Here is a 115,343-nt window from a genome sequence, read left to right on the forward strand (position 1 = left end):
AAACAAATCTAAATGGTAAAAAGAAAAAAGTTGCTCTCGTAGCCATAATGCACAAACTTCTAAATTATATTTTTGCAGTTTTAAGAGATCAAAAACCATATACACAGCGTTCTCCAAAGCTTCATAGTAAAATGTATTTAGAAAATGTTACTAGATTAACTGCCTAAATTCAAAAATAATTTTACAGATCTGTAATTTAGCTATTGTTCGTGTTTTTCAATGGCTTGTTTGCTATACCCATTTTTACAAAATAACATTTTTAAAAATTAAATAGAAAAACTATTGACTTTTACTAGCTGGTCTTTTTATTATTTTGTTTATCAATTATGATAATATTTTTTATGATACTAAATGCCTGTATGGCCAAATCCTCCTTGAGCTCTCTTGGTACTATCTAAATTATCAACCTCTTCAAAATCAACTTGTTCATATCTTATGAAAACCATTTGAGCAATCCTGTCCCCTTTTTTAATTTTAAAAGCCTTTTCTCCTAAATTTATAAGTATTACTTTTATTTCTCCTCTATAATCACTATCTATAGTACCAATTCCATTAGCCATAGTTATACCATACTTTAATGCTAATCCACTTCTAGCTCTAATTTGGGCTTCACAATTTTTCGGCATAGATATATATATACCAGTAGGAATTAAGACTCTCTCCATTGGAGCTATAACCATACTATCATCAATATTTGCATATATATCTACCCCAGAAGAACCAGTAGTCTCATATTTAGGTAATGGGAATTCACCTTTATTTACTATTTTTACTTTCATACATAACACTCCTTTAATAATATATATCCTTGTAAATACAAATATTACTAAATCAACTAACTTTTATTTGCAGACACAATAAATTAGCTTCTAAAATATGTCTTTTTTATTATATCATTAACTTTTTTATTGTCATTTATTTTTCCTACATATGCTATATTGATCTTTTCTTTATTGAACACTAAGTCAGCCATATATATAATATCTTCACATTTTACACTGTCAATTTTTTGTAAAATTTCCCTTTGTGTATACACTTTATTCAATAATAATTGATTTTTTCCCATGGCAGACATCCTACTTGATGTACTTTCAAGTCCTAAAATATAATTCCCTTTCAGTTGTTCTTTAGACTTATATATTTCTTCTCGAGTTATATTTTTCTTTTCTTTTATTCCTTCAATCTCTTTTATTATAATATTAGATACATTTTCTAATTGATTTGGATTTAACCCTACATATATATTAAAAGTCCCTATATCTTTATATAAAGTAGGATATGAATATACTGAATATGCTAATCCCCGTTCTTCTCTAATAGACTGAAATAGCCTTGAACTCATACTTCCTCCAAATATATTGTTTAAAATCAATAACGGATAAAGCTTGTCCTCTCCCTGGGGAATACCCTGCATACCTATACATAGGTGTAATTGCTCTGTATCTTTATACCTTCCTTTTAATGTTTGATTAATTTCAGGTTTTTGAAATTCTTCATTTTTCCCATGCCTTAATCCCCAATCTTTAAAATATGAAGTCAATAAATCTAGTGTAGTATCTATATCAAAGTTTCCCGCTATAGATACTACTATATTATCTGGTACATAAAATCTATTATAATAATCCATTATAATAGATTTATTAAAAGATTTTAATGTGTTTTCTTTACCTAATATTGGATAAGATAGAGAATGCCTATTAAACAAAGCTTCAGCTAATAAATCATGTGCTATTTCTTCTGGAGAATCTTCATACATATTTATTTCTTCCATTACAACAGTCTTTTCTTTTTCTATTTCCTCCTCTTGAAACTTGGGATTTAAAATCATATCACCTAAAACATCTATAGCTATGGGAAGATGATTATCTAACACTTTAGCATAATAACAAGTACATTCTTTTCCAGTAAAAGCATTTAATTGTCCACCAATACTGTCTATAGATTCAGCAATTTCCTTTGCATTTCGCTTTTTACTTCCTTTAAATAACATGTGTTCAATAAAATGAGATACACCATTATTTTTAACTGTTTCATATCTAGAACCTGCTTCTATCCAAAATCCAATAGAAACTGATTTTACATAGGGTATTTTTTCCATTACTACTGTTATACCATTTTCTAATATAAATTTATTATACATTTTATCCTCCTAGTTTAACATAAAATTAGAAATACTTAATATATTATAGACTATAGTATATTAAGTTTCAAACTATATTTATGCTATAATATCTGAGACCTTCCCTATTTTATAACCTCTGTCCATTAATAATTTTATAATTGTTGGCAATGCCTTTATTGTCTCTTCTTTAGGATGCATAAGTACAATAGATCCTTTTCGAACTTTATTCATCACCCTACTTGTTATTTTTTCTTTAGTACTGTCTTTTCTCCAATCTATAGTATCAACATCCCACATGATCACTTTATAACCAAATTCTTTTGCTGCTATTACAGTTTGATCATTATAAGATCCAGAAGGCGGAGCAAAAAAAACAGGTTCTAATCCTGTTTTTTCCATTATTATATCATTTGCTTTCTTTATCTCATTTCTATTTTCTTCATAGTTTAAATTTCCATAGTCTTTATGACTATATCCATGACTACCTATTTCATGCCCCAATTCTTTCATTTTAATTAATAAATCAGTATTTTTTTCTGCCCATTTACCCGTCACAAAAAAAGTAATATGTATATTATTTTCTTCAAAAATTTCAAACATCTTCGGCAAATATTCTTCTCCCCAATCTACATTGCAAGTAAATGCTACCACCTTTTCATCTATATTGCCTTTGTAAAATACATCTTCCTTGTTATTAAATACTTCACTGCTTCTTTGAAAATTCAAAATTAGCATAAATAATATTAATAATATAACGATAATCAAAGCAATTATAGATACCTTTTTATAGTTTATAAAAAAAACCTTCATTTCCTCCACTCCTTCTTTTATAATTATTTAATATAATTTTTCTTATATAAATATATTCACAGGTAGAGAAAATATGAAAAAAAGACACAAACCTTTTTGGGTTTATGTCTTTATTTTTGTTCTTCTTTTTCTTCTAAGGCATCTTTTCTAGAGAGATTTATTCTTCCTTGATTGTCTATCTTTATTACTTTAACTAATACTTCATCTCCTACTGAAAGCACGCTTTCTACTTTATCTATTCTTTCCTTTGAAATATTTGATATATGGACTAGACCTTCTTTACCAGGAGATATCTCAACAAATGCTCCAAAAGGCATTATTTTAATTACTTTTCCTAAATATATATCTCCAACTTCTACATCTTTTGCTATGCTTTCCACTATCGATATAGCTTTTTTACCCATTTCCATGTCTGTAGTAGCTACTTTTATACTACCATCATCCTCTATATCTATCTTTACTCCAGTTTCTTCTATTATTTTATTTATAGTCTTTCCGCCAGGACCTATAATATCTCTAATCTTATCTGGGTTTACAGTAGTCATTAATATCTTAGGTGCATACGGGGACATCTCACTTCGTGGTTTGTCTATAACCTCATTCATTTTATTTAAAATATGGATTCTTCCTTTATATGCCCTTTCTAATGCTTCAGTCAAAATCTCTTTACCTATACCTGCAATTTTAATATCCATTTGAATTGCAGTTATACCATCTTTAGTTCCAGCCACTTTAAAATCCATGTCTCCTAAAAAATCTTCCATACCTTGAATATCAGAAAGTACTGTAACCTTGTCTTCTAATTTTATAAGACCCATGGCTATTCCGGCAACAGAATCTTTTATAGGTACTCCCGCATCTAATAATGACAATGTACTTCCACAAACACTAGCTTGAGAAGTAGATCCATTAGAACTTAGGACTTCTGAAACTAATCTTATTGTATAAGGAAATTCTTCTTCACTAGGTATAACAGGTTCTAAAGCTCTTTCAGCCAAGGCCCCATGTCCTATTTCTCTTCTCCCTGGACCTCTTAAAAATCTTGTTTCTCCAACACTATAAGGAGGGAAATTATAATGATGCATATATCTCTTTGACTCTTCTTCTCCTAAACCATCAATTATTTGTACATCTCCAGAAGCTCCTAATGTTGCTATAGTTAAAACCTGAGTCTGCCCTCTAGTAAATAATCCAGATCCATGAGTTCTAGGTAATAATCCTACTTCACTAGTTATAGGTCTAATTTCATCTGCTTTTCTATTATCAGGCCTTATGCCTTTTTCAACAATCATATATCTTACTTGTTCTTTAATAATATTATAAAGTGTTTCATCTATATCTTTTATGTTATCTGGATATTTTTCAGAGAAATATTCCATAACTTCCTCTTTTACTTTATCCATATTTTCCTGTCTTTCTTGTTTATCAACAGTTTGAATAGCTTCTACCATCTTATCTACTGCATATTCTCTAACTTCTTTTTCAATGTCTTCATCTACTTGAAATAATATTACTTCCTGCTTATCTTTTCCTACCTCTGTCCTAATTTCATTAATAAACTTACAAATACCTTTTATTTCTTCATGAGCCTTCAATATAGATTCAAGCATAATATCTTCACTAATTATATTAGCCCCAGCCTCAACCATCATTACAGCATCTTCTGTACCTGATACAACTAACTGTAACGAAGACTTTTCCCTATCTTCGCTTTTAGGATTAGTTAAAAGTTTTCCATCTACTAAGCCCATAGATACTGAACCAGTTGGTCCATTAAATGGTATATCTGATATAGTCAATGCTATTGAAGATCCAATCATAGCAACAATATCAGGGGTACAATCTTGATCTACAGACAATACTGTAGCAATAACTTGAACATCGTTTCTATATCCTTTAGGGAACAAAGGTCGAATAGGTCTATCAATAAGTCTAGATGTTAATATTGCCTTTTCACTAGGTCTTCCTTCTCTCTTAATAAAGCCTCCAGGTATTTTTCCCACTGAATATAGCCTTTCTTCAAAATCTACACTTAGCGGAAAAAAGTCTATACCTTCTCTAGGTTCACTTGATGCAGTAGCTGTAACTAATACAACTGTATCACCATATTTAACTATACATGAACCATTGGCTTGTTCTGTAACTTTACCAATAGTAACAGAGAGAGTGCGCCCAGCTAGTTCATATTCAAATGTTCTTTCCATACTTTACCTCCTTAAATTACATTAAAACTCTTAAAAATATTATATCCTTCATTTAATAAATAATCCATACATACTAATTTTTTATTTATTAATTTAAAAGAATAGAGCGGGTTTTCCCCCGCTCTTATTTTCTTAAACCAAGTCTATCTATTAAACTACGATATCTTTCTATATCTTTGTCCATTAAGTAATTTAATAAACCCCTTCTCTTACCAACCATCTTAAGTAGGCCTCTTCTAGAATGAAAATCCTTTTTATGTTCCTTAAGATGTTCATTTAACTCATTGATTCTATAGGTCAAAATAGCTATCTGAACCTCTGGAGAACCAGTGTCTCCCTCATGAGTTTTATACTCTTCAATAATATTATTTTTTTCTTCTTTACTTAGCACAGTAAACCCTCCTATTATTTTATTTGATTCACCTAACGCCATGCAAATCGCCGAGGATACGAATTGCTTAGCACAAGGTATCACTTCATTAAGTTTATCATAAAGGAATTTATTTGTAAATAATTATTTGCATCCCTTGACTATTTCCATATCTTTCATAACTTGTTTAATTAGGTCTTCCCTACTATTGTATTTTCTTTCTCCCCTCACAAAAGAATCAAATCTAACTTCTATATTTTCACCATATATATCTTCTTGAAAATCATAAATATGAGTCTCAATATTAATGCCTTTGTCACCAAAAGTTGGATTCTGTCCCACATTAGTTATGCTTAAATACTCATCCCCATTTATTAATGAATATGTCTTATATACACCAAATTTAGGTATGACATAGTCAGTACCTAATCCTAGGTTTGCCGTACGAAAACCTAGGCCTTTTCCTCTACCCCTACCTTTTATAACATTTCCTTTAATACTATATTTTCTGCCTAATAAAGAATTAGCCTCTATTATATTGCCTTCATTTATCAAACTTCTTATTAAAGTGCTGCTTATTATTTTACTGTTTTTCTGTACAGGAGATATTACTTCAACTTGGAAACCATATTCTTGTCCAAATTTTTTTAACATATCAGTATCTCCCTTACCCTTATATCCAAATCTATAATTATAACCTACTACGACATATTTAGCATTTAGTCTATTCACTAAAATATCCTTAACAAAATTTTCTGGATCCATCTTCATTAAGCCTTCATCAAAACTCATCATATATAAAAAATCTATTCCAAAAGATTTTAACACTTCTATTTTCTGTTCATTATTCATTAAATATCTTGGTAATTCTCTTCCTTTAACCATAGTAGCTGGATGGTTATAAAAAGTAAACACAGTGCTTTTAAGTCCATATTCCTTAGCTTTTAATTTCATACTGTTTATTAATTGTTGATGACCTAAATGTATTCCATCAAAACTTCCCAAACATACTGCAGTATTTTTTAAAGATATTTTCTTGTTTATTATAGTCTCCATAGCAATTCACCTTTATATAAATACTTTTTCCATTTTTAATTCTAAATAAGTATTCACTATTTTGTTTATAATACCAATACCTATAAATCTATTTTTACAATAAACTCTAACCTTGCTATCTTTTTTATAATACTTTTCATTTCTGATTTTAACACTTGCACCATTAATGATCTTATTATATAGCATATCATCTAAATAAATCTCTGTTAAGTTATCCAACGCATTGTCTATAGGAGTTAAAAGTTTTTTTATGTCATTTTTTTCTATAGTTTCTTTTATTTCTTCAATAGTAAACGTATCTTCAATGCTAAACTTCCCAACCTTAGTCCTCAATAAAAATGTCATATGACCATATACACCTAAATCTGCCCCAATATCATTGCAAAGGGTCCTAATATAAGTACCTTGAGAACACATAACATCAAATAATACCCTCTTATTTTGAATATTATTTAATATATTAAGTTCATATATATGTCTTTTTCTAGGTTCAACATCAACAGTTTTACCTTGTCTAGCATACTCATAAAGTTTTTTCCCTTTTATCTTTATAGCAGAGTATTGTGGAGGTATTTGATATATTTCTCCTTTGTATCTATTAAAAGTAGTATTTATCTCTTCTTCTGACACTGTATTGTGAGAAACATCCAAAATTTTTCCATATTTATCTTGAGTATCTGTTTTAGTCCCAAATAAAACTTCTCCTATATAACTTTTCATGTCTAAGTTCATATATTGTATAGCTTTAGTTGCTTTTCCAATACATATGGGCAATACTCCAGCAGCATTAGGGTCAAGAGTCCCTGTATGCCCAACCTTTTTTATATTAAAATTTTTTCTAATAAATCCTACAACATCATGAGATGTCATACCTGTAGGCTTTAATACATTAATTATTCCATCCACATATATCACCTTAGATGTATTTTTATTTTTTCTAATAAATCTTTTTTAATATCTTGTTGCTCTCCTGTTATAGTGCATCCTGAAGCCTTTGCATGGCCACCACCTCCATATATGGTAGCTATCTTTGATACATCTACATATGTTTTTGACCTGAAACTTAGTTTAAAAATATTATTTTCAGTTTCTTTTAGTACACATGCGACTTCGACACAATCAATATCTCTAATAAATTCAACTATACCATCTACGTATTCAGTTGTTCCGCCCCATTTATCTATTAAATCCAAAGGTACAGTGACCATTCCTACCTTATTATCTAAATAAAACTCTATGTTTACAACAGCATCTATAAAAAGCATTACCTTTTCAAAGGGTTTATTTTGATATAATTTAGTGTTTATTTCACCAATATTAATATTTTGCTCTAAAAGCTTCGATACCGCAATATGAGTAGATGAAGATGTATTATCATATTTAAAGCTTCCTGTATCTGTAGATATAGCCACATATAAATTAATTGCTATGTCATTATCTATATCTAATTTCATACTCTCTAATATAGATAAGACCATCTCTCCTGTTGAACTGGCATATGGGTTAATAATATTAATTGATCCATATTTATCATTTGTTATATGATGATCTATATTTATAATCTTATTAGCATCAATACATCTATTTTCTCCTATCCTGTATATGTCGCTACAATCTAATAATATATATAATTCTTGTTTACCTATATCATCTAAATTCATAATCTCTTCATTGCCAGGTAAAAAACTATACTTTGCAGGAACATTATCAGGAATAGCCATATATATCTTATTGCCATACTTTTTTCTTAATGCAAGTCCAAATCCCAATAGAGAACCTAAACTATCTCCATCGGGATTTAGATGAGAAATTAGACAAACACTGTTGGCATTTTCAATTCTTTTACTTAATTCCTTAATATCATTTAAATACTCATTCATCGGAACTATTACCATCCTTTTTAGATAAGTCATTTAATATTTTAGAAATTCTAATACCATTTTCTATTGAATCATCTAAATAAAATATAGGTTCCGGAGTATATCTAAGTTTCATATTATTGCCTATTTCTTTTCTAACAAATCCTGCCGCATTTTTAATTGCTGTTAAAGTATTTTCTTTTTCTCCTTCATCTCCCAATACAGTTATATAAACTTTAGCATATCTATGATCTCTAGTAACCTCAACCTGTGTTACACTGGTCATAGGAGATATTCTAGGATCTTTCAATCCTTTGATTAATAACCTACTTACAATTTTCTTTATTTCTTCAGAAATCCTAGCATTTCTTTTATTACCCATAATTAATCACCTTCCTAAGAAAGTTCTATCTTTCAACTTCCTCCATAATGTAGGCCTCTATTACATCTCCCACTTTAACATCATTATAGTTCTCTATACCTATACCGCCTTCATAACCTGAAGCTATTTCCCTAACATCATCTTTAAACCTTTTAAGTGATGAAATACTTCCTTCATGTATAACGACATTATCTCTCAATAATCTTACTTCAGAATTTCTAGTTACCTTTCCATTCAATACATATACACCTGCAACAACTCCAACATTGGGAACTTTAAAAGTAGCCCTTACTTCTGCTCTGCCCAATATTACTTCCTTGTATTCAGGCTCTAACATTCCCTTTATAGCTGCCTCAATATCCTCTATTGCATTGTAAATGACTCTGTATGTCCTTACATCAACATTCTCCCTATTTGCCAAATCTAATGCTGTAGATGTAGGTCTTACATTAAATCCTATTACAATAGCATTAGATGCAGATGCCAACATTATATCTGTCTCTCTTATAGCACCTACACCACCATGAATAGGATTCACCTTAACTTCTTCATTACTTAGCTTTATCAATGATTGTTTTACAGCTTCTATAGACCCTTTTACATCAGCTTTTACAATAACATTTAAGTCTTTTACTTCACCTGTTTTTATTTGATCAAATAGATCCTCTAAAGAAATATTCTGTTTTGACTTTATTTGTTCCCTTCTTTGAGTATCTTTTCTATTACTAGCTATATCTCTAGCACTTTTATCATCTTCCACTGCATAAAGTCTATCTCCTGCTTCTGGTACCTCAGAGAGTCCCAATATTTCAACAGCTGAAGATGGCCCAGCTTTTTTTACTCTCTTACCATTGCTATCAACCATAGCCCTTACTCTACCACTAGCTACTCCTGATACTACAGCATCTCCTACATTAAGAGTTCCTTTTTGCACAAGTACAGTAGCAACTGGTCCTCTGGCCTTATCTAATTGTGCGTCTATTATAGTACCTACAGCATTCCTGTCAGGATTGGCCTTTAATTCTTGCATTTCTGAAACTAATAATATCATCTCTAATAATTCTTTAATACCTTCATTTTTCAATGCAGAAACTGGAACAACAATTGTATCTCCACCCCAGTCCTCAGGTACAAGCCCTTGTTCTGTAAGCTCTTGTAGTACTCTATCAGGATTAGCTCCAGGTTTATCCATCTTATTTACAGCAACTATAAGAGGAACCTCGGCAGCCTTAGCATGATTTATAGCTTCAATAGTTTGAGGCATAACACCATCATCAGCAGCAACTACTAATATGGCTATATCTGTTACTTGAGCCCCTCTTGCCCTCATAGATGTAAAAGCCTCATGTCCTGGAGTATCTAAAAATACTATATTCTTTCCATTTATCTCTACAGTTGATGCTCCAATATGCTGTGTTATTCCTCCTGCCTCCTTAGCTGTAACATGGGATTTTCTAATTGCATCTAATAGAGATGTCTTACCATGGTCTACATGGCCCATTACAGTTATTACAGGTGGTCTTGGAATAAGATCCTCTGGTGCGTCTTCATAATCTAATTGTTCTTCTTCTTTTTCCTCAATAGTCTTTTTCTGAATTACAGTATATCCAAATTCTTCTGCTATAATAGTGGCTGTATCAAAATCAATTTCTTGATTCATACTGGCCATTACTCCAAATCCCATAAGTTTTGTTATCAATTGTGTTGGAGATATGCCTATTTTTTCTGCAAAATCCTTTACCACTATTTTTTCTTCTGCTTCAATCTCTTTTGCTGAATCTGATTCTTCATCCTCTTCATCATTTGTTTTCTCAGTCTTTGTTTCCTCATTATTCTCTTTTATATCTTCTTCTACTTTTTCAGTCTCTTCAGAGAAAAAGTCTGATAGTATATCCGCTTCCTCATCTTCTATCGTACTCATATGGTTTCCTACTTCCATATCTAACTCTTTCATTTTTTCTATTAATTTTTTACTTGTCATTCCTAATTCTTTAGCTAACTGATATACTCTTTTTTTAGTCATATATCATTCACCCCCTAATTATTTTCAGGTGATACACCATCAAAGAGCTTCAAAAATCCATTCAAAAACTCATTATTACATACTGCTAATATAGATATACTTGATTTTCCAATGGAATACCCTATTTCATCTTTTTTACCAAATATTTTGAATGCAATGTTTTTACTATTACACATATTAACAAACTTCTTTTTAGTATTAAATGATGCATCATCAGCAATAAGTACAATCTTTGCTTTATTTTTTTTAATAGCATTAACACATGCAGTTTCACCAACTTTTAAATACCCAGCACGGTTAGCTATCCCTATCATTGAATAAATTTTATTTACCATGGCTCTCTATCTCCTTTTGAAGCCTATCATAGACCTCATCAGGTATATTTGTATTTAAATTTCTATTTAATCCATTGTTCTTCTTAGCCTTTATCAAACACTCAGTACTATTACAGATATATGCTCCTCTTCCATTCATTTTACCTGTTAAATCAACGTTAATTTCATCTTCTTTATTTTTTACTATCCTTAGCAATTCTCTTTTATTTTTTCTTTCACCACAACCTACGCACTTTCTAAGAGGTACCTTTCTTTTTTTCATAAAACATCACCCCTTTTACTAAACATTTTCTGTATTCATTTGTCCTTCACTCTTAATATCGATTTTCCAACTTGTGAGTTTGGCTGCTAACCTAGCATTCTGACCTTCCTTACCTATAGCTAAGGATAATTGGTAATCAGGAACAACAACAAGGGCTGACTTTTCTTTTTCGTTTACATCTACACTGACAACTTTAGCAGGACTAAGACTATTTGCAATAAATATTTCAGGATCTTTATCCCATGTGACTATATCTATCTTTTCACCATTTAATTCATCAACTATAGCCTTAACTCTAGCTCCTTTATGACCAACACAAGCACCAACAGGGTCTACATTTTCATCTAAGGAATAAACTGCTATTTTAGTTCTAGAACCTGCCTCTCTTGAAATACTGTATATGTCCACTATCCCATCATGTATTTCAGGAACTTCTAATTCAAATAATCTTTTAACAAATCCTGGATGTGTTCTTGATAACAAAATTTGTGGTCCCTTTGTTGTCTTTTTAACTTCCAAGATATATGCCTTTATTCTATCACCTTGATTATATGTTTCACCTTCTATCTGTTCACTGGGAAGTAAAACGCCTTCTGTCTTACCTAGATTTACCATAACATTATTTCTGCTTACTCTTTGTATTAACCCTGTAATTATTTCACTTTCTCTACTATAAAATTTCTCATATATAATCTCTCTTTCAGCTTCTCTTATTCTTTGAACAACTACTTGTTTAGCTGTTTGAGCTGCAATCCGACCAAAATTTTTAGGTGTAACTTCTATTTTGACAATGTCTTCAATTTCATACTTGTTATCTATCCTCTTTGCATCTTCCAGAGCTATTTCTAAAAGATTATCTTCAACCTCATTTACCACCATTTTATTGGCATATACTCTAATTTCTCCATCTTCCTTATCTATATATATTTCCACATTCTGAGAAGAACCAAAATTCCTCTTATAGGCTGAAACTAATGCAGCTTCAATGGCTTCAATCAAAGTATCCTTAGATATGCCTTTCTCTTTTTCAATTTCATCTAATGCCTGTATGAATTCAGCATTCATCCCCAATAAACCTCCTTTAAAATTTAACAGCCAAATTTATTTTGGCAATAATATCTCTATCTATATTTATTACCTCGCCATCTTCATTCTCTATATCTAAACTCTTATCATTAAATCCTATGAGCCTTCCCATATGTTTTTTATGCCCTTTATAAGATTTATATAGACTAACCTCTACATCTTTTTTAATATTTAACTTTAAATCTTTATCTGTCTTAAGTGGTCTATCTAATCCAGGGGATGAAACCTCTAAAAAATAGTTTTCATCTATAGGGTCAACTTCATCTAATTTTTTGCTAAGTTTTTGACTTATTTCCTGACAATCATCTATAGTTATCCCTTCAGGTTTATCTAAGTATATCCTCAAAAACATAGAAGCACCTTCTTTAACAAACTCTACATCTACTAGAATATAGTCTGTTTCAACTAATATCTCACTTACAATATCCTTAGTTACTTTTTCAATATCATTTTTCTTCATATTTTCACCTCCATTGCTTGCATTAGAGATTAAAATAATATCTTTCCCTAATAATAATAATTTTAACTTAAATAACATTTCTTATTCTATAGATATATGATTATTTAATATACTTATATTTTTGCATAAAAATTGGGCAGGGTTCTGCCTTAAATAATAGTAAAAGGAAAGAGTGGGGTTCGCCCACTCCTAAAATCAGCATAATTATTTACTTATAATATATCATAAAAATTTCTAAAAATCAAATGTTAAATAAACTTAGTTGGTTACTTTCCGGAAGACCTTTTAAACATCCATGAACTTTCAATGCCTCAACAGCAGTTTTGTTTATTTTTGCTCTTTTCGTCAAGTCCTCTATAGATAAAAATTTTCCTTTTTCTCTTTCTTTCGCAATACTCCTAGCAGCATTTTCCCCGACACCCTGTAAAGACTTTAATGGAGGTATTATACCTTGCTCCCCAATCAAGAATTTATCACTATCTGATTTATAAATATTTACTCTATCAAATTTAAAACCTCTGCAATACATCTCCAAAGCTACTTCTAATACAGTCAGAAGATTTTTTTCCTTTGCTGTCTTTTCATTACCCATATTCTCAAGTTCTTCTATTTTGTTTTTTACAACATCTTTTCCTTTTACTATTAATTCAGCATCAAAATCTACAGCTTTCATAGAAAAATACGTGGCATAAAACGCCTCAGGATAGTGCACTTTAAAATAAGCTATCCTAAAAGACATCATTACATATGCAACAGCATGGGCCTTTGGAAACATATATTTAATCTTTTTACAGGATTGTATATACCAATCGGGAATTTTCATATCTCTCATATATTTTTCATCTTCTTCCGTAAGTCCTTTACCCTTTCTTACTTTCTCCATTATAGTAAAAGATCTTTTCTTTTCAAGACCATTATATATGAGATACATCATTATATCATCACGTGTAGATATAACTTCACTTAATTTAGTTACACCATTCCTAACCAAATCTTGAGCATTATTCAACCATACATCAGTACCATGGGATAAACCACTTATCCTTACAAGTTCCGCAAATGTAGTAGGTTTAGTATCTAAAAGCATTTGCCGCACAAATTTTGTTCCAAATTCTGGGATTCCAAAGGATCCTACTTCACTATTAATTTCCTCTTTATCGATACCTAAAACTTCAGTACTAGTAAATAAACTCATAGTCTTATTATCATCTAAGGGTATCTCTTGAGCATCCACACCAGTTAAATCCTCTAACATTTTTATAATAGTTGGTGTATCATGTCCTAGTATATCTAACTTTAGTATTCTTCCACTTATAGAGTGATAATCAAAATGTGTTGTTATTACTCCAGAATTTTTATCATTTGCAGGATATTGTATAGGACTGAAATCATATATTTCTTTATCTCCAGGAACTATCATTACTCCGCCAGGATGTTGTCCAGAAGTTCGTTTTATACCAGTACATCCTTTAACTAACCTTGTAGCTTCTGCACTATTTAGTACCATTTCTTTTTCATCAAAATATTTTTTTACAAATCCATATGCAGTCTTATCTGCTATAGTACCTATAGTACCTGCTCTAAAAACATGTCCTTTACCAAATAATTCTTCAGTATACTGATGGGCATTAGGTTGATATTCTCCAGCAAAATTAAGATCTATATCAGGTTCTTTATCTCCTTCAAATCCTAAAAACACTTCGAATGGTATATCATGGCCATCTTTAATATATTTAGTCTGACATACGGGACAATATTTGTCCTCCATATCTACTCCAGAACCTACAGACCCATCAATTATAAAGTCACTATTTTTACAGTTTGGACACACATAGTGTGGAGGTAAAGGATTTACTTCAGTAATATCACTCATTGTAGCAACAAATGAAGAACCTACAGATCCTCTAGATCCTACTAAATATCCATCTTCCAAAGATTTTTTAACTAATTTTTGAGCAATTATATACATCACTGCATATCCATTCTGTATTATAGAGCTCAATTCTTTCTCTAACCTAGTTTCTACAATTTCAGGCAATACTTCACCATATATTTTTCTTGCCTTCTTATAAGTAATCTCTCTCAATTCTTCTTCTGCACCCTCTATTTTAGGAGGAAATGTTCCATCTGGTATAGGTAATAACTCTTCTATGCTATCAGCTATAGCATTAGTATTTGTAATAACAACTTCTCTAGCCTTTTCTTTTCCAAGATAAGCAAATTCATTAAGCATCTCTTCTGTTGTCTTTAAATATAATGGTGGTTGATTGTCACTATCTTCAAATCCCTTACCTGCCATTAAAATCTTTCTAAAAACTTCATCCTGAGGGTCTAAGAAGTGTACATCTCCTGTAGCAATAACAGGTTTATTAAATTTCTCTCCTAAACTCACAATTTTTTTATTTATATTTCTCAACTCATCAACATCTTTTACCATGCCCTTATCAACTAAAAATCTATTATTACCTACAGGTTGTATTTCTAAATAATCATAGTAATTTACTATATCTCTTATCTCATTAAATCCTTTATTTTTTAATATTGCCCTATATAACTCTCCAGCTTCACATGCTGTTCCCAAAATCAATCCTTCCCTATATCTATTTAAAATAGACTTTGGAATCCTAGGCTTTCTATAAAAATAATTTATATGGGATTCAGAAACCAATTTATATAAGTTTTTTAATCCCTTATAATTTTTAGCCAATAATATTATATGAAAGGATTCACTAGACTTATAATTTTGCCCTTCTACAGATAGTGTATTTAATTGATATAGCTTATTAACACCTCTTTCTGAAACCATATCTAAACACTTTAAAAGTATTTCTGCCGTAGCATAGGAATCATCCACAGCTCTATGATGGTTCTCAAGGCTAATATTTAAATGTTTAGCTACTACATTTAATTTATGTCTTTTTAATTTTGGAAATAAATCTCTAGCTAACTGAAGTGTATCCAATACTGTATTATCAATGTTTATACCAATATCGGAAAAGTTTTTTGTTATAAATCCCATATCAAATTGAGCATTATGAGCTACTAATACAGCATCACCAATAAACTCATAGAATTCAGGTAATATGTCCTCTATCTTAGGCTCACTTAAAACCATATTATCAGTTATACCAGTAAGTTTTACTATTTTTTCTGGTATCTTGACTCCAGGATTTACTAATTTACTAAACTTATCTACGATCTCATTATTTTTTATTTTTACTGCTCCTATTTCAGTAATTTTGTTATTTATAGGAGAAAAACCAGTAGTTTCTATGTCAAATACTACATATTCACAATCTATATCTTGTCCTTTGTCAAACAACACTACGGGATTAGAGTCATTAACCACATATCCTTCTAATCCATAGATCATTTTTAATCCATATTTCTTTCCCGCATCCATACCCTCTGGAAAGCTTTGTACTACTCCATGGTCAGTTATGGTCATAGCTTTATGTCCCCATTGAGACAGTTTTTTTGCCATGTCATCTATACTAGACATTCCATCCATATCACTCATTTTTGTATGTAGATGTAATTCTACCCTTTTATCTTCACTTTTATCTACTCTTTCAATTTTTTTTGTTATGGACATAGCTTTAGTCATCATTACCAATTCTCTAGAAAAAGAATCAAAAACTATATCTCCTTTAATCTTTAAATTGGACCTTTCTTTAATTTTTCCCTCTAAAGACTCTTGTTGCTTCTTAGTGGCAAACAGCTTTACAACTAATGAACTAGTATAGTCGGTAACTTTATATATATATAATTTCTTATTTCCTTTAATATCCCTTGATTCTATATCAAATACCTCTCCCTCTATAGTTACTTGTCCAGAGTTTGTATTAATACTTGATATAGGAACCACTTCTTCATCAACTGCTTTACCATATACTATGCCAACAGCATTTCCACTATATTTTTTGTTATTTGAATTCTCATACTGGTCATTCCGTTTTGTGTCTTGTACTTGTATACTTTCCAATTTTTTTATAATCTTTTTTTCTTCAGCTTCTTTTATCTTATCATAATCTAACTTTATATCTTCTGACTGTTTTTTTTCAATCTTCACTCCAATTTTTACTCCAAATTCTTTACAAAAAAAATCAGCTATAAGATTATCTATTTTTTTCTCTTTTAATTTAAAAAATCCATAATTATTTCTTACATCTATCTTAAAAATATTATTATTAAAACTCCATTTTAAATCTTCTATCCATGATCTGCTCGAAGGAATATTTTTGTTTATAATGTATAATATATTATTCCAATTTTCTTTGACCAAAACATTTAAATCTTCAATTAAACTAGAATCATAGTTTACTTTTAATTCTATACATTCAAATTCTGCTAAATTCTTTTTAAATTGTTTTTTTATATAGTCAATATCACTATAATCTACTATTTCACTTGACTTGAAATAAATCTTAATAGTTCTAGATTTTATATTGAGCAATACATTGTCTATTTGTAACTTTTTTATACTATTCTTTTTTATATCCAATCCAATATTTTTAAATATTTTTCCAGCTGTAGGCCTAGCAACAATAGTCAATTCATTCACTCCCTTTAGACTATCTATTGGATACTTCTAGTACCCCCTCTTGTTTACTTATCTCACTTAATAAATTTTGTCCTTGATTATCATCCTTTAACTTTACTAACATAGAAATAATTAAAATGTCCTCACTATTTTTCTCAAGTTCTATTCTATCAATGACTATACCTAATTCCCCAGTAACTAATCCTATCTTTCCAATTTGACCCGGTTTGTTTTCAGAGACTATTCTTAGCTTCATAAATTTTCTTCTAGATTTAATTTTTGTCTCTACTTTAGTAAATATAATTAATGTAATCAATATTATAATAACACTAAGTATAGAACCTGTATAAAATCCCGATCCAATAGCTAAACCCACACATGCAACAGCCCAAAGACTAGCTGCAGTAGTCAGACCCTTTACAGAGTCTCCTTCCTTTATTATAGTCCCCGCACCTAAGAATCCTATACCACTTATAACTTGAGCTGCCAATCTACCAGGATCTATATTAGTTTGATATTTATAAGTATCAAAAATATATAAACCCACCAGCATAACCAAAGTAGAACCTACACATACTAATATGTGTGTCCTAAAGCCGGCAGGCCTCTTTACACTCTCACGTTCCATTCCTATTAACCCTGATAATACTATAGATAATACAATCCTAAATACTATTTGTTTTGTTGAAATCATAAAAAACCCCTATCTTTTTCTACTAAACTCATCAAATTTCAACACCTTAATAACTTCCCAATACATCTTAACTCTTTCAGTTAGTCCTTTCATCAATCCCATTTTTTCTTCTTTCATTACATGAGTAAGATTTGATAAAGGAACTTCTTTATAATCTACATTATTAGTGCTGACGTATTTTGTTAGTGCTAACTCTATACCATATCTTGTCACATCTATATTTTTAATATCACTAATTATGCCTCTTTTCATAGCCCTTTGACCTGATAAAAAAGGTGTTATTTTCTGACCTAAATCTGTAATTTTTCTTCCATCTTCAAAGACTCCAATAGTCATCTCGCATTCATCTAATATAACTGGCAATAAAAGGTCTGTAATATGTTTTTGTTTAAGTCCCAACAAATCTGCATCCAAAAACAATACAATATCACTGTCTGTTTCTCTTACTCCTGCATCTACTGCTCCGCCTTTACCCATATTCTTTTTTAGATCTATGACTTCTGCACCAAAATTTCTTGAAATTTCAGCTGTTTTATCTGTAGAACCATCATTGACAACTATTATATCTTCAATCAAATCTACCTTTTTTAAAACTGTAATTATATCTCCTATTGTTTTTTCTTCATTAAATGCAGGTATAATTCCAGTTATTTTATAATACATTAAATTCCCCCCTAAAGGTTCTTATAAATCCTCTATCTCATTTATTAATTCCTCTAAGAGCTTATCTTCTGGTACTTTCCTAATTATTTTACCTTTTTTAAATATTAATCCTTCTCCTATGCCACCAGCAATGCCTATATCTGCCTCTTTTGCTTCTCCAGGTCCGTTTACAGCACATCCCATTATGGCAACTTTTATAGGCTTTCTTATGTTTTCCAATGCATTTTCAGCCCTCTTTGCTAAATCTATAAGGTCAATTTGTGTTCTTCCACAAGTTGGACAAGATATTATTTCTACACTATCTTCAAGCATATCCAAAGATCTCAATATTTGTCTTCCTACCCTTATTTCATCCAATGGATCTCCAGTTAATGATACCCTTATAGTATCTCCTATGCCATCTAGCAATAATGTTCCTATACCTATAGAGGATTTTATAGTTCCTCTCCAAGGAGTTCCAGCTTCTGTTATACCTATATGCAACGGATAGTCAACCATTTTAGCTATCTTTCTATATGAGTCTATAGTTAATCTAACATTAGATGCCTTTATTGAAATAATTATCTTATCATAATTTAATTTTTCTAAAATATTAACATGTTCCATAGCACTATAAACCATAGAATCTTTATTGACACCACCATATTTCTCTACAAATTCTTTCTTTACAGAACCTGAATTAACACCAATCCTAATAGGTACATCCCTTTCTTTACAAGCCTTTACAACCTCTTTGACTTTTAAATGGCTTCCTATATTTCCAGGATTAATTCTAAGTCCATCTATATTATTTTCTATCGATTTTAACGCTAGTTTATAATCAAAATGAATATCCGCAATAATAGGTATACTAATTTGTTTTTTTATATCCTTTAATGCGTTGGCAGCAGTATCATCTAATACTGCAACCCTTACAATATTACATCCTTCCTTTTCCAGATCTTTTATTTGATTTACCGTAGATTCTACATCCCTTGTATCAGTATTAGTCATAGACTGTATTGTTATAGGATAATCACTACCTATCCCTACATCTCCATATTTAAAATTTTTAGTTTTTCTTCTCATCTATTTATCATCCCTTTAAATTATATCAAGTCTCATAATATCTTTATATGTCACAAAAACCATTAGCATTAATAGCAAAACAAAACCTACCAAATGAACTAATCCCTCTTTTTCAGGGTCTATAGCCTTACCTCGTATGATTTCTAAAAACATAAACATTATTCTACTACCATCTAAAGCAGGAATAGGCAATAAATTAAAGAACCCTAAATTTACACTTATAATACCTGCAATATATAAAACATTTAGAAATCCAAACTTAGCCGCTTCTCCTACTACAGAGATTACCCCTATAGGTCCCATAACATCTCCTATTTTTTCAGTACCTCCAAATAATTTGCTAAAAAGCATACCAAAAAATTGAAACATCATCCCTATAGCAAGTATAGTTTTTTCTATTCCGCTATATAAAGAACCTAATAAAGATTTTTCCATAACTGGAGTTATTCCTATTATTTTTCTTTGAGTATTTTCTTCATATGTGGGGCTGATATCAAAAGTTAACTCTTCACCTTTTCTATTAACTGTCACCTTTATAATATCAGATTGTGAACCATTTATCTGTTCAACTAATCCTTCCCAATCATTGATATCTTCACCATTAATATTCTTTATAACATCTCCAGTCCTTACCCCTGCTTCGTAAGCTGGTAAATCTTTATTAGCTTTAGAAATTTCTATAGTTGGAATGCCTATATTGTAGGATATTACAGCAAAAACTACTGCTGCCAATACAAAGTTCATAAATGCCCCTGCTGCTAACACTAATATTCTTGATAAAGGAGGTTTATTATTAAAACTTCTCTCATCATCTGAAGCTTCATCCTCTCCTTCCATTTTCACATACCCTCCAATAGGCAATATCCTTAGAGAATACTCAGTTTCTCCTTTAGTCATTTTACCTATCCTAGGTCCCATACCTATAGAAAACTCATGAACTTTAATGCCAACTAATTTCGCAACTGTAAAATGACCTAGTTCATGAACTAAAACCACTACAAAAAATACAAAAATCGCTGCTATTGCTGTATTCAAAAAATCACCACCTATAATTGTTTAGATCTCAATAATTCCCTTGCCCACCTATCACTCTCTAATATATCTTCAATAGTAGGATCTAAAATATTGTTATGCTTTTCCATTATATCTTCAATAAACTTTGGTATTTCCATAAAACCTATCTTCCCATCTAAAAACCATTGGACTACTACTTCATTAGATGCATTTAATACCGATGGCATTGTGCCTCCAATTTTTAAGGCTTCCATAGCAAGAGATAAACATCTAAATGTCTTTGTATCTGGCCTTTCAAAATTAAGGTTTCCTATAGATACAAAGTCTAAAGAATCCAATGAATTCTTTTTTCGTTTCGGATAAGTTAATGCATATTGTATAGGAATTCTCATATCTGATACTCCCATTTGTGCAATTACGCTGCCATCTATATATTCCACCATAGAATGCACTATACTCTGAGGATGCACTGTCACATCTATTTTATCTAATTTTACATCAAATAACCACCTTGCTTCTATAACTTCTAATCCTTTATTCATTAATGTAGCAGAATCGATAGTTATTTTTTTCCCCATACTCCAATTAGGATGATTTAATGCATCTTTAACATTAACTTTTTTTAAATATTTCTCATCTTTTCCTCTAAATGGCCCCCCTGAAGCTGTCAAGATCAATCTCTTTATTTCTTCTTTACTACCACCTTTAAGACATTGAAATATAGCTGAATGTTCACTATCTACAGGTATAATATCAACAGCATTCTGCTCTGCCTCATCCATAACTATTTTTCCAGCTGTAACTAATGTCTCTTTATTAGCCAATGCAATAGTTTTTTTTGCCTTAATAGCACTTAAAGTTGGTTTTAATCCAACCATTCCTACTACTGCAGTTAACACCATATCTGCAGTAGACTCAGATGCTATATTATTTAAACCCTCTATGCCAGACAATACTTCTATATTATATTGCTTGAGTCTTTTTTTTAGAATATTGGCCATAGATTTATCTACTACAGTTACAACTTCTGGTCTAAATTCTATTGCCTGCTTTTCTAAAAGATCTATATTTTTATTTGCTGATAAAGCAACAACCTTATACCCATTATCATTTCTTACCACATCTAATGTTTGAGTTCCTATGGACCCTGTAGAACCCAATATAGCAATTTTTTTCATAAGACCACCTCACAACCTCATTTATAAATTCTATCTAAGTACAAAAATTGTCATATAATAGTATACTGTAGGTGCAGTAAATAATATACTATCAAATCTATCTAAAACTCCCCCATGTCCAGGCATTATACTACCATAATCTTTAATACTAGCTATTCTCTTTATTTTAGAAGCAGTAAGATCTCCTAATTGAGCAATAATAGCACAAATAATACTCAATGGTAACAATTGTAGCAAATTTCCCGTTCCTATTGCTTTGACAAAAATAAAGGTAACTACAAAACTACCCAAAGTACCACCTATACTTCCCTCTATAGTTTTTTTAGGACTAAGAGTGGGACAAAGTTTGTTTTTCCCAAAAAACATCCCAGTGAAATAAGCAAAGGTATCAGTAGCCCAAGCTGTTATAAATATTATCCATATATAAATCGAGCCTGCCATAAATTGAACATGAAATATAAAAAATACAATATATATACTTCCTAGTAAATTCATTGCAATATCCTGAGGCCGTATTTCCTTTTTAAATACCATAATAATTAACAAGATAATTGTATAACAAAAAATCAACGGTGAATGATAATTTCTCAATTCTATTAATTCTGATAAAAAAAACGCCAAAGAAAATACATAACTCATTTTAGATATTGGATTAAATCCCATTGATTTAATTGCTCTATTGTATTCATAAATACCAATTGTAGCCATAGTAAATACACCAATATTTAACAAAATACCTCCAGTAAAAACTACAATTAATAAAAATATCAATCCTATTATACCACTAATAACTCTTATTTTCATTATAACACCATCCTATTCAGTTACAATCCACCGAATCTTCTATTTCTATTTTGATATTCCTTTATACATTTATAATATTCCATTGTATTAAAATCAGGCCAATATACATCACTGAATACAAACTCTGTATAGGCATTTTGATAAATCAAAAAATTGCTTAGCCTCATCTCTCCACTGGTCCTTATTAGTAAATCAGGATCTGGCTGGTCTTTAGTATATAAATATTTTTTAAAACTTTCTTCATTTATATCTTCAATGTCTATTCTATCATTATTTATATCTTCAAAAACCATTTTTATACCTCTAATTATTTCATCTCTTCCTCCGTAATTTAATGCTATATTCAAAACTAATTTTTTGTTTTGTTTTGTCAATTCAATAGTATTTTCAATTTCCTTCTTCAAAATGGGACTCAGTCTATTTATATCCCCCAATACATTTATTTTAACATCATTCTTTATAATTGTTTTTAATTCTTTTTTTATGAATTCTATTAATAATCCCATCAAATAATTTACTTCATCTTTTGGTCTATTCCAATTTTCAGTAGAAAATGCATATATTGTTAAATATTTAATGCCCATATCTCCAGATACTTCAACTATTTCTTTAACTCTATTGACACCTTCCCTATGACCAGCTGTTCTAGGTAAAAATCTCTTTTTTGCCCATCTGCCATTACCATCCATTATTATAGCGACGTGTTTAGGTATTTTAGATAAATCTATATTTTTCTTTAGTGTCTTTTCTTTATTTCCTTTAATCATTTTGAACCTCCAAAAAATAATAGGGTCATTAAAAACCCCTTCTATGATTGTAGAAGGGGATTAAAAATCTCCTGAAATTATGGTTGCGTTATTACGATCTATATCTATCCTCAATACTCTAGAATCCCTTAAATCAATATTATAGTTTTTATTCAAACCTTTTGTCTTTAATATTTTTACCTTGTAGCCTTCAGATTCTAAAAAATTTTTACCATATTGAAGTTTAGTTCCTAATAATCTATAATATCTCAAAAGGTTTATACCTCCATAATTTCTTTTTCTTTTTTATCTGTCAATTTATCTATTTCTTCTCCATATTTATTAGTCAAGTTTTGTACTTGTTCTTCAGCCTTTTTCAAATCATCCTCAGTTATATCACCATTTTTCTCCATTTTCTTCAGCTTATCATTTGCATCTCTTCTAGTATTTCTTATAGCTATTTTAGCATTTTCATTGATTTTACTTAATAATTTTACCAAATCTTTTCTTCTTTCTTCAGTTAACTGAGGAATCACTAACCTTATTACTTTTCCATCATTAGAAGGATTTATTCCTAAATCTGACTTTAAAATAGCTTTTTCTATCTCAGAAACTGAATTAGCATCCCAAGGCTGTATCAATAACATTCTAGGCTCTGGAGCTGATATATTAGCTATCTGATTCAATGGTGTAAGCGCTCCATAATAATCTACTTTTACCTTATCCAACAAACTAGGATTAGCTCTACCTGCTCTTATAGTTAATAATTCATCTTTAAATGCTTTAACTGTCTTTTTCATTTTCTCTTCTGTCTGCTTATGAACTTCTAAATACATTTAATTCCCCTCCTTTTTTATATTAATTTAGTTCCTATATTTTCTCCCATTACAACCCTTACAATATTATCAGCATCCTCGATGCCAAATACAATAATAGGTATTTTATTGTCCATGCATAATGACGCAGCAGTTGAATCCATAACCCCTAATTCAAGATTTAAAATATCTTTATAATTTAAATTATCAAATTTCTGAGCCTCAGGATTCATGGACGGATCTGAATCATAAACTCCATCAACACCTTTTTTAGCTAATAATACAACTTCTGCTTCAATCTCTGCAGCTCTTAATGCAGCTGTAGTATCCGTGGAAAAGAAAGGATTTCCAGTTCCAGCAGCAAAAATAACTACTCGACCTTTTTCTAAATGTCTAACCGCTTTTCTTCTTATATATGGCTCTGCTATTTGCCTCATTTCTATGGCAGTTTGAACTCTAGTTAGTATACCATTATTTTCTAAAGCATCTTGTAATGCCAATGCATTGATAACTGTAGCAAGCATTCCCATATAATCGGCTGTCGTCCTATCCATACCTTTTCCACTTCTACCTCTCCAAAAATTGCCTCCACCAACCACTATAGAAACTTCAACTTCATATTGGTGTAGTTTTTTTATCCTTTCTGCAATTTCTTCTATAATTTCTTCATCAATTCCAAATTCTTTTTTTCCTTTTAAAGCTTCACCGCTTAATTTCAATATTACTCTTTTGTATGCAGGTTTTTTCATTTGAACACTCCCAGCCTATCAATAATATTCTATAATAAATTTAAAAATCCTCTATTATTGGTTAATTTCCTATTTATTTTTTATATGCTTCTTATTTAAATGGAGAACACGGCGTGTTCTCCATTTAATATAGATTAAAAATTACTGATTTATTTGCTTTGCAACTTCATCTGCAAAATTTTCTTCTCTTTTTTCTAATCCTTCCCCTACTTCAAATCTTACAAATCTTCTTATTTTTAGATTTTCACCTATTTTAGCAATTTTATTTGTTAATAACTCAGTTACAGTTATATCTGGATCTTTTATAAAAGGTTGTTCCATTAAGCATACTTCTTTAAAATATTTTTCAATTCTTCCTTCTACCATTTTATCTACAATATGTTCTGGCTTTCCTTCATTTAAAGCCTGTTCTCTCAATATTTCTTTTTCTTTAGCTATCTCTTTCTCATCCACATCTTCCTTTGAAACATATTTAGGATTTTGTGCAGCTACTTGCATTGCCATATCTCTAACAAATTCTTTAAATTCTTCATTTTTAGCAACAAAATCAGTCTCTGAATTTACTTCTATTAGTACACCAATTCTTCCGCCGTGTATGTATGAATCTACAATACCCTCAGCAGCTATTCTACCAGACTTTTTAGCAGCTTTAGAAAGTCCCTTCTTTCTTAATGCTTCTATTGCGGCTTCTACATCTCCACCACACTCTACTAAGGCCTTTTTACAATCTAACATACCGGCACCAGTAGCCTCTCTTAACTCTTTTACCATTGCAGCTGTTACTTTAGCCATTTAATTTCCTCCTAACTGTATTTTATAAGATATTTATAGTACTCCTCTTAAATATTTCTTAATCATAATAAAAGGTAAGAGTAGTAAGGGAAAATTTCCCTTATAACCCTTACCATTTTAGTAAACATTTTATTCTTCTATTTGTTCCCCTTGTTTGCCTTCTAAAACGGCATTAGCCATTGTTTCTGTAAGTAATTTAACAGCTCTAATAGCATCGTCATTACCTGGTATTACATAATCAACTTCATCAGGATCACAATTAGTATCTACTATAGCTATAACTGGTATTCCCAATATCTTAGCTTCTCTAACTGCTATCCTTTCTTTTCTAGGATCTACTACAAACAATGCATCAGGAATTCTATTCATATTTTTAATTCCACCTAAGAACTTCTCTAATCTATCAGCTTCATGATTTAACTTTATAACTTCTTTTTTAGGTAACAAATCAAAAGTACCCTCTTCTTCCATTTGTCCTAAATCATGAAGTCTCTGAATCCTTCTTTTGATAGTCTTATAGTTAGTAAGCATACCTCCTAACCATCTTTGACTAACAAAATGCATTCCACATCTTTTGGCCTCATTCTCTATAGATTCTTGAGCCTGTTTCTTAGTTCCTACAAATAAGATTTCTCCGTCATTAGCTACTATTTCCTTTATGACATTGTATGCATCTTCAACTTTCTTAACAGTCTTTTGCAAATCTATTATATAAATACCATTTCTTTCAGTAAATATATACTCTGCCATCTTAGGATTCCATCTTCTAGTCTGATGTCCAAAATGCACACCAGCCTCTAATAACTGTTTCATAGTAATAACTGACATATATTTCACCTCCTTGTTTTTTACCTCCACTTGAATCAACTTTTTAAAGAACCTATATAATGTAGGCACAACTTTAAAAATCATCAAGTGTGTGTATTTTTACCATATGTAGTATAACACAACCTAGGATTTTTGACAATAACTTTCTATATTATTTTTAAAAATAATATAGAAAGTTATTGTCTAATCTCTGAATATTTCATTTTTATTATAATTTCTATTTCTCTAATACCTCTATCTAACTCTTTAGCTATATCTTGTATAGAATAACCTTTTTCGTATAAATTGTATACTTGTTCTTCTTTTTCTATATTTTTATATTCTTTGTCAAAACTAGTATTATTATTTATTAAATTGTTTTTTTCATATTCTATAGAAGCCCTGTTATCTAAAATATTTTCAAATTTACTAATCTTTTTATTCATATTCTCTAGCTGTAACATTAAATTATTTTCTTCTGCTGTTATATCTTGAACTTTTAAATTTTGTTTCTGATTTTCAATAATTAAAAAAATTATTGAAAAAATAACTATTATTATACCAAATATGAGTAAAAAAGTAATCATACTCCACCCCTAATTAAACCTTTAAATCAATTTTATTGCCTAAGTATTTTCCACTAGAATTTTTATCCTTATGTTTTTTTTTCTTTTCGTTCTTTTCATCATCAGAATCACTGCTATAATTATTTTTCGAGTTATTTTTTTTATCTCTTTTAATCTTTTGGCTCTCTGATTTATTGGATTTATTTATTTTATTCATTTTTTCTTTTACTTTAATTTCATTTTTAGACAATTCGTTGTGTAAAAAATTCTTATTTCGAAAATTATCATTTTGTTCTGCTTTAGACATTTGTTGGGCTTTTGGTACTATGTTCTGAAAATCAATAGGTTTTATTGACATAAAATACCACTCCTATTGGTCATAAGGAGCCACTTTAATCTCTCCTAATTCCCTATATATTATACAACTATCCAACTCATCTCTAATATACATAATACTATTTCCTATTATAATTTTCACTCCAGGATATATCTTCTCTTGTACCACTATTCTTCCCTTCGATAACAATTCTATCCTAGATTCCAATTCTATTGCAGTATCTTTTGATTTCTCATATTTACCTTGCAAAAATTTTTTAGTGTTTATAGCATTTACAAGCATTTCTTTTTTACTTTTAGTTAATCTCCCTCTTTTAGATAGCTTAGATAAAAGCATTATAGATTTATCTAATTTTTCCATATTGTTTTTCAACTCTAATATTTCATCTTTTAAAGACTCATACCTGCATTTGAGATTAGGATCAACTCCTACTTCTATAACAGTTTTAGTCTCCATCTCAGATCCTATTACTCTAGCCTTAACCTCTTTTCTTGCTCTACATATACCTCCAACAATAAGACCTTTTTTACCCATTACTATAACAGAATTTTCACTATTAGTTTCACTATGCATAATGGCTTCGGATTTTATATCTCCATGGGCATATAATTTAGCATTTTCTATAAATCTTGCTGCTATTTCACCTCTAGCTATAAGGTCTGCTCTGCCATATCCTTGTACCCCTCTATGTAATATGATATTTTCTTCACTTTTTAATATTGCACCTTCTACTACTCCAGATATTTCTATATCTCCAGTAGCAGTCACCTTAAATCCAGTCATTATATTACCTTGAACCTTTACAGCACCATTAAAATTGATATTACCAGTAGAATTATCCACATTTCCATTTACATTGTGCACTTCTAAAACTGACACCTTGTCATTTAAAAAAGAAACTTCACCTTCTTTTTCTGACACTAAATTCATACCATCTTCTGTTACCCTTACATTTTTGCCAAACTTAAACTTGACGTCTTTACCTGCCTTTGGAAAAATTTCTTTCCCAAAAACATCAAAACCCACTTCTCCATTATCAGGAGGCTGAATTCTTGCCAATATCTGTCCTTCATTAACATTATTTATCAGTCCTAAATTTCTATAATTTACTTTGCCATCTTCTAATATCTCTGGTGAATTATTACTTTTAGTATTAAATTTATACTCTATATAGCCATCTCTTCCATCAACAGGGTCTTTGCCCTCTCCTATAAGCATTTGCTTATTATATATTCTTTTTTCTACTAAATCTTTTATAATATTTTTCTTTAGTGAACACTGCACTTTCTCCATTATCTTTTTTATAATATCTTCATAGGTCAATAAAACTCCTCCATCAGGTGGAATTAATGTTAAAAAAACTTTCATTTTATCCTTAGAAATTTCTATTAAAACAGTTTCATCAATCATTTCTTCTTCTTGTGATGGGGCTATCTTATTCCTTTTATATGTGCTTGTATCTAAAGTGTTTTTTATTGAATCAATATCAAAATTTTTCACATTTTTTTTCTTAATTTTACTTAGTACTTCCTCTAGGGTTACAATGTTTTTTACATCAGTATTATCTATAATGAGATAAACGCCGTCTTCTTCATATTCTAAACTAAAATATCCATTTCTTTTCTCTTGATAACTAATGTCAACCACATCCTGTGTTTTAGTATCATCAATCTTTTTTTCTGATTTTTTAGGCCACACCTTTATTTTATAGTCTTTTATGTTTATCCCCATAACGGCAACACCTTTTTCCATTATTTCAATATCCACGTCATCCTTTTTTCTATTTAATGTCTCTAAAGCGGTATTTATTAAATTTTCTAAATTTTTCCCCTGCAGAATAACAGGTTTATCCATTTATAACACCACCATTTTAATTTTAATATGTCATATACTATTAAGGGTCTTCTTTAGTTTTATAATTGCCTTACTATGTATCTGAGAAATTCTGGATTCTGAAAGATCTAAAACTTGTCCTATTTCTTTATAATTTAATTCATCAAAATAGTACATAGAAATGACTAATTTTTCATTTTCAGGCAGACTATCTATCGTTTCTCTAAGCAAATCATATATCTCTTGTTCTTGATATACAGATTCGGGAGTCTCTTCATCTCTGCCATAGTAATCCCCCTTTGAATATATTAATTCATCCAAAGAAATTACATTAAAGGTCGAGACTTGAGCCAAGATTGATTCCACTTCTCTCTGTGACATATCTAGTTCTTTTGATATATCATTAACAGTAATTTCCCTATCTAATTTGTTTTCCAGTTTTCCTACAATTTGTTCTATCTCTTTAGATTTTTTTCTTAAAGACCTTGGTATCCAATCAATTTTTCTAAGACTATCAATAATTGCTCCTCTAATTCTAATCTGAGCATAGGTCTCAAACTTTATTCCCCTATTTATTTCAAATTTTTCTACTGCATCTATAAGACCAAATACCCCATACCCTTGTAAATCATCGAATTCTACATTTCCACCGTAATAATTATACAATCTTCCAGCAACAATCTTTACAAGATGAACATAATTTTCAATAAGTTTTTTCTTGGCAGTAACATTCTTTTCATTTTTATATTTTTTCCATAAATGTTCATATGTCATATAAATACCTCCAAAGACTATAGAAAATAAAACTATATTATGTTATTACCATGTCCTATAGTCTTAACTAATAAAGAGCCGCTTTCTGCATCTATTTCTATAGTTCTACCAAAATTTCCTCCTGTATCTTCAGCTATTATAGGTATATTTAGTTTTGACAATTTCTCCTTAGATGCAATTACATTTCTTTCTCCTATTTTTAATATATTATTGCTGGAATTAAAGCTAAACATCTGGGCTCCACCTGCCAGTTTTGCCCATAATTTTTTCTTATTGGCCCCAAGCTTTATCATTTCTTTAATTAAAACTTCAACAGCTGTATCAGCAAATTTGGCTTTATTGGAATTATTTTTTATTTCTTTACTGGACGGTAACATTATATGAGCTAATCCTGCTACTTTAGTAGACTTATCATATAATACAATTCCAACGCAAGAGCCCAATCCCAAAGTAGTCAAAACTCCAGGAGCCTTTACTGCTGCTAAATCAGCCATTCCTACCTTCACAGTTTCCATAATTATATTACCCCTAAACTATTTAATATTTTTTCAAAAGATTCTATTTCAGGTATCAAAAATAAATCTCCGTGCACTTGCTTATTGTCTTCTTGAAACTCAGTCTCTATAAACAATACCTTGTCACCCATGATTCCAAATTGAACTGCAGGAACACTTATTATGGCTCCTGCCATATCAATAGCTACAGAAGGTATAGAAATTTTAATATTTAAACCTGTCAAAGTACTTAATGAATTTATATAAGATGCAGCTAATATATTTCCAATCTCAGATAAGGCAGATATATCCATATCACTTAAATCTTTTTCATCACCTTCTCTATTCATTAATATATCTACCAAATTTCTAGCAGAACTTTGGTCTAAAATAAACATTATATTGCCTACAATATCTCCTTCCATTTCAAAGTATATGCCTATAACTGTTTTTTCAGCATTACCTAAGGCCTCGGAAACATCTTTGAAGTCCAAAATTTTAACCTGGGGTACCTCCATATCTACTTTTTTATTTATAAGTTTAGCTAAGGATGTTGTAGCATTTCCTGATCCGATATTTCCCAACTCTTTTAATACATCAATAAGAGTGGAGTTTAAATTATTCATATCTATATTCATCATAACACCTCATACTAATTATTATTTTTAATATCAAGCACCTTTTCCAAGTCTAAAATCATTATTAGCCTCTCATCTGATTTTCCAATAGCATTAACAAATCCTCTAGCTCCTTTTTCATCTAACTGTGGTGGAGGATCTATCTGGTCACTGGACAAGTGAATCACCTCTGATGAAGAATCCACTATTAATCCCACTACCATATCTTCTACTCCAACAATGATTATTCTCACATCTCCGTCATAGTCTCTCTTTTCAAAACCAAACCTTTTTCTCAAATCAATTACTGTAACCACTTCTCCCCTTAAATTTACCACACCTTCTATATATTCAGGGGCATTGGGTACTCTGGTCAAATCCATAAGCTTCTCAATAATTTTAACTTTATAAATATCAATACCATAATATTCTTCAGCCAGTTTAAAAACTACATACTGATTATCTGTAACTCTATTTGTTAATTGCACGTCTTCACCCCCTGATTAAAATAAGGAATTAATATCTAATATTAATGAAATCTTACCATTTCCTAATATAGTAGCCCCTGCTATATGTTTAATGCCTGCTAAAAATTTACCTAGAGATTTAATAACTATTTCTTGCTGTCCTATAAGATTGTCCACTATTAAACCCGCTTCTTTTTCTCCTTTTTTAACTATTACAGTTATTAGTTCTTCACTTTCATTGTCTTCTGGTAATCCCAATATTCTATTTAATCTCACTATAGGCAATGTTTTATTTCTAAATAATACAACTTCATTATTTTGCACTTTTCTTATATCACTCTTCAATATAGGACTAATCTCTTTTATTGAACTCAATGGTATAGCATATATCTCATCTTTAAGCTTAATAAGTAACGCTTGAATTATAGCAAGGGTCAGAGGTATTCTAATGGTAAATTTAGTTCCTTTTCCTTGTAAAGTAGTAATCTCAACTATACCACCTATAGATTCAATCTTAGATTTTACTACATCTAGTCCTACTCCTCTTCCCGACACATCGGTTACCTTGTCAGCCGTACTAAAACCAGCCTCAAACAACAGCTCAGCTATTTCATCTTTAGATAATTGTTCTGCTTTTTCTTCACTTATTACTCCTTTTGATATAGCTTTATCTTTGATTTTTTCATGATCAATACCCGCTCCATCGTCACTAACTTCTATAACTACATTATTACCATCAGGATATGCCTGTAATTTAACTACTCCATATTCAGGCTTGCCAATATTTTCTCTTTCCTCAGGTTTTTCAATTCCATGGTCTATAGAATTCCTTATAAGGTGAATTAATGGATCTCCAATCTCATCTATAACAGTTCTATCCACTTCTGTTTCTTCACCATACATTTCAAGATTAATATTTTTACCCAACTCTTTAGATAAATCTCTAACCATTCTTGGAAATCTATTAAATACTCTCTCAATAGGAACCATCCTCACCTTCATAACTGCGTCATGAAGATTTGTAGTTATTCTCTCAAGATATTCTATTGCTTCATTCATATTTTGTTTTTTATCAGTATGCCCTATATCTTCCATCCTTGTCTTTATGATAATAAGTTCACTTACAAGATTCATTAGATTATCTAGCCTATCAATATCTACCCTAACAGTTTTTCCAACTTTATTGCTTTGCTTCTTTTTCTTGACATTATCTTTATGCAAATCATCCTTGTTTGATTTCAATGAATCATTAGTCTTTTCTTTTTTCGTATCTCCCGATGCAGTTTTTTTATCAGGACCAGACATTTTCTCATCTTTATCTTTTTCAATATCTAGTTCAAGCTTTTTTACATCAACTTTTTTTATTTCAGATATTAATTCAATTTCTTTCTTTATCTTCTCACTATCCAATTTACTAATAATTGTGAGCTTAAAAGAATTTTCAAATTTCTCATCTTCTATATCTTCAACCGATGGTACAGATTGAATTATCTCAGAATGTTTTTCTAATGTGGTAAATATTATGAATGCCCTAGCCGCTTTAAGCATACAAGCCTCTTGTAATTCAACTTCTATAGTATATGCATTTAATCCTTTTTCTTCAGCTTTTTTCAATACATTAGAAACATAGTTATCCAATACCAATTCTTCATCTGTTTCTTTTATTAGATCTTGTTCTTTATCTACTTTTCTTTCCACTTTGCCCCCTGTTTTCATAATATTAGTTAATATTTCTACTAAATGCTCGCTTTCTATATCTCCTTCTTCACCATTTTCTCTTATGTAATCTATATTTTCCTGCAAAATATCAAAGCATTCAAATAATACATCAATAATATCAGTATTTATAGTCAGTTTCTCATTTCTTAAAGCATGTAATAAATTTTCCATTTCATGAGTCAAGTTAGCAATCTTGCTAAAACCCATTGTGCCAGACATACCTTTTAAGGTATGAGATACTCTAAATATTTCATTCAATAACTCAATGTTATCAGGCTCTTGTTCCAGCCTTAAGAGACTATCATTCATGCTCTGTAAATGTTCATTAGATTCCTCAATGAATATATCTAAATATTGATTTATATCCATTTTTACACCCCCACTCTCTTTATTATTTCAGAAGCAATATTTCCTAAAGGTAAAATTTTATCTATAGCGTTTTTAGCAACTGCTACCTTAGGCATACCGTAAACTATACTAGTACTTTCATCCTGAGCAATGGTATATCCCTTATTTAATTTAATTTTCTTAATTCCATCTGCTCCATCTGCTCCCATTCCAGTCAGGATAGCTGCAACTTTAGTTAAACTATCTATCTGTGATACAGATTCCATCATTTTATCAACTGATGGCCTATGTCCTGACACTGATTTACCCTGGTCTAGTTTGATTATATACTTATTTCCATATCTTTCTTTTATTGTCATATGATAATCACCAGGTGCTATATAGCATGTCCCTCTCATCAATTCTTCTCCGTCTTTTGCCTCTTTGACATTTATTCGTGACATAGAATTCAGTCTTTTAGCTAGAGGCTTAGTAAAACCCGGTGGCATATGTTGAACCACCATTATACTGGCATCTATATCTTCAGGTATATATGGTATTATTTCTTGTAATGCTCTTGGTCCACCAGTAGAAGTACCTATTGCAACCAAATTAGAAAATTTCTCATCTAATACTTTTTTAATGTGTACTTTAGGACTTATTATATCCTTCTTGTGATTCACATCTACTTTGTGTTTTACATCCACTTTATGCTTCACATTTATCTTTGATGCAGTTTTAATCTTCTCTATTATTTCTAACTTTTTTTCATCTGAATTGATTTTAAATATATTAGTTGGTTTTGTTATAAAATCTACAGCACCTAAATCCAACGCTTTAAGAGTTAAGTCTGCTCCTTCCGAAGTCAAACTACTTAACATTAATACAGGAATTTCCCCATATTTCTGTTTCAATATTTCTAATGTTTCAATGCCATTTAATATGGGCATTTCAACATCCAGTGTTATTATATCAGGCTTTATGTCTTTTAATTTCTCAATACATTCTTTTCCATTTTTAGCAATTCCTACAACTTCAATATCTTTGTCCTCTGTTAACATATCCTTGATTATTCTTCTCATAAAAGCAGAATCGTCAACTATAAATACTTTATAAGCCATTTACATCAACCCTTTTTTTCTCATTTTTCTTTGTTGCTCGAATATATATTTTACAATTTCCTCTCTATCTTCCATAGATATATTCTTAAACTTTAAACCTAATGAAAATTTATATTCCTCTAAGTCAATAAAATCTTTTCTCACTATTTCACATTGTATTGTATATACTTTTTTATCAAGATCAAATTCACATAAAATAATATCTCCTATATCATGATTATAATTAGACTTAATTTTTAATCCATTTCCACTTATATCTTCAGTTATACATTCTTCCTCTATAGATTCTTTTTTATTATTAGGTCTAAATACTTTTTTCAAATCTTTTGTAAAAGATAGTCTATAATAATCCCTTTCTTGAACCTTTTTTATTTTACCTTGTTTTTTAATCTGTAACTTATATATCCTTTTTAATGCTCTATCTGTAACCTTAGCATTAAATTTGAACCTACCTTTATTTTTCTTTATATACATAACTTCTATAATACTATTTATATGCAAGGGGACAATCATATTTCTCCTAATAGGTCCACTCAATACTAGTGTATCATCGTCTATTATATCTAATATCTGACTACTATACTTTGTAAATGTCTCTTTACCTTCTACCTTTATAATGACTTTATCTCCTATCCCTAGCCTATTATTTTCATCCATCATCGACCATGTCTACCCCCTTAGAAAAAAGTTCTTAAGTTTGTCTACAAATTTTACCATGCCTCTGTCATCAGCAGAACCATATTTGTTTTCTATAATATTCATTGCTATGTATTTCATCTTTTTTGAAGGTATTGATTTAGGATATTTTAGAGAAAAAGGTTCTTGATTTCTTACTGCTTCTGAAACAAACTTACTATCATTTATATACCCAATATTATCAACATTTATTTTTAAAAATTTATTTGCTACCATATTTAATTTATTATATACTATCTTTCCCTCTTTCTCATGGGCAACTCTATTAATTATTACTTTAATATTTAAATCTTTATTTTTGTTGGCAAGAGTTTTTATCATTGCATATCCATCTGTTAATGATGTGGGCTCAGGAGTTATTATCAATATAACCTCATCTGAAGAATTGACAAAGCTCATAACTGTGTTAGACAATCCTGCACCAGTATCAATGATAATAAAATCCGCTAGGTTCTCTAAAGATATCAGTTGGTTTGTCAGCTTTGTTAACTGAACTTCACTGAGATTCATTATATCTTTTATACCTGAACCTCCTGCTATAATCCCTATATCATTTGGACCGTACTCTATTATATCATATATATCTTTATCCCCATTGAGTACATCTGCTATTGTATATTTAGGTATAATTCCCAATATAACATCTACATTGGCAAATCCTATATCTGCATCAAATACTATCACCTTATGACCTAATTTAGTTAAAGATATGGCTAAATTAATAGCAATATTAGTCTTTCCTACTCCACCTTTACCACTTGTAATAGATATTACTCTAGTATGCCTTTTAATATTATCTTTTTTCTTATCTCTATTATTATAAGTCTTTATATTAACTAATTCTCTTAATCTTTCTGCTTGATCTCTCATTGTAATTACTCTCCAATCAATTTATTTGTTAATTGATTGATATCAATTATTTCAATATCCTCTGGTACATTCTGACCATTGGTCACATAAGATAAGGGCTTTTTAGTATAATACTTAGTACTTAAAATTATTCCTAAAGTCTCTGATTCATCAATTTTTGTAAATATCAATTTATAATCTTCTAAAAAATTGTATTTACTCAGTATAGATTTTACGGTAGAAAAATTTGTAGTGGCACTCAATACAAGATAAACCTCTTTATTTTTCACGGTATCTATAAGTTCCTTAAGCTCTTGAACCTTTGAAGAGTTTTTATGACTTCTACCAGCTGTATCTATCAATATTAGTTGTTTATCCTTAAAATTCGACATAGCACTGTAAATATCCTTTGTATCATATACAATTTTTAAAGGCACCTCTAATATTTCACTATATGTCCTCAACTGCTCAACAGCTGCTATTCTATATGTATCTGCTGTTATAAGACCTATAGAATTTTTATCATTAATAGCATATTGAGCTGCCAGTTTAGCCAATGTGGTTGTCTTACCAACACCAGTAGGGCCAATAAAAAATATCACCTTCTGAGATTTATTAACTTCTATAGGCTTAGGCTCCCCTAGATAATCTGAAATATTGTATTTAACGATATCATATAGAGTCTCTTTATCTTTATTTTCAATATTTATTCTCTCTGATATATCTCTTAATATTCTCTCTGCAATTTCAGTTTCAACGCCTTTATCAAGAAGATTATTTCTATAGTCCATTAAATTATCAGGCAAACCTATATCTTTAATATCTTCTTTTTTTTCAATATTGTTTGATAATGAATCTATACTTTCTCTAATTTTCTTTAGCTCCCAATCAATTCCATCTGTTGAAGCCATATTTTTAAACAATGTTTTCTTTAATTGAATTCCATCACTAAATGATAAATCTGTATCTCTGTTTTTATTTTCTATTACATCTACATTGTTTTCTTCAGCAGCAACAATCTCTATTAAAGGTCTTCTAAATATACCCAGTATTCCTGGTTTTTTAATCTTTCTAGTATGCAATATTATAGCATTACTTCCCAATTCTTTCTTTACCTTTACCATAGCATCTTGGGTATTAGAACCAATATATCTTTTTACTTTCATTGAATACTCACCATCCCCAAGGATTGAACTTCAACATTAGAGTCTATTTCATTATAAGATAAAACAATAATTTCACTGGTTATCTGTTCAGTTAACCTTTTAAAATATAATCTCACAATTGGTGCAGTCAATACAATTGGTTGCTCTCCTATTGCTGTAAGCTTTTCTACCTTTTTCGATAATTCATTTAAAACCCTTTGTACTACATTAGGTTCTAAAGATAAATAGGATCCATTCTCGGTTTGATTAATAGAATCCATAATAAGTTGTTCTAATCTTCCATCTAAGGTTATAACTTTTATTTGATTATTGTTGACATATTTTTTAGTTATATATCTAGCCATTTTTTGTCTTACATATTCAGTCAACATATCAGGGTCTCTAGTTATAGGGGCATAATCTGCTAAAGTTTCTAATATAGTTACCATATCTCTTATTGATATTTGTTCTTTAAGAAGATTTGCCAATACTTTTTGGACCTCTCCAATAGACAATACCTTTGGCACTATTTCTTCGACTAATGCTGGATATTCTTCTTTAACATTATCTATTAGGACTTTTACATCTTGTCTTCCAACTAATTCATATGCATTTCTTCTTATTATTTCAGTCAAATGTGTAGCAATAACTGAAGGCGGATCTACAACAGTATAACCTAATATTTCAGCCTTTTCTCTTTGTTGATCAGTAATCCATTTAGCTGGAAGTCCAAAGGCAGGTTCCACTGTATCTATTCCCTCTATATCTCCCTGTGCTACTCCAGGATTCATAGCTAAATAATGGTCAAATAATAGCTCTCCTGCAGATACTTCTACTCCTTTAATCTTTATTATATATTCATTAGGGTTTAATTGTATATTATCCCTCAACCTAACCATTGGAACCACAACTCCTAATTCAAGAGCTATTTGCCTCCTTATCATAACTATTCTATCTAGTAAATCTCCACCTTGATTTACATCTGCTAAAGGTATAATACCATATCCAAACTCCAATTCTATATCCTCGACTTTTAATAAAGACATAACATTTTCAGGTTTCTTAATTTCTTCTATTTCTTCTTTATCTATCTCTTCTTCCTCTTCTTCTATGGCTTCCCTCATACTAGAATACATACTATATCCACTAACTATAAATATTGAAGCCAATAGGAAAAATGGTATTGTAGGTAATCCAACAATGCCTAAAAATATCAAAACTCCACCTACCAAAAACATAACCTTTGGATGAGTTCCAAATAGCTGTTTTATTAGGTCTTGTCCTAAATTAGAATCTGATGCTGCTCTAGTAACCACTATACCTGTAGCAGTAGATATTAAAAGGGCTGGTATCTGACTAACTAAACCATCTCCTACAGTTAAAAGGGTATATTTGCCAAGGGCCTCTCCAAAAGTTAATCCTTTAGATAGTATGCCTATAGCAAATCCTGCTCCAATATTTAATATTGTAATTACTATTCCTGCTATGGCATCACCCTTTACAAATTTACTGGCACCATCCATAGCCCCATAAAAATCAGACTCTCTTTGTATATCCCTTCTTCTTATCTTTGCTTCTTGATCAGTCATTAGACCTGAATTTAAATCAGCATCAATAGCCATCTGTTTTCCAGGCATAGCATCTAAGGTAAACCTTGCAGCAACTTCAGCTACCCTTTCAGAACCTTTAGTAATAACTATAAATTGAATTATAACTATTATTAAAAATATAATAAATCCAACTATTGCATTTCCTCTTATTACAAAATTTCCAAATGCTTCAATTACATCTCCTGCATATCCATCAGATAATATATATCTAGTTGTGGAAATATTTAATGATAGCCTAAATAGTGTAGTAATAAGCAATAGTGAAGGAAATATAGAAAATTGTAATGGTTCCTTAGTATACATACTTATCATCAGTATTAATAACGCAATTGAAATATTTAAACTCAAAAGTATGTCTAATGTCCATAAAGGTACTGGAATAATTATTGTTATGACTATTGCTATTATACCTAATGCAACATACATATCTCCAAATTTCATAGTTTGCTCCTTTCATTAGCTTTTAAGGCTATATACGTATGCCAATATTTCAGCTACCCCTTGATATAGTTCCTCAGGGATTATATCTCCAATTTCAGTCATGCTATATAGACTTCTAGCTAAAGGTTTATTTTCAACTATAGGCAACGAAGACTTCTTTGCAATTTTTTTTATATTTTCAGCAATTAGATCCTTTCCCTTAGCTAAAACATAAGGGGCATCATACAGTTCCTTGTTATATTTCAATGCTATAGCATAATGAGTAGGGTTTGTTATTATTACATCTGCATTTGGTACATCTTGCATCATTCTACTCATAGCAACTTGCCTTTGTTTCTCTTTTATTTTAGATTTAATCTGAGGATCTCCCTCAGTCTGTTTATATTCTTCTTTTACCTCTTGTTTACTCATTTTTAAATTACGTTCGTAATCCCACCATTGATATGCATAATCCAATACAGCTAAAAGTAAAAGCACGCCAGCAGATCTTATCGCTACACCAAATGCCAAATCTCCAATAGTTTTAACAATACTACTTACACTCATATCATATAAGGAAAATATATCATATAATTTTTTAACACAATATACATAAATTATATATCCTAGTAAAAATATCTTTATGAAAGACTTTACAAGCTCCACTATAGACTTAGTAGAAAAAATCCGTTTAAAACCTTCTAGAGGATTTACTCTGCTAAATTTAACACCAAGAGTCTTTGTGGTAAATAAGAAACCAACCTGCATATAATTTGTTGCTATACCTATTACAAAAGCAACTGCCATTATAGGAAATACTAATTTCATTACTATATAAAATAACTTTAAAACAAAAATGTATATACCTTTCTTGTTAAAAAGATCTAGGTAAATAGTATAATCAGCAAGTATCTTCTTTGTAAACTCTCCTAAGTTATCATTCATATACCCACCAAATATCTTTAACCCTAGAAATACAGATATAAGTACCAATGCAGAATTTATTTCTTTGCTTTGTAAAACCTGACCTTTTTCTCTAGATTCTTTTCTTTTTTTACTAGTGGGCTTTTCTGTTTTCTCTTCATCTGCAAATAATTGCAAATTTACATTATAAGGATAATTCATATTATCATCCTTTACTTAATATCTTTAGCAATATCTGTATTTGCTCATACATATGTCCAAATATATTCTTAACTAATATAATATATAAGGGCATAACCACAATCACAGTAACTATACCCACTATGATTTTTAAAGGCATACCTACTATAAAGACATTCATTTGAGGCATAGTTCTAGCCAATATACCTAAAAAAACATTGACTATAAAAATAGTTGCTAAAACAGGACTACTTATTTTAAACCCGATAATAAATATTTCCCCAAATATTTTTGTAATTAAAGAAATTAAAGATTCATCAAAAACCATACCATTTATTGGTATTATATTATAAGAGTCAATTATTCCCGTTAACAAAATATGGTGACCATCTATTGTTAAGAAAATCAAAAGAGCCATTATATAATAAAAGTTACCTGAAATAGGTACTTGAGCATTACTTTGGGGATCGAAAACATTTACCATCCCAAACCCTATCTGCATATCTATTACCTGTCCTGCTATAAAGAAAGAAATAAAAAATAAATAAGAAATAAATCCCATAAGCAAACCAATAGATAGTTCTTTTATTAAAACTGTAATAACCTGAAGGCCTCTAATATTTTCAACATTTACTGTACTCACTAATACAAGAGAAAAAAATATAGATATCACTATTTTATATATCATAGGTATATTCTTACGACTAAATATTGGGGTTATAATAAATATTCCTGATATCCTCATAAATATCAATAAAAAAACATCAAATTTTAAAAAAATCTCATCTATAATAGTATTCATTATCCACACCTAAGCAAATCATTTATTGTACGTATAAATTTATATTAGAAAATAAATTATAAGCAAAATCTATTATAATATTTAGTATCCATGGTCCAAATATTATAAATGCTAATAGAACAGCCAAGATTTTTGGTATAAATGCAAGAGTAGCCTCTTGAATTTGAGTCGTAGCCTGAAAAATACTTACTAAAAGACCTACTATAAGGCCAAATCCTAACATTGGAGCCGATAACATAAGCACTGTTTTCATAGCATCATGGGCCAGTTTTACAATATCTCCTTGTTCCATTTTAGACCTCCTTTTAATTAAAGCCAGTTATTATAGATTTTATAATAAGATTCCATCCATCCACCATTATAAATAATAGTATCTTAAATGGCAGTGAAATCATTACTGGAGGCAACATCATCATACCCATAGACATAAGTGTACTAGCTACAACCATATCTATAACTAAAAAGGGTATAAATAATACAAATCCCATTTGAAATGCTGTTTTTAATTCACTAATCATAAAAGCTGGTACTAACACTTTAGTTGGTACATCATCTAGGTCAAAGTTCTCATCAATGTCTATTTCTGATACGCTCACAAATAATGCAAGATCCTTTGTCCTAGTCTGTCTATACATAAATTCTCTTAAAGGCTCCATTCCCTTTTCAATAGCCTCTGTTTGACTAATCTCTTCATTTATATATGGTTTTATAGCATCATGGTTTATCTCAGTAGCTACAGGTGCCATAGTAAAAAAAGTCAAAAACAACGCCAATCCTATCAAAACCTGATTTGGCGGTGTTTGTTGAGTCGAAAGTGCATTCCTAATAAAAGATAAGACAATTATTATCCTAGTAAAACTAGTCATCATTATAAGAATAGCAGGGACAAAAGTCAAAACAGTCAATAGTATTAGTAACTGTATACTAGTTGCATAGTCTTCTATCGCAAAGGGTTGTCCTAAAAAATTAATCTCTGGTGCAGCATAAACTGAAGTTCCTTTAATTAAAATTATAATCATTGCCGAAATAAGGACTTTATTCCTATTCTTCATCTGTGTCATCCTTATCATTTTTATTTGTTTTCTTAAATACATTTTGTTTTTTTAGTTTATAAGCTTTTAAATATTCTTTAAAAGAATAACTTAAGTCTTTATTTGAACCTTCGTGTTTAATTTCTACTTCTCCATCTTCATATCTATCAATTACTTCAAAATTCTTTTCTCCTATCATAACAGCATAATATTTCCCTAATATATACAATAATACAATTTTATTTTTATTATCTATCATCATATATTCTAAGACTTTAATATTACCAGTAGATTTACTAGTTAAAGATCTCTTAGCCAAAAATTTGGTAAATATATACGCCAAAAATAAGATTACTATAAAAAAAATAATATACAGAATAATATTGAATATATATCCAATTTGAGACTCTCCATAATAAAAAGCAAAAACCATTATTTTACCCCAATACTTTTTTTACTGCTTCAAGTACCCTATCTGCTTGAAATGGCTTAACAATAAAGTCTTTAGCCCCAGCCTGTATAGCTTCTATCACCATCGCTTGCTGTCCCATAGCAGAACACATAACAATTTTAGCATCATTATTAATCTTTTTTATTTCTTTAACTGCCTGTATACCATCTACTTCAGGCATAGTTATATCCATTATTACTAAATCAGGACTCAATTCTTTGTATTTTTCTATTGCCTTAGCTCCATTTTCAGCCTCTCCTAAAATATCATATCCATTTTTTGATAAAATATCTTTAATCATCATCCTCATAAAAGCTGCATCATCAACTATTAAAATACCTTTACCCATATTAATTCCTCCCTTTACTATTTACTAATTCTTTTAGATGGTTTCAGTATATCTGTTACCCTAATTCCAAAATTATCATCAATTACAACTACCTCTCCCTTAGCAATGAATTTTCCATTAGCAAAAATCTCCAAAGGTTCTCCTACCAACTTGTCCAATTCTATAATTGTTCCTGGACCATATTCCAATATTTCATTTATCTTCCTTGTAGTCCTTCCAAGCTCAACGGTTATTTCAATAGGTATATCCTGTATCATATCAATGCTTTCATTATATATTATATTTTCCCTTTTATCAAAGGAGTTAAACTTAACTTTTTGTACATTTACTTGTTCTTCCTTTGACACTTTATTTCCATTAGTTTTAGACTCTTCATAAGAATCACTATAATCAGCCTTTGGTGGCATATATATTTCTTCATTGTTGTCGTCATCCTGATAGTCTTCATATGCCAAATTGTTAACTGATGTATCTATATTTGACTCATCTTTATGTTCATCACTTTTAAGCAGTTCAGTAGTTAACTTCTTAGCAAAATCAAAGGGTAATATTTGCATTATCTGGCTGTCAATCAAATCTCCTACTACCATTTTAAAGGAAACTTTTACAACCTTTCCATTTATATCAAATATATTAGTGTCAACATCTGCATTATTAAACTGCATTTCAAAAGCTCGTGGTGGATCTATATCTATTTTCTTAGAGAAAATTTCAGACAAAGATGTACTTGCAGATCCTACCATCTGATTCATAGCCTCACTTATAGCGCTTAAATCCATTTCATTTAAGTCTCTATCAGTATTGGTTCCATCTCCTCCCATCATTAAGTCAGTAATTACCTTAACATCTTCAATTTTAAGTATCAAGAGGTTTGCACCTTGTAATCCTTCTTTATATTTTACATCAACAGCAACAAAAGGTCTTGGATATTCATCTGATAAATCTTCTAAAGTAATTACTTCCACATTTGGAGTGGTGATAAGTACCTTTTGGCCTAATAGTGTAAACAACGTGGTAGCTGCAGTACCCATGCTTATATTACCAATTTCACCCAATGCATCTCTTTCTACATCGCTTAAATCTTCAAGATTATTATCTTCATTGGTATCTTCAGAGTCACTACCATTAAGAAGGGCATCTATTTCTTCTTGGGATAACATATCGCTATTCATCTGTATCATCACCATCCTTTTTAACCTTAGTTATTTTAACTGCCATATTATTTCCAATAGTTCCTGATTCACAGTAAAATTTCAAACTGGAACCTATCTTTATTTTAGCCTCATCTGTTTTCATATTATCTAATCTAATGACATCACCAATTTGGAGTTCCAATAGCTCTCTTACACTTAAAGTAGCTGATCCCAATTCAGCTTTTAATAAAATGGATGATTTTTTTAACCTATCTTCAATAACTTCCATATCGTCCTTTTTACTACTTCTTTTAGTCTTTGTAAACCACAATTTAGTACTTAATCTATCCATTATAGATTCAATTACAATATGAGGTATACAGATGTTAAACATGCCTTCTATTGACCCTATAGATATATTTAAAGTAATAAGTGCTATAGTTTCACTAGGTGATATTATTTGTGCAAACTGAGGATTAGTTTCTATCTTACTCAATATAGGATTTAATTTTATTACATTCTCCCACGCCTCAGCAATAAGAGCCATCATTCTCTGAATTATTCTTTTTAATAATGTAATTTCTATCTCTGTAAAAGACCTACTTTCAACTGTATTCTCACCACTTCCACCAAGCAATCTTTCTAGCATCGCAAAGGCAATATCAGTAGAAATATCTATAATTATTTCTCCTGGCAAAGGATTAAATTCTATTATAGAAAGAAATGCAGGATTGGTTATGGCATTACTAAATTCATTATATGCATATTGGTCTACTGTCAAAACCGACGTTTTAACAGGTGCCCTTAAATACCCAGATAAAAATGTCTGTAACAATCGTCCAAAGTTATCATGTATTATCTCAAGGGTTCTTAGTTGGTCTTTAGCCATTTTCTGTGGATTTCTAAAATCATATTTCTTTACTCTCTTATCTTTAGAATCTTCCTTCATTTCTTTGGCATCAACTTCACCTTCATTCAAAGCCTTAAGTAGGGCATCTATTTCATTTTGGGACAAAACTTCAGACAATATTAATACCCCCCTACTGTACTATTAATTCATTGAAATATATGTTAGTAATTGTATTTGTATCATATATTTTGTTTGCATTCTCAGTTATTTCTCTTTGAAGATTTTTCTGTCCTTCTTTACCTTCTATTTCATCCATTGTTTTACTTCTTACAATTTCATTTATCTTATTCTTTATTAAAAAATTCTTTTGTTCCAAAGTAGTTTTTAATTCTTCATCTGTGAACTCTATAGTAATATCACATTTTAAAATCCTATTACTATCCTTTATGTTGCAAAATATACTACCTATATTATAATATAGGTTTTCTTTAGGTTTCTCCACCTTATTCTTATTCATTGTATATATACCAAAAACTGTGCCTGAAATTATAGCTATGCCTATAAGTGCAGCAACTGCTATAACTATAGTTTTTTTTGTACTCATGTAACCAACTCCTTGTCCTTTAGTTGGGTTCCCATTTATTATAGTCAGATTTGAGAATTACTATATCCACCCTTCTGTTCTTTGCCTTATTAATTGAACTATTATTAGGTGCAACAGGCCTATTAGGTCCATATCCAGAAGCAGATATTCTTCTACCATCTATACCCTTTTCTTCCTCTAAAAGCCTAAGTACATTAGTAGCCCTAATAACAGATAACTCCCAATTCGAAGGAAACCTTGCAGTATTTATCCTATCTGTGTCTGTATGCCCTTCTATTTTAATATGCTTATCTTTAAATTCCTCCTGAGTCAAAATATCACCAATATAAAGTATCACTTCTCTGGCCTTTGGCTTTAACTCTGCTCTACCTGAATCAAAGAAAAGATTGTCTAAAACTCTTATAACAAGACCCCTTTCATCTATATTGGTACTAATTTTAGATTCTAACCCTTTGCCCTCAGCATATTCTTCTATGTATTGACTAAGTCTTTGGAAATCCTCAGCCTCCTGTGTATCAAAATCAACAATAGTATCATTCTCTCTGTTTATATAAGGGGCATCTTGGATAGTTTTTCCTCCTTCAAAAACTCCTAATGAACCTTGAAAAGACTTTAATATAGCTTGAAATTTCTGAGAATCAACCTCTGAAAAGGAAAATAATAGAACAAAGAAACACAATAATAAAGTTACCAAATCTGCATAGGTATTCAGCCATCCCTGAGTATTTTGTTGTGACTGTTTTTTACGACTCTTCATATCTATTCCTCACTTTCCATTGCAGCTTCCCTTTCCCTAAATTGAGGTGCAATAAAGGTTTTTAATTTTTCTTCTATAATTCTGGGGTTTTCACCAGCTTGTATAGATAAAAGTCCCTCAACCATCATTTCTTTTTTAGCCAATTCTTTCTTACTCCTTCCTTTAAGCTTATTGGCCACAGGTAAAAAAATCAAATTGGCAAGTACTGCTCCATAGAACGTAGTTATCAAAGCCACAGACATATTAGGGCCAACAGTAGAAGGATCTTCTAACTCCTTAAGCATATTTATAAGCCCAATTAGCGTACCTATCATACCAAAAGCAGGTGCAAAGGTACCCATGGTTTCGAAGATTCCCTGTCCTTCACCATGCCTTTCTTCTGTAAATATAAGCTCTGTTTCCAATATATTTCTAACTAATTCAGGATCTGTTCCATCTACAATAAGCATAATTCCCTTTTAAAGAAATGTGTTCTCAGTATTGTTAACAGCTTCTTCTAATGCTAACAGTCCTTCTTTTCTCGCAATATTAGCTAAATCAATTATCTCTTTAATTAATTCATCTGCCTTAGAATCTTTTTCAGTAAAAACATTTTTCACTACTTTAAAAGTATTTAGTACATTTTTTAATGGAAAACTAATAAGGGTAGCAGCTATAGTACCTCCCAACACAATAAATATAGATGCTGTATCCATAAAAGTACCCAAGCTACCAGATAACATTATTCCCCAAACTATAAAACCTATTCCAGCAAAAAAACCTATACCAGTACCTAAATCCAATGTCTACACCTCATTTCTATGTAACTATATTTCCTCAATCAGATAGCGTCTTTTATAGCATGTAATTTTATCTATAATTTCATCAGCAGACTCTTTTACTACATATCTGTTTCCTGTAGTCAATTTAATAACAGTATTTGGTGTTTCCTCTACAAGCTCTATTAAATCTGCATTTATAATGAATTCTTTTCCATTCATTCTTCTTAATTTTATCATATTTTTCACCTTTTTTATACAAAATAGATGTTAAAATGACAGCCCATAACAGCCATGGGCTGTCATCTTAATCATTATCTCTTAAGATTTACTAGTTCCTGTAACATTTCGTCAGTTGTAGTTATAACCCTAGAATTGGCTTGAAATCCCCTTTGAGTAGTTATCATCTCAGTAAATTCCAATGATAAATCTACATTGGACATTTCCAAAGCCCCTGAAGCTATAGCTCCAAATCCACTATTTCCAGGTTTGCCTACCTGAGGCTCTCCTGAATTTCTGGTATCCATGAAAAAGTTATTTCCTATCTTCTGAAGACCCATAGGATTATCAAACTTAGCCAACATAATTTGTCCCAATGCCTTCTTTTCTCCATTGGAATAGTTACCTATTACAACTCCAGAAGCATCTATCCCATAAGATTCTATAGTACCTGCACTATTTCCTTGTACAATCTTGGGCTTGGCATCGGATTCCACTGCATATTGGGTAAGGCCAGCATAGTCTAGAGATATGGTATTGTCAAACTCCCCTGCATTTTCATCATATTTTCCAAACCCTGAAGGTAAGTTAGCTGCAGAGCCTACATTTCCACTATCATCTATAAACTCTATGTCTAAACTTCCCGATGATAATTCTCCATTCTTATCAAAACTCACAGCAATGGGATCTGTGCCTCCATTAAATTGAAAATCCACGCCTTCAGGTAATCCTTCAATATCCTTTATATCCATATACCATTTGTTTGATACCCATGACAAATCTGGTTCATCTGAAGAATAAGTTTCCCCTCCATTTACTTCATTAGTTCCATCAGTAACAGCTTTTTCAAACTCTAGAGTTACCTTATAAGAATTTCCTAAACTATCTTTTATATAGGTATCTGTAGTATAAGTCATACTATCATCTTTAACCACTGTATATGTTGGAGGAGTAGCACCATCAGACTCTACCCCAAAGGGTAATTCTGATCTAGAATCTAGGTTTCCACTTACATTGACTTCTGATGTAGTAGAGGGAGCCTTCATATCCGACATATCTATCCTTATATCTCCCACTTCACTGGTCCTATTTCCATCTTCATCATATTTATACCCTAACACCTTATATCCATCAGGTGTTACCAAATATCCTGCTCTATCCACCACAAAATTACCTGCCCTTGTATAATACCTATTTTCAAATTTAGTATCATCACTTACTATAAAATATCCATTTTCCCCATCTACCATTAGATCTGTAGGGTTATTTGTCCTTTGAACTGCACCTTTAGTATGTACAGTATTTATCGAGCCCAGTTTAAGACCTAAACCTATTTGTTGAGGATTTGTACCTCCCTTACCTCCTTGAGGTGCACTTGCTCCCCTAATTAATTCACTGAAAACTTCCTGAAAATTAACTTGTCCTTTTTTATATCCCACAGTATTTACATTTGCAATATTATTACCTATTACATCCATCTTTGTTTGGTGTACCCTCAATCCAGAAACTCCAGAGTACATTGACCTCATCATTTTAAAAAACCTCCCTTTATTATACCGTCATATATCTTCTATCAGTCAGACATATATAGCCTCCTCAAAGAAGGTCCAGCTATATAATTACGGCACCGTCTATATTTGTAAATACATTTTCCTTTAACTCCTCAGTATTAGCTGTTGTAATTATAGTTTTGTTTTTTACACTGGCTATAAAAGCCTTATTTCCCATAACTATCAATGCTTCTTTTACTCCTTTAGCCTGGGCCTTATCTATGGCATTTTCAATCTTTCCTAAATCCTGATCACTTAAGTTTATATTCCTAGTATTTATTCTCTGCTGAGCATGTTTTGAAAATTTAACACTTTTAGAATTTAAGGAATTCAATATCTGGTCAAAGTTTTTATTCTTTTTTATATCTTTTACTGTTCTTTTGTAATTATTTTTCGATACAATCTGATTTAACCTTTGTATCTGTATCTTATCCATACCATCAACTCCAGGATATTATTCTTCTTGGCTTACATCTCCATCTTCTGTATCTCCATTGCCTTCTTCCACATTATTGTCCCCACTATATGATTCTAAGACTTCTTTTATTTGTGATATATCGTCTCTTATATTGTCAATATTTACATTATTATTCATATTCATTATAGTTAATAAATCCTTTATATCTTGTTGAGACTGCTTCATATTTGCATTCATATTTTGCATTTGCTCTAATGAAGAAAACTGTGCCATCTGAGCTATAAATTCTTTGTCTTCAACAGGATTCATAGGGTCTTGATTCCTAAGCTGAGTTACCAGTAAATTTAGAAAGGTATCCTTATCTAAATCACCTTTTTTATCCTCTGTCTTCCGTTCCTCAGGCTTTGAATTTACATCCTTCCAAAGCATATCATTATTGGTTGATTCTACTGCCATATTAACATCCCCTTCTACGCCATAAAATCTATATTACTATTTAAATACATCCCTTTTATAGTGTTATTATTATGGGTTTCATTTACGTATAGTGTATTGTTTTCATATTCTGCACTATTTAATATTTTCTTTTTATTGTTCTTGCTTTTATTACTCATCCAATTTAAAAATTGCCTTTGTTCATAACTACCATCATCTGTTACAGAAACATCAAATGCACCTATGTCTAGACCTTGTTCATTCAAACTATCTTTTAATTGATTCATATTGGTCTCTATTAGCTGCTTTATTTCATGATTATCCACCGTAGCCTTTGCAGTCAGTACACCCTTCTCAACTGCCAATTTTATCGACAACTTTCCTAGGAATTCTGGCTTTAATTTTATCTCCATTTCTGAAGACTTATCTTTAATTACTACTTTTGCCTTGTCTAATATTTGTTCCAATATATTTTCTTTGTCTATAATAGCATTAAAACCTTTGCTATCTATTGCTTCCATATTAGAAGATTTATTATTAGATACCATCTCTATATTAAAGTTGTTTCCATTGTTTGTGACATCTAAACTATGTCTTGTATTACCTTCTGTAGGCTTTACCAAGTCTATACTCTCTCTATTTACTTTACTCTCCATATTAACTTTAACTGCATTATCTTTTATATCCCTTTGTTCTTTCACATGCCTATTATCATCAATATCTTTGATAAAACCTATATCAATTTCTTCATTCTTTATATTTTCTATATGCTTTTGACCCTGCCTAATATCTTTATTGCTTTTAATATTGCCTTGGGTCAATAATACGTTTAAATCTCTTTTTATATTCCGTAGACTGGATTTGTTATCCATATCTTCTTTCTTTAATATTTCATCTATATTGGCAACAATATCCTGTAGTTTATCTATCCCTTCTCCATCTTTTAAAATTTCTTTACTATGATTATTAAGCAATATATCAGATACTATTTTAATATCTTCCTTTAATGCCTTAATGCTATCAAATTTAATATGATTCTGCTTTTCAGCCTCTTTCCCCATATCCTTCAATTCATTATTTAGTACATTAAGCAAATCAATTATTTTCTCTTGATTAGGTGTTAATTCCACTTCAATATCCTGCTGTTGTTCTTCATACAATTTGTTATCTGATTTACATATTTTATCATCTTCTTCTGTCTTATCAGATTTATCAACATTGTCTATTTTTTTATCTTCTGTTACTTTATCATTTTTATTGTTTTTTAATTGATTTTTATTAGGTCTTTCTTCATTCTTTTCTTTACTTTTTATCGACTCATCTTTTTGATTAATATTTTTATTCTTTTTTGCTGGTCGTTTCATATTACTCTTTTCTAGATGAGACTCAAAAGTATTTTTTTCTTTTTTACTATATCTAGTATTATCCTTAGCAGATACTTTCATTGGAGATTTTAGCTTCATTATATCTAATGCAACCATTTGTCCACTCATCTTTTTCACCCCCTTTCAATAGCATTTATATATTATAAAGACATATTACAAAGTAAGTTTTTTAGATAAATCAGCTGCTTTTCTTGGTTCCATATTTTCAAGTATTTCTGATACCTTTGACTTTTTAATTTGATTCAAAACATCTACTGCAATCTTTAAATCATTAGTTTCATATATATCACTATTATCTACTTCAAAAAAGTCTATTTTTTCACCACTGCCACTCATCAATAGCCTCTCAAGTATATTAGCTACATCTTGCGAATTCATCTTATCGTATATAGATGCCAATTCCTTTATTTTACCTTCATAATAATTTAAGTAATTTATTGCCTTAGTTATTTCTATAGTCTTAGTATCATCTATAGAGTATAATTGTTCGTATTCTCTAATCCCATTAAACAGGTTCTTTACAAACTCAGTGTCGTCACCATATTTCAATATCCTTGCTGCATCAGCTATTTCCATATTCATGAAAATTTGAGATAATTGGTCAATACTATAATTATCCTCATTTCCTATTTCTCCATATGCTTTTTCAGGGTCCATCACTGAATATTGTTGAGATAACTTTAGAAGCTCTTTTCCTTCAACATTTTTCGCCAATAATACGGGAACTATCTGCTCTTTTCTAATAGGATCTATTCTATTTAAAAAGTTTTCTTTTATTTCTTTATCATAAAAAAATAATTCTGCCAATTTATCTTGCTCCATACTATTAAATACTTTAACTAGATATTGGGATTTTTCTCTATTTCCTATATAATTTTCTTTTATATCTTTTATTAAAACATTAGTTTTGGTATCTTCGAATTTTTTGATATCCTCTTCTAATTTAGATAAACTATCTTCTTTAATTTCATCATACGTTGCAATCAATGGGTCCTTTTTTATTTCAATATTTCTTATCAATTTAACTATATCCTCAGTCCTTTGTGTAGATATATGTCTCATATTGCCAATAATATCATGAAACAGTTCCTCGTCTTGACCTTTTATAATGTACAGTTTTTCTGAAGCACTAGTTTTATCTATACTAATATAATAATCTGAAATATATGCTATCTTTTCATCTCGCTCTTCTTCAGTGGGATATTTTGAAAAATAATCCCCTATAAATCCTGGGGCTTTTCTCAAATAACCCTCAGCCATATTATTGAATTTATCGTTGGTATTATATAAAATAATCATAATAAACATAGGTACCATTATAAATACAGCTAAAAATATGGATATTACTTTTAATATATTTTTTTTCTTATCCTTGTCCATAATAATCACCACTATTTTACCGTATTCTTAAAACTAACTAATTGATCTACCATTTTTTCTTCTTCCTTTTTCACTATATAATTATAACTTTCCTTATCTCTCTCTTTTAATTTTTCTAAAGTTTTCTTGTCAATAGAAGCTTTAACTAACCTGTCCTGTATTTCTTGTAATTCATTTCTAATCTCTAATATTAATTTGTTTTGTTCCTTTATTTTTATATTTAAATTTTTAATGTGCATATCTAACATTTTTAGTTCCATTACTTTGGCATTATTGGCCAGATCATTTTTCGATTTGTTTAATCCTTCTCTCTCTTTTAATAATCTATTAATAACCATCTCTGCTTTTTCTAGTCTAGACTTACAGTACCCAAATTCTTTATATATCTTGTCCTCAATAGTCTCCCTATAATCTAATATCCTTTGTAACTTAAATTTGAATTTTGTCATAGTAATCACCCACTAATTTTATTCTAGAATACTTTTCAATATAGACAAAGTTTCTTCAAATTCAAACGACTCCATTGTATCTTGAGTTAAAAAATCATCAATAGCATCTATATGGTTAATGGCCTTGTCTATCTTAGGGTTGCTTCCCATTTTATACGCCCCAATATTGATAAGATCTTCAGAATTTCTATATGTAGCAATAATGTCCTTTATGCCATTAGAATCCTTTATATGTGTTTTATCGCATATATTTGGCATGACTCTACTCACACTGCCCAAAACATCTATAGCCGGATAATGATTTTGGTTAGCAAGTTTTCTAGACAAAACAATATGTCCATCTAATATACCTCTAGCAGCATCTGTTATAGGCTCATTCAAATCATCTCCATCTACCAACACCGTATATAAGGCCGTCATATTTCCATTCTTAGAGTTTCCAGCCCTTTCTAATAATTTAGGTAATACAGCAAATACTGACGGTGTGAATCCCTTCGTTACTGGTGGTTCTCCTATAGCAAGTCCTATCTCTCTCTGAGCCATTGCAAACCTTGTAAGGGAATCCATAAGAAGAAGAACATTTTTTCCTCTATCTCTAAAATATTCCGCTATAGCTGTAGTCAATAAAGCACCCTTCATTCTAATTAGAGCAGGTTGATCTGAAGTAGCAACTACAACCACTGATTTTTTTAGACCTTCTTCCTTCAAATCATTTTCAATAAACTCTCTAACTTCCCTGCCCCTTTCACCGATTAACCCTATTACATTAATATCTGCAATGGCATTTCTTGATATCATTCCCATTAATGTACTTTTTCCAACACCACTACCAGCAAATATTCCAATCCTCTGTCCCTTTCCACAAGTAAGTAATCCATCAATAACCTTTATACCCAATGGCAATACTTCACTAATTTTTTGTCTGTCTAAAGGATTGGGTGGGTCATTGGAAACAGGGTATGATTGTGATATTTCTATGGGGCCTTTGCCATCTATAGGATTTCCCAATCCATCCAGTACCCTACCTTTAAGATTGTCACTAACATTGACCTTTAATGTATGTCCACTGGCAACAACAGTGCTTCCCGGGCCTATCCCTGTCATATCTCCCAATGGCATTAAAAGTATTTTATCTTCCTTAAAACCTACAACTTCCGAAAGAATAGGATTCTTTTTATTATAGGGGTATATATAACATAATTCTCCTAATTTTACCAATGGACCTGATGATTGAATTGTGAGCCCCGTAACTTGAGTTACTTTCCCTTTATATACAACTAATTCTGAATTATTCAATCTAGACTTATATTTATTTATATTTATCACATCTATCACTCGCTATTCAATGTCTCTAATAGTATCTTTTTCACATTATCCATTTGTGTTTTAAAACCTACATCTACCGTACCATTACTACTTTCTATAATACAGTCTCCCTTTTTTAGGCTAGAATCTATCTTGATATCAATGTTTTCTACCAAATTAGCCATTGCCAATACCTTATTCTTAGATAACTCGACTATATCGTAATCTTCTTTAGATACCCTTATGACTAGGCTGTCACTTATATTCAAACCATCTAACCCTTTAGATATCATAGATAAAATCGCCTCTTTATCCTCTTCAAGCTTCATATTTATAACCTTTTCAGATATGTTTATAATTAGGTCTATTACATCTTTTTCTATGGTATCTAGTACTAACTTTCTTTCATTAAGATATCCTTCTTTTATACTATTTGCCTCAGATATAAGTTTGTCAGATTCTTCCTTTCCTTCTGTATAACCAAGCTCATAACCTTCTTCATATCCCCTCTTCTTACTATCCTCTATAATTTTTTTAGCTTCTTTATGGGCATCCTCTATTAATATTCTAGCATCCTCTTCAGCTTTTCTTCTAATCTCTTCAGCCTGCACTTTTGCCTCTTTCACTATACTATCTGATTTCATTTTCCCTTTATTAATAATCTTGTCATAATTAGTTTGAGGGTCTACATTGGTCTGTATACCTTTATCTTTACTTTCCACCTCTACTATCCTAGAGGACTTTATTACTCTAGACAATTACTTCATCTCCTCCTCTAGGTGTTACTATTTCACCAGCATCCTCTAACCTTCTTATGACATTAACTACATTTTGTTGAGCTTCTTCTATATCTTTTAGTCTCACAGGTCCCATAAATTCCATATCTTCTTTAATCATTTCAACAAGACGCTTAGACATATTTGCAAAAATAACTTCTTTTACTTCTTCACTGGCACCTTTTAAAGCTACAGCCCATTGGTTATTATCTATTTCCCTAATAAATCTCTGAATAGATCTACTATCCAGTGATACAATGTCTTCAAACACAAACATTCTCTTTCTAATTTCTTCTGATAACTCAGCATCTTGAGTCTCTAATTCTTCCATTATATGCTTTTCTGTTCCTCTATCAACTGAATTTAAAATAGAAACTATAGATTCTATGCCACCGGCAGAAGTGAAATCTTGAGATACGACGGTAGAAAATTTGCTTTCTATTACTCTTTCCACTTCTTTTATAATTTCAGGGGTTGTCCTATCCATTGTAGCAATTCTCTTAGCTACTTCTGCTTGCTTTTCAGGAGATAGCTTAGACATTATTTGTCCTGCCTGATTAGGAGACAAATATGCCAATATCAGTGCAATAGTCTGAGGATGCTCGCTTTGTATATAGTTTAATAATTGGTTGGGATCAGCTTTACGAATAAATTCAAAGGGTCTTACTTGTAATGATGTTGTAAGTTTATTAATTATGTCCACAGCCTTTTGAGAACCTAAAGCCCTTTCTAAAACATCTTTGGCATAATTAATTCCTCCCTCTGATATATATTCTTGTGCTAAACACATCTGGTAAAAATCTTCTATTACCTTTTCTTTTTCTTCAGGAGATACCATCCTCATATTGGCTATTTCTAAAGTCAACTCTTCTATCTCTTCTTCATTTAAATGTTTAAATATTTCCGCAGACTTTTGAGGTCCCAGTGTTATCAACAATATTGCTGCCTTTTCTTTTCCACTAAGTTCATTTTTTCTAGCCACACTTATCACCTCTACTCCTCATTTATCCATGACCTTAACAGTTGGGCAACAGTTTCTGGTTTTTTATCAACAAAGTTGTCAACTTGACTTTTGTATCCCGATTTTTCTTTGTCAAAATTAATTTCCTCAACTTCATCAGATTCGATAGACTTTTCTCCTAACATCCTTTGAAGTTCCTCTTCTTCATTGATTTTTCTTCTTCTATATATAATTATTCCAATTATGACTATCAATGCTAGTCCAATTAATGCACCTATTATTATCATCATGTTTACACCGCTTTTTTCAGTATCTCCACCTACTGAACTTCCTGGGATTGATATATTAAATTTACCAGCAGTTACTGTTACATTTTTCACATCTGTACCAGTTGCACTTTCAACTAACTCAGATATCTCTTTTCTCTTTTCATCTGTTAATTCTCCATCTGATAAGGCATCTTGATTTATTAAAATTGCAACAGACAAATCCTTAACTTTTCCTGGACTTTTATTGATTTGTCTATTTATCTCGTTTAATTCATAATTAATTATTTTACTTGCCTTATCATATTTAGAATTTCCTCCATCCACTGTTCCATAATCAACTTGATCATTTGTATTGGACTCAGTGCCAGGTACTGCCCCTGAGGTTCCATTTACACTATGTTCTTCTACTTGTTCCATACTTCTAATAAGCCCTTCATCATTTCCTTCCACTGGAGGAGCAAATAATGTTTGATTAGTAACCTCAGTATCAAAATCAAATATAGCATTAGTCCTTACGTCAACATTACCATAACCAAATATGTTTTCAAGAAATCTCTTTACACTTGCATTCATTTTATTTTCAAATGCCTGCTTTATATTTAATTGATTATCTATATCATATCCATTATAAACATTTTCCTCATTATAAGACCTTCCATAATTATCAGTTATATTTACATCTTCTGCATTCATCTTTTTAAATGCACTAGAAACTAAATTCCTTATTGCTTTAGCACTTTCTTGATTTATAGGAGATTCATCATATAAGTTCAAAAAAACTGATGCTGTAGCTTTACTGTCTCTATCTAAAAAATTATCATCATTTGGTATGTCTATGTATACAGTCGCACTATCTATTCCATCTATTTCAGATATCGTAGATGCCAGTTCATTCTGCAATCCAAACTTGACCCTTTCTCTTTTTTCGTATTCAGTCATCGTCCAACTACTATCTTCAAAGGCATCTAATACGCTATATCCTTCCTTTGGCAATCCTTGTGTTGCCAATTGTATCTTCACTTTATTTTTCATCTCTACAGGAACTCTAATAGTCCTTTCATCATTGTTTTCTCCATTTTCCCAGGGAACGCTCATTTCATCTAATTTTTCAGTTATCAGTCCAGCATCCTTTAGAGATAAATCTGTATATAAAACTTCGTATTCAGTCCTTGTTAAAAAATATATTACTCCAGTTAATAATATAATTATTACTAGGCTGCCTACAATAAGTTTTATCTTTTTACTTTTATCCATTCCCTGCCAAAATTCCTCCAATTGGTTTTTGGCCTTTGCTATGGTTTCAGACACTTAATCACCTCATTCCCTACTACGATTAGATTTGCATTCTCATGATTTCTTTATAGGCATCTACAACTTTATTTCTAATACTCGTTGTCAACTGCAAAGCAATACTTGCCTTTTCAGAAGCTATCATAACCTCATGAATATTATCAACTTTACCAACTGCCATCATTTCTTTGTATTTTTCAGATTCCAATTGTAAACTATTTACATCATCTAAAGCACTCTTTAGATACTGAGAAAAATTTATTTTATTATCATTTGCTATATCTCCATTTGCATCTATATTTTTCTGTATTTTATACATGGAATCTAACCCTGTAATCTTCACAAAATCCCTCCACTTCATATAAAATATGATAGCTAATATTATGTCTTATATAAATTATTTGATTTTATCTTTTACTATTAAATATATATAATAATTTTAATTTATTTGCCAATACTTAATGCCTTCATAGCCATAGTTTTAGAAGAATTCAACGCAGTAATATTGGCTTCATACCCTCTAGATGCAGATATCATGTCCACCATTTCTTTAACTATATCTACATTAGGCTTTTTTACATATCCATTTTCATCTGCATCTGGATGCCCTGGTTCATAGGTTGATTTTAAAGGAGTCTTATCTTCTACTATTTTACTTACTTTTACTCCATCACTCTTTATGGCAGAATTAGTATATTTACTTAACATGTTTTCAAAAGTATTATTATTTTCTTTAAACAAAACCATTTTTCTCCTATATGGAGTGCCATTAGACGTCCTTGTTGTATTGACATTGGCCATATTTTGAGAAATAATATCCATCCTCGTTCTTTCTGCTGTAAGTCCAGATGCACTTACATTTATAGAATTAAAAAAACTCATTTTATCACCTTCCTCCATTAATTATAGTTTTTATTTTGCTAATTTCATCTGATGCCATTCGACTCAATGCATTATAATATACAGTATTTTTAGCTAAATTTGCCATCTCTACATCTATATTCACATTATTGCCATCTTTTTTTGTAGAGTAGAAATTATCTTTTTTTACAATGGGCATAAAATTTTTATTGTCATATGTTTGGTTTATATGTCGATTATTGGTTGTATCAAGTTCCAAGTATTTCTTTTCAATACTATCATCTAATATTTTTTCAAAATCAACTTTTATTCTTTTATATCCCGGTGTATTGACATTAGAAATATTATTAGAAATTGCTTCATTTCTCAACCAGGCCCCATCCATAGCTTTTTTCAAAAAATTAATTTTTCCATAAAATTCATTTATCATAAATACACCCCTTCTAAAACAATTAATAGCATAAGATAAATTATTTAATGCAAACCTTCTTCACTAAATTCGAGTTTTTTAGTGCTTTTTCCTGCTTTTAATTGAAAATTCGACATTAATATATAACACTTTTATATGTATATAAATATACCCTAAAAAAACCTATATATTTACTAATATCATAATTATTATATTATACTATTTTCATCACCACAAGAATAGTATTTTAGGTCCATATTTGACATATAATACATATTTTTTACAATATAGAATGCAATTTCATATAACAATATATCTGATTTTTCTACAAAATGCAATTTTTATAAATTCAAGTATATATTTACAGTTTGATTTGTAATCATTATAAAAGACTCAGCAACTATATACTGAGCCTTTTATAATTTAATTCAATTTCATTAATTTTTAAGCTTTTCCAGTTCATCCATCAATTTATTATTTAAAATCTTTATATATGTTCCCTTCATGCCTAAAGACCTGGACTCTATAACTCCAGCACTTTCAAATTTCCTTAGTGCATTTACTATTACAGATCTAGTTATGCCTACTCTATCAGCTATTTTACTAGCCACAAGCAGCCCTTCATTTCCCTCTAATTCATTGAATATATGTTCCACCGCTTCCAGTTCTGAATAAGATAATGTACCTATAGCCATCTGTACAATAGCTTTTTTTCTAGCCTCAGCCTCTACTTCATCTGCCTTAGCCCTCAATATCTCCATCCCTACTATGGTAGCACTATACTCACCTAAAACCAAATCATCTTCATTAAATTCTTTACCTATCCTAGCTAAAACTAGGGTTCCTACTCTACCATTAGTAGTAATAACAGGTATAACTGTAACTATCTTATTATCATAATCACATTTACTCACCTGATCAAATACACATTTTCCTGATTCAGTAATATTTGCCATAGTTTCATTGATCTTAAGCAGTTCATCATTATAATCTTTAGGGAATCTCCTCTCCTCAATTATTTCATTTTCAATAATTCTACATTTATACCCTGGTGACAAGCAAAAACCAAATACTTTTCCTTTCCTGCTAGCTATATATACATTAGCTTCTAATATCGAACTTAATGTCTCAGCTATTTCACTAAATGATACCGGTTTAGAACCTGACTCCTGTATTATTTTGTTAATTCTTCTAGTCTTTTCTAATAAACTTTCACTCATTTTAATCCTCCTTCTTTTATCATCCATCACTAATTATTAATTGTTGTATTAAAGAATATATTTTGAAATGTCTTTTTCTTTAATTTTATTTTCTAATTTTGACCTTACATATTCTATATCTATAATTATTTCTTTATCTTCTATATCAGGTGCATTAAAGGATATCTCTTCTAATAGTTCTTCTAAAATTGTATGCAGCCTTCTCGCTCCAATATTTTCTGTCTGCTCATTAATAATATAAGCCATTCGAGCTAATTCTTCCAATGCCTCATCAGTAAATTCCAATTTAATTCCTTCTGTTTCTAATAACAATTTATATTGCTTTATTAATGCATTTTGTGGTGTTACAAGAATTTCTTTAAAATCCATCTCACTCAGTTTTTGTAATTGTACTCTTATAGGAAATCTTCCTTGTATTTCAGGAATCAAATCAGTTGTCTTAGCTACATGAAAAGCTCCTGCAGCTACAAATAGTATATGATCTGTTTTAACAGGACCATATTTAGTCATAACTGTACTACCTTCTATTATAGGTAATATATCCCTTTGAACTCCTTCTCTGGATACATCCTGACCAGAATTATGGTTACTCTGGGCTATTTTATCTATTTCATCGATAAAAATAATCCCCTCATTTTCTGCTGTTTTTATAGCTTTATCAGTTATTTCATCCATGTCAATAATCTTTTGAGCTTCTTGATTAGCCAAAACTTTTCTAGCTTCTTTAATTGTCAATTTCTTTTTTTTCTTTTTCCCAGGAATAATACCACCAAAAAAATCATTCATATTTATATTTAATTCTTCTAAACCAGAACCAGTAAACATTTCTAACGTCTGACCACGGTTTTCCTCTATCTCTATCTCTATTGTTTTATTTTCTAATTCATTTCTAAGAAGTTTCTGTTTTATGACTTCTCTTTTTTCTTCCATTTCTCTGTTTTCATCATTTTTTTCAATTTCATTTTCATTTGCTGTATTTCCAAACAATGCCTCCAAAGGATTGTTGAAATTACTCTTAGGCTTAAATCTAGGAACTAGTATATTAATGATTTTTTCGTCTGCTAACCTTTTAGCTCTATCATAAACTTTTTCAATTTTTTGACTTTTTACCATCCTTATTGACGTTTCTACTAAGTCTCTAACCATGGATTCAACATCTCTTCCTACATAGCCAACCTCAGTAAATTTAGTAGCCTCAACTTTAATAAAGGGTGCTTCCACTAATTTTGCCAGTCGTCTCGCAATTTCTGTCTTACCTACACCAGTAGGTCCAATCATCAGTATGTTTTTAGGTTTAATTTCCTCCTGAAAATCAACTTCTAATTTCCGTCTTCTGTATCTATTTCTAAGAGCTACAGCTACCGACTTTTTAGCCTTATGTTGTCCAATAATATATTTATCTAATTCATATACTATTTCCCGTGGAGTAAAGTTTTTCATTTCTATATACACTCTCCTTATAAAAGAACCCTTCAGCTTTTTTTCTTTAGTTTATTATAACATTTAAAGTATCTTAATAATGCTGGATTCTTTCAAACTTTATTTTCCTCCCATTAAGCCTTTATAAGCTCTTAACAATTATATTTTCATTAGTAAACACACATATGGAGGATGCTATCAATAATGCTTCTTTAACTATATCTTTTGCATCTAAATCAGAATATTTTATCAAAGCCTTTCCTGCTGACAAAGCATAATTTCCTCCAGATCCTATAGCAACAATATCATCATCTGGCTCTATAACCTCGCCATTCCCCGATATTACAAGAAGGTCTTTGTGATTAGCCGCTATAAGCATAGCTTCTAATTTTCTAAGGATTTTATCTTTTCTCCAATCCTTTGCCAATTCTACTGCAGCTCTTTTAAGATTCCCTTCAAACTCCTCTAATTTATCCTCTAACATTTCTGATAAAGTAACAGCATCTGCAACTGAACCTGCAAAGCCTACTAGAACTTTACCATTATAAAGCTTCCTAACTTTTTTAGCTTTGCTTTTCATTATAGTTTTATCTCCCATGGTAACCTGCCCATCTCCTGCCATGGCTAAATCACCATTTTTTCTAACAGCAATTATTGTAGTAGCTCTTAACATAGTTTCAACCCCTATCAAATACTTTAACTTTTTTATAGAACTCCAAACCCTTACATAATTTTCAAAGGATTAATTTGTCCTATAAAAATAAATCCTTCATCCAAATTCCTATATATCCCAGTACAAACGCCTAAGTTATTTATAGTTATTATAAAACATATGAATATTATCATAATTTTAAACTTTATTCAACCTTTTGACAATAATTTTGTTATATTTTTAACTTTTATTTAATAATTACTTCTTTGTTTCCTCTTCATAACCACATACAGTACATTTAAGTTTATCCTTTTTTTTCAATTTTTTTATTATCATAAGGCCTTCGCATTCTGGACATTTCTTTTTAGATGGCTTTTGCCAGGATACAAATTTGCAATCTGGATAATTGCTACATCCATAGAACTTTCTTCCCTTTTTAGACCTTCTTTCTATTATCTCTCCTCGGCATTCTGGACATTTAACTCCTATCTCTTTAAGTAAAGGCTTAGTATTTTTACATTCAGGATATCCAGGACAAGCTAAAAATTTACCATATCTACCATGTTTAATTACCATGTTTCTTCCACATTTTTCACACTCTACATCCGTCACTTCTTCTTCTATTTCTATTTTACTTATCTCTTTTTCTGCTACCTCTAAAACTTTTTCAAAATCTTTATAAAAATCTTTTATAACACTCTTCCATGTTATTTTTCCTTCTTCAATCTTATCTAATTTCTGTTCCATATCTGCAGTAAACTCTTCATTGACAATATTTTGAAAGTATTGTTCTAATATTTCTGTAACTAAAATTCCCAGTTCTGTTGGCATAAAATATTTGTTCTCTAAAATCACATATCCTCGAGCTAATATTGTACTTATAGTAGGAGAATAAGTACTAGGTCTACCAATTCCAAGCTCTTCTAAGATTTTAACTAAACTGGCCTCAGAGTATCTTGGTGGAGGTTGAGTAAAATGCTGATTTGGATTAATTTTATTTACATCTACCTTTTCTCCTTCCTCTAAATCAGGTATATTTATGTCTTTGCTATTATTGGAAATAGTGTACACTTTTAAAAAACCATCAAATTTAATTTTAGATCCATTACTTTTGAATATATAATTATTAGCCCTAATTTTTACAGATAATGTATCATAAACTGCAGGTGTCATTTGACTAGCAACAAATCTATTCCATATTAACTTATACAGTTTATATTGATCCTTTGTCAATGAATCTTTTATTTTTTCAGGGTCTCTATAAACAGAAGTAGGTCTAATAGCTTCATGGGCATCTTGTATATCGTCCTTTTTCTTTTTCTTGAATTGTCTACCCTGTACACAATAATCTTTTCCAAATTTATCCAGTATATAGTTAGTAGTATTCTTCAATGCCTCATCAGATATCCTCACCGAATCTGTTCTTATATATGTTATCAATCCTTGAGTACCCTCTCCCTGTATATCTATACCTTCATATAATTGCTGAGCAATACTCATTGTTTTTTTAGTAGAAAACCCTATTTTTTTGGACGCATCTTGTTGTAAGCTACTAGTCGTATATGGTGGATAAGGATTTCTCCTTTTATTTCCTTTTTTAACTTCCTTTACTATGAAATCACTATTTTTTAATTCTTTTAAGATTTTATTTGTTTCATCTTCATTTTTTATAGTAATTTTTTTCTCTTTATTATCTGAAATAGCTGCAAACAGCTGAGATTCAAATTCAATAGAGTCTTTATTAAGCAATGCTGTTATTGACCAATACTCCTCTGGTTCAAATGCATCAATTTCCTTCTCTCTATCACATATGAGCTTTGTAGTTACCGATTGAACTCTACCTGCACTTAATCCCTTTCTAACTTTTCTCCATAATAGCGGACTAATTTTATAACCCACTAGTCTATCTAGAACCCTCCTTGCCTGTTGAGCATCTACTAGATCCATATCTATTTTTCTAGGATTCTTTATAGCCTTTTGTATTGCATTTTTGGTTATTTCATTAAATTCTATCCTATTATTTTCATTATTATTTAATCCTAAAGCATTAGATAAATGCCAAGATATAGCCTCTCCCTCTCTGTCAGGGTCAGTAGCTAAATATATCTCTTCAGCCTTTTTCGCCTCTTTTTTTAACTCCGCCAATACAGGCCCTTTTCCTCTAATAGTTATATATTGAGGGTCAAAATTATTTTCAATATCTACACCTAATTTACTCTTTGGTAAGTCTATAACATGGCCTACAGACGCCTTTATTTTATATTTTCTTCCTAAGAATTTTCCTATAGTCTTTGCTTTAGCTGGAGACTCAACAATAACTAAAGATTTTGCCAAAACATACACCTCCGTAATCCTAATGACTGTCATTATATCAAAACTAATAATACTAGTCCATAATAATCCAATATCTTTGATATTACATATATTCTTTATTAAATTTTTTCAAAAAAATGTTATAAGATTTCTTGTTCCATTCTTATATAAATTTAACGATTTGTCAAGAAATTATTTATAATTAAATATTTAAAACAAATATCCTACCAGGCATCTGTTTAATTATTCCCTTCATTTCAAGAACAGTTAATATTCCATTAACCTGAGATATAGGCAGATTTACATTGTATGCTATTACATCAGCATGTATAGGTCCCATCTTCATATTTTCAACTATAACTTTTTCCATATCACTTAAATTTTCAATTGAAATATTCATAGTATCTATTTTATATAATTCCTTATTATTCTTTAATTCATTTATTTCTTCAATAATATCATTTATATTGACTACTAATTTTGCTCCCTCTTTTATAAGCTTATTAGTTCCCTGGCTATAAATACTATTAATATTTCCTGGCAATGCAAAAACATCTTTACCTTGTTCTAAAGCATGTTCAACAGTTATGAGAGAACCACTTTTTTCTTTAGCCTCTACAACCATGACTCCCAAAGAAAGTCCACTTATAATTCTATTTCTCAATGGAAAATTATAATGTAAAGGTTTAGTTCCTAAAGGATACTCAGAAATAATGCCACCATTTTCTTGAATTTTATTGTATAACTCCCTATTTTTTTTAGGATAAATTACATCAACTCCAGAACCCAAGACGGCTAATGTTCTTCCATTACCTGCAATAGCACCTTTATGAGCATAAGTGTCTATACCAATAGCCATACCACTTACTATTGTAATACCCTTCTCAGCTAATTCCCTTGCAAATTTTTCTGAGGCCCATTTTCCATAATAAGTGGCCTTTCTAGCCCCTACTATAGCTACAGATAAAAAATCTGTTTTTTTAATATTCCCTTTTACATAAAGTACCCTGGGAAAATCATAAATATTTTTTAATGTTGATGGATATTCAGCATCACAACTAGTAATTATTTTAACTTTATTCTTTTCTATTTTAGATAATATATTATAAAAAAAATCTTCATTCCTATATTTTTTTAAATTTTTTTTAGCCTTTAAACTTATATTAGGTATATTATCTATCTCACTTAAAGGTATATCCCATAATTTTTCTATACCACCCAAATACTTTTCTATGTTACCTATTGATTTATTTGTGATACCATTTATATTATTTAGCCAAATCAATGTATTTCTCTTGTGCATGATATCATTACCTTTCCTGGGAAATATTAACTAGGACCAATATTTTCTATCAAGACTTCTATATTGTATGGCTTCAGCAACATGAGAGGTATTTATAGATTCAGAATTATTTAAATCAGCAATAGTTCTAGCCACTTTGAGAATCTTATTATATGCCCTAGCACTAAGTCCTAGCTTTTTATATGCTGTTTTCATCATCTTCTTAGATTCATTGTTTAAATCACAATATATATTTATACCATTCCCTTTCAATTGTCCATTAGAAAAAATATTTACATCTTTATATCTTTCAAGCTGTTTGTTCCTAGCTACATTCACCCTTTTTCTTATATCTTTAGAAGATTCTTTTGCCTTCCTTTTCTCTAAATCACCATACTTTACAGGTGATACTTCAACTATAATGTCTAGCCTATCTAATAATGGCCCACTAATCTTTCCTAGATATTTATCTATATCTCTTTGTGAACATGTGCACTCATGTACCGGATCACCCAAGTAACCGCATGGACAAGGGTTCATACTAGCTACAAGCATAAACTTAGCTGGATAAGATAAAGTAGCATTGACCCTTGATATGGTGACTTCTTCATCTTCAATTGGTTGTCTTAGTACTTCTAAAACATTTTTCTGAAATTCAGGAAGTTCATCCAAAAAAAGCACACCATAATTGGCCAAAGATACTTCTCCTGGTTTTGGAATTCTTCCACCACCTACCAAGGATGTTTTAGATATAGTATGATGTGGTGCTCTAAAAGGTCTTTTAGTGATGATATTATTATTCTTTAATAGTCCAGCTACACTATATATTTTTGTAATCTCTAGAGCCTCCTCAAATGTTAATTCGGGTAGTATTGATGGTAGTCTCCTTGATATCATTGTCTTTCCCGAACCAGGAGGTCCAATAAGCAATATATTATGAGCTCCAGCTGCAGCTACCTCCATGGCCCTCTTAATACTTTCTTGACCTTTTACATCTATGAAATCTTCATCCATATCAATGAGTTCAGAAAATATATCCTTTATATTACTTTTATATGGAGTGATTTTTTTCTCACCATTGAGATATTCTACTAATTCATAAAGATTTTTTACAGGTATTATATCTATGCCTTCGATCATGCCACATTCATGCATGTTTTGAGAAGGCAGTATTAACTTTTTTATCCCTTTTTCTCTTAAGGATATAGTCATGGGTAATGCTCCCTGTATTTTATTTATTTCACCATTTAAGGATAGTTCCCCTATAAAACACATCTCATCCATTTTTTTATTTTCAACAATATCTAATGCTGACAATATACCTATAGCTATTGCTAAATCTATTTGTGAACCTTCTTTTTTCAAGTTTGCTGGAGCAAGGTTTATAATTATTCTATTCAAAGGAAATTTAAAACCACTATTGTTTATAGATGACCTAACCCTTTCCTTAGACTCCCTTATAGAAATATCAGGTAAGCCAACGATTTGAAATGTAGGTAAGCCCTTTGAGATATCAGTTTCAACATCTACTATATAGCCATCTAACCCTTGTAACACACAAGTTTTTAATTTAGACAACATTTTACATAACCCCTTTTAATCTTAAGTTTTTCAATATTCTTCCTAGTAGATATTCAATATATTTTGATAAAATCCTTTTAATTTTCTGAAAATATTTTAGGTAAAAAAAAAGGACTTAAATATTACTGTGATAAAAAGTAATAATTTATGCCCAAAATGCATCTTTAATATGGTTTACCCTATTGCTCTGTTTTAAATACACTTCTATTATATCAAATCTAAATTGAGTATTTCTTATCCTTTTATAATTTATATAATTTTGAGCCACCTTAATAAGTTTAATTTGCTTTTTTCTATCTACTGCTTCGTAAGGATATCCAAAGTTTAAGCTATTTCTTGACTTTACCTCTATAAATACTATAAGCCCTTCTTTCTCTGCTATTATATCTATCTCTCCTATATTACAAGTATAGTTTTTATCTAATATATTATAACCCTGGTTTAGTAAATACTTTTTTGCTACATTTTCTCCCCTATTTCCAATGATTCTATTCTTAAATTTCATCCAACTGCCCCCATTTTTCATCAAGCTCATATACAAATGCCAAAATACTAGCCACAGCATTATATAATTCTTCTGGAATATTTCCACCAATATCTATGTCCATAAGCTCTCGTGCAACTTCTTTATTTTCATGCACTTTAACATTGCTTTTTTTTCCTTTGTCTATTATATTATCAGCGACTATTCCTTTTCCTTTAGCTATAATCTTAGGAGATATATAATCTTTTTTATATTGTAATGCTATTGCAATTTTATTTTTATTTTTTTTATTACTCAAAAAATCACACCCTGATATCTATCATATAATTTCTACTTTTTTCACTAAATAAGAAGTCTGTAATTATATCCTTTTCTCTATCCCTATAATTTACAAATACATTTTTAAATCCATTTTTATTTAGCATATTAATTAATTTAGACTCATTTTCAGCCAAAAAATCTTTTACAAATTCATCCTCAATATTGAAACTTATATTAACTCTATCTTTATGAAAATCACATAATATATCTATTTTATTAAGATTCTTTGTGTTCAAAGATAGAAATACTTTTGTATTATCTAGATTACCTAAATTCTTCTTTTTATTAAAAATATATAATTTTTCATTTAAAAATTCTCTGTTTGTTATCAAAGGCATATAAAAAAAGGTCATATTATTATTCAATTGATTTACAAAATTAACTTTTTCTTCTATGTTTTTCAAAGAAGATATAACTTCAGTATTTTTATATTTATTAATAATACTACTTTCCTTTAAATCTTCTAAACTATTCATCAAATCTCTATACTCGGTTTTAAACTCTTCAACATTTTTTAGTTCCATATTTAATTCTGTTTTACCAGTCCACTTTTTTATCCCGTTAACAATTTTCTTTATATCTTTATCCTCAGTAATAATATCATTGGATTCCAATAACTGTATAAGATTCTCTATATCTCTAACTATGAAACCTTCCCGTTGAATTATTTGATTTAAAAAATTAATATTTTTAATTGACACATCAATATTAGATTTCATTAATAAAGCTATTGATTTTATTAAATTATTATTACTTTGGAATCCTTTACTTATATTCTGAAAAGTCTCTCTTCTAAATTTTAAAGCATTATCCATCTCAATAGACTTATTAATTGAAGTGTCTCTATTGTCTATATAATTCCTTTCTCTAACTTTAGACTCTCTGTTATCTATATCTAAATTTTTTTTATGTATAATTTCTTTAGACATGTCCTCATCCATATGCTCTTTTATATTTTTCCCTTTAAAATCAATTCTGGGCTTGTCTAATTTAGTTTTAAAAGTTTGTAAAATATTTTCTTCTAATGGATCTCCCTCTGGAAAGATAGTCTGTATTATTTCATCATTACCCATATGCTTAAAACTGTTTAATTTATCTACAATCTTAGAAATATTACTTATAGTTTCTTTATTAATTGGCATTTCCATTTCTAAAAGAGATTTTACTATTTGAACATTTCTATCATTTGATTTCAAACCACTTTGGTTCAAGATATTATCTATAGTCTTATTTGTTAAATTTTCATTTGCTTCTTTGATATTTTCATCAGAATATGGAGATATTATGAGCTGAGAATCTCCCATATCCTTTATAATAAAATCTATTAAAGCACCATTTTTAAAATCTATGGGTACTTTAAGCTCACCAGTTATTACATGGCCACTGCCAAAATCTATAGTTATCATATTTCCGTCAATACCAATAATTCTACCCTTTAATACATCACCAATCTTGAGGTTTATATTCTGTTTAACCATATTTATTTTCATATTGTTGAGTAGAATTGGTTGTAAATCCATCTTTATTCCTCCAATGACAATTATTATCTCCATACTTATTAACTGAACATTTTTATTATATTATATATTATAGTATATTCTTTCTTATGTAAACAATTTAATAAATCTTATTCATCATTTAAGGTATTTTTTACAAAAAGATCTTCTATGATATTTACATAACCCATATTTAAGTATTGCTTCACTATGTGCCCTTGTCTCATATCCCTTATGACTATCAAATCCATATTGAGGAAATTCCTTGTGGGCAGTCTCTATAATAGCCTTATCCCTAGAGGCCTTAGCAAGAATTGAGGCAGCAGCAATACAAGCACTTTTAGAATCTCCCTTCACTATAGATTTATAGTTTTTAATGGGAATATTTCTATAATTGCCATCTATTATATATATTTCTGCTTCGATTCCTGAATTATCTTTCATATGAGAAATTGCCCTTTTAAAAGCTAAAAAATTTCCCTTCTGTATACCAATTTCATCTATTTCTTCATTGCTTACTCTACCTATACCCCATCCTAAAGCCTTCTCTTTTATCTCTTCAGCCAATTCATACCTAGTTTCTTCCTTTATTTTTTTACTGTCATTGAGCCTATATATATCTATATCTTGGGGCAATACACACACCGCTGAAAAAATATCAAATGCAACACACCCACGGCCACTTTCGTCTATCCCACCTAATAACTGTACTCCAAAATTATTATCAAAATCCTTAAACATCTCCAACCTTTTTAATGCCTTCTCCATTCTCTTACTGACTTTCGTACTCAAATAATATTCTCCTTTCATATAAATACTTAAGGTAATTCCAATGTTATAGCTCCCATTTTTCCCCTCCTAAATTCATCTAAAATTATATGGGAAACCCTTGTATAGTCTATATTATTGCCCTTTAAAATGCACCCTCTTTTAATAGCTATTTCATCATATATTTCTAAAGGTGTTTTTTCCTCTACATCTATATTGTATCTATTAATTAACGACTCTGGAGACAATGCTAGTAATCTTTCTATTAACTTTAGTCCCAACGTCTCTATATCCAAAATTTCATCTTTTATTGCTCCAGTAAACGCCAAATTAAGGGCAACCTTTTTATCTTCAAATTTAGGCCACAATATTCCAGGGGTATCTAACATTTCAATATTTCCCTTTAACCTTATCCACTGCTTACCTTTAGTAACACCTGGTCTATTGCCAGTCTTAGCACTTTTTTTTCCTGCTAAGCCATTTATTAAAGTTGATTTACCTACATTGGGTATACCTACAATCATAACTCTAACAGCTCTGTTTTTTACTCCTCTTTTTTTTAACCTCTCTAATTTATCAAATGCTTTTTTATTAGTCAAATCTATTATTTCTTTTATCCCTTTATTTTTTATTGAATTAGCTAATATGACATCTTCTCCTTTAGAATTAAAATATTGCATCCACATATTATTTGCTCTATTATTGCTTAAGTCAGATTTGTTTAATACAACAACTCTAGGAGTATCGCCCAAAATACTATCTATCTCTGGATTCTTACTACTCATAGGTATCCTTGCATCTAATAGTTCAATTACTACATCTATCAATTTTAAATTAGACTTTAATAATTCTCTAGTTTTTTTCATATGCCCTGGAAACCAATTAATATTCATATCATAACACCACCTTAAAAATTAGATACTATTACCATCTTTCCCTTCTAATTTTATATATAAACAATATTTTCAATTTTATATCTTATAAATAAATATTGGGACTGATAAACAGTCCCAATAAATTTAATATCTTTATTAATAATCTCTTTTCTCTTTAACTCTAGCACTCTTTCCTGTTCTTGTTCTCAAGTAATTCAATCTTGCTCTCCTTACTCTACCACTTCTTACAACTTCGATTTTTTCTATCTTAGGAGTATGAATTGGGAATGTTCTTTCAACACCAACGCCATAAGAAATTCTTCTAACAGTGAAAGTAGCTCTTGAACTCTTTCCTTGTTTTTTAAGTACAGTACCTTCAAAAACCTGAATTCTTTCTCTATTACCCTCTTTTATGTGATAATGTACCTTTACAGTATCTCCAACATTAAAATTAGGTAAGTCTTGCTTTAATTGTTCTTGTTCTAACATTTTTATTACATCCATTATTTTACCTCCTCTCTTCCTAGGTGTTCATATACTATATAGAGGACCACCCGTATTACCCATGCTATTATAGCATACATAGTGTTAAAATACAATTATTTTTCAACAACTTTTTTTATATCTTCCAATATTTTCTTATCATCCTTAGAAAGCTTAATATTTTCCAGTAAATCTTTTCTTCTCAAATATGTGAGCATTAATGATTGGTATCTTTTCCACTCTTCTATTTTCTTATGATTACCTGATAATAAAACTTCAGGAACACTTATATCATTGAAAACTCTTGGTCTTGTATACTGAGGATGCTCCAATAACCCTTCATAATGAGACTCATCCTTAAAGGAATCTTCATTTCCTAATACCCCAGGTAATAATCTTATTATTGAGTCCATTACTACCATAGCTGCTAATTCTCCACCTGTAAGCACATAATCTCCTATAGATATTTCGTCGTCTACATAATTATCTATGATCCTATTATCAATACCTTCATAATGACCACATATAAATATTATATGCTCTTCTTTTGATAGTTCTCTTGCCAAGTTCTGATTGAATACCTTTCCCTTAGGACTCATATAAATGACTCTTGCATTTTTATAGTCTAAACTTGAAAGTGCATTGTATATGGGCTCAGGTTTCATAACCATCCCTGGCCCTCCCCCAAATGGGTAGTCGTCTACTCTCTTATGTTTATCATTAGAAAAATCCCTTATATCAGTATAGTTTACAGCTACAATATTTCTATCTATTGCTCTACCCATTATGCTCTCACCCATAACTGTATCAAACATGTTCTTAAAAATAGTAAGCACATCTATTTTCATTCTATCAATCCTTCAATAGGTGATATAATCATACATTTTCTTTCAATATTTATATCTTTTATAAATTCTTTAACGGCCGGTACCATATACTGTTTATCTTCTTTCTTGATTACGTATATATCTGCCCCACCATTTTGGAGAACATCTACTACTTCACCTAAATATTTATTCTCCATATCAAATACTTCTAGTCCCACAATATCAAATATAAAATAATTATCTTCAGGTAATTTAATTGCATTCTTTTTGTCTATATAAATAAATTGTTCTTTATATTTCAAAACATCATTTATGTTATTATACTGATCAAATTTTATTATAACAAATCCTTTTTTGTACCATATTCCATCTATACTTAACTCTTCTTTATCTTCTCCTACAAATACCCTATCAAAATCCTCAAACCTTTCTTTTTCATTAGTTAAAGGTATTATCTTGAGTTCGCCCTTTATTCCTTGAGTATTGACTATTTTTCCCACTTGGATATATTCCATACATACACCTCTATATTAATAAAGTAAGAAATTAATATAAAAAAGGGACTAGATAATGCCCTAACCCCTTTTAAATAATCTCTACAACAACTCTTTTATTTTCTTTAATAGCTGCCGCTTTAACAACAGTTCTTATGGCTTTAGCAATTCTACCTTGCTTGCCAATTACCTTTCCCATATCTTCTGGGGCTACCTTTAATTCTATAATTACAGATTGAGTTCCCTCTATCTCATTAATGCTAACCTCTTCTGGATTATCTACAAGTGCCTTCGCAATAACTTCTACTAAATCACCCATTTTTCCACCCCCTGAAAGCTATATTACGCCTTCTTAACTTCTTCACACTTTTCATAAACACCGTTGCTCTTAAATAGATTACTTACTGTTTCTGTAGGTTTAGCACCATTCTTAAGCCATTGTATAGCCTTTTCATCATCTATTTTAACCTCTTTTGGTTGGGCAACTGGATTGTAATAGCCAATTTCTTCTATAAATCTTCCATCCCTTGGGGAACGAGAATCAGCAACAACTATCCTATAAAAAGGTTTCTTTTTTGCTCCCATTCTTTTCAATCTTATTTTTACTGACATTTTCTCACCTCCTTCTAGTTAGGTATGCTATTTAAACATAGGAAAATTAAATTTTCCTTTCTTTTTCATAGATTTCTCTAAGCCTGAAAACTTCTTCATCATTTTTTTAGTCTCTTTAAATTGTTTGAGCAATCTATTTACATCTTGAATTTTATTTCCACTACCTTTTGCAATCCTCTTTCGTCTGCTTCCATCTATAATATTGGGATTTACCCTTTCTGCCTTAGTCATAGATTGAATTATCGACTCTATCTTTACCAACTCTTTATCATCTACATTGAGATTTTTTAATTGTTTAGATCCCATGCCAGGTATCATTTCAAGTATCTGACTTAAAGGCCCCATATTTTTCATCTGTTCCAATTGATCAAGAAAATCTTCAAATGTAAATTCTTGATTCCTTAATTTTTTTTCTAATTCCCTAGCTTTTTTGTCATCAATAGAAGCTTGTGCCTTCTCTATAAGACTTAACACATCCCCCATACCTAGTATTCTAGACGCCATTCTATCAGGATGGAAGGGCTCCAGTTGATCCAATTTCTCGCCTAATCCCACAAATTTTATAGGTTTATCAGTTACTGCCCTTATGGATAATGCTGCTCCACCTCTAGCATCTCCGTCAAGTTTTGTTAGCACAACTCCATTTATCCCTAATTTATTGTCAAAGGTCTCTGCAACATTTACTGCATCTTGACCTGTCATAGCATCTAGTACAAGAAGTATTTCATTTGGGTTTACTTCTGACTTTATATTCTGTAATTCTTCCATAAGATTTTCATCTATATGAAGTCGTCCGGCAGTATCTATTATTATCAAATCATTTCCATGTTTTTTTCCATGCTCCAATGCAGCCTTTGCTATATCAACAGGACTTTGCTTATTTCCCATAGCAAATACTGGTATGTCCACCTTATCTCCTACCACTTGTAATTGTTTTATCGCTGCTGGCCTGTATACATCACAAGCAACTAATAAGGGTCTTTTTCCTTTCTTCTTAAGTAATGCGCCAAGTTTTCCAGAAGTTGTAGTTTTACCTGCACCTTGAAGTCCGCACATCATTATGACCGTCGGAGGATTAGGTGCAAACTCAATCTTACTTTCACTTTCACCCATTAATTTAGTTAATTCCTCATTAACTATTTTTATAACTTGTTGACCAGGAGTAAGGCTTTCCATAACTTCCTGTCCTATCGATCGCTCTTTAACAGTATTTATGAAATTTTTTACAACCTTAAAATTAACATCTGCCTCTAATAATGCTAGTTTTACTTCCCTCATAGCATTTTTTACATCTTTTTCCGATAATTTGCCTTTTCCCTTTAACTTACCCAGTGTATTTTGAAGCTTCTCAGCTAAGCTTTCAAAAACCATTATTTAACCTCCTGATTATTATCTAATATTCCTTCAGCCAATCTCTTTATTACTTTAGCTTTTTTTACACAATCTATATAGTCATTGTCATTATAGCTAATAATTTCGTCTACAATTTTTAGTATCTCATTAATATTTTTATTGTTATTTTTAAATCTATATATCAATCCTAACTTTTCTTCATACCCATACAATTTTTCTTCTGCTCTCTTTATATTATCATATACCCCTTGTCTACTTATATTTATATTTTCTCCAATTTCAGCTAAAGACAGGTCATGTATATAGTACTGCTCAATACAAAGGTATTGCTTCTTACTTAATAATTTACCATAAAAATCAAACAAAATACCTATTTCCACTATTTTTTCAAACATATAACTCACCAACCATTTTTTTGGTGTAAAGCTATCTCCTTGACAGAGATATTTTATAATAAAAAGATTTCATTGTCAACCATTATTCAAAAATTGCATTCACAAAGTCTTCTGGATTAAAATCCTGCAAATCATTTATTCCTTCTCCTACTCCCACAAGCTTAACTGGTACCTTTAGTTCTGATTGAACAGCTAACACAACTCCTCCCTTTGCAGTACCATCTAGTTTAGTAAGCACTATACCTGAAATATCACAAGCTTCTTTAAATAATTTTGCTTGTAATACAGCATTTTGTCCTGTAGTTGCATCAACAACCAATAGTACTTCTTTAACAGCATTGGAATATTCTCTATCAACTATCCTAAATATTTTATTTAATTCATTCATTAAGTTTTTCTTGTTGTGTAATCTACCTGCAGTATCACAAATTAATATATCTGTATTCCTAGCTTTTGCGGCTTGTATCCCATCAAAGATTACCGCCGCTGGATCAGAACCCTCATTATGGGATATTATATCTACATTAGCCCTATTAGACCATTCTTCTAATTGTTCTATAGCTGCAGCCCTAAATGTATCACCTGCTGCTATAAGCACTTTTTTGCCTTCTCTTCTAAACCTATATGCCAATTTGCCAATAGTAGTAGTTTTTCCTACACCATTTACTCCAACAACTAACACTATAGCTGGAGAAGGAGTTATATTCAGCTCATTTTCTTCAACCTCTGTTAATATCTCCGTTAATTCTTCCTTCAATAGATTTCTTATATCACTGACCTCTGTGAGTTTTCTCTCTTTAACTTTATCTTTTACATCTTCAATTATTCTCAAGGTAGTCTCCACACCCACATCAGCAGTTATCAACACCTCTTCCAATTCTTCAAATAATTCTTCATCTATTTTTCTATAAGACTTTAATATATTATCTACCTTATCTGTTATTCCCTTTTTGGTTTTTTCAAGACCACTCTTTAATTTAGAAAAAAGCCCTGCCTTAGATGGCGTTTCTTCAAAATCTTCTTTCTCTTGTATCTCTTCCTCATCTATAACTTCTTCGTTTATAACTTCTTCGTTTATTATATTTTTTTCTTTTTTATTTTTTTTAAAAAAACTTTTAAACATTAATTTTTCCTCCTTTAACTAGCCTTTTCAGATTGTTTTTCCGATAATTTAACAGATACTAATCTACTTATGCCTTCTTCTTCCATCGTTACACCATATAAGGAATCTACTGATTCCATCGTTCCCTTTCTATGGGTTATAACTATAAATTGTGTGTTTTCTATAAACTCTTTTAGATAATCCGCAAACCTATATACATTGGCATCATCTAAGGCTGCTTCTATCTCATCCAATATACAAAAAGGTGATGGCTTCAATTTTAGTATAGCAAAGAGTAATGAAATTGCTGTTAAAGCCTTTTCTCCACCTGATAATAGAGATATATTTTGAAGTTTTTTACCTGGAGGTTGAGCTATTATATCTATCCCTGTAGTCAATATATCTTCTTTATCAACCAGATATATATCTGCCTTTCCTCCTCCAAAAAGTTTACTAAATATCTCTTTAAAATTTTCTCTAATTATTTTAAAATTATATAAAAATTGTTCTTTCATCTTTTTTTCCATATCTTTTATAACTTTTTTTAATCTCTTCTTAGCGTCAACCAAATCACTCTGCTGACTAGTTATAAACTCAAATCTTTCTTTTATAGTTTCATATTCTTCTATAGAATTCATATTTACTGTACCTAAGTCCTTTATTTTGGCCTTTATCTTTTTTATATCATTTTGAACTTTAGTTACATTTTCTATATTTTCTTTATATTTTAATGCCATTTGATAAGATAATTCATATTCTTCCCAGAGCTTATTATTATAGTTTTCTAATTGCATATCATATTTAGCTTTCTTTACCTCAATAGTATTTTTACTCTTTTCTAAATCTTTTATTTTTTCCTCTAATTTATCAAATTCCAACTGTTTTTTTTCTAAAAATTGATTTTTAACCACCCTTTTATTTTTTAATTCAATTATAGTATTGGCATAATCATCTATATTTAGTTGCAATTCTTCCTCTTTAGACTTTAAATCCTCTGTATATACTTTTAATACTTTAACAGTATCCTTGTTTTTATTAAGTTCTTCTTTCCTTTCACATATATTCCCTTCTAATAAAGTAATATCCTCTGTGACTCTATCAATATTTTGTAAAATGCCTTTAAATTCCTGATTTAATGATGCTTTTTTTATTTTTAATTCATTTAATAAAGCATATGCCTCTTTTCTCTGTTTCTTTTCACTATCAGACTTCATAACCATATTATTTACATCTTCTTGAGTTATATTGTTCTTTTCCTTTAATTTAAGCAATTCATCTTCTATACTCTTAATTTGTTCATTGGATTCTTTTAATTCTTCATCAAGTTGATTTTTTTCTTCCTGAAGTAAATCTCTATTCTTTTCCATTCTGTTAATCTCACTAATTATATTATTTATATCATTTTCTAATTTTATATGATTTATATTATAATTCCCCAACTGTTCCTCTAAATCATCGATATTATTTTGTAAGCTGGCAAGTTTATTCTCCATTTCATGGCGTTTTTTATTTACGCTGATGAACTCTTCTTTCAATTTTGTCAATTCTTTTTTCAATTCACCAATCTGTCTATCTCTAGCTAATAAATTAGTATTACTATTATTAATACTTCCCCCTGTCATAGAACCCCCTGGATTCAAAACATCTCCATCTAATGTTACTATTTTTAAGGAATGGTTGTATGCTCTGGCTATCTTAATACCATAATCAATATTTTGTACAACTAATACCCTCCCAAGTAAGTATCCCAAAATATTAGTGTAATCCTTATCATATCTTATTAACTCAGAAGCAACACCTATAATACCCTTTGTAGAAAGCAATTTTCTCTCCCTATTATTTAACCCTCTTGGTTTAATACTTTCCATTGGCAATAATGTAACACGACCACCCTTAATCTTTTTCAAATAATTTATTATTTTTTTAGCATCATCAGCAGTTTCAGTAACAATATTTTGTAATGTACTTCCCAATGCTACTTCTATAGCCTTCTCATACTGTTTATCCACATTTATTAGCTCTGCAACTACACCTCTTACAGCTTTACCTAATATAGATCTTCCCTTACAATATTTTAGCACAGTCCTAACACTTCTATAGTAGCCTTCATAATCACCTTTCATATCATTTAATACTTTATATTTAGATTCTTTTGTATTTATTGATGTCTTTAAAGTGTCTAATTCATTTAAAACTGTTTTAAATGAATTATTAATATTGGTTTTATTCTCAATTTTCCTTGATTTGTCTTCTTTAATCTTTTCTATAGTTTTTGTTATATCTGACAACTCTTTTTTCTTATATTCTAAATTTTCATATATGCTTTTTAAATTTTCAGTCTGGTCATTGGCTTCAATATCAATTTGCTTAAGTCTTTTAACAATATTTCTATTAAAACTGTTAATAGTATTTATTTCTCCTTTTTTGTCAGCAATTAAATTAAGAAACTGTATCATATCGCCTTTTTTATCTTCAATATCTTTTTCTTTGAAATTAATTTCTGTATCTATTTCATTGATATAAGATAATTTGATTTCTATCTCACTTTCTATCTCTTGTACCTCTTTTCTAAATTCCTCTTTTTTAGTATTTAACATCACTTTTTCCTGTTCTAAACCAGATACTTTCTTATGAAGACTAACTATTTCTTCCTCAATTCTATTTATTTCTTTTAATGAAAAAGATATCTTCTCATCATTCAATTTACATTGACTATTATTCTTCTCTAATAAGTTTTGAGCCCTATATTTATCATTATTTATTTGGTCAATGGTATCATTTAACTTATCTGTCTCAGTCTGAATATCCTGCAATACATTTTCTAGTTTAGACTTTTCATTATTATTATAAGATATTTGATCATTTATGAGCTGCTGTTGATTCTCTATATGTAGCAGTTGATCCCTTAATCTTTCAATCTCTCTTACAAAAAGATTGACCTCATTATTTTTTAGTTTTTCGGAAAGAGCTATATACTCCTTAGCATCTTTACTTTGTTTTTCTAAAGGATCTAATTGTTTTTCTAATTCTAACTTTATATCATTTATTCTTATAAGGTTGTCCTCTGTTTTTTCAAGTTTTTTTTCCGCCTCTTGCTTTCTAGTCTTATATTTTACTATTCCTGCTGCTTCCTCAAAAAGTAATCTTCTATCCTCAGATTTAGAACTTAATATATTGTCTATTTTTCCCTGTCCAATAATAGAATATCCATCAATGCCTATACCAGTATCCATAAACAATTCTTTTATATCTTTTAGCCTACATGATGTCTTGTTTATATAGTATTCACTTTCACCAGACCTAAAAACCCTTCTGGTTACACTCACCTCAGAATAGTCTATAGGCATTTTTTCGTCTTTATTATCTAACACCAATGTTACCTCACAAAATCCTAAAGGTTTTCTTTTTGCCGTGCCAGTAAATATAACATCTTCCATTTTACTTCCCCTTAGAGTCTTGGCACTTTGTTCTCCTAGAACCCATCTTATAGCATCAGAAATATTGCTTTTCCCACTACCATTTGGCCCAACTATACCAGTTATTCCCTTTTCAAAATCTATTTTAGTCTTATCAGCAAAAGATTTGAATCCCTGAAGCTCTATTCTCTTTAAATACAAAAAACTCACCTCTCTTGAAAGCTAAGTCACATCAAGCCTTCTTCCTTTAGATATTTTTTAGTATATTCTCGTAAGTTAATTTCAAAGTTTTTATTATCAATATTTATATTTATATTATATCTTTCAATTGAATCTTCAAATATTTTTATCCTTTTTATATTATATTTCTTCTTAAAATATTCTATATTATTCTTTTTATGACCTACTATATTATTTATATCTTCACTATTTGCTAATATTTTTATTTCATCATATGATATGCACTGTTCCTTCATAAACATATTAATAATTATTTTAAACATATTCCCTTCTACCAATTGTCTAATAGCAGGATGAAATGGACCTCCTACCACATCTCCATGTAAAGAGATGTTTTCTGTAGGTTGCAATCCTATTCTTATGACATCTATGTTATTGTATAAAAACATCATCAACAGTTTACTGCAAATATTTACTGTGTCTTCCAAGCCCATGGGATTATATTCTTCATTCTTATACATTTTTTCTAAATAAGTATCTTTTACTACTAGAGTAGGGTAAATTCTAACAAAATCAGGTGCTAAATTTATAATTTGATGGGCAGTTTTAATAGATTTTTCTTCGGTATCTTCTGGCAACCCTAGCATCATTTGGATCCCCAATTTAAATTCATACCTTTTTATTAAATTAACCGCATTGATGACATCCTCAGCATTATGTCCCCTTTTACTGGCAAAAAGTACACTATCATCTAAGGATTGTACTCCCAATTCAATTATATCTACCCCATGTTCTTTTAACATAGTTAAAATACTTATATCTATACAATCTGGACGTGTAGATAGCCTTATAAGATCAATTTCTCCCTTTTCCTTATATTCATTGGCAATAGAGAGAAAAGTTTTTTGGATTTCAAAATCTATTGCAGTAAAACTCCCACCGAAAAAAGATATCTCTAATATGGCATTAGATTTAGGTAATGTCATTAAATATTCCTCTATAATATTTCTTACATCCTTTTCAGTTAAATCTGTGGTTATCCCCGTTATTTTTTTCTGATTACAAAAAACACAATCATTGGGACAGCCCCTATGTGGTACAAAAATAGGAATGATGTAACGTTTCTTAGACATCTACATCACCTAATCCTATTAAAGCTGCCTTAGCTGCATTTTGTTCAGCTTCTTTTTTACTCTTACCTTTACCTGCACCTAATATATGTTCATTATTATTTACTTCTACAAAAAAAATCTTATTGTGATCAGGCCCTTCTTCCTTTACTACCCTATAAACTATATTAGAATGGGATTCCTGTTGTATTATTTCCTGCAATTGAGTTTTATAGTCTAAAAAGAGCCTACCTTCAGCTGCTTGTTCTATAAATGGGTTCAAATTATACAATACAAAGTTTCTTGAAGCATCAAAGCCTCCATCAAGATATATTGCACCAATAATCGCTTCAAAGGCATCTGCCAAAATAGAATTCCTTTTTCTTCCTCCTGTACCTTCCTCTCCTCTTCCCAAAAACAAATATTCTCCAAGTCTTATATTTCTTGCAGCAGAAGACAAGGTATTTTCACATACAACTATAGCTCTAAATCTAGTGAGATCACCTTCTGGGTGATTAGTATATTTTTTAAAAATATAATCACTTACAATTAATCCCAAAACCGAATCTCCAAGAAACTCTATTCTCTCATTGTTTTTTATCTTATCAGATTTTTGTTCATTGGAATAGGAACTATGGGTAAGTGCCCGTATAAGTAAACTCTTATCCTTAAATTTATATTTAATCCTATCCTCAATTTCTTTAACTATATTCTTCTTCTTATCATTCATATTTACCCTCCACACGATAATTAGGTAAAATCGTAAATATTGCAATGTGGATTGAAATACTTACGACATTACCCAATATATAGTTTACTATATATTATATAATCCATGCAAACAAAAGTACTTTTGTTTGCATGGATTATATTAATAAAATCTAACCACGTATATGAAATGTATTTTTTAATTTATCAAATGTATTTTTTAACTATTATAGATGCATTATGTCCGCCAAATCCTAGGGAATTTGACATAGCATAATTTACCCTTTGATTAATTCCTTCGTTTGGTACATAGTCTAAATCACATTCTTCATCGTTTACTTCATAATTGATTGTAGGAGGTATAAAATCTTCAGATACACTCAAAGCTAATACTATACCTTCTATTCCTCCAGCCGCTCCCAATAAATGCCCTGTCATAGATTTAGTAGAACTCACCTTTAATTTATACGCATGTTCACCAAAAACAGATTTAATAGCCATGGTTTCAAACTTGTCATTATATGGAGTAGATGTACCATGGGCATTTATATAGTCTATAGCTGTAGGATCAATTTCAGCATCTTTTAATGCTAAAGATATGGCCCTTGCTGCACCTTCCCCTTGTTCTGCAGGAGCTGTAATATGATATGCATCTGCACTCATACCATATCCAACTACTTCCCCATATATTGTTGCTCCTCTATTTATTGCATGCTCCAATTCTTCTAATATAAGTATTCCTGCACCTTCTCCCATTACAAATCCATCTCTATCCTTGTCAAATGGTCGACTAGCCTTTTGAGGTTCATCATTTCTAGTCGAAAGTGCCTTCATGGAACAAAATCCCGCTACAGCTAATGGTGTTATAGATGCTTCAGTACCTCCACTTATCATTATATCTGCATCTCCTCGCTGTATAACCTTAAATGCATCCCCTATTGCATTAGTTGAAGATGCACAAGCAGTAACCACTGTTTCATTAGGTCCCCTCGCTCCAAAGGCTATAGAAATTTGTCCAGCAGCCATATTTCCTATCATCATAGGAATAAAAAAAGGACTTACTCTTTTAGGACCTCTTTTTAATAATTTTTCATATTGTTCCTCAAGGGTAGTCAATCCACCAATGCCACAACCTAAAATAACCCCAAATTTATCTTTATTAATTTTTCCTAAATCAATTCTAGAATCCTTAACCGCCATCATACTAGCTGCCAAGCCATATTGAGTAAATAAATCCATCCTCTTTGCTTCTTTTTTATCTAAATACTCCGTCGGCTTAAAATCCTTAACCTCCCCAGCTATCTTAGCTGGATAATCAGTAGTGTCAAATTTAGTAATATTGCCAATTCCATTTTTTCCTTCTCTTATAGCTTTAAAAAAATCTTCCTTGCCGTTACCTATAGGACTTATTATTCCAACGCCAGTAATTACTACTCGTTTTTTTTCCATATTGTCACCACCAATACCTTTTATATTTAAGGCCCCGATTGTATCGGGACCTGAAACATTATTATATATGTTCCTTTATATAATTTACTGCATCTTTCACAGTTTTAATCTTTTCTGCATCCTCATCAGGTATTTCTAAATCAAATTCATCTTCTATAGCCATTATTAGTTCAACAACATCTAACGAATCTGCATCAAGATCTTCTTGAAATGAAGCTTCCATTGTTATCTCGCTTTCTTCAACCTCTAATTGATCAGCAACTATAACCTTTAATTTTTCAAATGCCATATTACACACCTCCTTTCAAAGTCATTCATATATTCTTAATATTAATTAGTGCCCAATCCTCCATCTACAACAATAACTTGACCAGTAATGTATTTAGCATAATCACTAGCTAAAAAAGCAACGGCATTGGCAACATCATCAGGTTGACCAAGTTTGTTTAAAGCAATCCCCTTTATATATTCAGCTTTTATTTTATCTGGCAATTTATCAGTCATATCTGTTTCTATAAATCCTGGAGCAATAGCATTAACCCTTATATTCTTTTTCCCTACTTCTTTAGCCAAAGATTTAGTAAGACCTATAATTCCAGCCTTTGAAGCAGAATAATTACATTGACCTGCATTTCCAGTTAATCCTACTATAGAAGATATATTTATTATACTCCCATGCTTCTGTTTTATCATTTTCCTTATTATGGACTTTGTAACATTAAAGCTACCTTTAAGATTAATATCTAATACTAAATCCCAATCTTCTTCAGTCATTCTCATAATTAAATTATCTTTAGTAATTCCTGCATTATTCACAAGTATATCTATTTTATTAAATTTACTTAGTGCCTCATCTATTAAGTTCTTAGCTTGTTCAACATTAGACACATCCGCCTTTATTGCAATCCCTTCACTTCCTAATTCCTTTATTTCATCTACAACTTTATTTGCCTTTGTTTCATTGCTAGAATAGTTGATTATAACATTAGCACCTAAAGAAGCCAATTTCAATGCTATCGATTTACCAATTCCTCTAGAGCCTCCAGTAATCAATGCAACTTTTCCCTCTAAATTCATCAATATCCTCCTTTAAAGAAGTTCTTTTTTAATTTTCAATATATCATCCATACACTCAACATTATAACATTTGACCTTTTTCTTCATCTTTCTAGACGTCTTTTTAGTAAATGTAGTAAGAGTTTTACCTGGCCCTACTTCTACAAAAGTCTCAACTCCATCATTTATCATTTTTTCAGTTACATCCTGCCAAAGCACAGATTTATATACCTGACTAACTAAAATATCTTTAATATTATCATCTTCTGAAATATAATCCCCTGTAACACTGGAAATTATATCTTTATTTTTCTGATTAAAATCAACATCGTTAAGAACTAATTTCAATTTATCTCCTGCGGGCTTAAGTAAACTGCAGTGAAAAGGTGCACTTACCGGAAGGCGTATTGCCCTTTTACATCCATTTTCCTTTGCTATTTCACAAGCAGACTCTACAGCGTCAATCTCCCCAGATATAACTATTTGACCTGGGCAATTAAAATTAGCGGCTTCAACTATGCCCTTTTTACTGGCTTCATCCAATACATCATTTATCTTGTCTCTTTCAAGCCCTATAAGAGCAGCCATTGTTCCTCTACCTATAGGTACTGCTTCTTGCATATATTTACCCCTAAGCTTTACTATTTTAATAGCATCAGCAAAATCCAATACCCCTCCATATACTAATGAACCATACTCTCCTAAACTCAATCCACCAGTGATATCTGCCTTAAATCCCAATTCTTCTAAGACTTTAGTAATTGCCATACATACAGTCAATATAGCAGGTTGTGTATTTTCAGTTTTAACCAGATCACTTTCAGGGCCTTCAAAACACATTTTACTTATATTAAATCCAAGGAACTCGTTTGCTATATCAAATATCTTTTTTGCTTCCTTACTCTTTTCTACAATATCCTTGCCCATTCCCAAATATTGCGCACCCTGACCAGGATATATGATAGCTATTTTTCCCATTTAACATCACCTCTAAATATCATTTAGGTTTTCTCTTATATCAGATGCCTCTCTAATTATATCCTCTATTACCTCTTTACAGCTCTTTATATCCTTTACAAGGCCACTTATTTGACCTGCCATAACAGAACCACATTTAATATCTCCATCTATAACTGCATTTCTAAGAGCTCCCATTCCTATTTTCTCCATCTCTTCCAAAGAAGCATTATTTTTTTCTAATTCCATGTACTTTTTATATAATTTGTTTTTAAGTATTCTAACAGGATGACCAGTAGTTCTGCCCGTCACCACAGCATCTCTATCTTTGGCCTTAAGAATAAACTTTTTATAATTTTCATGCACCTCACACTCTTCAGTACAAACAAATCTTGTTCCTATTTGAACACCTTTAGCTCCTAAAGTCAGTGCAGCTAAAAAACCTCTCCCATCTGCTATCCCTCCAGCTGCAATAACCGGGATACTAACAGCATCAACTATTTGAGGCACTAAAGACATAGTGGTAAGTTCTCCTATATGTCCACCAGCCTCTGTTCCTTCAACTATTATGGCATCAGCACCTGACCTTTCCATCCTTTTAGCTAATGCAACCGATGGAACTACAGGTATAATTTTTGTACCTATCTGTTTAAACTTATCAAGATACTTACCTGGATTGCCTGCACCAGTAGTTATTACTGGCACCCTTTCTTTATATAATAAATCCATTACTTCTTCAATAAAAGGAGACAATAGCATAGCATTTACTCCAAAACTCTTGTCTGTCATAGATTTTATTTTCTTTATTTCTTTTTCTATAACCTCAGCAGGCGCATTACCACAACCTATAATGCCCAAACCCCCTGCATTGGATACTGCTGCTGCCAACTCTGCAGTGGCAACCCAAGCCATACCCCCTTGCAATATGGGATATTCTATATCTAAAAGTTCACATATTTCTGTTTTAAACATTTAATTCCTCCTATCTATGCCATTCTAGTACACAAGAGCCCCATGTCAATCCTCCACCAAATCCCACAAGTAAAACATTATCTCCATTCTTAATGTTGCCCTTTTTCAACGCCTCATCCAATGCAACAGGAATAGATGCCGCCGACATATTACCATATTTATCTAAGTTCACAAATACCTTGTCTTCTGTCATCTTCAATCTCTTCCTTGCAGCATTTATTATTCTAATATTAGCTTGATGAGGAATGAGATAATCTATATCAGATAACTCAAGGCCACTTTTCTGTATAACCTTCTTCGATGCCTCATCCATAATCTTTACAGCAAATTTGAAAACTCCATTTCCTTCCATTTGCACATAATGTAATCTCTGATCCACAGTCTCATGAGTAGCAGGATATAATGAACCTCCTGCTGGCTGTTTTAGATATTCAGCACCTTTTCCATCAGCTCCTATATCTATAGCTAATATCCCTCCATGCTCTACTTTGCTCATAACCACTGCTCCAGCACCATCTCCAAATAAAATGCATGTGTTTCTATCTTTCCAATCTATAATTTTAGATAGTGCATCGGCACTAATTACAAGCACATTTTTATAAATACCCGAATTTATATAGCCATATGCTACAGACATACCATATAAAAAACCTGAACATGCAGCCTCTAAATCAAAAGCTGCCGCATTTGTACATCCTAGCTCCCTTTGCACAATACAACCCGTCGAAGGAAATGCCATATCAGGAGTTATAGTTGTAACTATTATAAGATCTATATCTTCAGGACATAACCCAGCATCCTTTAATGCCAATTCTCCAGCTTTTATACACATGAAAGATGTAGCTTTATCTTCATCCAATATCCTTCTTTCAACTATCCCAGTTCTACTCCTTATCCACTCATCATTTGTATCTACCATCTTTTCAAGCTCTTTATTTGTAACTATTTTTTCTGGCAAGTAACTTCCTATACCTATAATCCCTACTTTATTCTTTTCCAAACGTATCCTTCCCTTCTAACCTATGGATTTCTGACTGTACAATATCTACCACTTTATTTTCACTAAATATCTTTGCCTGTTTTATAGCATTTTTTATAGCAATATTATCAGAACTTCCATGGGCTTTTATTACGGGCTTCTTCACTCCCAGCAATGGGGCTCCTCCATATTCTCTATAATCTAAGTCCGCTTTAAATGCCTTTAACCCAGGCTTTAACATCAAAGCTCCTAATTTAGTTAGACTATTTTTCATGAATGCCTTTTTCAAAAGGCTAAAAATAGTCTCAGCAAGCCCTTCAGTAAGTTTTAATATTATATTTCCCACAAAACCATCACACACCAACACATCTACAATTCCTTTGGGTATATCTCTAGCTTCTACATTTCCATAGAAATTTATATCAGTTCCTTGCAATAAGCCAAAGCTTTCTTTAGTAAGCTCATTTCCTTTACCTTCCTCTGTTCCTATGTTTACCAATCCAACAGAGGGACTATCTATCCCTAAAACCCTTTGACAATATATACTTCCCATTACAGCAAAATGTTGTAAATGTTTTGGCCTACAGTCCGCATTGGCTCCTACATCCATCAATAACGATACACCTTTACTAGTAGGATATACTGTTGCCAAAGCAGGTCTATCAATGCCCTTTGTTCTTCCTACTATAAAAAGCCCTCCACTTAATAGTGCTCCAGTATTACCTGCTGAAATAAATGCATCTACTTCACTATTTTTCAAAAGCTTTAAACCTACTACCATTGAAGAATTTTTCTTTCTTCTTATAGCCATTACAGGTTTGTCTTCATTGGTTATTATTTCCTCAGCATTTATTATTTCAATTTTTTCCTCATTGAATTCATACTTCGATAATTCTTTTCTGATTTTACCCTCTATTCCAACTAATACAATATGTACTCCATACTCCTTAATAGCATCTATAGAACCTTTAACTACTGAATTAGGTGCTTTGTCTCCACCCATAGCATCAACTGCGATCTTCATGAAACCCCTCCTAAAATACATATCTGTTAAACAGAAACCAATATGAATTTTCCTCTAAACACCTGTTCCTGTCCTGCATATATAAATACATGGACAAAATATTTGTTAGTTCTTTGCCTCACAACTTCTGCCTTAGCCACAAGTTTTTGCCCTGCCTTTACCGGTGTTTTATATTTTATATTAGCCACACCCGTCACAGCTACATTTGCATCTATAACAGCCATAGCAATAGATTCTGCTTGGGCAAAAATATGATGCCCCCTAATTATATTAGTCTTTTTAAAAGCCATTTCTTCTGTGGTCTCCAATATAGATATTCCATTTTCTCCCAAATTTAGATCTACTAATTCCCCTACTATCTCAGTTCCTCCAATGGATTTCACCTTGGAATAATTCATCTCTGCAACATTTTTTATCCTCTCTCTTAATTCTGGAATGCCTAGTTCCAATCTATCTAATCTTATAGTCTGAATGCTTACACCAAATATTTCCATCAACTCTTCATCTGTTAAAAATGGATCTTCTTTTAATCTCTTTTTTAGGTTTTCTTGCCTTTCTTTCTTGGATAGTCTTTTTTTCATAATTCCACCTCAAGTTATAACTTCAATTTAGTACCTGTTACTAACACTTAGTATATATCATTGGTTATAAAAATTCAAGCTTTTTATTGCAAAATAAAAAAGATAGCGAAATTAATCACTATCTTTAAAATTATTGTGCATCTATAACTTCTTCATTTTTATAATATCCACATTCTTTACATACTCTATGAGGTAATTTTAACTCATGGCATTGTGGACACTCTACAAACATTGGTTTGTTTAACTTGCTATTAGAGGCTCTTCTTTTATCTCTTTTAGCCTTAGACGTTTTTCGCTTAGGTACAGCCATTATGACACCCCCTTAAATCAATCTATTAATTCCTTTAATTTAGCCAGACGAGGATCAATATCTATATCACTGCATCCACAGTCTCCCTCATTCAAATCCTTTCCACATTGAGGACAAATCCCTTTACAATCCTCTTTACATGTAGATTTCATAGGTAAAGACATCATTATTAAAAAAACCGCTACCTCTTTTAAATCAATCTTGCCTTTATCATAGTGTATAACAAAGATATCATCTTCTTCATCTACTGTTTTTCCTTTTTCAAGTACAATACCATCAAAAGATATAGTATTGCTATTCTTAAATTCAATTAAACACCTATCACATACATCTATATACTCATAAAATAAATCTCCATATACAAATATATCTTCTTCTGATTTTAGTATTTTACCATCAAAGGATATTGGCCAATTAAATTTTAATATCTTTCCATTAACCTTCAAATCTTTAATACGAAATTTTTCTGATATAGAAATCTCATCAACTATACCATTTAAAATTTTTGAAATATCGACAATCATTCAAATCACCTCATGATAATAGCCAAACTCAATTATATAAACTGATGAGATCTTTGTCAAGAGTTTTTTATTGTTATTTTTAGCTAAAAAATATAATATGGATTAAGCATATTTTACTGTATCTCTAGCTATCATAAGTTCTTCATTTGTAGGTATTATTAGAACCTTAACTTTAGAATCACCAGCACTTATTAAAATTTCTTCTCCTCTAGTATTATTCTTTTCTTCATCTATATTTATACCTAAGAATTGAAGCCCTTCACAGATATCTTTTCTAGCAGCAGCAGAGTTTTCGCCTAGTCCTGCTGTAAATACTATTACATTGACTCCATCCATTATTGCAGCATATGCACCAATATATTTTTTCACTCTGGCAGTAAATTTATCCAATGCTAATTTAGCCCTTTGATCGCCTTTGTCCGCAGCTCCTTCTATATCTCTAAAATCACTGCTAACGCCAGAAATGCCCAAAACTCCTGATTCTTTGTTCAACAAATTATTTATACCATCTATATCCAAATTTTCTTTTTCCATCAAATATGTTATTATAGCTGGATCTAAGTCTCCAGACCTTGTCCCCATAGCAAGTCCTTCTAATGGAGTAAAGCCCATACTTGTATCTATAGATTTACCATTCTTAACCGCTGTCAAACTTGCACCATTTCCTAAGTGACAAGTTATTAGTTTTAAGTCCTCTAATTTCTCATTTAGCATTTCAGCAGCTCTATTTGCAACATATTTGTGAGATGTTCCATGGAAACCATATCTTCTTATACCATATTTTTCGTAAAGTTCATATGGAATAGGATATATGTAAGATGATGCTGGCATAGTTTGATGGAAAGCAGTATCAAATACAGCTACCATAGGAGTATTTGGCATCAATTCCTTACATGCATTAATACCCATAATATTTGGTGGATTATGAAGTGGCGCTAATTCTGCACATTCCTCTATAGCTTTCATTACTTCATCATCAATTTTTACTGAATCAGAAAATTTTTCTCCTCCATGCACTACTCTATGTCCCACTGCACCTATCTCATCCATTGATTTTACTGCACCATGTTCAGGATTCACTAGGGCATCCAATACTATCTTAAGCGCTACCTTATGATTTTCCATAGGTTTTTGTATAACTACTTTTTCTTTCCCTGTAGGTTTATGGGTTATTACCGAACCTTCTATACCTATTCTTTCTCCTAAACCTTTAGCTAAAACACTTTCATTAGTCATGTCAATTAATTGATATTTTAATGATGAACTTCCACAGTTAATAACTAGTACTTTCATGTTCTACCTCCTAGACATTATATTCTCAATAATACAATATTAATATATTAAACAAAAAAAATCAACCTCATTGAAATTTTTATTATTTTAATTTGTATTATTACTAGATATGTTTAAGATATTATTATAGACTATGTAATATAGCATTCTACTATTATTGTGGAGGTGTTTATTTATGGAAACAGTAGGTATAGTAACTGAATATAATCCCTTTCATAATGGCCATTTATACCATTTAAATAAAGCAAAAGAAAAAACAGGATGTAAATATGTAGTTTCAGTAATGAGTGGTAATTTTGTTCAACGGGGCGAGCCAGCCATATTAGACAAATGGACACGGGCCAAAATGGCAATAGATAACGGTGTTGATTTAGTTTTCGAAATCCCTTCAATCTATTCTTGTCAAAGTGCAGAATTCTACGCAGAAGGATCAATAAAACTACTAGATGGATTAGGATTTATAGATTCATTGTGCTTTGGTAGTGAATGTGGCAGTATACATCCATTGAATACGATATCTAATTTACTAATTAAAGAACCACCAGCATTCAAAGACTCATTAAAATACTATTTAAACAAAGGCCTGCCCTTTCCAAAAGCTAGAAGCCATGCCCTCACAAAGTATCTTTCAAAATATAATTTAGAATATGATATTGACTCCATATTGTCTAATCCCAATAATATATTGGGAATAGAATATTTAAAAACCCTTAACTCAATAAAAGGCAATATCAGACCCTTTACAATAAAAAGAATAGGTGCCCATTACAACTCAACTGAACTTGATAAAAATATATCTAGTGCCACTGCCATTAGAAAAGAAATACTTCATTCATATGACTTACAAAATATATCTGGGTTTATTCCTAACAATTGTTATCTATATATCAAGGATTTTTTAAAAAAGTATAACAATGTTAATAGTTTGGAGAATTATACCAAAATAATACTATATCTCTTATCAACTAGACATAATCAATTTTTGTCTGAAATAATGGACATAGATGAAGGTTTGGATAACAGAATCATTAAATATCTAAAAAATTATTCTTCTATTATTGATTTTTTAGATAATATTAAAACCAAAAGGTATACATTCACTAGACTCCAAAGAATTTTAATCCACCTATTGTTGGGCATCGATCAATATACATTCAAAGAGTTACACAAAAAAGGTCCTCAATATTTAAGGCTTTTAGGTGCCAGTAAAAATGGCCTGTACCTTTTATCTAAAAATAAGAATTCCTGCAAACTACCCATAATAACCAAATTTGCAGATTATAAAAAACATTCTTCATTGCATTTAGAAAAGATGATATCCTTTGACATAGAGGCTACTAATGTATATTTTCTTGGACTAAATTCAAATCAGTATAAAAACAATTTGGATTTTTTTGTTTCTCCATATATTAAAAAGGAGTGTGATTAACTTTGTCCCACAATAAAATTCAGCATATATATAATGTACTTCATGAAACCTTAGGAGTTCAAAATTGGTGGCCAGCAGATTCCCAATTCGAGGTAATTATCGGTGCAATACTTACTCAAAATACATCATGGAACAATGTAGAAAAAGCTATAAAAAATCTAAAACCCTTTTTGACTCCAGAAATAATCTATGAAATGGATATAGAAAAATTAGCAATACTAATAAAACCCAGTGGTTTTTTTAATATAAAAGCAAAACGCATAAAAAATTTTCTCAATTGGTTTTATAAATATGATTTTTCCATTGATAGATTAGAAAAAATAGAGACTGAAAAATTAAGAAATATGTTGTTGTCAATAAATGGTATAGGAAAAGAAACAGCTGATTCAATACTTCTATATGCATTAGATAAAGAAGCTTTTGTAGTAGATGCATATACAAAAAGAATCATGACTAGGATAGGAATTACAGATAATGACAATTATGATATATTACAAAAGCTCTTTATAGACAACCTTCCAAAAAATACATACATATATAATGAATATCATGCATTAATTGTATCATTAGCTAAAAAATATTGTAGGAAAAATCCCATATGCAACAATTGTCCATTAAATATGCTTTGTAAACATGTACAGTATTAAAATTATTAATCCTCGAGCTCAAATAACTCGAGGATGCTCCTCCAAATCTCTCTTAACTTCTTTTGTAGTCACTATGCCTTTTCTTATGGCACATTTAGGACAATACGCTTCAGCACAACCATTCATAGTAGATATTACAGCTCCACATTCCTTACAAATTAATATGCAAGCACATGCAGTTCCTGTTGCCGCTAATATTTTTTCCCCATTTATAGTATAACCTATAACTTTTTCCATAGCTTCACCACCCTCTTATTATATTTATATTCTTAAGACTAATTTAATGTTAATATGATATATCTAAAACTCATATAAATAATAAACATTAAATATAATATAAGAGGTTGAATATGGAGGGATAATTATGAATTATATTAAAAAATACATAAATAATATAGGTTACATATTTATTATTATATTCTTAATCTATATAACAATCACATTGATTGTATATCCAGATAAGATGATAAAGGCTTCTATCGATGGAGTAGATACTTGGTTTTATACAGTGCTACCTTCTCTATTGCCTTTTTTCATAATCTCAGAACTATTAATGAAATTAGGGGTATTGGACTTTATCTCTCTCATGTTAGAACCCTTTATGAGGCCTTTATTTAATGTCCCTGGTGAAGGTTCTTTCACCTTTGCCATGAGTATAACTTCAGGTTATCCAGTAGGAGCAAAATTGGTTTCCCAACTAACTAACCAAAAAAAAATTTCCATATACGAAGGACAAAGATTATTATCTTTTTGTTCCACTTCTGGTCCTCTTTTTATGATAGGAGCTGTTTCAGTAGGTATGCTAAATTCCCAAGCTTTAGCTCCATTAATAGCAATTCCCCATTACTTATCAGCTATAGCTATGGGCCTACTATTTAAATATTATAAAGTAGATAAAAAAACTCCATATAAAAATAAAAATTATAAATACAATATAAAAAAGATAAGAAAATATAGACAAATAAAAAAAATCAGCATAGGCAAAGTATTAAATAATAGTGTAAATGATTCTTTCAAAACTATATTATTAATAGGAGGATTTATAATCCTCTATTCAGTAATAATCGAAGCACTAAACATATCTAAAATTATAGATCTAATATCGTATGTTCTAATGAAAATCATACCTTTTTCTCAAAATAAAGATGTATACAAAGGGCTAATTGCTGGTTTCATTGAAGTAACCAATGGCTGTAAATTAATAGCAGAATCCAATGCTCAAAATATTGGATTTAAACTTTGCTTGATAAATTTCTTAATAGGATGGAGCGGATTGTCTATACATAGTCAAGTGGCTACATTTATGTTTGAATCAAAAATAAAAATGAGCATTTACATTTTATCTAAATTTTTACAAGGTGTCTTTGCTTCTCTATTTACAATTATAATATTAAAATTAAACCTATTTAATCTCTCTATATCAGTAGCCAAAAATTTAGTTTTTGAAAAAAATATGAGTTTCATAAATTTATTTGTTAAAAATACAAAAATATTTATTTTTATTATTATTATTACTCTAATCTTATCTGTGATAAATTTATTAATATTTAAGGCTATTTCCATATTTAAAAAAGAGTATTAAACTAAAGTCATCGAATATTTTTTAGTTTTTTTAGTTGAAATGTTCGTATTTTGTGATATTATTATATTGTCGATAATATACAAGATAGGATGTGAGGATATGAAATACGATGTAATTATAGTTGGAGCTGGTCCAGCTGGACTATTTACAGCTTTAGAATTAATCAACCTCAATTCTAATAAAAAAATATTATTATTAGAAAAGGGAGAAAAAGTAGAAAACAGACATTGTCCCAAAGAAGAAACCAATGTATGTGTTAACTGCTCTCCATATTGTAATATCACAGCTGGAGTTTCAGGTGCAGGGGCTTTTTCTGATGGCAAATTAAGTCTAAGTCCAGAAGTAGGTGGGATGTTGCCTGAATATATAGGCTATGATAAAACTAAGGAGTTAATAAAATATACAGACAATATATATCTCAATTTTGGAGCAGATCCCCATGTAGAAGGGTTAGGAAATGATAAATTAGTTCAAGAAATAAGACGAAAGGCAATTAAAGCCAATTTGAAATTGATTGATTGTCCTGTTAGACATCTAGGCACTGAAAAAGCTCATACAATATATAAAAAAATCCAAGATTACTTAGTAGCCTCTGGTGTAGAATTAAAAGTCAATTTTACAGTTAAAGATTTAATAATAAAAAATAACAAAGCTATAGGCATTAAAGCTTTAAAATCTATGGATTACAGAGAATGCAATGATAGAAACATAGAGACCATATACGGCGAAAAAATTATTCTTGCAGTGGGAAGAAAAGGTGCAGATTGGTTAAAACAAATGTGTGTACTTCATAACATAAACCATAGTGCTGGAACTGTAGATATTGGAGTAAGAGTTGAAGTCAGAAATGAAATTATGGAGCAAATAAATAACGTCTTATATGAAGGTAAATTAATTGGATATCCAAAGCCTTTCAAAGATAAAGTACGTACATTCTGCCAAAATCCAGGTGGTTTTGTTTCAGAAGAAAAATACGATAATAACTTAGCTGTAGTTAATGGCCATTCATACAAAGAAAAAAAGAGTCAAAATACAAATTTAGCCATATTAAGCTCTCACAATTTTAGATATCCCTTCAATCAGCCCATTGAATACGGAAAAAAAGTTGCTCAATTAGTCAATATGTTAGGTAATAATAGAATTCTAGTTCAAAGATATGGAGATATAATAGATGGTAAAAGAACTTGGGAAAAAGAACTTAGTCAATCCAATGTAAAGCCATCACTCAAGGATGCAGTTGCTGGAGACATTACCTCAGCTATTCCATACCGTCCAATGATGAATATAATTAAATTTATAGAAGCTATGGATATAATTGTCCCAGGTTTTGCCAGCCCAGAGACATTGTTATACGGCCCAGAAGTTAAGTTTTATTCAAATAAAGTAAAAATAGATAAGCATTTTCAAGGAAATATTGAAAATTTACATTTCTTAGGGGATGGATGTGGTCTTACAAGGGGTCTAATGATGGCATCATGTTCTGGCGTTGAAATGGCTAGATTAATTAGTAAATAAGGCGATAAATATCGCCTTATTTGGTTTAAAATCCTTTTAATTCATCCCTATTTTTGTCAATAGTATCTATTACAAAGTTTAATTTTTCTTGAACCTCTTTTAAAAGTTCATCAGCATACTCTCTAGCACCAAGTCGAATTTCTTTTGCATTCACTTGTGCCTTACCTATAATTTCTTCGGCCCTTTCCTTAGCTTTTTTAGTTATCTCCTCTTCATCTATCATTTCTTCCATATGTACCTTTACTTCTTCAATCATTGTATCGGCTTCATTTTGGGCCTCTGCAAGTATTCTTTGCCTTTCTTCTTTTATCCATTCTGCCTGTTTTATTTCATCTGGCAATTTAATTCTTATTTCTTTAATTACATCTAATATATCTTCTTTATCCACCAACAATTTTCCTGCAAAGGGTATAGTAGAACTTTCCTCAAGAATATCCTCTATTTCATCTAAAAGTCTCAATACATCCATTTTAAACCCCCCTTATTTTTTCAAATATGGCTTTTTCAACTATTTTAGGTACTAAACTAGATATATCTCCGTCAAATTGAGCCACTTCCTTTACTAAACTGGAACTTAAAAACAAATATTTATTACTAGTCATTAGAAAAAAAGTTTCTAAATCTTTATTCAAACTAGAATTTAACAATGCCATTTGAAATTCATATTCAAAATCTGCTACAGCTCTAAGTCCTTTAATTATTATTGATACATTTTTACTCTTAGCATAATCAACTAATAAACCTGAAAAACAATCTATTTCCACATTACCAAAGTCTTTTGTAACTTCTTTTAAAAGCTCTATTCTCTCTTGAACAGTAAACATAGGCTTTTTTGATGGATTATTTAATACAGTAACAATAATTTTATCAAACTTTTTACTACTCCTTTTTATTATATCTAAATGACCATTAGTTACTGGATCAAAACTACCTGGATAAATCGCTACCATTGTATATAAAACCTCCTTTAACTAGTTAGCATTTCAATTTGAAAAATGATACTCCAGTGTCTCCATATCTTCTGCTGTCTATTTTGTAAATATTACCAACAAAGTCTGGTAAAGATAATTTAGATTCATGTTCTACTATGACTCCGCTATCTTGTTTCAATAATGCATGTCTATCTATTTCTTTTAACACTGGCATTATAAGCTCTTCATTATATGGTGGATCTAAAAATATATATTTAAATTTTACATTTTTTCTACCTAAAATAGCAATAGCATTCTTACTATTATTTTTATATATATTAGCTTTATCTATCAATTTAGTATTTATTAAATTTTCTTTTATAATTTTTATGCTGTCAATATGATTATCTATAAAAAAACATTTTTTTGCTCCTCTACTTAAAAACTCTATCCCCATACTGCCTGTACCTGAAAAAAGATCTAAAACAATATCATCATCTTTTATATCGCCTATTATGTTGAATATAGACTCTTTAATTCTATCTGATGTAGGTCTTATTCTCAGACCCTTAGGCGTCTTTAGTTTACGACCTTTAGCACTACCTGTTATAACTCTCAATATTATTAATACCTCCCAACACTCTAATATTTATATTTTAGCACATTACTTTATACAACACAAAGAAAAGCTGACTAAAAAGTCAGCTTAGAGTTATATCTTCAATTCTATCTCCGAACATATATATAATATGCTCCTTAAGTTTCGTATATTTTTTAGATTGCAAATATTGGTCTTGTTTTAAAATATAACTTGCCACCTTCTGAGATAACTTCAATAATTTCATATCAGTAAATATATTTGCTATTTTCAAATCAGGCAATCCATGTTGTCGTGTGCCAAAAAATTCTCCAGGACCTCTTAGTTTCAAATCTTTTTCCGAAATTACAAACCCATCAGTAGTCTGTTCCATTATTTTCATTCTTTCTCTAGCTATTTGACTTTTTCCTTCACTAATTAATATGCAATATGACTGATATTCTCCCCTTCCAACACGTCCTCTCAGCTGATGGAGTTGGGCTAGACCAAACCTCTCTGCATTTTCTATTACTATTATATTTGCATTGGGCACATTTACTCCCACCTCTATTACTGTAGTAGATACCAATACATCTATATTACCTTTTTTGAATTCATTCATTATATTGTCTTTTTCTTTCCCCTTCATCTTACCATGAAGAAGCCCTGACCTCAAATCAACAAAATATTTTTTAAGACTATTATATAATTCTGTTGCTGATTGTAAAGATAATTCTTCAGAGTCTTCCACAAGGGGACAAACAATATAAGCTTGTCTTCCTTCTTTTACCTGTTTTTTTATAAAGTTGTAAACTCTGTTTTTCATTTTTGCTATTGTAGCATAAGTTTCTATTTTCTTTCTACCAGGAGGCAGTTCATCTATTATAGAAATGTCTAAATCACCATATAATATTAAGGCCAATGTCCTTGGTATAGGAGTAGCAGTCATTACCAACACATCAGGATTTTTGCCTTTTTGAGTTAACAATGCCCTTTGTTTTACTCCAAATCTATGTTGCTCATCAGTTATTACTAGACCTAGTTTGTTAAATTTAACTGTATCTTGAATCAAAGCATGGGTTCCTACTAGTATATCTATTTCCCCCTCTCGGGTTCTCTTTAGTATATCATTCTTTTTCTTGGCAGAAATATTTCCTATCAATAGTTCGCATTTAATTCCATAATCATCCAACATTTCACTAATGCTTTCATAATGTTGAGTAGCTAATATTTCCGTTGGCGCCATCATTACTGCTTGATATCCACTTCTAATGGCCTTAAACATAGCCATAATAGCCACAATAGTCTTTCCTGAACCTACATCTCCTTGTACCAACCTACTCATTACTTTAGGAGATTCCATATCTTTTGAGATTTCATTAAATACTTTCTGTTGTGCCTTTGTTAAACTAAATGGTAATTTATTAATAAATTCCTTTATCTCAATTACATCGTCAAACTTAATTCCTTGACTTTTATGACTATTTTTATGCTTTATTAAATAAAGACCTAACTGTAACAATAAAAACTCTTCAAGGGCTAACCTTTGTTTAGCCTTTAAATAATCACTCCTTGTTTTTGGAAAGTGTATATTAACCAATGCATTCTGTATAGAATATAATTTTAGAGATTCAACTATATCTTTAGGTAAAATATCATCTACCTCATTGACCACAGCATTTAAGGCATTCTCTACTATTTTCATTATTTCATTATTACTTATACCCTTGGTCAAGGGATATATGGGAATAATTCTCCCTACCCTTTTATTTTGTCCATCATCTTTTTCTATTGCTGGACTATTAATTTGTATCTGCCCATATTTCATCTTTATTTTACCACTTACTTTAATTATACTGCCCATCTTTAAACTATCTAAGATATAATTTTGATTAAACCATACAAGATAGGCCACCCCTGTGCCATCTGAAACGGGAACCTTAATTATACTCATACCCCTTCTAGGCCTTGATATACTAGGTGCTCCAGATATCTTAACCTTTAGGTTAGCCTTTTCATCATTTTTACAATCTTTAATTTTATTAAAGCTACCTCTATCTTCATAGGATCTAGGAAAATAATAAATTAAATCTCTAACATTTTCTATACCCATTTTCTTTAAAACTTTAGCTCTTTTGGGGCCTACTCCTTTTATGTATTGAACTGAAGAATATAAACTATTCAATCTAATCACCTCTAATAAATCAGCTTCTATCTCAATTAAAAATAAAAACAGTTAGTAGCTAGTTGCTAGTAATCAATAGACCAATGATGAAATTCTATAGATTTCTACCATAACCTACTAACTACCAACTGCTAAACTACTAACTATATTATTCTATAGAGAATATATAATAATATAAAGGCTGTCCACCATAGACTACTTCTATATCATAATCCTCCAATTCCTTCTCTAAGGATTGTGATAATTTTTCGGCTTCCTCTTCAGACACATCGTTTCCATAAAATATAGTTATAAGGTCATTGTCCTCTTCTATTGTGTTCTTTAATAATTCCATGGACACATTCTCAATATCATCACCTACTGATAATATCTCTCCATTACAAATACCTATTATGTCATCTTTATTGATTTCTTTATCATCTATATTAGTATCTCTAACTGCATAGGTAACCTGTCCTGTTTTTACATGTTCAAATGCATCTGTCATATTTTCTATGTTTTTATCTATATCCATATCACTTTCAAAGGCCAACAAAGCAGCTACACCTTGAGGTATAGTTTTAGTTGGCAATACATATATGTTTCTATCACTTAGATCTTTAGCTTGATTTGCAGCTAATATTATATTACCGTTATTAGGCAAAATTATTATACTCTCGCCTTTTACCTCATTTATAGCTTTAATTATATCTTCAGTGCTAGGATTCATAGTCTGCCCACCAGGTATTATATAATCAACTTTAAGCTCTCTAAACACGTCAGCTATACCATCACCCATAGCCACAGAAATAAAACTATATTTTTTGTATTCTTCTTCCCCATATTTGTCATTATCATTTATATGATCTTCTTTATCGTCTAATACTTTATTCTGATGTTGATATCTCATATTATCTATCTTTATATCTATAAGTTCTCCTGATTTAAGTGCCTCTTCTATAACTTTTCCTGGATTATTGGTATGTATGTGTACTTTCACTACATCTTCTCCACCTACAACCATCAAAGAATCACCATAAAAAGATATCTTTTGTCTAAACTCATTTTCGTCTACTTTAGCCTTATTAATAATAAATTCGGTACAATATCCAAATTTAATGTCAGTAGCTGGATCAGTATCCCTTTCGTTAGAGTAATCAGAATAATCTTCAAGTACAGCCGATTCTTTTCCCATCAAACCATCTAAAATTCCCTTTAATATATATATTAATCCCTTGCCACCTGCATCTACTACTCCAGCCGTTTTCAAGACATCTAACATCTCTGGAGTTCTCTCTAATGCCTCTTGTCCATGATTTATAACTGTCTCTAAAAACACTTGTATATCCTTCTCTTGACGATATATCTCCATAGCCTTTTCTGCACATTCTCTAGCAACAGTCAATATAGTACCTTCTATAGGTTTCATTACCGCTTTATATGCAGTATCCGATGCCATTCTAAATCCTTCAGCCAATACCTTTACATCTAATCTTTTTTTACCTTGAAGACCTTTACTAAACCCTCTAAATAATTGAGATAATATTACTCCGGAATTTCCTCTAGCCCCCATCAAAGAACCTTTAGCTATCCCTTTAACTATATCATCTATATTATTGGAATCTATATTTTTTATTTCCTTTGCTGCCGATTGAATAGTCAACGACATATTAGTGCCTGTGTCTCCATCTGGCACCGGAAAAACATTCAGGGCATTGACACCTTCTTTATTCTTCTCAAGGGTATTTGCTCCCACTATAAAAGCCTTCTTAAGCAAATCCCCATCTATATATTCAATTTTCAAAATCAGTACCTCCTTAATTTACTTTTGTACTCTTACCCCTTGTACATATACGTTTATTCTTTCAACTTCCATACCTGTCATATTTTCAATATTATATTTCACCTTATCTATTATATTATTGGCTACTACAGATATTTTCACACCAAACTGTACTACTATATATAAATTTATCGAAACTTTATTTTCAACTGTACTAACCTTTACTCCTTTTGTTAAATGTTCCTTTTTTAAAAGCTTAACTAAACCATCTGTTGCATTCCTACTTGCCATACCTACTAATCCATAACATTCCATAGCAGCCATGCCAGCTATTGTAGCTATAACAGTATCATCAACATTTACACTACCATATTGGTTAACTATTTTACTAGGCATTAACAGGCCTCCCTTTAAATCTTTTTTATATATATATTCTACATTATATTTCATATCTAATCAACACATGTAGAATTTCATTATATACTTGATTTATTCCCAATATATTATAATACAAACATACAATTTTTAAAATAGATATTGCAATTATATGTTATACTGTGTTAAAATAGTGATGTTTATAGTGTATTAGTTATGTTCCGTAGTTAAGGAGGTGTTTTTTGTGGCAAATTACTGTGAAGTATGTGGAAAAGGAAAAATGAGTGGTAACAATGTTAGTTTTTCTATGCGTCATTCAAGAAGAACTTGGAAACCAAATATTAGAAAAGTAAAAGTAGTTATTGATGGAACACCAAGAAGAATGAATGTATGTACAAGATGTTTAAGGTCTGATAAAGTAAAAAGGGCTTTATAGATATCATGGCTCCTCGTTTAAAGGGGCCTTTTACTTTATTATGTCCAATTTAAGTCATTCTAAAAATTATCCACCCGGAAATAACTAATAGTACGCCTAATATTAATAGCCATACTTTAAGTGGTACTACTTGAATTATTATTATACAACCTATCACAGACATAATAATAGCAATCATTTTTTTATAACTATGACAATGATACATCTTTCTTTTTTTCCATCTCATTTATTACACCCCTATAGAGTATTGCTTTTATTTATTGTATTCTATAAAATAATATTTGTTACTAACTTTAGAAAAAAGTAATATGGTGCATTTATTAAATAATAAAAAAAGACCTAAATGGTCTTTATATTAATCCTTTGATTTAACGACTAAACATATACCGTCTTCAATATCTATTTCTCCCTCATCTTCTATCAATTCATTACTTATTCCCAATGTAGCAGAAAACTTTATTGTAGCTTTATTTAATTTATATTCAAATCCCTTTAATGTAATACCAGAAACATCTCCAAATATAGGTATTAGAGATATGTATTTATAATCTTCCTTTAATACCTTGCCTCTGCCAGAAAATAAAAATGCCTTATTATGGTCATTTATTATCTTTGCATCTATTCCTTTTTGAAATAAATCGTATAGAAGCATTATATTAGCTATGCTATGATCTAATCTAGAACCTATGGCACCCAATATTGTAATTTCTGTAGCACCCTTCTCCACAGCAAAGTTTAAACACAACTCCATATCTGTATAATCTTTTTTTGTAGGAAAATCCTTTATGGGAACATTAAATCTATCGAACCATTTAAGATCATCTTCATCTATAGAATCTAGATCACCTATTATTATATTAGGGACTACAGAGGATAATTTTGCGTGCTTAGCGCCACCATCTGCACATATTATAAAATCCCCTGTATCACAAATATTTTTAATTAATTGAGGATCTCCGCCATCTCCGCTGGCTATAACAATACATTTCATAAAATCCCTCTATTCTTTACATATATGTTTAAATTCTTTTACAGCCTCTAATATATTGTCCGCTTTGAATACAGCAGAACCTGCTACAAATACATTAGCTCCCCAATCCATTACTCTATTTATATTGTCAAGCTTTATTCCTCCATCCACCTGTATATCTATATCAAGTCCCTCTCTATTGATTATATCCCTTAGGTTTCTTACTTTTCTTTCCATATTATTTATAAGCTTCTGTCCCCCAAAGCCTGGGTTTACAGTCATAATAAGAACCATGTCAATATCTGGTAGTACATGATAAATAGATTCCAAAGGGGTTGCAGGGTTTAATGCCACAGCTGCCTTTATTCCACTATTTTTTATCATCTGAACAGTTCTATGCAAATGTATTGTTGATTCTTGATGAACTGTTATTATATCTGCTCCAGCAGCTACAAAATCATCTATATATCTTTCAGGCTTGTCTATCATCAAGTGTACATCAAAAGGTAAATCAGTTACTTTTCTTATAGATTTTATTACTGGTGCTCCAAAGGTTATATTAGGTACAAATACACCATCCATTATATCTAGGTGTATTAAATCTGCCCCACCTTTTTCTATATACTTTATTTGCTCATATAAATTACTAAAATCAGCAGAAAGTATAGAAGGTGCAATCTTTATCATAATTTTAATACCTCCTGTTATTTTTTATTTCTTGCAAAAAGTTAATATAACTGTCATATCTTGTTTTACTTATTTCTCCATCCTCTAAGCTATTTTTTATAGCACAATCAGGTTCCTTATAATGCTTACAACCATTAAATCTACATAAATGACTTTTTTCATATATTTCCTTAAAATATAATTCTAAATCTTCTTCTTGAATAAAACTTAAATCTAAAGAACTAAAACCAGCTGTATCTACTACCCAACCACCCATATCTAATTCCAATAATTCAGCCCATCTCGTAGTATGTTTTCCTCTATTAGTTTTCTTACTTATATCACCTACTTTAAGATTGAGACCTTTTTGAATATTATTTAAAAGAGTAGACTTCCCTACCCCTGAAGGACCTGCGAATACAGTTATCTTGTCTTTTAATACAGATTTTAATTCATCTATACCTAGTCCTTTTTTTACTGTAGTATTTATAACTTTATATCCTGCATTGCTATAAATAGTATTTATTTTTTCCAATTCTTCAACACTGGCTAAATCTATCTTATTAATACATATATATATATCTAAATCTTGACTTTCTGCTAATATTAAAAATCTGTCCAATAGCCATAAGTTAGGATCAGGCTGTTTTATAGAAAAAACTATAACAGCCTGATTTACATTAGCCACAGGAGGTCTTATAAGCTCAGTCTCTCTATCAAACAATTCCATCACATACCCTATTTTTTTATCTTCATCAGTAACTTCTATTTTAACTTTATCTCCTACTAAAGGCTTCACAGATTTTTTCCTAAACAATCCTCGTGCCCTACATTCATAAACATCATTATTGACTTTCACATAATAAAAACCACCTATACCTTTAACTATAATGCCTTCTAGCATTAATCCACTCCTTCCTGTTATTTTTAAAGCTCTATTTCTTTTTCTGTTATATATTCATCATCAAAATATATTATAACCTTTACTTTTCCTTTGCCCGATACAGGTACTTTGATTCCACCTTCATTTAATTTATGAGTTTTTTCGTATATAGTCTTTCTCTCTTCATTTTCTTCTTTTTCTATTTTCACTTTAACATCATCACCGTATTTCTCTTTATCACTTGGAAGCTGTAATGTTAATGTCCTTACTATTACTTCTTCACTCACTTCTTCACTATTTTCATCACCATTTTCATTTTGCTCGTTATTTTCATCAGGTATTGGTAGACCACTACTTATCTTTAAATTTATTGTTATGTTTTCTTCAACCTCTTCTCCCGATGGGAAACTTTGCCAAAAAATTATCCCTTTATCATACTCTTCATTAGATTCTTCTTCTACTTTCACTTTCTCAAATCCTTTGGCCCTTAACTGTGATTCACCCTTCTCTTTAGTTAAACCTACAACATTAGGCATAGTTATATATACTTTTTTAGGACCATTACTTACAGTAAAACTTACTTTTGTATTTTTTGGCACTTCTTCATAAGCACTTGGATCCTGATTTATAACCGTTCCTATAGGGTATTCACTATTCTCATAAGAAACTTCCCCTTCCAATTCTAAATCATTTAAGCTTATAATCGCTTCATTAGATGTTAAATTCAGGAGATCAGGTACTTTAACAGTTTCTACCCCTTTACTAACAATTACTTCAATAGGGAACCCTTCGGCCACTTTATTCCCTGGAGATTCCATTTGTTCTATTATATAACCTTCCTTTAAAGTGTCATCGTTTCTTTCTGCTTTGACAACCATTTTTAAACCTTCATTCTCAAGCTTCATTTTAGCTACATCTTGTTCCAATCCTTCTACATCAGGTACAATTATATCTTCTCCCTTTAAATATCCTTTTAATGCAAAATATCCAAAGGCAATAGCAAAAGAAAATATAAATGCCGTTATAATGGCAAGCATAGTTATTTTTCTGCTTTTCCCTCTTTTATTGTTATTGACATTATGATGATTCTTCTTTATTTTTCTTCTTTCTTTATCTCTGTTCTCGTTGATATTAACATCCTCCTTAACGGCTGGCATAACCAAAGTAGGGGAATCATTATAATCTTTAAATTCAATTATACTTTCTTGTCCTTTACCATTTTTTACTTTCCGTAAATCTTCCAATATTTCTTCTGCACTATTATACCTTAAACTTTGGTCTTTTTGTACAGCCTTCCTTATAATACGTTCCATATTCTCTGGCACATTTTTATCAATCTCTCTAGGTGGAATTATATCTTCCTGGATATGTTTAAGTGCTACTGATATAGGACTTTCTCCCTGAAAAGGCACTCTTCCTGTCATCATTTCATACATCACTATGCCTAGAGAATATATATCTGATTTTGCATCAGTATAGCCTCCCCTTGCCTGCTCTGGAGAGAAATAATGTACTGATCCAATAACATTACTAGTATTCGTCACAGTAGATGATGTAGCCGCTCTAGCTATGCCAAAATCTGTAACCTTAATTTTTCCATCATCAGTGACCATTATGTTATGAGGCTTAATATCTCTGTGGACTATGTGATTTTTATGTGCATGATTCAATGCTTCCGCTATTTGTATCGATATCTCTATCGTTTCATTTACTTCTAACTTTCCCTTTTCATTTATTAATTTTTTAAGAGTCTTACCTTTTATGTATTCCATCACTATATAATATATACTACCTTCTGAACCCACATCGTATATATTTACTATATTGTGATGAGATAGACTAGCTGCAGCTTGGGACTCCTTTCTGAATTTGTCTATAAACTCTTCATCATTGGTGAATTCTGGTCTTAACACCTTTACTGCCACATATCTATTTAGCAATCTACATTTAGCTTTGTAGACTAGTGCCATTCCTCCTCCACCTATTTTTTCAAGTATCTCATATCTATTTCCCAATAATTTTCCTATCATCATTTCACCTCTTTTCTAATCGACCTTTATTAGCATAACCGTTGTATTATCTGTGCCGCCAACATTATTAGCTTTATTTATAAGAGTATCACACGCCACATCTAAATTTTCTTCTTTTGTCAATATTTCTGATATATCCTCATCTTTTAACATATTAGTAAGACCATCAGTACAAAGCATAATTATATCTCCATTTTCTATATCTCGTTTAAATATATCGGGCTTTATTATATAATCTGTTCCCAGAGCTCTTGTAATTATATTCTTTTGTGGGTGATTAGCCGCCTCTTCTTCACTTATGGTACCATTTTTAACCAATTGCGCAACTAATGAATGGTCCTCAGTTATCTGTATTAATTTGTTATTCCTGAATAAATAAGCTCTACTATCTCCAATATGCCCTATATAAATATTGTCATCATAAATATATGCCAGTGTTATGGTAGTTCCCATTCCACTCAGATCATTTTCTTTCTCTGATTTACTAAGTATTACATTATTAGCTTTATTCAATATATTATATATCAATCTAAAAATATTTGAGTCTCCATTTTCAAGCTTATTTTTATCCCTATATATAATATCATTTATTGTATTAATAGCTAATGAACTTGCTATTTCTCCAGCATTATGTCCACCCATACCATCTGCAACAGCAAACAAGGCTATATTTGGTTCACTACACCATAGGTATGCATCTTGATTTATTTCTCTTATTAAACCTACATCAGTCTTTACAGCTACATTCATAATTAACCCCCGCTTCATAAAAATTATCGAGAATCATTCATATTCATATAGTCCCTTCTCAATTGACCACATGCTCCATTTATATCTAACCCCATCTCCCTTCTAATAGTAGCATTAATACCTCCATCTTGTAATATGGATACAAATTTTTTAATATTTTTATCATAGGACCTATCTAATTTACTTTCTTCAACAGGATTAAGGGGAATTATATTTATATGACATAACATCCCCCCTAAAAGATCTATCAGTTCTTTTGCATCTTTTCTTCTGTCATTTACACCATTTACCATAGTATATTCAAAAGTTATTCTTCTATTTGTAGTATTTATATAGTATCTACATGCATTTATTAGTTCATCAATATTATATTTTTTGGCAATAGGCATAATTTTTTCCCTTTCTTTGTTAGACGATGCATGCAATGATATAGAAAGAGTTATAGGAATATTCTCATCTGCAAGCTTATAAATAGCAGGAACTATACCACATGTAGAAAGAGCTATATGTCTATATCCTATATTTTGACCTTTAGCATCATGGATATTATATAAAAAATCTATTACATTATGATAATTATCTAACGGTTCTCCACTTCCCATTATAACAATATTGTTTATTTTTATATCTAAATCTTTCTGTATTTTATATATTTGATCTAATATCTCTCCCGACGACATATTTCTTATAAATCCATCTTTAGTAGACGCACAAAATTCGCATCCCATCTTACAACCTACTTGAGTGGATATACACACAGTTATACCATGCTTGTAATACATAACAACACTTTCTATCAAATTGCCATCTTCCAACATAAACAAATATTTTTTAGTATTATCCAACTTAGAATCAAATCTCTTAAATATTTTTATATCAGAGATATAGTATTTTTCTTTCAGCTTGTCCCGTAGAGCTTTAGGTAATCCTAATATATCGTCTATAGATTGAACCATCTTTTGATGTATAGCCCTAAATACTTGCTCCCCACGATATCCTTTTAATCCTAATTTTATAAATATATCTTTTAATCCCTTTAAAGTGTAGGATTTTAAATCTAATTTTTCCAAAACACCACTCCTATTTGATTTTAATTGCTTATCCTATTCAAAAATATATTATACCATATAATCAGTACTATATATATTTTTTTAATTTTTTATGATACCTAATATTTCCATGCTATAATTTATATTCTAACCATTTTAGCAATAAAAAAACCATCTGTTTCATGAATATTGGGATATAGTTCTAAATATCCCATATTTATCTGTTCTTGATTTAATTTTATATCTAAATCTATTAAATCATCAATAGGACATAATTTAAAATCATTTTGCTTTAAAAATCTTTGTACTAATTCAATATTTTCATCCTTGTTTATGGTACATGTACTATATATTAATATACCACCTTTTTTTACATAATTTGCTGCTATATTTAGTATATCAATTTGTAATTTTAATAATTCTTTTATATCTTTTTCAGTCCTATTATACTTTATCTCTGGCTTCCTCCTAATTAATCCCAATCCTGAACAAGGAGCATCAACCAAACAATAATCAGCTATTCCTATTAAGCTATTATCCAATTTAAGGGCATTATATACTTCTGGTTTTATTATATGTATTCCCAATCTATTAGCATTGCTCTTTATCAATTCTATTTTATGATCATGTATATCTCTAGATATAATTTTTCCTTTATCTCCCATATATTCTGCCATGTGAGTTGACTTGCCTCCAGGAGCACTACATACATCTATTGTAACACTATCCTTTTTAGGATTCATAATTTCAGTTACCAACATGGAACTTTCATCTTGAATAGTAAATAGCCCTGTTTTATAATAATCAGTTTCAGTTATACCCTTAGGATTATATACCACAATACCATCTTTAGCATATCTACATTTATCAACACTTATTCCATCATTACTTAATTTTTGTATTAAATCTTCTCTGGAAATTTTTAGGCTATTAGCTCTTATATTTAATAAAGGTCTACTATTATTAGCCATTAAAAGTTTCTCTGTAAATTGGGTTCCAAATTCCTCTATCCAATTCTCTATTAACCAGATTGGATGAGAATATTTGATAGACAAAAACTCTTTATCTTGTTTTTTATTCAATTCATTTTGTATATTTTTTTTATTTCTTACTACATTTCTGAGTAATCCATTGACAAATCCTATTGAACCTCTATGACCATACTTTTTGCTTAACTTAACTGATTCATTGCATGCAGCACTATCAGGAATTCTATCCATAAACATAATCTGATAAACACCCATTCTTAATATCTCTCTAATCCTAGGTGACAATTTCCTGAACCTTATTTTAGAGAATCTCTTTATTACCCAATCTATATAAATTCTATTTTCTAAAACTCCATACACTATCTCTCGTATTAATCCTTGCTCTCTATAATCACTGGATTTATTTATATTTTTATTCATTGCTACATTGGAATAGGCTCCTTTTTCGTTTACTCCATATAATATAGTAAGGGCTATATCTCTACTATTATTTCCCATATATTTCTCCTCTCATAAATTAAATTTCAAAAAATTGTTTTATTGATAATTATATCACAGTTATTTTTATTAAAACAAAAAAAATTAAGGGGCCGTTACCCCCTTAATCTCTTCTATTAGCAAGCATAAGCAATCTTATCAATTGTGCAATAGCAGTAAGTGTAGCAGCTATATAAGTCAATGCAGCGGCGTCTAATACTTTTTTAGTAGGTTTCAATTCATCTGCAGTTAAGATGCCTGATTCCAATTGTGCCAATGCCCTTCTACTGGCATTAATTTCCACGGGCAGTGTTACTATCTGAAAAGCTACAACACCTAAGTAAAGCAATATACCTGTCTTAATCATAAATTGACCTGATTGAGCCCCTATAAGTAGTCCTCCTAATATCAATATCCATACAAATCTAGATCCAAATCCAGCTATAGGAGCAATGTTATTCCTCAATATCAATGGAAAATATCCCTTTGCATGTTGTAGTGCATGACCTACTTCATGAGCTGCAACACCAACAGAAGCTACAGAGGAATTACTATAAACAGGTTTAGATAATCTCAAAACCTTACTTCTTGGATCGTAATGATCTGTCAAATGCCCTCCAATATATTCTACTCTTACATCATGTAATCCGTTCCTATCCAATATCTTTCTAGCCACTTGAAACCCAGTATATCCTGAAATACTCGCCCTTTTTAAATATTTATTAAAAGTACTAGATACCTTGGTCTGTGCATAAAGGGCAAAAATTATAGCTGGAATAAGTATAAGCATCTCAGGTCCAAATGTATAATATGGGTAGTACATAAATCATTCCTCCTTCATAAATTTAACAATAGCTTCCTCTATTTTTTTCATGTCTACTTTTGTATTAAAACAAGGTCCATTGGGCCTTTCATTAAATATACCCTTAACAGGAATCGATTTAACATCGGTTACTCCGCTTATTAAATCTCTTTCACATGCTACAGCTATTATAGCCTTAGGTTTATACCTTTTTATCCATTGTCTTGCAAGGGTTCCTCCTGTAGCTACTACTACTTTAACTTTATACTTATCTACTAAATCCAACATATCTTTAATATTACACTTCCCACACATTTTACAATTATTTATATCATTTGTTACCTTTATATCACATTGAGCGTTTTGTAAACAATGGGGTAATAATATCAATATGTCTTCTTTCCTTACCTTAATATCTTTACTATTTACTATTAAATTATTTATTTGTATTAAACTTCTCCTTAAAATATTGATATCTATCCCTGTTATTTTAGAAATTAATTTAAGTAAGGGATATATTAAAGATACAAATAGATCTAATGTTTTAGAACTTATATTATCTATATTCTTCCCATTATTCAATCTATATATAGCAACCAAGCTCCAGATAATCATAATATTAAATATAAATCCAGATAAAATTATAATAATCAAAATACCTTTTGTAAACAATGTTACTTCGTTTATCATGAAATATATACTAAATGCTAACACAGCAATTAATATCAGAATAACCAGTAGTGCTCCCTTTGCAAACGCCTTAAAGTCCTCTTTCATTGAATCACTTCCACATATCTATTTGTCTATAAATTTATTTCAATAATATATTCTTTTTAATTTCATTTCCCCTCAAATAATCTTTAACAGCCATTCTTTTCTTACCTGGAAATTGGATTTCTTTTATTAATAATAAGTAATCTAAACACTTTATATATATACCATTATCATCTACATCCACTATCTTTCCTGGTGATTCATTTACATTTTTTTCTATTATTTCTCCATCAAAAACTTTGACTTTAATATCATTATATATGAAGTAAGCTGACGGCCAAGGATTTGTACCTCTTATTAAGTTTCTAATATCTTTACAATTTTTATTCCAATTAATATGTCCCAATTCTTTATTTAACATTGGTGCATAAGTAGATGACTTATGCTCTTGAGGCTCTGGTATAATTGTTTTTTTATTCAACCCTTCCATAGTATCTATAAGTAACTTAGCCCCCTCATTCATAAGTTCATCATGGAGTTGTTCAGCATTGGTATCTTCTAATATATCTACCTCTTTTTTTAACAGCATATCTCCACTATCTAACCCTTTTGCCATAAACATAGTAGTTACTCCAGTCTTATGCTCTCCATTAATTATAGCCCAGTTTATAGGAGCTGCTCCCCTATATTTAGGTAAAAGTGATGCATGAACATTCACACATCCCAATCTAGGTATATTAAGAATATCTTCCTTTAGTATTTGTCCATATGCTACTACAACTATAATATCAGGATCTAAGCTTCTGATTAAAGAAATAGATTCTTCGTTATTTACACTCTTTGGTTGATATACTTCTAGCCCTAATTCCAATGCCTTTTTTTTCACTGGTGTAGGTAGAAATTTCTTTCCCCTTCCTTTGGGCTTATCAGGTTGTGTTATAACTAAATCTATTTTATCTCCATGTTCATAAATTTTTTTAAGGGTAGGTACTGCAAAATCTGGAGTACCCATAAATATTACTTTCATTTGATCAACTCCCTATTCTTTGAAAAGTTTGTCTATATATAATATTCCATTCAGATGATCTGTCTCGTGGCATAGTGCCCTTGCTAATAATCCTTCGCCTTCTATAACTTTCTCTTCTCCATTTATATCCATATATTTAACCTTTACTTTTCTAGGCCTTTTAACCTTTCCAGATCTGTCAGGAACACTTAAACAACCCTCTACATCTATGGCTTCTCCCTCTTGATATATAATCTCAGGATTTATCAGCCTCAATAGTCCTTGACCCACATCTATTACTACTACTCTCCTTAAAATTCCTACTTGAGGTGCTGCTAATCCTACACCATCCTCTTCTCTCATTGTATCTATCATATCATCTATCAATACCTTTAACCTATCATCTATTTTTTCTACAACCCTTGATTTTTTCCTCAAAATAGGGTCTCCTTCTATTCTCACATTTCTTATAGCCATACTATCATCTCCTACATTATAGAATTTGGATTTATATCTAAGCTAATTTTCAATCCTTTAAATCTTTGCTTTATACAAATATCATATAATATATTTTTAATCCCTTCAATATAGATACTATCTATTTTGATTATTATTTGCAACCTATAATTGTTTTTGATCTTAGCCAAAGGAGCACTTCTAGGACCAAAAATATCCTCAACTATTATTCCTTCTTCTTTGAATCTATTTTTTAGTTCATTACATATAATCTTTGAAACCTCCTGCACCCTTTTAATATTTGGACCATAAAACAATATATTAACTAATTCACCATAGGGTGGATACTTGAATAATTCTCTTATTTTTATTTCTTCGTTATAAAAGCTAATATAGTCATTATTCTGTGCATATATTATAGAAAAATGCTCTGGCTGATATGTTTGTAATATAACTCTTCCTTTCACATCACCTCTACCTGCCCTACCACTAACCTGAGTAATTAATTGAAATGTTCTTTCGGAAGACTTATAATCTGGTAAATTCAATGTTAAATCTGCAGCAATAATACCTACTAAAGTCACATTGGGAAAATCTAAACCTTTAGCTATCATTTGAGTTCCTATAAGTATATCTATCTGACCCGTCTTAACCTTATTCAAAATTCTTTCATGGCTACCTTTCGATGTTGTAGTGTCCACATCCATTCTGGCCACTCTGCTTTTAGGAAACTCTTTTTTTATAAATTCTTCTATTTTCTGAGTGCCAACTCCAAAGGATTTAATATATTTACTTCCACAACTAGGACATATTTTAGGTAATTTCATTGTCATGCCACAATAATGACATTTTAATAAATCATTATAGCTATGATATGTTAAAGATATGTCACAATTTTTACATTTAGCCACATACCCACATTCTCTGCAAGAAACAAATGTAGAATGTCCCCTCCTATTCAAAAACAATATTGTCTGCTGACCCTTTTTTAAATTATCTTGTATCCCTTTATATAGACTATAGCTTAAAATAGATTTGTTTCCTAACATAAGTTCATCCTTCATATTCACTATTTCAACACTGGGCATATTTAAATTATTGGCCCTTTTATTCAGTGTCAATAATTTGATATTCCCTGCCTTTGCCCTATAATATGTCTCTAATGAAGGTGTAGCCGAAGCTAATATCAATCCAGCACCTTCTAAATCACATCTTTTTTCTGCCACTTCAATAGCATCATACTTTGGGTTCATTCCAGATTTATAACTATTTTCATGCTCTTCATCAATAACTATTAAGCCCAAATCATTAAAAGGAGCGAATATAGCTGACCTTGCCCCCACCACTATATCTGCATCTCCCTCATTAATCCTTCTCCACTGATCATACCTTTCACCTAAAGATAGTCTACTATGAAGGATAGCTACCTTATTCCCAAATCTACCTACAAATCTGTCTACAGTTTGAGGTGTTAAGGATATTTCTGGTACCAGTACTATTGCTTGCTTTTTCTTCTTTAACACTTCCTCTATTA

The 115,343-nt window shown here is 30.6% G+C and carries 124 protein-coding genes (1 of these 124 running past the window's edge); 5 read left to right on the top strand and 119 right to left on the bottom strand.

Features of this window, described 5'->3' with window-relative positions:
- Nucleotides 1-347: 347 nt before the first annotated feature.
- The 99 genes from dut to Q326_RS0102150 form a co-directional block, all read right to left on the bottom strand.
- A complete protein-coding gene (dut, locus tag Q326_RS0101665; protein ID WP_026893795.1) occupies nt 348-779 on the bottom strand; it encodes a dUTP diphosphatase in 432 nt (143 codons plus the stop codon).
- Nucleotides 780-862: 83 nt separating this feature from the next.
- Nucleotides 863-2,140, bottom strand: a complete 1,278-nt coding sequence (locus Q326_RS0101670; protein ID WP_026893796.1) for a M16 family metallopeptidase — start codon at nt 2,138-2,140, stop codon at nt 863-865.
- Between the two features lie 78 nt (nt 2,141-2,218).
- On the bottom strand, nt 2,219-2,932 hold the full coding sequence (locus tag Q326_RS0101675) for a polysaccharide deacetylase family protein (RefSeq protein WP_026893797.1): 714 nt from the start codon (nt 2,930-2,932) through the stop codon (nt 2,219-2,221).
- A 110-nt stretch (nt 2,933-3,042) separates the two neighbouring features.
- Nucleotides 3,043-5,136 (bottom strand): polyribonucleotide nucleotidyltransferase, encoded by a 2,094-nt coding sequence (locus Q326_RS0101680; RefSeq protein WP_026893798.1) that lies wholly within the window; start codon nt 5,134-5,136, stop codon nt 3,043-3,045.
- A 124-nt stretch (nt 5,137-5,260) separates the two neighbouring features.
- Nucleotides 5,261-5,527 (bottom strand): 30S ribosomal protein S15, encoded by a 267-nt coding sequence (gene rpsO / locus Q326_RS0101685; RefSeq protein ID WP_026893799.1) that lies wholly within the window; start codon nt 5,525-5,527, stop codon nt 5,261-5,263.
- Nucleotides 5,528-5,650: 123 nt separating this feature from the next.
- Nucleotides 5,651-6,562, bottom strand: a complete 912-nt coding sequence (locus tag Q326_RS0101690) for a bifunctional riboflavin kinase/FAD synthetase (protein WP_026893800.1) — start codon at nt 6,560-6,562, stop codon at nt 5,651-5,653.
- Nucleotides 6,563-6,574: 12 nt separating this feature from the next.
- Nucleotides 6,575-7,468, bottom strand: coding sequence for a tRNA pseudouridine(55) synthase TruB (gene truB, locus Q326_RS0101695; RefSeq protein WP_026893801.1), 894 nt, complete (start codon nt 7,466-7,468; stop codon nt 6,575-6,577).
- Between the two features lie 5 nt (nt 7,469-7,473).
- On the bottom strand, nt 7,474-8,442 hold the full coding sequence (locus tag Q326_RS0101700; RefSeq protein WP_026893802.1) for a DHH family phosphoesterase: 969 nt from the start codon (nt 8,440-8,442) through the stop codon (nt 7,474-7,476).
- Nucleotides 8,435-8,803, bottom strand: coding sequence for a 30S ribosome-binding factor RbfA (gene rbfA / locus Q326_RS0101705; RefSeq protein WP_026893803.1), 369 nt, complete (start codon nt 8,801-8,803; stop codon nt 8,435-8,437). Before rbfA ends, Q326_RS0101700 begins: the two co-directional genes overlap by 8 nt.
- Before the next feature lie 25 nt (nt 8,804-8,828).
- Nucleotides 8,829-10,826: a translation initiation factor IF-2 gene (infB, locus tag Q326_RS0101710; RefSeq protein ID WP_026893804.1), complete on the bottom strand. Its 1,998-nt coding sequence runs from the start codon at nt 10,824-10,826 to the stop codon at nt 8,829-8,831.
- Nucleotides 10,827-10,840: 14 nt separating this feature from the next.
- Entirely contained in the window at nt 10,841-11,161 is a 321-nt protein-coding gene (locus Q326_RS0101715; RefSeq protein ID WP_026893805.1) for a L7Ae/L30e/S12e/Gadd45 family ribosomal protein, read from the bottom strand.
- A complete protein-coding gene (rnpM, locus tag Q326_RS0101720; protein ID WP_026893806.1) occupies nt 11,151-11,423 on the bottom strand; it encodes an RNase P modulator RnpM in 273 nt (90 codons plus the stop codon). The genes Q326_RS0101715 and rnpM overlap by 11 nt, the downstream gene beginning before the upstream one ends.
- Before the next feature lie 18 nt (nt 11,424-11,441).
- Nucleotides 11,442-12,488 carry a transcription termination factor NusA gene (gene nusA / locus Q326_RS0101725; protein WP_026893807.1) on the bottom strand — a complete coding sequence of 349 codons (1,047 nt, stop codon included), beginning with the start codon at nt 12,486-12,488 and terminating at the stop codon, nt 11,442-11,444.
- A 16-nt stretch (nt 12,489-12,504) separates the two neighbouring features.
- On the bottom strand, nt 12,505-12,969 hold the full coding sequence (locus Q326_RS0101730) for a ribosome maturation factor RimP (protein WP_026893808.1): 465 nt from the start codon (nt 12,967-12,969) through the stop codon (nt 12,505-12,507).
- Between the two features lie 241 nt (nt 12,970-13,210).
- Nucleotides 13,211-17,524, bottom strand: a complete 4,314-nt coding sequence (locus Q326_RS0101735; protein WP_245592045.1) for a PolC-type DNA polymerase III — start codon at nt 17,522-17,524, stop codon at nt 13,211-13,213.
- A 19-nt stretch (nt 17,525-17,543) separates the two neighbouring features.
- Complete coding sequence (locus Q326_RS0101740; protein WP_026893810.1) at nt 17,544-18,206, bottom strand: MgtC/SapB family protein; 663 nt, start codon at nt 18,204-18,206, stop codon at nt 17,544-17,546.
- 9 nt (nt 18,207-18,215) lie between these two features.
- A complete protein-coding gene (locus Q326_RS0101745) occupies nt 18,216-18,869 on the bottom strand; it encodes a glycosyltransferase family 2 protein (RefSeq protein WP_026893811.1) in 654 nt (217 codons plus the stop codon).
- Between the two features lie 21 nt (nt 18,870-18,890).
- Entirely contained in the window at nt 18,891-19,937 is a 1,047-nt protein-coding gene (ispG, locus tag Q326_RS0101750) for a flavodoxin-dependent (E)-4-hydroxy-3-methylbut-2-enyl-diphosphate synthase (RefSeq protein WP_026893812.1), read from the bottom strand.
- Between the two features lie 15 nt (nt 19,938-19,952).
- Entirely contained in the window at nt 19,953-20,972 is a 1,020-nt protein-coding gene (gene rseP, locus Q326_RS0101755; protein WP_026893813.1) for an RIP metalloprotease RseP, read from the bottom strand.
- A gap of 11 nt (nt 20,973-20,983) precedes the next feature.
- Nucleotides 20,984-22,129, bottom strand: coding sequence for a 1-deoxy-D-xylulose-5-phosphate reductoisomerase (locus Q326_RS0101760; RefSeq protein ID WP_026893814.1), 1,146 nt, complete (start codon nt 22,127-22,129; stop codon nt 20,984-20,986).
- 30 nt (nt 22,130-22,159) lie between these two features.
- Nucleotides 22,160-22,933 (bottom strand): phosphatidate cytidylyltransferase, encoded by a 774-nt coding sequence (locus tag Q326_RS0101765; RefSeq protein WP_026893815.1) that lies wholly within the window; start codon nt 22,931-22,933, stop codon nt 22,160-22,162.
- A 20-nt stretch (nt 22,934-22,953) separates the two neighbouring features.
- Nucleotides 22,954-23,700 (bottom strand): undecaprenyl pyrophosphate synthase, encoded by a 747-nt coding sequence (uppS, locus tag Q326_RS0101770; protein ID WP_026893816.1) that lies wholly within the window; start codon nt 23,698-23,700, stop codon nt 22,954-22,956.
- Between the two features lie 60 nt (nt 23,701-23,760).
- A complete protein-coding gene (locus Q326_RS0101775) occupies nt 23,761-23,952 on the bottom strand; it encodes a hypothetical protein (RefSeq protein WP_026893817.1) in 192 nt (63 codons plus the stop codon).
- Nucleotides 23,953-23,957: 5 nt separating this feature from the next.
- Nucleotides 23,958-24,515, bottom strand: coding sequence for a ribosome recycling factor (gene frr / locus Q326_RS0101780; protein ID WP_026893818.1), 558 nt, complete (start codon nt 24,513-24,515; stop codon nt 23,958-23,960).
- A gap of 17 nt (nt 24,516-24,532) precedes the next feature.
- Nucleotides 24,533-25,243: a UMP kinase gene (gene pyrH / locus Q326_RS0101785; RefSeq protein ID WP_026893819.1), complete on the bottom strand. Its 711-nt coding sequence runs from the start codon at nt 25,241-25,243 to the stop codon at nt 24,533-24,535.
- A gap of 141 nt (nt 25,244-25,384) precedes the next feature.
- The gene (tsf, locus tag Q326_RS0101790; RefSeq protein WP_026893820.1) at nt 25,385-26,035 is read right to left on the bottom strand and encodes a translation elongation factor Ts; all 651 of its coding nucleotides are present in this window, start codon (nt 26,033-26,035) and stop codon (nt 25,385-25,387) included.
- 129 nt (nt 26,036-26,164) lie between these two features.
- The gene (rpsB, locus tag Q326_RS0101795; RefSeq protein ID WP_026893821.1) at nt 26,165-26,863 is read right to left on the bottom strand and encodes a 30S ribosomal protein S2; all 699 of its coding nucleotides are present in this window, start codon (nt 26,861-26,863) and stop codon (nt 26,165-26,167) included.
- Nucleotides 26,864-27,039: 176 nt separating this feature from the next.
- Nucleotides 27,040-27,429, bottom strand: coding sequence for a DUF6115 domain-containing protein (locus Q326_RS0101800; protein WP_026893822.1), 390 nt, complete (start codon nt 27,427-27,429; stop codon nt 27,040-27,042).
- Nucleotides 27,430-27,442: 13 nt separating this feature from the next.
- On the bottom strand, nt 27,443-27,766 hold the full coding sequence (locus Q326_RS0101805; protein WP_026893823.1) for a hypothetical protein: 324 nt from the start codon (nt 27,764-27,766) through the stop codon (nt 27,443-27,445).
- Nucleotides 27,767-27,778: 12 nt separating this feature from the next.
- Nucleotides 27,779-29,599 carry a FapA family protein gene (locus tag Q326_RS0101810; protein WP_051531021.1) on the bottom strand — a complete coding sequence of 607 codons (1,821 nt, stop codon included), beginning with the start codon at nt 29,597-29,599 and terminating at the stop codon, nt 27,779-27,781.
- A 30-nt stretch (nt 29,600-29,629) separates the two neighbouring features.
- Nucleotides 29,630-30,352: a sigma-70 family RNA polymerase sigma factor gene (locus tag Q326_RS0101815; protein ID WP_026893825.1), complete on the bottom strand. Its 723-nt coding sequence runs from the start codon at nt 30,350-30,352 to the stop codon at nt 29,630-29,632.
- Nucleotides 30,353-30,384: 32 nt separating this feature from the next.
- Complete coding sequence (locus Q326_RS0101820; RefSeq protein ID WP_026893826.1) at nt 30,385-30,867, bottom strand: chemotaxis protein CheD; 483 nt, start codon at nt 30,865-30,867, stop codon at nt 30,385-30,387.
- Between the two features lie 2 nt (nt 30,868-30,869).
- Nucleotides 30,870-31,484, bottom strand: a complete 615-nt coding sequence (locus Q326_RS0101825) for a chemotaxis protein CheC (RefSeq protein WP_026893827.1) — start codon at nt 31,482-31,484, stop codon at nt 30,870-30,872.
- Nucleotides 31,485-31,498: 14 nt separating this feature from the next.
- On the bottom strand, nt 31,499-31,951 hold the full coding sequence (locus Q326_RS0101830) for a chemotaxis protein CheW (protein ID WP_026893828.1): 453 nt from the start codon (nt 31,949-31,951) through the stop codon (nt 31,499-31,501).
- Nucleotides 31,952-31,966: 15 nt separating this feature from the next.
- Nucleotides 31,967-34,018, bottom strand: coding sequence for a chemotaxis protein CheA (locus tag Q326_RS0101835; RefSeq protein WP_026893829.1), 2,052 nt, complete (start codon nt 34,016-34,018; stop codon nt 31,967-31,969).
- A 2-nt stretch (nt 34,019-34,020) separates the two neighbouring features.
- Complete coding sequence (locus tag Q326_RS0101840; RefSeq protein ID WP_026893830.1) at nt 34,021-35,097, bottom strand: protein-glutamate methylesterase/protein-glutamine glutaminase; 1,077 nt, start codon at nt 35,095-35,097, stop codon at nt 34,021-34,023.
- The gene (locus Q326_RS0101845; RefSeq protein ID WP_026893831.1) at nt 35,098-35,757 is read right to left on the bottom strand and encodes a flagellar brake protein; all 660 of its coding nucleotides are present in this window, start codon (nt 35,755-35,757) and stop codon (nt 35,098-35,100) included.
- Between the two features lie 9 nt (nt 35,758-35,766).
- Entirely contained in the window at nt 35,767-36,663 is an 897-nt protein-coding gene (locus Q326_RS0101850) for a MinD/ParA family protein (RefSeq protein WP_026893832.1), read from the bottom strand.
- A 5-nt stretch (nt 36,664-36,668) separates the two neighbouring features.
- Entirely contained in the window at nt 36,669-37,808 is a 1,140-nt protein-coding gene (gene flhF / locus Q326_RS0101855; RefSeq protein ID WP_026893833.1) for a flagellar biosynthesis GTPase FlhF, read from the bottom strand.
- On the bottom strand, nt 37,805-39,838 hold the full coding sequence (gene flhA / locus Q326_RS0101860) for a flagellar biosynthesis protein FlhA (RefSeq protein ID WP_026893834.1): 2,034 nt from the start codon (nt 39,836-39,838) through the stop codon (nt 37,805-37,807). The genes flhF and flhA overlap by 4 nt, the downstream gene beginning before the upstream one ends.
- A gap of 15 nt (nt 39,839-39,853) precedes the next feature.
- Nucleotides 39,854-40,942 carry a flagellar biosynthesis protein FlhB gene (gene flhB, locus Q326_RS0101865; protein ID WP_026893835.1) on the bottom strand — a complete coding sequence of 363 codons (1,089 nt, stop codon included), beginning with the start codon at nt 40,940-40,942 and terminating at the stop codon, nt 39,854-39,856.
- A gap of 4 nt (nt 40,943-40,946) precedes the next feature.
- Entirely contained in the window at nt 40,947-41,723 is a 777-nt protein-coding gene (gene fliR, locus Q326_RS0101870; protein WP_026893836.1) for a flagellar biosynthetic protein FliR, read from the bottom strand.
- A gap of 22 nt (nt 41,724-41,745) precedes the next feature.
- Entirely contained in the window at nt 41,746-42,015 is a 270-nt protein-coding gene (gene fliQ / locus Q326_RS0101875; RefSeq protein ID WP_026893837.1) for a flagellar biosynthesis protein FliQ, read from the bottom strand.
- A 13-nt stretch (nt 42,016-42,028) separates the two neighbouring features.
- Nucleotides 42,029-42,775, bottom strand: coding sequence for a flagellar type III secretion system pore protein FliP (gene fliP / locus Q326_RS0101880; RefSeq protein ID WP_026893838.1), 747 nt, complete (start codon nt 42,773-42,775; stop codon nt 42,029-42,031).
- Nucleotides 42,765-43,187 carry a flagellar biosynthetic protein FliO gene (locus Q326_RS0101885; protein WP_026893839.1) on the bottom strand — a complete coding sequence of 141 codons (423 nt, stop codon included), beginning with the start codon at nt 43,185-43,187 and terminating at the stop codon, nt 42,765-42,767. Before Q326_RS0101885 ends, fliP begins: the two co-directional genes overlap by 11 nt.
- Before the next feature lie 4 nt (nt 43,188-43,191).
- Nucleotides 43,192-43,554, bottom strand: coding sequence for a response regulator (locus Q326_RS0101890; protein WP_026893840.1), 363 nt, complete (start codon nt 43,552-43,554; stop codon nt 43,192-43,194).
- Between the two features lie 17 nt (nt 43,555-43,571).
- Nucleotides 43,572-44,726: a flagellar motor switch phosphatase FliY gene (gene fliY / locus Q326_RS0101895; protein ID WP_026893841.1), complete on the bottom strand. Its 1,155-nt coding sequence runs from the start codon at nt 44,724-44,726 to the stop codon at nt 43,572-43,574.
- Nucleotides 44,719-45,714, bottom strand: a complete 996-nt coding sequence (gene fliM / locus Q326_RS0101900; protein WP_026893842.1) for a flagellar motor switch protein FliM — start codon at nt 45,712-45,714, stop codon at nt 44,719-44,721. Before fliM ends, fliY begins: the two co-directional genes overlap by 8 nt.
- A gap of 13 nt (nt 45,715-45,727) precedes the next feature.
- Nucleotides 45,728-46,141, bottom strand: coding sequence for a flagellar basal body-associated FliL family protein (locus Q326_RS0101905; RefSeq protein ID WP_026893843.1), 414 nt, complete (start codon nt 46,139-46,141; stop codon nt 45,728-45,730).
- Between the two features lie 19 nt (nt 46,142-46,160).
- Nucleotides 46,161-46,898 (bottom strand): OmpA/MotB family protein, encoded by a 738-nt coding sequence (locus tag Q326_RS0101910; protein ID WP_026893844.1) that lies wholly within the window; start codon nt 46,896-46,898, stop codon nt 46,161-46,163.
- Between the two features lie 2 nt (nt 46,899-46,900).
- Nucleotides 46,901-47,347 (bottom strand): motility protein A, encoded by a 447-nt coding sequence (locus tag Q326_RS18955; protein WP_250160290.1) that lies wholly within the window; start codon nt 47,345-47,347, stop codon nt 46,901-46,903.
- A gap of 9 nt (nt 47,348-47,356) precedes the next feature.
- A complete protein-coding gene (locus Q326_RS18960; RefSeq protein ID WP_250160291.1) occupies nt 47,357-47,680 on the bottom strand; it encodes a motility protein A in 324 nt (107 codons plus the stop codon).
- 24 nt (nt 47,681-47,704) lie between these two features.
- A complete protein-coding gene (locus Q326_RS0101920) occupies nt 47,705-47,896 on the bottom strand; it encodes a flagellar FlbD family protein (RefSeq protein WP_026893845.1) in 192 nt (63 codons plus the stop codon).
- 74 nt (nt 47,897-47,970) lie between these two features.
- On the bottom strand, nt 47,971-49,407 hold the full coding sequence (locus Q326_RS0101925; protein ID WP_026893846.1) for a flagellar hook protein FlgE: 1,437 nt from the start codon (nt 49,405-49,407) through the stop codon (nt 47,971-47,973).
- Between the two features lie 79 nt (nt 49,408-49,486).
- Nucleotides 49,487-49,861 carry a TIGR02530 family flagellar biosynthesis protein gene (locus tag Q326_RS0101930; protein WP_026893847.1) on the bottom strand — a complete coding sequence of 125 codons (375 nt, stop codon included), beginning with the start codon at nt 49,859-49,861 and terminating at the stop codon, nt 49,487-49,489.
- Nucleotides 49,862-49,879: 18 nt separating this feature from the next.
- Complete coding sequence (locus Q326_RS18120) at nt 49,880-50,299, bottom strand: flagellar hook assembly protein FlgD (RefSeq protein ID WP_026893848.1); 420 nt, start codon at nt 50,297-50,299, stop codon at nt 49,880-49,882.
- Nucleotides 50,300-50,313: 14 nt separating this feature from the next.
- Nucleotides 50,314-51,771, bottom strand: coding sequence for a flagellar hook-length control protein FliK (locus Q326_RS0101940; RefSeq protein WP_026893849.1), 1,458 nt, complete (start codon nt 51,769-51,771; stop codon nt 50,314-50,316).
- 45 nt (nt 51,772-51,816) lie between these two features.
- Nucleotides 51,817-53,043, bottom strand: coding sequence for a MotE family protein (locus tag Q326_RS0101945; protein ID WP_026893850.1), 1,227 nt, complete (start codon nt 53,041-53,043; stop codon nt 51,817-51,819).
- An 11-nt stretch (nt 53,044-53,054) separates the two neighbouring features.
- A complete protein-coding gene (gene fliJ / locus Q326_RS0101950; RefSeq protein WP_026893851.1) occupies nt 53,055-53,492 on the bottom strand; it encodes a flagellar export protein FliJ in 438 nt (145 codons plus the stop codon).
- An 18-nt stretch (nt 53,493-53,510) separates the two neighbouring features.
- Nucleotides 53,511-54,818: a flagellar protein export ATPase FliI gene (gene fliI, locus Q326_RS0101955; RefSeq protein WP_034600888.1), complete on the bottom strand. Its 1,308-nt coding sequence runs from the start codon at nt 54,816-54,818 to the stop codon at nt 53,511-53,513.
- Nucleotides 54,819-54,823: 5 nt separating this feature from the next.
- Nucleotides 54,824-55,555: a FliH/SctL family protein gene (locus tag Q326_RS0101960; protein WP_026893853.1), complete on the bottom strand. Its 732-nt coding sequence runs from the start codon at nt 55,553-55,555 to the stop codon at nt 54,824-54,826.
- Nucleotides 55,548-56,555, bottom strand: coding sequence for a flagellar motor switch protein FliG (fliG, locus tag Q326_RS0101965; RefSeq protein ID WP_026893854.1), 1,008 nt, complete (start codon nt 56,553-56,555; stop codon nt 55,548-55,550). The genes Q326_RS0101960 and fliG overlap by 8 nt, the downstream gene beginning before the upstream one ends.
- A gap of 11 nt (nt 56,556-56,566) precedes the next feature.
- Nucleotides 56,567-58,111: a flagellar basal-body MS-ring/collar protein FliF gene (gene fliF, locus Q326_RS0101970; protein ID WP_026893855.1), complete on the bottom strand. Its 1,545-nt coding sequence runs from the start codon at nt 58,109-58,111 to the stop codon at nt 56,567-56,569.
- A gap of 25 nt (nt 58,112-58,136) precedes the next feature.
- Nucleotides 58,137-58,436, bottom strand: coding sequence for a flagellar hook-basal body complex protein FliE (fliE, locus tag Q326_RS0101975; RefSeq protein WP_026893856.1), 300 nt, complete (start codon nt 58,434-58,436; stop codon nt 58,137-58,139).
- A 101-nt stretch (nt 58,437-58,537) separates the two neighbouring features.
- The gene (gene flgC, locus Q326_RS0101980) at nt 58,538-58,975 is read right to left on the bottom strand and encodes a flagellar basal body rod protein FlgC (RefSeq protein ID WP_026893857.1); all 438 of its coding nucleotides are present in this window, start codon (nt 58,973-58,975) and stop codon (nt 58,538-58,540) included.
- A 4-nt stretch (nt 58,976-58,979) separates the two neighbouring features.
- Nucleotides 58,980-59,384 (bottom strand): flagellar basal body rod protein FlgB, encoded by a 405-nt coding sequence (gene flgB / locus Q326_RS0101985; protein ID WP_026893858.1) that lies wholly within the window; start codon nt 59,382-59,384, stop codon nt 58,980-58,982.
- Nucleotides 59,385-59,800: 416 nt separating this feature from the next.
- On the bottom strand, nt 59,801-60,583 hold the full coding sequence (codY, locus tag Q326_RS0101990) for a GTP-sensing pleiotropic transcriptional regulator CodY (protein ID WP_026893859.1): 783 nt from the start codon (nt 60,581-60,583) through the stop codon (nt 59,801-59,803).
- Nucleotides 60,584-60,631: 48 nt separating this feature from the next.
- The gene (gene hslU, locus Q326_RS0101995) at nt 60,632-62,023 is read right to left on the bottom strand and encodes an ATP-dependent protease ATPase subunit HslU (protein ID WP_026893860.1); all 1,392 of its coding nucleotides are present in this window, start codon (nt 62,021-62,023) and stop codon (nt 60,632-60,634) included.
- A gap of 121 nt (nt 62,024-62,144) precedes the next feature.
- Nucleotides 62,145-62,675: an ATP-dependent protease subunit HslV gene (gene hslV, locus Q326_RS0102000; protein WP_026893861.1), complete on the bottom strand. Its 531-nt coding sequence runs from the start codon at nt 62,673-62,675 to the stop codon at nt 62,145-62,147.
- Nucleotides 62,676-62,912: 237 nt separating this feature from the next.
- Nucleotides 62,913-64,988, bottom strand: coding sequence for a type I DNA topoisomerase (topA, locus tag Q326_RS0102005; RefSeq protein ID WP_026893862.1), 2,076 nt, complete (start codon nt 64,986-64,988; stop codon nt 62,913-62,915).
- 181 nt (nt 64,989-65,169) lie between these two features.
- Entirely contained in the window at nt 65,170-66,270 is a 1,101-nt protein-coding gene (dprA, locus tag Q326_RS0102010) for a DNA-processing protein DprA (protein WP_026893863.1), read from the bottom strand.
- 30 nt (nt 66,271-66,300) lie between these two features.
- The gene (locus Q326_RS0102015) at nt 66,301-67,830 is read right to left on the bottom strand and encodes a YifB family Mg chelatase-like AAA ATPase (protein WP_026893864.1); all 1,530 of its coding nucleotides are present in this window, start codon (nt 67,828-67,830) and stop codon (nt 66,301-66,303) included.
- 145 nt (nt 67,831-67,975) lie between these two features.
- Nucleotides 67,976-68,335 (bottom strand): YraN family protein, encoded by a 360-nt coding sequence (locus Q326_RS0102020; protein WP_026893865.1) that lies wholly within the window; start codon nt 68,333-68,335, stop codon nt 67,976-67,978.
- Nucleotides 68,325-68,612, bottom strand: a complete 288-nt coding sequence (locus tag Q326_RS0102025; RefSeq protein WP_026893866.1) for an EscU/YscU/HrcU family type III secretion system export apparatus switch protein — start codon at nt 68,610-68,612, stop codon at nt 68,325-68,327. Before Q326_RS0102025 ends, Q326_RS0102020 begins: the two co-directional genes overlap by 11 nt.
- A 4-nt stretch (nt 68,613-68,616) precedes the next feature.
- On the bottom strand, nt 68,617-70,155 hold the full coding sequence (locus Q326_RS0102030) for a DUF6240 domain-containing protein (protein WP_026893867.1): 1,539 nt from the start codon (nt 70,153-70,155) through the stop codon (nt 68,617-68,619).
- 114 nt (nt 70,156-70,269) lie between these two features.
- The gene (rnhB, locus tag Q326_RS0102035; protein WP_051531022.1) at nt 70,270-70,923 is read right to left on the bottom strand and encodes a ribonuclease HII; all 654 of its coding nucleotides are present in this window, start codon (nt 70,921-70,923) and stop codon (nt 70,270-70,272) included.
- A gap of 26 nt (nt 70,924-70,949) precedes the next feature.
- Nucleotides 70,950-71,792, bottom strand: a complete 843-nt coding sequence (ylqF, locus tag Q326_RS0102040) for a ribosome biogenesis GTPase YlqF (RefSeq protein ID WP_026893869.1) — start codon at nt 71,790-71,792, stop codon at nt 70,950-70,952.
- A gap of 138 nt (nt 71,793-71,930) precedes the next feature.
- Nucleotides 71,931-72,278 (bottom strand): 50S ribosomal protein L19, encoded by a 348-nt coding sequence (gene rplS, locus Q326_RS0102045; protein ID WP_026893870.1) that lies wholly within the window; start codon nt 72,276-72,278, stop codon nt 71,931-71,933.
- A 95-nt stretch (nt 72,279-72,373) separates the two neighbouring features.
- Nucleotides 72,374-73,105, bottom strand: a complete 732-nt coding sequence (gene trmD / locus Q326_RS0102050) for a tRNA (guanosine(37)-N1)-methyltransferase TrmD (protein ID WP_026893871.1) — start codon at nt 73,103-73,105, stop codon at nt 72,374-72,376.
- Nucleotides 73,102-73,599 carry a ribosome maturation factor RimM gene (gene rimM / locus Q326_RS0102055; RefSeq protein WP_026893872.1) on the bottom strand — a complete coding sequence of 166 codons (498 nt, stop codon included), beginning with the start codon at nt 73,597-73,599 and terminating at the stop codon, nt 73,102-73,104. The genes trmD and rimM overlap by 4 nt, the downstream gene beginning before the upstream one ends.
- 70 nt (nt 73,600-73,669) lie before the next feature.
- Nucleotides 73,670-73,897: a KH domain-containing protein gene (locus Q326_RS0102060; protein ID WP_026893873.1), complete on the bottom strand. Its 228-nt coding sequence runs from the start codon at nt 73,895-73,897 to the stop codon at nt 73,670-73,672.
- A gap of 23 nt (nt 73,898-73,920) precedes the next feature.
- Nucleotides 73,921-74,190, bottom strand: coding sequence for a 30S ribosomal protein S16 (gene rpsP, locus Q326_RS0102065; protein ID WP_026893874.1), 270 nt, complete (start codon nt 74,188-74,190; stop codon nt 73,921-73,923).
- Between the two features lie 27 nt (nt 74,191-74,217).
- Nucleotides 74,218-75,561, bottom strand: coding sequence for a signal recognition particle protein (gene ffh / locus Q326_RS0102070; RefSeq protein ID WP_026893875.1), 1,344 nt, complete (start codon nt 75,559-75,561; stop codon nt 74,218-74,220).
- Complete coding sequence (gene ylxM, locus Q326_RS0102075) at nt 75,561-75,938, bottom strand: YlxM family DNA-binding protein (protein ID WP_026893876.1); 378 nt, start codon at nt 75,936-75,938, stop codon at nt 75,561-75,563. Before ylxM ends, ffh begins: the two co-directional genes overlap by 1 nt.
- Before the next feature lie 82 nt (nt 75,939-76,020).
- Entirely contained in the window at nt 76,021-77,061 is a 1,041-nt protein-coding gene (ftsY, locus tag Q326_RS0102080) for a signal recognition particle-docking protein FtsY (RefSeq protein ID WP_026893877.1), read from the bottom strand.
- Between the two features lie 14 nt (nt 77,062-77,075).
- Nucleotides 77,076-80,657, bottom strand: coding sequence for a chromosome segregation protein SMC (smc, locus tag Q326_RS0102085; protein ID WP_026893878.1), 3,582 nt, complete (start codon nt 80,655-80,657; stop codon nt 77,076-77,078).
- A 26-nt stretch (nt 80,658-80,683) separates the two neighbouring features.
- Complete coding sequence (locus Q326_RS0102090) at nt 80,684-81,769, bottom strand: elongator complex protein 3 (protein ID WP_026893879.1); 1,086 nt, start codon at nt 81,767-81,769, stop codon at nt 80,684-80,686.
- Nucleotides 81,762-82,475, bottom strand: a complete 714-nt coding sequence (gene rnc, locus Q326_RS0102095) for a ribonuclease III (RefSeq protein WP_026893880.1) — start codon at nt 82,473-82,475, stop codon at nt 81,762-81,764. The genes Q326_RS0102090 and rnc overlap by 8 nt, the downstream gene beginning before the upstream one ends.
- Nucleotides 82,476-82,660: 185 nt before the next feature.
- Nucleotides 82,661-83,902: a beta-ketoacyl-ACP synthase II gene (gene fabF, locus Q326_RS0102100; RefSeq protein ID WP_026893881.1), complete on the bottom strand. Its 1,242-nt coding sequence runs from the start codon at nt 83,900-83,902 to the stop codon at nt 82,661-82,663.
- Between the two features lie 61 nt (nt 83,903-83,963).
- Nucleotides 83,964-84,191 carry an acyl carrier protein gene (gene acpP, locus Q326_RS0102105; RefSeq protein WP_026893882.1) on the bottom strand — a complete coding sequence of 76 codons (228 nt, stop codon included), beginning with the start codon at nt 84,189-84,191 and terminating at the stop codon, nt 83,964-83,966.
- Nucleotides 84,192-84,232: 41 nt separating this feature from the next.
- Entirely contained in the window at nt 84,233-84,979 is a 747-nt protein-coding gene (gene fabG, locus Q326_RS0102110; RefSeq protein WP_034600862.1) for a 3-oxoacyl-[acyl-carrier-protein] reductase, read from the bottom strand.
- A 12-nt stretch (nt 84,980-84,991) separates the two neighbouring features.
- Entirely contained in the window at nt 84,992-85,936 is a 945-nt protein-coding gene (fabD, locus tag Q326_RS0102115) for an ACP S-malonyltransferase (protein ID WP_026893884.1), read from the bottom strand.
- Between the two features lie 12 nt (nt 85,937-85,948).
- Nucleotides 85,949-86,887, bottom strand: a complete 939-nt coding sequence (gene fabK / locus Q326_RS0102120; RefSeq protein WP_026893885.1) for an enoyl-[acyl-carrier-protein] reductase FabK — start codon at nt 86,885-86,887, stop codon at nt 85,949-85,951.
- Nucleotides 86,888-86,897: 10 nt separating this feature from the next.
- Nucleotides 86,898-87,887, bottom strand: a complete 990-nt coding sequence (locus tag Q326_RS0102125) for a beta-ketoacyl-ACP synthase III (protein ID WP_034600864.1) — start codon at nt 87,885-87,887, stop codon at nt 86,898-86,900.
- The gene (plsX, locus tag Q326_RS0102130) at nt 87,874-88,890 is read right to left on the bottom strand and encodes a phosphate acyltransferase PlsX (RefSeq protein WP_026893887.1); all 1,017 of its coding nucleotides are present in this window, start codon (nt 88,888-88,890) and stop codon (nt 87,874-87,876) included. Before plsX ends, Q326_RS0102125 begins: the two co-directional genes overlap by 14 nt.
- 26 nt (nt 88,891-88,916) lie before the next feature.
- Nucleotides 88,917-89,471 carry a transcription factor FapR gene (fapR, locus tag Q326_RS0102135; RefSeq protein WP_026893888.1) on the bottom strand — a complete coding sequence of 185 codons (555 nt, stop codon included), beginning with the start codon at nt 89,469-89,471 and terminating at the stop codon, nt 88,917-88,919.
- A gap of 130 nt (nt 89,472-89,601) precedes the next feature.
- Nucleotides 89,602-89,781: a 50S ribosomal protein L32 gene (gene rpmF / locus Q326_RS0102140; protein ID WP_026893889.1), complete on the bottom strand. Its 180-nt coding sequence runs from the start codon at nt 89,779-89,781 to the stop codon at nt 89,602-89,604.
- A gap of 17 nt (nt 89,782-89,798) precedes the next feature.
- A complete protein-coding gene (locus tag Q326_RS17805) occupies nt 89,799-90,305 on the bottom strand; it encodes a YceD family protein (RefSeq protein WP_051531023.1) in 507 nt (168 codons plus the stop codon).
- A 102-nt stretch (nt 90,306-90,407) separates the two neighbouring features.
- The gene (locus Q326_RS0102150) at nt 90,408-91,598 is read right to left on the bottom strand and encodes an acetate/propionate family kinase (RefSeq protein ID WP_026893890.1); all 1,191 of its coding nucleotides are present in this window, start codon (nt 91,596-91,598) and stop codon (nt 90,408-90,410) included.
- A 175-nt stretch (nt 91,599-91,773) separates the two neighbouring features.
- On the opposite strand from Q326_RS0102150, the gene Q326_RS0102155 reads away from it, so the two are divergent.
- A complete protein-coding gene (locus tag Q326_RS0102155) occupies nt 91,774-93,027 on the top strand; it encodes a nucleotidyltransferase (protein WP_026893891.1) in 1,254 nt (417 codons plus the stop codon).
- Between the two features lie 2 nt (nt 93,028-93,029).
- Nucleotides 93,030-93,674: an endonuclease III domain-containing protein gene (locus Q326_RS0102160; RefSeq protein ID WP_026893892.1), complete on the top strand. Its 645-nt coding sequence runs from the start codon at nt 93,030-93,032 to the stop codon at nt 93,672-93,674.
- 18 nt (nt 93,675-93,692) lie between these two features.
- Here Q326_RS0102160 and Q326_RS0102165 read toward each other — a convergent pair whose 3' ends face one another.
- A complete protein-coding gene (locus Q326_RS0102165; RefSeq protein WP_026893893.1) occupies nt 93,693-93,911 on the bottom strand; it encodes a hypothetical protein in 219 nt (72 codons plus the stop codon).
- A gap of 127 nt (nt 93,912-94,038) precedes the next feature.
- Here Q326_RS0102165 and ylbJ point away from each other — a divergent pair, with 127 nt between their 5' ends.
- Nucleotides 94,039-95,256, top strand: coding sequence for a sporulation integral membrane protein YlbJ (ylbJ, locus tag Q326_RS0102170; protein ID WP_051531024.1), 1,218 nt, complete (start codon nt 94,039-94,041; stop codon nt 95,254-95,256).
- Nucleotides 95,257-95,355: 99 nt separating this feature from the next.
- Nucleotides 95,356-96,771, top strand: coding sequence for an NAD(P)/FAD-dependent oxidoreductase (locus tag Q326_RS0102175; RefSeq protein ID WP_026893895.1), 1,416 nt, complete (start codon nt 95,356-95,358; stop codon nt 96,769-96,771).
- 25 nt (nt 96,772-96,796) lie between these two features.
- Here the strand turns inward: Q326_RS0102175 and Q326_RS0102180 are convergent, their stop codons facing one another.
- The 6 genes from Q326_RS0102180 to Q326_RS0102205 form a co-directional block, all read right to left on the bottom strand.
- The gene (locus Q326_RS0102180) at nt 96,797-97,240 is read right to left on the bottom strand and encodes a hypothetical protein (protein WP_026893896.1); all 444 of its coding nucleotides are present in this window, start codon (nt 97,238-97,240) and stop codon (nt 96,797-96,799) included.
- A 1-nt stretch (nt 97,241) separates the two neighbouring features.
- Nucleotides 97,242-97,721: a pantetheine-phosphate adenylyltransferase gene (coaD, locus tag Q326_RS0102185; RefSeq protein WP_026893897.1), complete on the bottom strand. Its 480-nt coding sequence runs from the start codon at nt 97,719-97,721 to the stop codon at nt 97,242-97,244.
- Between the two features lie 25 nt (nt 97,722-97,746).
- Nucleotides 97,747-98,301, bottom strand: coding sequence for a 16S rRNA (guanine(966)-N(2))-methyltransferase RsmD (gene rsmD / locus Q326_RS0102190; RefSeq protein WP_026893898.1), 555 nt, complete (start codon nt 98,299-98,301; stop codon nt 97,747-97,749).
- An 82-nt stretch (nt 98,302-98,383) separates the two neighbouring features.
- The gene (gene recG, locus Q326_RS0102195; RefSeq protein ID WP_034600867.1) at nt 98,384-100,444 is read right to left on the bottom strand and encodes an ATP-dependent DNA helicase RecG; all 2,061 of its coding nucleotides are present in this window, start codon (nt 100,442-100,444) and stop codon (nt 98,384-98,386) included.
- Nucleotides 100,445-100,592: 148 nt separating this feature from the next.
- Nucleotides 100,593-102,227, bottom strand: a complete 1,635-nt coding sequence (locus tag Q326_RS0102200; protein WP_026893900.1) for a DAK2 domain-containing protein — start codon at nt 102,225-102,227, stop codon at nt 100,593-100,595.
- A gap of 18 nt (nt 102,228-102,245) precedes the next feature.
- On the bottom strand, nt 102,246-102,602 hold the full coding sequence (locus tag Q326_RS0102205) for an Asp23/Gls24 family envelope stress response protein (protein WP_026893901.1): 357 nt from the start codon (nt 102,600-102,602) through the stop codon (nt 102,246-102,248).
- A gap of 223 nt (nt 102,603-102,825) precedes the next feature.
- Between Q326_RS0102205 and rpmB the strand changes: the two genes are divergently transcribed.
- Nucleotides 102,826-103,017, top strand: coding sequence for a 50S ribosomal protein L28 (gene rpmB / locus Q326_RS0102210; protein WP_026893902.1), 192 nt, complete (start codon nt 102,826-102,828; stop codon nt 103,015-103,017).
- A gap of 49 nt (nt 103,018-103,066) precedes the next feature.
- Here rpmB and Q326_RS18415 read toward each other — a convergent pair whose 3' ends face one another.
- The 13 genes from Q326_RS18415 to priA form a co-directional block, all read right to left on the bottom strand.
- The gene (locus tag Q326_RS18415) at nt 103,067-103,243 is read right to left on the bottom strand and encodes a hypothetical protein (RefSeq protein ID WP_156936224.1); all 177 of its coding nucleotides are present in this window, start codon (nt 103,241-103,243) and stop codon (nt 103,067-103,069) included.
- A gap of 129 nt (nt 103,244-103,372) precedes the next feature.
- Nucleotides 103,373-104,008 (bottom strand): thiamine diphosphokinase, encoded by a 636-nt coding sequence (locus Q326_RS0102220; RefSeq protein WP_026893903.1) that lies wholly within the window; start codon nt 104,006-104,008, stop codon nt 103,373-103,375.
- Nucleotides 104,009-104,017: 9 nt separating this feature from the next.
- Entirely contained in the window at nt 104,018-104,674 is a 657-nt protein-coding gene (rpe, locus tag Q326_RS0102225) for a ribulose-phosphate 3-epimerase (protein ID WP_026893904.1), read from the bottom strand.
- Nucleotides 104,675-104,678: 4 nt separating this feature from the next.
- Nucleotides 104,679-105,557: a ribosome small subunit-dependent GTPase A gene (rsgA, locus tag Q326_RS0102230; RefSeq protein WP_026893905.1), complete on the bottom strand. Its 879-nt coding sequence runs from the start codon at nt 105,555-105,557 to the stop codon at nt 104,679-104,681.
- A gap of 23 nt (nt 105,558-105,580) precedes the next feature.
- On the bottom strand, nt 105,581-107,566 hold the full coding sequence (pknB, locus tag Q326_RS0102235; protein WP_026893906.1) for a Stk1 family PASTA domain-containing Ser/Thr kinase: 1,986 nt from the start codon (nt 107,564-107,566) through the stop codon (nt 105,581-105,583).
- Between the two features lie 15 nt (nt 107,567-107,581).
- Nucleotides 107,582-108,316, bottom strand: coding sequence for a Stp1/IreP family PP2C-type Ser/Thr phosphatase (locus Q326_RS0102240; RefSeq protein WP_026893907.1), 735 nt, complete (start codon nt 108,314-108,316; stop codon nt 107,582-107,584).
- 23 nt (nt 108,317-108,339) lie between these two features.
- The gene (rlmN, locus tag Q326_RS0102245) at nt 108,340-109,386 is read right to left on the bottom strand and encodes a dual-specificity RNA methyltransferase RlmN (RefSeq protein WP_026893908.1); all 1,047 of its coding nucleotides are present in this window, start codon (nt 109,384-109,386) and stop codon (nt 108,340-108,342) included.
- Nucleotides 109,387-109,505: 119 nt separating this feature from the next.
- Entirely contained in the window at nt 109,506-110,852 is a 1,347-nt protein-coding gene (gene rsmB / locus Q326_RS0102250) for a 16S rRNA (cytosine(967)-C(5))-methyltransferase RsmB (protein WP_026893909.1), read from the bottom strand.
- Nucleotides 110,853-110,955: 103 nt separating this feature from the next.
- Nucleotides 110,956-111,654 carry a zinc metallopeptidase gene (locus tag Q326_RS0102255; protein WP_026893910.1) on the bottom strand — a complete coding sequence of 233 codons (699 nt, stop codon included), beginning with the start codon at nt 111,652-111,654 and terminating at the stop codon, nt 110,956-110,958.
- 3 nt (nt 111,655-111,657) lie between these two features.
- A complete protein-coding gene (locus Q326_RS0102260; RefSeq protein WP_026893911.1) occupies nt 111,658-112,410 on the bottom strand; it encodes a DUF116 domain-containing protein in 753 nt (250 codons plus the stop codon).
- Nucleotides 112,411-112,444: 34 nt separating this feature from the next.
- Entirely contained in the window at nt 112,445-113,374 is a 930-nt protein-coding gene (gene fmt / locus Q326_RS0102265) for a methionyl-tRNA formyltransferase (protein ID WP_026893912.1), read from the bottom strand.
- Between the two features lie 12 nt (nt 113,375-113,386).
- Nucleotides 113,387-113,830, bottom strand: coding sequence for a peptide deformylase (gene def, locus Q326_RS0102270; protein WP_026893913.1), 444 nt, complete (start codon nt 113,828-113,830; stop codon nt 113,387-113,389).
- An 11-nt stretch (nt 113,831-113,841) separates the two neighbouring features.
- On the bottom strand, nt 113,842-115,343 hold the 3' portion of the coding sequence (gene priA / locus Q326_RS0102275) for a primosomal protein N' (protein ID WP_034600871.1). Its footprint extends 961 nt past the window's final position; 1,502 of the gene's 2,463 nt are visible here — the last part of the coding sequence; the start codon falls outside the window, past its right edge — the gene reads right to left on this strand; its stop codon occupies nt 113,842-113,844.

It is taken from the genome of Clostridiisalibacter paucivorans DSM 22131 (assembly GCF_000620125.1).
Taxonomy (GTDB): Bacteria; Bacillota; Clostridia; order Tissierellales; family Clostridiisalibacteraceae; genus Clostridiisalibacter; species Clostridiisalibacter paucivorans.

Excerpts from the sequence above, each read along its gene's own strand:
- dut (WP_026893795.1), bottom strand. The coding sequence starts at position 779 with ATGAAAGTAAAAATAGTAAATAAAGGTGAATTCCCATTACCTAAATAT.
- Q326_RS0101670 (WP_026893796.1), bottom strand. The coding sequence starts at position 2,140 with ATGTATAATAAATTTATATTAGAAAATGGTATAACAGTAGTAATGGAA.
- Q326_RS0101675 (WP_026893797.1), bottom strand. The coding sequence starts at position 2,932 with ATGAAGGTTTTTTTTATAAACTATAAAAAGGTATCTATAATTGCTTTG.
- Q326_RS0101680 (WP_026893798.1), bottom strand. The coding sequence starts at position 5,136 with ATGGAAAGAACATTTGAATATGAACTAGCTGGGCGCACTCTCTCTGTT.
- Q326_RS0101690 (WP_026893800.1), bottom strand. The coding sequence starts at position 6,562 with ATGGAGACTATAATAAACAAGAAAATATCTTTAAAAAATACTGCAGTA.
- Q326_RS0101700 (WP_026893802.1), bottom strand. The coding sequence starts at position 8,442 with ATGAATGAGTATTTAAATGATATTAAGGAATTAAGTAAAAGAATTGAA.
- rbfA (WP_026893803.1), bottom strand. The coding sequence starts at position 8,803 with ATGGGTAATAAAAGAAATGCTAGGATTTCTGAAGAAATAAAGAAAATT.
- infB (WP_026893804.1), bottom strand. The coding sequence starts at position 10,826 with ATGACTAAAAAAAGAGTATATCAGTTAGCTAAAGAATTAGGAATGACA.
- Q326_RS0101715 (WP_026893805.1), bottom strand. The coding sequence starts at position 11,161 with ATGGTAAATAAAATTTATTCAATGATAGGGATAGCTAACCGTGCTGGG.
- rnpM (WP_026893806.1), bottom strand. The coding sequence starts at position 11,423 with ATGAAAAAAAGAAAGGTACCTCTTAGAAAGTGCGTAGGTTGTGGTGAA.
- nusA (WP_026893807.1), bottom strand. The coding sequence starts at position 12,488 with ATGAATGCTGAATTCATACAGGCATTAGATGAAATTGAAAAAGAGAAA.
- Q326_RS0101730 (WP_026893808.1), bottom strand. The coding sequence starts at position 12,969 with ATGAAGAAAAATGATATTGAAAAAGTAACTAAGGATATTGTAAGTGAG.
- Q326_RS0101740 (WP_026893810.1), bottom strand. The coding sequence starts at position 18,206 with ATGATTTCAACAAAACAAATAGTATTTAGGATTGTATTATCTATAGTA.
- Q326_RS0101745 (WP_026893811.1), bottom strand. The coding sequence starts at position 18,869 with ATGTATTATAAAATAACTGGAATTATACCTGCATTTAATGAAGAAAAA.
- ispG (WP_026893812.1), bottom strand. The coding sequence starts at position 19,937 with ATGAGAAGAAAAACTAAAAATTTTAAATATGGAGATGTAGGGATAGGT.
- Q326_RS0101760 (WP_026893814.1), bottom strand. The coding sequence starts at position 22,129 with ATGAAAAAAATTGCTATATTGGGTTCTACAGGGTCCATAGGAACTCAA.
- Q326_RS0101765 (WP_026893815.1), bottom strand. The coding sequence starts at position 22,933 with ATGAAAATAAGAGTTATTAGTGGTATAATAGGATTGATATTTTTATTA.
- uppS (WP_026893816.1), bottom strand. The coding sequence starts at position 23,700 with ATGATTAAAGGAAATAAAGAAAAGACACTAAAGAAAAATATAGATTTA.
- frr (WP_026893818.1), bottom strand. The coding sequence starts at position 24,515 with ATGTATTTAGAAGTTCATAAGCAGACAGAAGAGAAAATGAAAAAGACA.
- pyrH (WP_026893819.1), bottom strand. The coding sequence starts at position 25,243 with ATGAAAAAACCTGCATACAAAAGAGTAATATTGAAATTAAGCGGTGAA.
- tsf (WP_026893820.1), bottom strand. The coding sequence starts at position 26,035 with ATGGCTAAAGTAACAGCTGCAATGGTAAAAGAGTTAAGAGAGGCTACT.
- rpsB (WP_026893821.1), bottom strand. The coding sequence starts at position 26,863 with ATGTCAGTTATTACTATGAAACAGTTATTAGAGGCTGGTGTGCATTTT.
- Q326_RS0101800 (WP_026893822.1), bottom strand. The coding sequence starts at position 27,429 with ATGATTACTTTTTTACTCATATTTGGTATAATAATAGTTATTTTTTCA.
- Q326_RS0101805 (WP_026893823.1), bottom strand. The coding sequence starts at position 27,766 with ATGTCAATAAAACCTATTGATTTTCAGAACATAGTACCAAAAGCCCAA.
- Q326_RS0101810 (WP_051531021.1), bottom strand. The coding sequence starts at position 29,599 with ATGGATAAACCTGTTATTCTGCAGGGGAAAAATTTAGAAAATTTAATA.
- Q326_RS0101815 (WP_026893825.1), bottom strand. The coding sequence starts at position 30,352 with ATGACATATGAACATTTATGGAAAAAATATAAAAATGAAAAGAATGTT.
- Q326_RS0101820 (WP_026893826.1), bottom strand. The coding sequence starts at position 30,867 with ATGGAAACTGTGAAGGTAGGAATGGCTGATTTAGCAGCAGTAAAGGCT.
- Q326_RS0101825 (WP_026893827.1), bottom strand. The coding sequence starts at position 31,484 with ATGAATATAGATATGAATAATTTAAACTCCACTCTTATTGATGTATTA.
- Q326_RS0101835 (WP_026893829.1), bottom strand. The coding sequence starts at position 34,018 with ATGGATATAAATCAATATTTAGATATATTCATTGAGGAATCTAATGAA.
- Q326_RS0101840 (WP_026893830.1), bottom strand. The coding sequence starts at position 35,097 with ATGGCTTATAAAGTATTTATAGTTGACGATTCTGCTTTTATGAGAAGA.
- Q326_RS0101845 (WP_026893831.1), bottom strand. The coding sequence starts at position 35,757 with ATGATGGATGAAAATAATAGGCTAGGGATAGGAGATAAAGTCATTATA.
- Q326_RS0101850 (WP_026893832.1), bottom strand. The coding sequence starts at position 36,663 with ATGAGAGATCAAGCAGAAAGATTAAGAGAATTAGTTAATATAAAGACT.
- flhF (WP_026893833.1), bottom strand. The coding sequence starts at position 37,808 with ATGAAAGTAAAAAGATATATTGGTTCTAATACCCAAGATGCTATGGTA.
- flhA (WP_026893834.1), bottom strand. The coding sequence starts at position 39,838 with ATGAAATTTGGAGATATGTATGTTGCATTAGGTATAATAGCAATAGTC.
- flhB (WP_026893835.1), bottom strand. The coding sequence starts at position 40,942 with ATGAATTATCCTTATAATGTAAATTTGCAATTATTTGCAGATGAAGAG.
- fliR (WP_026893836.1), bottom strand. The coding sequence starts at position 41,723 with ATGAATACTATTATAGATGAGATTTTTTTAAAATTTGATGTTTTTTTA.
- fliQ (WP_026893837.1), bottom strand. The coding sequence starts at position 42,015 with ATGGAACAAGGAGATATTGTAAAACTGGCCCATGATGCTATGAAAACA.
- fliP (WP_026893838.1), bottom strand. The coding sequence starts at position 42,775 with ATGAAGAATAGGAATAAAGTCCTTATTTCGGCAATGATTATAATTTTA.
- Q326_RS0101885 (WP_026893839.1), bottom strand. The coding sequence starts at position 43,187 with ATGGTTTTTGCTTTTTATTATGGAGAGTCTCAAATTGGATATATATTC.
- Q326_RS0101890 (WP_026893840.1), bottom strand. The coding sequence starts at position 43,554 with ATGGGTAAAGGTATTTTAATAGTTGATGATGCAGCTTTTATGAGGATG.
- fliY (WP_026893841.1), bottom strand. The coding sequence starts at position 44,726 with ATGAATAGCGATATGTTATCCCAAGAAGAAATAGATGCCCTTCTTAAT.
- Q326_RS0101905 (WP_026893843.1), bottom strand. The coding sequence starts at position 46,141 with ATGAGTACAAAAAAAACTATAGTTATAGCAGTTGCTGCACTTATAGGC.
- Q326_RS0101910 (WP_026893844.1), bottom strand. The coding sequence starts at position 46,898 with ATGAAGAGTCGTAAAAAACAGTCACAACAAAATACTCAGGGATGGCTG.
- Q326_RS18955 (WP_250160290.1), bottom strand. The coding sequence starts at position 47,347 with ATGCTTATTGTAGATGGAACAGATCCTGAATTAGTTAGAAATATATTG.
- Q326_RS0101920 (WP_026893845.1), bottom strand. The coding sequence starts at position 47,896 with ATGATAAAATTAAGAAGAATGAATGGAAAAGAATTCATTATAAATGCA.
- Q326_RS0101925 (WP_026893846.1), bottom strand. The coding sequence starts at position 49,407 with ATGATGAGGTCAATGTACTCTGGAGTTTCTGGATTGAGGGTACACCAA.
- Q326_RS0101930 (WP_026893847.1), bottom strand. The coding sequence starts at position 49,861 with ATGGATAAGATACAGATACAAAGGTTAAATCAGATTGTATCGAAAAAT.
- Q326_RS18120 (WP_026893848.1), bottom strand. The coding sequence starts at position 50,299 with ATGGCAGTAGAATCAACCAATAATGATATGCTTTGGAAGGATGTAAAT.
- Q326_RS0101940 (WP_026893849.1), bottom strand. The coding sequence starts at position 51,771 with ATGAGTGGACAAATGGTTGCATTAGATATAATGAAGCTAAAATCTCCA.
- Q326_RS0101945 (WP_026893850.1), bottom strand. The coding sequence starts at position 53,043 with ATGGACAAGGATAAGAAAAAAAATATATTAAAAGTAATATCCATATTT.
- fliJ (WP_026893851.1), bottom strand. The coding sequence starts at position 53,492 with ATGACAAAATTCAAATTTAAGTTACAAAGGATATTAGATTATAGGGAG.
- flgC (WP_026893857.1), bottom strand. The coding sequence starts at position 58,975 with ATGAGTTTTTTTAATTCTATAAATGTAAGTGCATCTGGACTTACAGCA.
- flgB (WP_026893858.1), bottom strand. The coding sequence starts at position 59,384 with ATGATAAATGAATTTTATGGAAAAATTAATTTTTTGAAAAAAGCTATG.
- codY (WP_026893859.1), bottom strand. The coding sequence starts at position 60,583 with ATGAGTGAAAGTTTATTAGAAAAGACTAGAAGAATTAACAAAATAATA.
- hslU (WP_026893860.1), bottom strand. The coding sequence starts at position 62,023 with ATGAAAAACTTTACTCCACGGGAAATAGTATATGAATTAGATAAATAT.
- hslV (WP_026893861.1), bottom strand. The coding sequence starts at position 62,675 with ATGTTAAGAGCTACTACAATAATTGCTGTTAGAAAAAATGGTGATTTA.
- dprA (WP_026893863.1), bottom strand. The coding sequence starts at position 66,270 with ATGCACAAGAGAAATACATTGATTTGGCTAAATAATATAAATGGTATC.
- Q326_RS0102015 (WP_026893864.1), bottom strand. The coding sequence starts at position 67,830 with ATGTTGTCTAAATTAAAAACTTGTGTGTTACAAGGGTTAGATGGCTAT.
- Q326_RS0102020 (WP_026893865.1), bottom strand. The coding sequence starts at position 68,335 with ATGAAATTTAAGAATAGAATCATTGGAAATAGGGGAGAAAATGTAGCA.
- Q326_RS0102030 (WP_026893867.1), bottom strand. The coding sequence starts at position 70,155 with ATGGATTTACAACCAATTCTACTCAACAATATGAAAATAAATATGGTT.
- ylqF (WP_026893869.1), bottom strand. The coding sequence starts at position 71,792 with ATGAATATTAATTGGTTTCCAGGGCATATGAAAAAAACTAGAGAATTA.
- rplS (WP_026893870.1), bottom strand. The coding sequence starts at position 72,278 with ATGGATGTAATAAAAATGTTAGAACAAGAACAATTAAAGCAAGACTTA.
- trmD (WP_026893871.1), bottom strand. The coding sequence starts at position 73,105 with ATGAAAATAGATGTGCTTACTATTTTTAAGAACATGTTTGATACAGTT.
- rimM (WP_026893872.1), bottom strand. The coding sequence starts at position 73,599 with ATGGAATATATCCAAGTGGGAAAAATAGTCAATACTCAAGGAATAAAG.
- Q326_RS0102060 (WP_026893873.1), bottom strand. The coding sequence starts at position 73,897 with ATGGGTGATTTAGTAGAAGTTATTGCGAAGGCACTTGTAGATAATCCA.
- rpsP (WP_026893874.1), bottom strand. The coding sequence starts at position 74,190 with ATGTCAGTAAAAATAAGATTGAAAAGAATGGGAGCAAAAAAGAAACCT.
- ffh (WP_026893875.1), bottom strand. The coding sequence starts at position 75,561 with ATGGTTTTTGAAAGCTTAGCTGAGAAGCTTCAAAATACACTGGGTAAG.
- ylxM (WP_026893876.1), bottom strand. The coding sequence starts at position 75,938 with ATGTTTGAAAAAATAGTGGAAATAGGTATTTTGTTTGATTTTTATGGT.
- ftsY (WP_026893877.1), bottom strand. The coding sequence starts at position 77,061 with ATGTTTAAAAGTTTTTTTAAAAAAAATAAAAAAGAAAAAAATATAATA.
- Q326_RS0102090 (WP_026893879.1), bottom strand. The coding sequence starts at position 81,769 with ATGTCTAAGAAACGTTACATCATTCCTATTTTTGTACCACATAGGGGC.
- rnc (WP_026893880.1), bottom strand. The coding sequence starts at position 82,475 with ATGAATGATAAGAAGAAGAATATAGTTAAAGAAATTGAGGATAGGATT.
- fabF (WP_026893881.1), bottom strand. The coding sequence starts at position 83,902 with ATGGAAAAAAAACGAGTAGTAATTACTGGCGTTGGAATAATAAGTCCT.
- acpP (WP_026893882.1), bottom strand. The coding sequence starts at position 84,191 with ATGGCATTTGAAAAATTAAAGGTTATAGTTGCTGATCAATTAGAGGTT.
- fabG (WP_034600862.1), bottom strand. The coding sequence starts at position 84,979 with ATGAATTTAGAGGGAAAAGTTGCATTGATTACTGGAGGCTCTAGAGGA.
- fabD (WP_026893884.1), bottom strand. The coding sequence starts at position 85,936 with ATGGGAAAAATAGCTATCATATATCCTGGTCAGGGTGCGCAATATTTG.
- fabK (WP_026893885.1), bottom strand. The coding sequence starts at position 86,887 with ATGTTTAAAACAGAAATATGTGAACTTTTAGATATAGAATATCCCATA.
- plsX (WP_026893887.1), bottom strand. The coding sequence starts at position 88,890 with ATGAAGATCGCAGTTGATGCTATGGGTGGAGACAAAGCACCTAATTCA.
- fapR (WP_026893888.1), bottom strand. The coding sequence starts at position 89,471 with ATGAAAAAAAGACTATCCAAGAAAGAAAGGCAAGAAAACCTAAAAAAG.
- rpmF (WP_026893889.1), bottom strand. The coding sequence starts at position 89,781 with ATGGCTGTACCTAAGCGAAAAACGTCTAAGGCTAAAAGAGATAAAAGA.
- Q326_RS17805 (WP_051531023.1), bottom strand. The coding sequence starts at position 90,305 with ATGATTGTCGATATTTCAAAAATTTTAAATGGTATAGTTGATGAGATT.
- Q326_RS0102150 (WP_026893890.1), bottom strand. The coding sequence starts at position 91,598 with ATGAAAGTACTAGTTATTAACTGTGGAAGTTCATCATTAAAATATCAA.
- Q326_RS0102155 (WP_026893891.1), top strand. The coding sequence starts at position 91,774 with ATGGAAACAGTAGGTATAGTAACTGAATATAATCCCTTTCATAATGGC.
- Q326_RS0102165 (WP_026893893.1), bottom strand. The coding sequence starts at position 93,911 with ATGGAAAAAGTTATAGGTTATACTATAAATGGGGAAAAAATATTAGCG.
- ylbJ (WP_051531024.1), top strand. The coding sequence starts at position 94,039 with ATGAATTATATTAAAAAATACATAAATAATATAGGTTACATATTTATT.
- Q326_RS0102175 (WP_026893895.1), top strand. The coding sequence starts at position 95,356 with ATGAAATACGATGTAATTATAGTTGGAGCTGGTCCAGCTGGACTATTT.
- Q326_RS0102180 (WP_026893896.1), bottom strand. The coding sequence starts at position 97,240 with ATGGATGTATTGAGACTTTTAGATGAAATAGAGGATATTCTTGAGGAA.
- coaD (WP_026893897.1), bottom strand. The coding sequence starts at position 97,721 with ATGGTAGCGATTTATCCAGGTAGTTTTGATCCAGTAACTAATGGTCAT.
- Q326_RS0102205 (WP_026893901.1), bottom strand. The coding sequence starts at position 102,602 with ATGCCTAGTAAAATAGTTAACCAATATGGTAGTGTAAATGTTGATGAT.
- Q326_RS18415 (WP_156936224.1), bottom strand. The coding sequence starts at position 103,243 with ATGAGATGGAAAAAAAGAAAGATGTATCATTGTCATAGTTATAAAAAA.
- Q326_RS0102220 (WP_026893903.1), bottom strand. The coding sequence starts at position 104,008 with ATGAAATGTATTGTTATAGCCAGCGGAGATGGCGGAGATCCTCAATTA.
- rpe (WP_026893904.1), bottom strand. The coding sequence starts at position 104,674 with ATGATAAAGATTGCACCTTCTATACTTTCTGCTGATTTTAGTAATTTA.
- rsgA (WP_026893905.1), bottom strand. The coding sequence starts at position 105,557 with ATGCTAGAAGGCATTATAGTTAAAGGTATAGGTGGTTTTTATTATGTG.
- pknB (WP_026893906.1), bottom strand. The coding sequence starts at position 107,566 with ATGATAGGAAAATTATTGGGAAATAGATATGAGATACTTGAAAAAATA.
- Q326_RS0102240 (WP_026893907.1), bottom strand. The coding sequence starts at position 108,316 with ATGAATGTAGCTGTAAAGACTGATGTAGGTTTAATAAGAGAAATAAAT.
- rsmB (WP_026893909.1), bottom strand. The coding sequence starts at position 110,852 with ATGGGAAATAATAGTAGAGATATAGCCCTTACTATATTATATGGAGTA.
- Q326_RS0102255 (WP_026893910.1), bottom strand. The coding sequence starts at position 111,654 with ATGTACTACCCATATTATACATTTGGACCTGAGATGCTTATACTTATT.
- Q326_RS0102260 (WP_026893911.1), bottom strand. The coding sequence starts at position 112,410 with ATGAAAGAGGACTTTAAGGCGTTTGCAAAGGGAGCACTACTGGTTATT.
- fmt (WP_026893912.1), bottom strand. The coding sequence starts at position 113,374 with ATGAAAGTAATATTTATGGGTACTCCAGATTTTGCAGTACCTACCCTT.
- def (WP_026893913.1), bottom strand. The coding sequence starts at position 113,830 with ATGGCTATAAGAAATGTGAGAATAGAAGGAGACCCTATTTTGAGGAAA.